This is a genomic window from Klebsiella sp. 141161 (genome assembly GCF_050600815.1).
Classification (GTDB): domain Bacteria; phylum Pseudomonadota; class Gammaproteobacteria; order Enterobacterales; family Enterobacteriaceae; genus Klebsiella; species Klebsiella aerogenes.
In genome coordinates this window covers 57672-172197 of sequence record NZ_JAQIRN010000009.1, presented here as the reverse complement: position 1 = coordinate 172197, position 114526 = coordinate 57672, and the positions used below count along the sequence as shown (strand labels likewise).

At 55.7% G+C, this 114526-nt stretch carries 113 protein-coding genes and 1 tRNA gene (2 of these 114 only partly in view); 59 read left to right on the top strand and 55 right to left on the bottom strand.

Annotated elements, in window-relative coordinates:
* The 3 genes in view from yeaW to PGR79_RS21100 are tightly spaced (at most 56 nt apart) and all read left to right on the top strand, a layout consistent with a single transcriptional unit that may run on beyond the window.
* Positions 1-276: the 3' portion of a carnitine monooxygenase, oxygenase subunit YeaW gene (yeaW, locus tag PGR79_RS21110; RefSeq protein ID WP_113374229.1), read on the top strand. 849 nt of this gene lie to the left of the window's left edge; only the last 276 of its 1125 coding nucleotides appear in the window; its start codon lies off the left edge, out of view; the stop codon is at positions 274-276.
* Between the two features lie 18 nt (positions 277-294).
* Positions 295-1743, top strand: coding sequence for an NAD-dependent succinate-semialdehyde dehydrogenase (locus tag PGR79_RS21105; RefSeq protein ID WP_113374230.1), 1449 nt, complete (start codon positions 295-297; stop codon positions 1741-1743).
* Positions 1744-1799: 56 nt separating this feature from the next.
* On the top strand, positions 1800-2765 hold the full coding sequence (locus tag PGR79_RS21100; RefSeq protein ID WP_113374231.1) for a PDR/VanB family oxidoreductase: 966 nt from the start codon (positions 1800-1802) through the stop codon (positions 2763-2765).
* Between the two features lie 37 nt (positions 2766-2802).
* On the opposite strand, the gene ptsP is transcribed toward PGR79_RS21100, so the two are convergent.
* Entirely contained in the window at positions 2803-5304 is a 2502-nt protein-coding gene (gene ptsP / locus PGR79_RS21095; protein ID WP_430922455.1) for a phosphoenolpyruvate--protein phosphotransferase, read from the bottom strand.
* A gap of 309 nt (positions 5305-5613) precedes the next feature.
* On the opposite strand from ptsP, the gene PGR79_RS21090 reads away from it, so the two are divergent.
* Genes PGR79_RS21090 through PGR79_RS21070 form a run of 5 tightly spaced genes read left to right on the top strand, consistent with a single transcriptional unit; the run spans position 5614 to position 10577 of the window.
* Complete coding sequence (locus tag PGR79_RS21090; protein ID WP_087858057.1) at positions 5614-6690, top strand: PTS fructose transporter subunit EIIC; 1077 nt, start codon at positions 5614-5616, stop codon at positions 6688-6690.
* A gap of 20 nt (positions 6691-6710) precedes the next feature.
* Complete coding sequence (locus PGR79_RS21085) at positions 6711-7031, top strand: PTS fructose-like transporter subunit IIB (protein WP_087858058.1); 321 nt, start codon at positions 6711-6713, stop codon at positions 7029-7031.
* A gap of 50 nt (positions 7032-7081) precedes the next feature.
* Positions 7082-9379: a formate C-acetyltransferase gene (locus tag PGR79_RS21080; protein ID WP_113374233.1), complete on the top strand. Its 2298-nt coding sequence runs from the start codon at positions 7082-7084 to the stop codon at positions 9377-9379.
* The gene (locus PGR79_RS21075) at positions 9345-10220 is read left to right on the top strand and encodes a [formate-C-acetyltransferase]-activating enzyme (RefSeq protein ID WP_113374234.1); all 876 of its coding nucleotides are present in this window, start codon (positions 9345-9347) and stop codon (positions 10218-10220) included. The genes PGR79_RS21080 and PGR79_RS21075 overlap by 35 nt, the downstream gene beginning before the upstream one ends.
* Positions 10221-10235: 15 nt before the next feature.
* The gene (locus PGR79_RS21070) at positions 10236-10577 is read left to right on the top strand and encodes a PTS fructose-like transporter subunit IIB (protein ID WP_113374235.1); all 342 of its coding nucleotides are present in this window, start codon (positions 10236-10238) and stop codon (positions 10575-10577) included.
* 13 nt (positions 10578-10590) lie between these two features.
* Here PGR79_RS21070 and PGR79_RS21065 read toward each other — a convergent pair whose 3' ends face one another.
* Positions 10591-11358 carry a phytanoyl-CoA dioxygenase family protein gene (locus PGR79_RS21065; protein ID WP_087858061.1) on the bottom strand — a complete coding sequence of 256 codons (768 nt, stop codon included), beginning with the start codon at positions 11356-11358 and terminating at the stop codon, positions 10591-10593.
* Positions 11359-11617: 259 nt separating this feature from the next.
* Between PGR79_RS21065 and PGR79_RS21060 the strand changes: the two genes are divergently transcribed.
* On the top strand, positions 11618-12451 hold the full coding sequence (locus tag PGR79_RS21060) for a helix-turn-helix transcriptional regulator (RefSeq protein WP_087858062.1): 834 nt from the start codon (positions 11618-11620) through the stop codon (positions 12449-12451).
* Between the two features lie 202 nt (positions 12452-12653).
* On the opposite strand, the gene PGR79_RS21055 is transcribed toward PGR79_RS21060, so the two are convergent.
* From PGR79_RS21055 to PGR79_RS21045, 3 genes are read right to left on the bottom strand one after another with little or no spacing between them, the layout of a single operon-like run.
* The gene (locus PGR79_RS21055; protein ID WP_113374236.1) at positions 12654-13682 is read right to left on the bottom strand and encodes an ABC transporter ATP-binding protein; all 1029 of its coding nucleotides are present in this window, start codon (positions 13680-13682) and stop codon (positions 12654-12656) included.
* 1 nt (position 13683) lies between these two features.
* Positions 13684-15258: an ABC transporter permease gene (locus tag PGR79_RS21050; protein ID WP_271032320.1), complete on the bottom strand. Its 1575-nt coding sequence runs from the start codon at positions 15256-15258 to the stop codon at positions 13684-13686.
* A gap of 23 nt (positions 15259-15281) precedes the next feature.
* Positions 15282-16298 carry an iron ABC transporter substrate-binding protein gene (locus PGR79_RS21045; protein WP_113374238.1) on the bottom strand — a complete coding sequence of 339 codons (1017 nt, stop codon included), beginning with the start codon at positions 16296-16298 and terminating at the stop codon, positions 15282-15284.
* A gap of 420 nt (positions 16299-16718) precedes the next feature.
* Between PGR79_RS21045 and PGR79_RS21040 the strand changes: the two genes are divergently transcribed.
* The 4 genes from PGR79_RS21040 to PGR79_RS21025 all read left to right on the top strand — a co-directional run bounded on the left by PGR79_RS21040 (position 16719) and on the right by PGR79_RS21025 (position 21960).
* Positions 16719-17582: a ChaN family lipoprotein gene (locus PGR79_RS21040; protein ID WP_113374239.1), complete on the top strand. Its 864-nt coding sequence runs from the start codon at positions 16719-16721 to the stop codon at positions 17580-17582.
* The gene (locus tag PGR79_RS21035) at positions 17579-18370 is read left to right on the top strand and encodes an energy transducer TonB (protein ID WP_411325413.1); all 792 of its coding nucleotides are present in this window, start codon (positions 17579-17581) and stop codon (positions 18368-18370) included. The genes PGR79_RS21040 and PGR79_RS21035 overlap by 4 nt, the downstream gene beginning before the upstream one ends.
* 169 nt (positions 18371-18539) lie before the next feature.
* Positions 18540-20762, top strand: a complete 2223-nt coding sequence (locus PGR79_RS21030; protein WP_113374241.1) for a TonB-dependent receptor domain-containing protein — start codon at positions 18540-18542, stop codon at positions 20760-20762.
* A gap of 28 nt (positions 20763-20790) precedes the next feature.
* Entirely contained in the window at positions 20791-21960 is a 1170-nt protein-coding gene (locus PGR79_RS21025) for a TieB (RefSeq protein WP_113374242.1), read from the top strand.
* Between the two features lie 30 nt (positions 21961-21990).
* Here the strand turns inward: PGR79_RS21025 and PGR79_RS21020 are convergent, their stop codons facing one another.
* From PGR79_RS21020 to PGR79_RS21010, 3 genes are all read right to left on the bottom strand, one after another.
* Positions 21991-22713: an RNA polymerase sigma factor FliA gene (locus tag PGR79_RS21020; RefSeq protein ID WP_113374243.1), complete on the bottom strand. Its 723-nt coding sequence runs from the start codon at positions 22711-22713 to the stop codon at positions 21991-21993.
* A 198-nt stretch (positions 22714-22911) separates the two neighbouring features.
* A complete protein-coding gene (locus PGR79_RS21015) occupies positions 22912-24207 on the bottom strand; it encodes a flagellin FliC (RefSeq protein ID WP_045360105.1) in 1296 nt (431 codons plus the stop codon).
* Positions 24208-24250: 43 nt separating this feature from the next.
* On the bottom strand, positions 24251-24496 hold the full coding sequence (locus PGR79_RS21010; RefSeq protein ID WP_015367282.1) for a hypothetical protein: 246 nt from the start codon (positions 24494-24496) through the stop codon (positions 24251-24253).
* Between PGR79_RS21010 and fliD the strand changes: the two genes are divergently transcribed.
* Genes fliD through fliT form a run of 3 tightly spaced genes read left to right on the top strand, consistent with a single transcriptional unit; the run spans position 24490 to position 26735 of the window.
* Complete coding sequence (fliD, locus tag PGR79_RS21005) at positions 24490-25893, top strand: flagellar filament capping protein FliD (RefSeq protein WP_113374244.1); 1404 nt, start codon at positions 24490-24492, stop codon at positions 25891-25893. The genes PGR79_RS21010 and fliD overlap by 7 nt on opposite strands.
* 24 nt (positions 25894-25917) lie before the next feature.
* Positions 25918-26328, top strand: a complete 411-nt coding sequence (gene fliS / locus PGR79_RS21000; RefSeq protein WP_015704959.1) for a flagellar export chaperone FliS — start codon at positions 25918-25920, stop codon at positions 26326-26328.
* The gene (fliT, locus tag PGR79_RS20995; RefSeq protein ID WP_113374245.1) at positions 26328-26735 is read left to right on the top strand and encodes a flagella biosynthesis regulatory protein FliT; all 408 of its coding nucleotides are present in this window, start codon (positions 26328-26330) and stop codon (positions 26733-26735) included. The genes fliS and fliT overlap by 1 nt, the downstream gene beginning before the upstream one ends.
* A gap of 1294 nt (positions 26736-28029) precedes the next feature.
* On the opposite strand, the gene PGR79_RS20990 is transcribed toward fliT, so the two are convergent.
* Entirely contained in the window at positions 28030-28143 is a 114-nt protein-coding gene (locus PGR79_RS20990; RefSeq protein ID WP_072048039.1) for a YmiA family putative membrane protein, read from the bottom strand.
* Positions 28144-28407: 264 nt separating this feature from the next.
* The gene (fliE, locus tag PGR79_RS20985) at positions 28408-28722 is read right to left on the bottom strand and encodes a flagellar hook-basal body complex protein FliE (RefSeq protein ID WP_113374246.1); all 315 of its coding nucleotides are present in this window, start codon (positions 28720-28722) and stop codon (positions 28408-28410) included.
* Positions 28723-29021: 299 nt separating this feature from the next.
* On the opposite strand from fliE, the gene fliF reads away from it, so the two are divergent.
* From fliF to sra, 14 genes are all read left to right on the top strand, one after another.
* Positions 29022-30698 carry a flagellar basal-body MS-ring/collar protein FliF gene (gene fliF / locus PGR79_RS20980; RefSeq protein WP_113374247.1) on the top strand — a complete coding sequence of 559 codons (1677 nt, stop codon included), beginning with the start codon at positions 29022-29024 and terminating at the stop codon, positions 30696-30698.
* Entirely contained in the window at positions 30695-31687 is a 993-nt protein-coding gene (gene fliG / locus PGR79_RS20975) for a flagellar motor switch protein FliG (protein ID WP_087858080.1), read from the top strand. The genes fliF and fliG overlap by 4 nt, the downstream gene beginning before the upstream one ends.
* Positions 31680-32381, top strand: coding sequence for a flagellar assembly protein FliH (gene fliH / locus PGR79_RS20970; protein WP_047065439.1), 702 nt, complete (start codon positions 31680-31682; stop codon positions 32379-32381). Before fliG ends, fliH begins: the two co-directional genes overlap by 8 nt.
* Positions 32381-33742: a flagellar protein export ATPase FliI gene (fliI, locus tag PGR79_RS20965; protein WP_213317037.1), complete on the top strand. Its 1362-nt coding sequence runs from the start codon at positions 32381-32383 to the stop codon at positions 33740-33742. The genes fliH and fliI overlap by 1 nt, the downstream gene beginning before the upstream one ends.
* A gap of 21 nt (positions 33743-33763) precedes the next feature.
* Positions 33764-34210, top strand: a complete 447-nt coding sequence (gene fliJ / locus PGR79_RS20960; protein ID WP_015367295.1) for a flagellar export protein FliJ — start codon at positions 33764-33766, stop codon at positions 34208-34210.
* Positions 34207-35385: a flagellar hook-length control protein FliK gene (locus tag PGR79_RS20955; RefSeq protein ID WP_430922448.1), complete on the top strand. Its 1179-nt coding sequence runs from the start codon at positions 34207-34209 to the stop codon at positions 35383-35385. Before fliJ ends, PGR79_RS20955 begins: the two co-directional genes overlap by 4 nt.
* Positions 35386-35546: 161 nt before the next feature.
* A complete protein-coding gene (gene fliL / locus PGR79_RS20950) occupies positions 35547-36035 on the top strand; it encodes a flagellar basal body-associated protein FliL (protein ID WP_087858085.1) in 489 nt (162 codons plus the stop codon).
* Between the two features lie 5 nt (positions 36036-36040).
* Positions 36041-37048 (top strand): flagellar motor switch protein FliM, encoded by a 1008-nt coding sequence (gene fliM / locus PGR79_RS20945; RefSeq protein WP_015367298.1) that lies wholly within the window; start codon positions 36041-36043, stop codon positions 37046-37048.
* Positions 37041-37457, top strand: coding sequence for a flagellar motor switch protein FliN (gene fliN / locus PGR79_RS20940; protein ID WP_015367299.1), 417 nt, complete (start codon positions 37041-37043; stop codon positions 37455-37457). The genes fliM and fliN overlap by 8 nt, the downstream gene beginning before the upstream one ends.
* A complete protein-coding gene (gene fliO / locus PGR79_RS20935) occupies positions 37457-37849 on the top strand; it encodes a flagellar biosynthetic protein FliO (RefSeq protein WP_113374252.1) in 393 nt (130 codons plus the stop codon). The genes fliN and fliO overlap by 1 nt, the downstream gene beginning before the upstream one ends.
* A gap of 2 nt (positions 37850-37851) precedes the next feature.
* Positions 37852-38613, top strand: coding sequence for a flagellar type III secretion system pore protein FliP (gene fliP, locus PGR79_RS20930; protein WP_113374253.1), 762 nt, complete (start codon positions 37852-37854; stop codon positions 38611-38613).
* Between the two features lie 17 nt (positions 38614-38630).
* A complete protein-coding gene (gene fliQ / locus PGR79_RS20925) occupies positions 38631-38900 on the top strand; it encodes a flagellar biosynthesis protein FliQ (protein WP_015367302.1) in 270 nt (89 codons plus the stop codon).
* A 2-nt stretch (positions 38901-38902) separates the two neighbouring features.
* Complete coding sequence (gene fliR / locus PGR79_RS20920) at positions 38903-39685, top strand: flagellar biosynthetic protein FliR (protein ID WP_430922445.1); 783 nt, start codon at positions 38903-38905, stop codon at positions 39683-39685.
* A 261-nt stretch (positions 39686-39946) separates the two neighbouring features.
* Positions 39947-40081 carry a stationary-phase-induced ribosome-associated protein gene (gene sra, locus PGR79_RS20915; protein WP_015367304.1) on the top strand — a complete coding sequence of 45 codons (135 nt, stop codon included), beginning with the start codon at positions 39947-39949 and terminating at the stop codon, positions 40079-40081.
* A 304-nt stretch (positions 40082-40385) separates the two neighbouring features.
* On the opposite strand, the gene PGR79_RS20910 is transcribed toward sra, so the two are convergent.
* A complete protein-coding gene (locus tag PGR79_RS20910; RefSeq protein ID WP_113374254.1) occupies positions 40386-41276 on the bottom strand; it encodes a helix-turn-helix domain-containing protein in 891 nt (296 codons plus the stop codon).
* Positions 41277-41376: 100 nt separating this feature from the next.
* Between PGR79_RS20910 and PGR79_RS20905 the strand changes: the two genes are divergently transcribed.
* A complete protein-coding gene (locus PGR79_RS20905; RefSeq protein ID WP_113374255.1) occupies positions 41377-41784 on the top strand; it encodes an MAPEG family protein in 408 nt (135 codons plus the stop codon).
* A 2-nt stretch (positions 41785-41786) separates the two neighbouring features.
* Here the strand turns inward: PGR79_RS20905 and PGR79_RS20900 are convergent, their stop codons facing one another.
* Positions 41787-42722, bottom strand: coding sequence for a LysR family transcriptional regulator (locus tag PGR79_RS20900; RefSeq protein ID WP_087858092.1), 936 nt, complete (start codon positions 42720-42722; stop codon positions 41787-41789).
* Positions 42723-42814: 92 nt separating this feature from the next.
* Here PGR79_RS20900 and PGR79_RS20895 point away from each other — a divergent pair, with 92 nt between their 5' ends.
* From PGR79_RS20895 to PGR79_RS20875, 5 genes are all read left to right on the top strand, one after another.
* Complete coding sequence (locus PGR79_RS20895; RefSeq protein WP_087858093.1) at positions 42815-43291, top strand: GNAT family N-acetyltransferase; 477 nt, start codon at positions 42815-42817, stop codon at positions 43289-43291.
* Between the two features lie 470 nt (positions 43292-43761).
* Positions 43762-45108: an amidohydrolase gene (locus tag PGR79_RS20890; protein ID WP_113374257.1), complete on the top strand. Its 1347-nt coding sequence runs from the start codon at positions 43762-43764 to the stop codon at positions 45106-45108.
* A 121-nt stretch (positions 45109-45229) separates the two neighbouring features.
* Positions 45230-45850 carry a LysE family translocator gene (locus PGR79_RS20885; RefSeq protein ID WP_087858095.1) on the top strand — a complete coding sequence of 207 codons (621 nt, stop codon included), beginning with the start codon at positions 45230-45232 and terminating at the stop codon, positions 45848-45850.
* 1031 nt (positions 45851-46881) lie between these two features.
* Positions 46882-47322, top strand: a complete 441-nt coding sequence (locus PGR79_RS20880) for a hypothetical protein (protein ID WP_087858096.1) — start codon at positions 46882-46884, stop codon at positions 47320-47322.
* A gap of 368 nt (positions 47323-47690) precedes the next feature.
* Entirely contained in the window at positions 47691-48536 is an 846-nt protein-coding gene (locus PGR79_RS20875; protein WP_113374258.1) for a hypothetical protein, read from the top strand.
* A 180-nt stretch (positions 48537-48716) separates the two neighbouring features.
* Here PGR79_RS20875 and PGR79_RS20870 read toward each other — a convergent pair whose 3' ends face one another.
* On the bottom strand, positions 48717-49214 hold the full coding sequence (locus PGR79_RS20870) for a DUF2938 domain-containing protein (RefSeq protein ID WP_113374259.1): 498 nt from the start codon (positions 49212-49214) through the stop codon (positions 48717-48719).
* Between the two features lie 74 nt (positions 49215-49288).
* On the opposite strand from PGR79_RS20870, the gene PGR79_RS20865 reads away from it, so the two are divergent.
* Entirely contained in the window at positions 49289-49687 is a 399-nt protein-coding gene (locus tag PGR79_RS20865) for a helix-turn-helix domain-containing protein (protein WP_113374260.1), read from the top strand.
* Between the two features lie 55 nt (positions 49688-49742).
* Here the strand turns inward: PGR79_RS20865 and PGR79_RS20860 are convergent, their stop codons facing one another.
* The 12 genes from PGR79_RS20860 to flgB form a co-directional block, all read right to left on the bottom strand.
* The gene (locus PGR79_RS20860) at positions 49743-50129 is read right to left on the bottom strand and encodes a VOC family protein (RefSeq protein ID WP_087858100.1); all 387 of its coding nucleotides are present in this window, start codon (positions 50127-50129) and stop codon (positions 49743-49745) included.
* Positions 50130-50318: 189 nt separating this feature from the next.
* Positions 50319-51278 carry a flagellar hook-associated protein FlgL gene (gene flgL / locus PGR79_RS20855; protein WP_087858101.1) on the bottom strand — a complete coding sequence of 320 codons (960 nt, stop codon included), beginning with the start codon at positions 51276-51278 and terminating at the stop codon, positions 50319-50321.
* Positions 51279-51299: 21 nt separating this feature from the next.
* A complete protein-coding gene (gene flgK / locus PGR79_RS20850) occupies positions 51300-52949 on the bottom strand; it encodes a flagellar hook-associated protein FlgK (RefSeq protein WP_430922441.1) in 1650 nt (549 codons plus the stop codon).
* Between the two features lie 182 nt (positions 52950-53131).
* Positions 53132-54076 (bottom strand): flagellar assembly peptidoglycan hydrolase FlgJ, encoded by a 945-nt coding sequence (flgJ, locus tag PGR79_RS20845; protein WP_113374261.1) that lies wholly within the window; start codon positions 54074-54076, stop codon positions 53132-53134.
* A complete protein-coding gene (locus PGR79_RS20840; protein ID WP_015367323.1) occupies positions 54076-55176 on the bottom strand; it encodes a flagellar basal body P-ring protein FlgI in 1101 nt (366 codons plus the stop codon). The genes flgJ and PGR79_RS20840 overlap by 1 nt, the downstream gene beginning before the upstream one ends.
* Positions 55177-55215: 39 nt before the next feature.
* A complete protein-coding gene (flgH, locus tag PGR79_RS20835) occupies positions 55216-55917 on the bottom strand; it encodes a flagellar basal body L-ring protein FlgH (protein WP_015367324.1) in 702 nt (233 codons plus the stop codon).
* An 82-nt stretch (positions 55918-55999) separates the two neighbouring features.
* Entirely contained in the window at positions 56000-56782 is a 783-nt protein-coding gene (gene flgG, locus PGR79_RS20830) for a flagellar basal-body rod protein FlgG (RefSeq protein WP_015367325.1), read from the bottom strand.
* Between the two features lie 34 nt (positions 56783-56816).
* Positions 56817-57572: a flagellar basal body rod protein FlgF gene (locus tag PGR79_RS20825; protein WP_015704934.1), complete on the bottom strand. Its 756-nt coding sequence runs from the start codon at positions 57570-57572 to the stop codon at positions 56817-56819.
* A 12-nt stretch (positions 57573-57584) separates the two neighbouring features.
* Positions 57585-58799: a flagellar hook protein FlgE gene (gene flgE, locus PGR79_RS20820; protein WP_015367327.1), complete on the bottom strand. Its 1215-nt coding sequence runs from the start codon at positions 58797-58799 to the stop codon at positions 57585-57587.
* 44 nt (positions 58800-58843) lie between these two features.
* Positions 58844-59521, bottom strand: coding sequence for a flagellar hook assembly protein FlgD (gene flgD / locus PGR79_RS20815; RefSeq protein ID WP_113374262.1), 678 nt, complete (start codon positions 59519-59521; stop codon positions 58844-58846).
* Between the two features lie 12 nt (positions 59522-59533).
* The gene (gene flgC / locus PGR79_RS20810) at positions 59534-59938 is read right to left on the bottom strand and encodes a flagellar basal body rod protein FlgC (protein WP_015367329.1); all 405 of its coding nucleotides are present in this window, start codon (positions 59936-59938) and stop codon (positions 59534-59536) included.
* A gap of 5 nt (positions 59939-59943) precedes the next feature.
* Positions 59944-60357, bottom strand: coding sequence for a flagellar basal body rod protein FlgB (gene flgB, locus PGR79_RS20805; RefSeq protein WP_015367330.1), 414 nt, complete (start codon positions 60355-60357; stop codon positions 59944-59946).
* A 159-nt stretch (positions 60358-60516) separates the two neighbouring features.
* Here flgB and flgA point away from each other — a divergent pair, with 159 nt between their 5' ends.
* From flgA to PGR79_RS20790, 3 genes are all read left to right on the top strand, one after another.
* Positions 60517-61167 (top strand): flagellar basal body P-ring formation chaperone FlgA, encoded by a 651-nt coding sequence (flgA, locus tag PGR79_RS20800; RefSeq protein ID WP_113374263.1) that lies wholly within the window; start codon positions 60517-60519, stop codon positions 61165-61167.
* A 63-nt stretch (positions 61168-61230) separates the two neighbouring features.
* Positions 61231-61554 (top strand): flagellar biosynthesis anti-sigma factor FlgM, encoded by a 324-nt coding sequence (flgM, locus tag PGR79_RS20795; protein ID WP_430922438.1) that lies wholly within the window; start codon positions 61231-61233, stop codon positions 61552-61554.
* Positions 61555-61556: 2 nt separating this feature from the next.
* Positions 61557-61991 carry a flagella synthesis protein FlgN gene (locus PGR79_RS20790; RefSeq protein ID WP_162750210.1) on the top strand — a complete coding sequence of 145 codons (435 nt, stop codon included), beginning with the start codon at positions 61557-61559 and terminating at the stop codon, positions 61989-61991.
* Between the two features lie 223 nt (positions 61992-62214).
* On the opposite strand, the gene PGR79_RS20785 is transcribed toward PGR79_RS20790, so the two are convergent.
* The 15 genes from PGR79_RS20785 to flhD form a co-directional block, all read right to left on the bottom strand.
* Entirely contained in the window at positions 62215-62619 is a 405-nt protein-coding gene (locus PGR79_RS20785; protein ID WP_045397788.1) for a flagellar protein FlhE, read from the bottom strand.
* Positions 62619-64697: a flagellar biosynthesis protein FlhA gene (gene flhA, locus PGR79_RS20780; protein WP_113374264.1), complete on the bottom strand. Its 2079-nt coding sequence runs from the start codon at positions 64695-64697 to the stop codon at positions 62619-62621. Before flhA ends, PGR79_RS20785 begins: the two co-directional genes overlap by 1 nt.
* Entirely contained in the window at positions 64690-65841 is a 1152-nt protein-coding gene (gene flhB / locus PGR79_RS20775; protein ID WP_063410449.1) for a flagellar biosynthesis protein FlhB, read from the bottom strand. The genes flhA and flhB overlap by 8 nt, the downstream gene beginning before the upstream one ends.
* A 150-nt stretch (positions 65842-65991) precedes the next feature.
* A complete protein-coding gene (gene cheZ / locus PGR79_RS20770) occupies positions 65992-66636 on the bottom strand; it encodes a protein phosphatase CheZ (RefSeq protein ID WP_113374265.1) in 645 nt (214 codons plus the stop codon).
* Between the two features lie 10 nt (positions 66637-66646).
* Positions 66647-67036 (bottom strand): chemotaxis response regulator CheY, encoded by a 390-nt coding sequence (gene cheY, locus PGR79_RS20765; protein WP_015367338.1) that lies wholly within the window; start codon positions 67034-67036, stop codon positions 66647-66649.
* Between the two features lie 71 nt (positions 67037-67107).
* Positions 67108-68157 (bottom strand): protein-glutamate methylesterase/protein-glutamine glutaminase, encoded by a 1050-nt coding sequence (locus tag PGR79_RS20760; protein WP_045397782.1) that lies wholly within the window; start codon positions 68155-68157, stop codon positions 67108-67110.
* Positions 68157-69029, bottom strand: coding sequence for a protein-glutamate O-methyltransferase CheR (gene cheR, locus PGR79_RS20755; RefSeq protein WP_113374266.1), 873 nt, complete (start codon positions 69027-69029; stop codon positions 68157-68159). Before cheR ends, PGR79_RS20760 begins: the two co-directional genes overlap by 1 nt.
* A 28-nt stretch (positions 69030-69057) precedes the next feature.
* A complete protein-coding gene (locus tag PGR79_RS20750; protein WP_047065479.1) occupies positions 69058-70668 on the bottom strand; it encodes a methyl-accepting chemotaxis protein in 1611 nt (536 codons plus the stop codon).
* Positions 70669-70751: 83 nt separating this feature from the next.
* Positions 70752-72422 (bottom strand): methyl-accepting chemotaxis protein, encoded by a 1671-nt coding sequence (locus PGR79_RS20745; RefSeq protein ID WP_047065481.1) that lies wholly within the window; start codon positions 72420-72422, stop codon positions 70752-70754.
* A gap of 132 nt (positions 72423-72554) precedes the next feature.
* Positions 72555-73055, bottom strand: a complete 501-nt coding sequence (gene cheW / locus PGR79_RS20740) for a chemotaxis protein CheW (RefSeq protein ID WP_087858109.1) — start codon at positions 73053-73055, stop codon at positions 72555-72557.
* A gap of 33 nt (positions 73056-73088) precedes the next feature.
* Positions 73089-75047, bottom strand: coding sequence for a chemotaxis protein CheA (cheA, locus tag PGR79_RS20735; protein WP_087858110.1), 1959 nt, complete (start codon positions 75045-75047; stop codon positions 73089-73091).
* A complete protein-coding gene (motB, locus tag PGR79_RS20730; RefSeq protein WP_042892855.1) occupies positions 75044-75967 on the bottom strand; it encodes a flagellar motor protein MotB in 924 nt (307 codons plus the stop codon). Before motB ends, cheA begins: the two co-directional genes overlap by 4 nt.
* Entirely contained in the window at positions 75964-76854 is an 891-nt protein-coding gene (gene motA, locus PGR79_RS20725; RefSeq protein WP_015704927.1) for a flagellar motor stator protein MotA, read from the bottom strand. Before motA ends, motB begins: the two co-directional genes overlap by 4 nt.
* Before the next feature lie 141 nt (positions 76855-76995).
* On the bottom strand, positions 76996-77577 hold the full coding sequence (gene flhC / locus PGR79_RS20720) for a flagellar transcriptional regulator FlhC (protein ID WP_045397765.1): 582 nt from the start codon (positions 77575-77577) through the stop codon (positions 76996-76998).
* A 2-nt stretch (positions 77578-77579) separates the two neighbouring features.
* Positions 77580-77930: a flagellar transcriptional regulator FlhD gene (gene flhD, locus PGR79_RS20715; protein ID WP_015367348.1), complete on the bottom strand. Its 351-nt coding sequence runs from the start codon at positions 77928-77930 to the stop codon at positions 77580-77582.
* A gap of 1236 nt (positions 77931-79166) precedes the next feature.
* Here flhD and PGR79_RS20710 point away from each other — a divergent pair.
* From PGR79_RS20710 to PGR79_RS20695, 4 genes are all read left to right on the top strand, one after another.
* Positions 79167-80090 (top strand): aminoimidazole riboside kinase, encoded by a 924-nt coding sequence (locus PGR79_RS20710; RefSeq protein WP_087858111.1) that lies wholly within the window; start codon positions 79167-79169, stop codon positions 80088-80090.
* Positions 80091-80204: 114 nt separating this feature from the next.
* Positions 80205-81575 (top strand): sucrose-specific PTS transporter subunit IIBC, encoded by a 1371-nt coding sequence (locus PGR79_RS20705; protein ID WP_430922434.1) that lies wholly within the window; start codon positions 80205-80207, stop codon positions 81573-81575.
* Positions 81575-82975: a sucrose-6-phosphate hydrolase gene (locus PGR79_RS20700; protein ID WP_430922432.1), complete on the top strand. Its 1401-nt coding sequence runs from the start codon at positions 81575-81577 to the stop codon at positions 82973-82975. Before PGR79_RS20705 ends, PGR79_RS20700 begins: the two co-directional genes overlap by 1 nt.
* Positions 82976-83004: 29 nt before the next feature.
* Positions 83005-84018: a LacI family DNA-binding transcriptional regulator gene (locus PGR79_RS20695; RefSeq protein WP_430919345.1), complete on the top strand. Its 1014-nt coding sequence runs from the start codon at positions 83005-83007 to the stop codon at positions 84016-84018.
* Positions 84019-84069: 51 nt separating this feature from the next.
* On the opposite strand, the gene cynS is transcribed toward PGR79_RS20695, so the two are convergent.
* Positions 84070-84540: a cyanase gene (cynS, locus tag PGR79_RS20690; RefSeq protein WP_271032286.1), complete on the bottom strand. Its 471-nt coding sequence runs from the start codon at positions 84538-84540 to the stop codon at positions 84070-84072.
* Positions 84541-84573: 33 nt separating this feature from the next.
* Positions 84574-85224: a carbonic anhydrase gene (locus PGR79_RS20685; RefSeq protein WP_113374301.1), complete on the bottom strand. Its 651-nt coding sequence runs from the start codon at positions 85222-85224 to the stop codon at positions 84574-84576.
* Positions 85225-85333: 109 nt separating this feature from the next.
* On the opposite strand from PGR79_RS20685, the gene cynR reads away from it, so the two are divergent.
* The 4 genes from cynR to PGR79_RS20665 all read left to right on the top strand — a co-directional run bounded on the left by cynR (position 85334) and on the right by PGR79_RS20665 (position 89304).
* On the top strand, positions 85334-86221 hold the full coding sequence (gene cynR, locus PGR79_RS20680) for a transcriptional regulator CynR (protein ID WP_430922430.1): 888 nt from the start codon (positions 85334-85336) through the stop codon (positions 86219-86221).
* A gap of 220 nt (positions 86222-86441) precedes the next feature.
* A complete protein-coding gene (locus PGR79_RS20675; protein ID WP_087858116.1) occupies positions 86442-86879 on the top strand; it encodes a DUF2231 domain-containing protein in 438 nt (145 codons plus the stop codon).
* Entirely contained in the window at positions 86872-88176 is a 1305-nt protein-coding gene (locus PGR79_RS20670) for a PQQ-dependent sugar dehydrogenase (RefSeq protein WP_087858117.1), read from the top strand. Before PGR79_RS20675 ends, PGR79_RS20670 begins: the two co-directional genes overlap by 8 nt.
* A 195-nt stretch (positions 88177-88371) precedes the next feature.
* Positions 88372-89304, top strand: coding sequence for a LysR family transcriptional regulator (locus PGR79_RS20665; protein WP_113374272.1), 933 nt, complete (start codon positions 88372-88374; stop codon positions 89302-89304).
* A gap of 82 nt (positions 89305-89386) precedes the next feature.
* On the opposite strand, the gene PGR79_RS20660 is transcribed toward PGR79_RS20665, so the two are convergent.
* Together PGR79_RS20660 and PGR79_RS20655 are read right to left on the bottom strand one after the other, a co-directional pair.
* A tRNA-Ser gene (locus tag PGR79_RS20660) sits at positions 89387-89474 on the bottom strand.
* A 143-nt stretch (positions 89475-89617) separates the two neighbouring features.
* Positions 89618-91246, bottom strand: coding sequence for an ABC transporter substrate-binding protein (locus PGR79_RS20655; protein ID WP_430922427.1), 1629 nt, complete (start codon positions 91244-91246; stop codon positions 89618-89620).
* A gap of 265 nt (positions 91247-91511) precedes the next feature.
* On the opposite strand from PGR79_RS20655, the gene yccA reads away from it, so the two are divergent.
* Entirely contained in the window at positions 91512-92171 is a 660-nt protein-coding gene (yccA, locus tag PGR79_RS20650) for an FtsH protease modulator YccA (protein WP_015704916.1), read from the top strand.
* A gap of 87 nt (positions 92172-92258) precedes the next feature.
* Positions 92259-92588: a sulfurtransferase TusE gene (tusE, locus tag PGR79_RS20645; protein WP_045360166.1), complete on the top strand. Its 330-nt coding sequence runs from the start codon at positions 92259-92261 to the stop codon at positions 92586-92588.
* Here tusE and yccX read toward each other — a convergent pair.
* Positions 92585-92866, bottom strand: a complete 282-nt coding sequence (gene yccX, locus PGR79_RS20640; RefSeq protein ID WP_430922425.1) for an acylphosphatase — start codon at positions 92864-92866, stop codon at positions 92585-92587. The genes tusE and yccX overlap by 4 nt on opposite strands.
* Positions 92867-93048: 182 nt before the next feature.
* Between yccX and rlmI the strand changes: the two genes are divergently transcribed.
* Both rlmI and hspQ read left to right on the top strand, forming a co-directional pair.
* Positions 93049-94251: a 23S rRNA (cytosine(1962)-C(5))-methyltransferase RlmI gene (rlmI, locus tag PGR79_RS20635; RefSeq protein WP_015367414.1), complete on the top strand. Its 1203-nt coding sequence runs from the start codon at positions 93049-93051 to the stop codon at positions 94249-94251.
* 98 nt (positions 94252-94349) lie between these two features.
* Positions 94350-94667 carry a heat shock protein HspQ gene (gene hspQ, locus PGR79_RS20630; protein WP_015367415.1) on the top strand — a complete coding sequence of 106 codons (318 nt, stop codon included), beginning with the start codon at positions 94350-94352 and terminating at the stop codon, positions 94665-94667.
* Between the two features lie 56 nt (positions 94668-94723).
* Here hspQ and PGR79_RS20625 read toward each other — a convergent pair whose 3' ends face one another.
* Positions 94724-95137, bottom strand: a complete 414-nt coding sequence (locus tag PGR79_RS20625; protein ID WP_087858124.1) for a CoA-binding protein — start codon at positions 95135-95137, stop codon at positions 94724-94726.
* A 157-nt stretch (positions 95138-95294) separates the two neighbouring features.
* Here PGR79_RS20625 and mgsA point away from each other — a divergent pair, with 157 nt between their 5' ends.
* The gene (gene mgsA / locus PGR79_RS20620) at positions 95295-95753 is read left to right on the top strand and encodes a methylglyoxal synthase (RefSeq protein WP_015367424.1); all 459 of its coding nucleotides are present in this window, start codon (positions 95295-95297) and stop codon (positions 95751-95753) included.
* A gap of 30 nt (positions 95754-95783) precedes the next feature.
* Here mgsA and helD read toward each other — a convergent pair whose 3' ends face one another.
* Complete coding sequence (helD, locus tag PGR79_RS20615; protein WP_430922423.1) at positions 95784-97838, bottom strand: DNA helicase IV; 2055 nt, start codon at positions 97836-97838, stop codon at positions 95784-95786.
* Positions 97839-97961: 123 nt separating this feature from the next.
* Between helD and PGR79_RS20610 the strand changes: the two genes are divergently transcribed.
* Positions 97962-98408 carry a YccF domain-containing protein gene (locus tag PGR79_RS20610; protein ID WP_020079238.1) on the top strand — a complete coding sequence of 149 codons (447 nt, stop codon included), beginning with the start codon at positions 97962-97964 and terminating at the stop codon, positions 98406-98408.
* Between the two features lie 17 nt (positions 98409-98425).
* Positions 98426-100561: a YccS family putative transporter gene (gene yccS / locus PGR79_RS20605; protein ID WP_087858126.1), complete on the top strand. Its 2136-nt coding sequence runs from the start codon at positions 98426-98428 to the stop codon at positions 100559-100561.
* On the opposite strand, the gene PGR79_RS20600 is transcribed toward yccS, so the two are convergent.
* Complete coding sequence (locus tag PGR79_RS20600) at positions 100549-101172, bottom strand: TfoX/Sxy family DNA transformation protein (RefSeq protein WP_183269027.1); 624 nt, start codon at positions 101170-101172, stop codon at positions 100549-100551. The genes yccS and PGR79_RS20600 overlap by 13 nt on opposite strands.
* 449 nt (positions 101173-101621) lie before the next feature.
* Between PGR79_RS20600 and sulA the strand changes: the two genes are divergently transcribed.
* The gene (gene sulA / locus PGR79_RS20595; RefSeq protein ID WP_087858128.1) at positions 101622-102131 is read left to right on the top strand and encodes an SOS-induced cell division inhibitor SulA; all 510 of its coding nucleotides are present in this window, start codon (positions 101622-101624) and stop codon (positions 102129-102131) included.
* 352 nt (positions 102132-102483) lie between these two features.
* Positions 102484-103536, top strand: a complete 1053-nt coding sequence (gene ompA, locus PGR79_RS20590) for a porin OmpA (RefSeq protein WP_087858164.1) — start codon at positions 102484-102486, stop codon at positions 103534-103536.
* 93 nt (positions 103537-103629) lie between these two features.
* Here ompA and matP read toward each other — a convergent pair whose 3' ends face one another.
* Positions 103630-104082: a macrodomain Ter protein MatP gene (gene matP, locus PGR79_RS20585; RefSeq protein WP_087858129.1), complete on the bottom strand. Its 453-nt coding sequence runs from the start codon at positions 104080-104082 to the stop codon at positions 103630-103632.
* A gap of 185 nt (positions 104083-104267) precedes the next feature.
* Here matP and PGR79_RS20580 point away from each other — a divergent pair, with 185 nt between their 5' ends.
* Positions 104268-106025 carry an AAA family ATPase gene (locus PGR79_RS20580; RefSeq protein ID WP_113374275.1) on the top strand — a complete coding sequence of 586 codons (1758 nt, stop codon included), beginning with the start codon at positions 104268-104270 and terminating at the stop codon, positions 106023-106025.
* A gap of 69 nt (positions 106026-106094) precedes the next feature.
* Positions 106095-106613, top strand: a complete 519-nt coding sequence (gene fabA, locus PGR79_RS20575; RefSeq protein WP_015704907.1) for a bifunctional 3-hydroxydecanoyl-ACP dehydratase/trans-2-decenoyl-ACP isomerase — start codon at positions 106095-106097, stop codon at positions 106611-106613.
* Between the two features lie 93 nt (positions 106614-106706).
* On the opposite strand, the gene rmf is transcribed toward fabA, so the two are convergent.
* The 6 genes from rmf to rlmKL form a co-directional block, all read right to left on the bottom strand.
* Complete coding sequence (gene rmf, locus PGR79_RS20570) at positions 106707-106874, bottom strand: ribosome modulation factor (protein ID WP_015704906.1); 168 nt, start codon at positions 106872-106874, stop codon at positions 106707-106709.
* A 255-nt stretch (positions 106875-107129) separates the two neighbouring features.
* The gene (gene pqiC / locus PGR79_RS20565; RefSeq protein WP_049051536.1) at positions 107130-107693 is read right to left on the bottom strand and encodes a membrane integrity-associated transporter subunit PqiC; all 564 of its coding nucleotides are present in this window, start codon (positions 107691-107693) and stop codon (positions 107130-107132) included.
* Complete coding sequence (gene pqiB, locus PGR79_RS20560; protein ID WP_113374276.1) at positions 107690-109330, bottom strand: intermembrane transport protein PqiB; 1641 nt, start codon at positions 109328-109330, stop codon at positions 107690-107692. Before pqiB ends, pqiC begins: the two co-directional genes overlap by 4 nt.
* The gene (gene pqiA / locus PGR79_RS20555; RefSeq protein ID WP_032711301.1) at positions 109320-110588 is read right to left on the bottom strand and encodes a membrane integrity-associated transporter subunit PqiA; all 1269 of its coding nucleotides are present in this window, start codon (positions 110586-110588) and stop codon (positions 109320-109322) included. Before pqiA ends, pqiB begins: the two co-directional genes overlap by 11 nt.
* Before the next feature lie 14 nt (positions 110589-110602).
* A complete protein-coding gene (locus tag PGR79_RS20550) occupies positions 110603-112510 on the bottom strand; it encodes an ABC transporter ATP-binding protein (protein ID WP_020079244.1) in 1908 nt (635 codons plus the stop codon).
* 12 nt (positions 112511-112522) lie between these two features.
* On the bottom strand, positions 112523-114526 hold the 3' portion of the coding sequence (rlmKL, locus tag PGR79_RS20545; protein WP_047056208.1) for a bifunctional 23S rRNA (guanine(2069)-N(7))-methyltransferase RlmK/23S rRNA (guanine(2445)-N(2))-methyltransferase RlmL. 102 nt of this gene lie beyond the right edge of the window; the window shows 2004 of its 2106 coding nt (coding positions 103-2106); its start codon lies off the right edge, out of view; the stop codon is at positions 112523-112525.

The window sequence follows — 114526 nt, the reverse complement described above, 5'->3', positions numbered from 1 at the left end:
TATGAATTCCCGGTGGATGAAGAGACCACCCTGCAGAATTACGACATTTATTTCACCAACGAAGAGCTGACCGACGATCAGAAAGCGCTGATTGAGTGGTATCGCGACGTGTTCCGCCCGGAAGATTTACGTCTGGTCGAAAGCGTGCAAAAGGGGCTGAAGTCCCGCGGCTATCGCGGCCAGGGGCGCATTATGGCGGATAACAGCGGCAGCGGTATCTCCGAGCACGGGATCGCCCATTTCCATAATCTGGTCGCCCAGGTGTTCCAGCCGTAATCGTTGAAGGAGTTGGCTATGTCCGTATTTCACTCAAATCTGTTTCGCCAGCAGGCGCTGATTGCCGGAAGCTGGCACGACGCCGCCGACGGAACGACCCTTGCCGTCAGCAATCCCTCCACCGGCGAGGCGCTCGGCCAGATCCCGAATATGGGCCGGGCGGAAGCGCAGCAGGCGGTGGATGCCGCCGCTGCCGCGCTGCCGGCATGGCGCGCGCTTACCGCCGCCCAGCGCGCAGCGTTATTGAAGAACTGGCACCGCCTGATCCTCGAAAACAAGACCGCGCTGGCGCAGATAATGACCGCCGAGCAGGGCAAGCCGCTGGCGGAAGCGGAAGGCGAAATCGCCTATGCAGCCTCGTTTATCGAGTGGTTTGCCGAACAAGGGAAACGCGCCAACGGCGAGATAATCCCCTCCCCCGGCGCCGATAAACGCCTGATGGTGATCCGCCAGGGCGTGGGGGTCTGCGCGGCGATCACCCCGTGGAACTTCCCGGCGGCGATGATCACCCGTAAGGCCGGCCCGGCGCTGGCCGCGGGTTGTACGATGGTAATTAAGCCTGCCAACGAAACGCCGTTTACCGCGCTGGCGATGGCGGAACTGGCGAATCAGGCCGGGATCCCGCAGGGCGTGATTAACGTCGTAACCGGGCAGTCGCGTGAAATTGGCGCGGTGTTCACCGGCGATGAGCGGGTGCGAAAGCTCTCCTTTACCGGCTCGACCGAAGTTGGCCGCGTGCTGATGCGCCAGTGCGCGGAATCCATCAAAAAGCTCTCTTTAGAGCTCGGCGGTAACGCGCCGTTTATCGTCTTTGACGACGCCGATATCGATAAAGCCGTCGAGGGAGCGCTGATCGCCAAGTTCCGCAACGCCGGGCAAACCTGCGTTTGCGTCAACCGCTTCTATATTCATCGCGCCGTCTACGACCAATTCTGCGATAAGTTCGTCGCCCGCGTCGCCGCCCTGAAAGTCGGCGATGGCAGCGAGTCCGATGTACAGATTGGCCCGCTTATCAACGCCGACGCCGGACGCAAAGTCCAGTCCCTGCTCGACGATGCGCTCACCCGCGGCGCCACGCTGTTAACCGGCGGAAAAGCGCATCCGCTGGGCGGTAATTTCTTCACCCCGACGGTTATCGGCAACGTACAGCCGGGGTCACTGCTGCTGCAGGAAGAGATTTTCGGCCCGGTGGCCGCGCTGGTGAAATTTGAGGATGAGCAAGAGGTCATTGAGCAGGCCAATAACACCATCTACGGCCTCGCCTCCTATTTCTACAGCAACGATGCCGCCCGTATCTGGCGCGTCTCCGAGCAGCTGGAATACGGCATGGTCGGCATCAATACCGGGCTAATTTCTAATGAAGTCGCGCCATTTGGCGGAGTGAAACAGTCGGGTCTTGGCCGCGAAGGCTCGGAACACGGAATCGAAGATTACCTGGAGATGAAGTATCTCTGCCAGGGGTTGTAACTGTCCTCTCCCGGCGGCGGCTCTGGCCACGCCGGGATTTTTGATGGAGTTCAGCGATGTCTGATTATCAAATGTTTGAGACGATCGTTCGCGATGTTGAACAGATCACCGCCCAGGTTAAGCGTTTTACGCTGGTGTCGCCGACCGGCGCCCCGCTGCCGGCATTCAGCGGCGGCAGCCATATAATCGTCCAGATGCAGGATGGCGAGCAGCGCTACAGCAATGCCTATTCGCTCATGAGCTCGCCGCTGGATACCTCCAGCTGGCAGATTGCGGTGCGTCTTGAGTCGCCTTCCAAAGGCGGCTCGCGTTTTATGCATCAGCAGGTGCGACCGGGCGATACCCTGACGGTGTCCACCCCCAACAACCTGTTCGCCATCGAACCACAGGCGCGAAAACATCTGCTGATCGCCGGCGGCATCGGCATTACGCCGTTTTTAGCGCATATTCCTGAACTGGAACAGCAGCAGGCTGACTGGCAGCTGCACTACTGTTTCCACGACGCCGACAATAATGCTTTCGTCGATGCGCTCAGCGCAGCGCCGTGGCGCGACCGGGTCGATATTCACATATCAGCGCTCGGCAGCCGTCTCGACCTGTCGCGCCTGTTCGCCGATATCGAGCCCGGAACCCACGTCTATACCTGCGGCCCGGCTGCACTTAACGAGGCGGTGAAAGCCGCCGCCGAACGGTATCAGGTTCCCGCCAGCCAGCTGCACTTTGAGCAATTTATCCTTGAGGATAAAGGCGGAGAGGCATTTACGCTGGTGCTGGCGCGTTCCGGACGCGAATTTACCGTGCCGCAGGATATGACCATTTTGCAGGTGATTGAGAATAACAAAGCGGCGAAGGTGGAATGCCTGTGCCGCGAAGGGGTGTGCGGCACCTGCGAAACGATGATTCTGGAGGGCGAAGCCGACCACCGCGATCAGTACTACAGCGATGAAGAGAAAGCCAGCCAGCAGAGTATGCTGATCTGCTGCTCACGCGCTAAAGGCGGCCGGTTAGTGCTGGATTTATAGCTCGCTCTCCGGCCAGCGGCGCTGGCCGGAGAGACAATCACAATTCCAGCTCGCGGCGCAGCAGTTCGGCGATATCCTCGGGGCTTGCCGCATTTACCAGAGCGGTACGAAAACCCTCATGCATAATGCGCCGCGCCAACCGTGAGAAGATCCGCATATGCTGGTCACCCGCCGAGTGTTTGTTCAGCGTCAGCATAATGACAAATTGCGCTTCTTCATCGCCCCACATCACCGGTTGCGCCAGCCGCGCGACGCTGATGGTCGACTGCTCAATATGCTCGGATTTACTGTGCGGAATGGCGAAGCTAAAGCCCAGACCGGTGGAGAACACCGCCTCGCGGGCCCACAGGTCTGCCTCCAGCTTACGCGGATAGCGGCAACGCCCGGCCAGCAGCAGATTATCAGTCATCCCTTTCAGCACTTCTTCCTTGCTGCGCCAGTCGCTATTGAGCGTAATGCACTGGGTGCTCACCAGCGGAACATCCTGCTGACGCATGCGGAACTGGGCCAGCAGATGCTCGACTTCCAGTGAGGTACGGCACTGCATCGCCTGATTCAGTAGCTGGCGGCAGGCGCGGCTATCCAGTTGCGCCAGGCGCGCCTTGGTCGCCGGGATTGCCGGCGCGCTCATACTCAATTCATCTAAACCGAGGCCAACCAGCAGCGGCAGCACCGATCCTTTCGCCCCCAGCTCGCCGCACAGGCCAATCCATTTTCCCTGACGATGCACCGCCTGCACGGCATAGTCCAGCGCGCGCAGGAAGGCCGGGTTCAGGCTGTTGTAATGACGCGTCACTTTAGCGTTATCGCGATCGACCGCCAGCAGATACTGCGTTAAATCGTTGCTGCCGATGCTAAAGAAATCGACCTCTTCACAGCACTGATCGATGATAAACATCACCGACGGCACCTCCAGCATGATGCCGAGTGGGATCTTTTCATCAAACGGGATCTGTTCGGCGCGCAGCGACTGCTTGGCCTCCGCCAGCCGCTCTTTCACCCACAGAATCTCCTCCATTGATGAAATCATCGGGATCATAATTTTCAGCGAGCCGTGCGCCGAGGCGCGTAAAATGGCCCGCAGCTGAGTATGAAACAACGCTTGATACTCTTCATAGATGCGTACCGCACGGTAGCCGAGGAACGGATTGTTTTCCGCCGGAATATTGAGATACGCCACCGGCTTATCGCCGCCGATATCCATGGTGCGCACGATAATACTGCGCCCGTTAGCGGGCTCCAGCGCCTGACAAAAGATGTTGTAGAGCTCATTTTCCGACGGCGCGCCGGGACGGTCCATATACAACATTTCGGTACGGAACAGCCCAACCGACTGCGCGCCGTTATTAAATGCCGCCACCGCTTCCACCGAATGCGCGATATTGGCGGCGATCTCTACGCGGATGCCGTCTTGCGTCTGCCCGGCTTTATCGAGCCATACCTGCTGCTGTTGCTGAATTTGCCCCTGTAGCCAGGACTCCTGCTGATAATAGCGCGCCACCGCTGGGCTGGGGTCCACCACCAGCAGCCCGGCATTACCGTCGATCTGTACCTGAGTATCGACCCACGGCAGCAGCGCCGGCAGGTCAACGCCCACCAACGTAGGAATATTGAACGAACGGGCCAGAATGACAGTATGTGAAGTTGTGCCGCCGCTGCGCAGCAGTAGCCCTTTCAACTGCGACTTATCCAGTTCCAGAAACTGGCTTGGGGTCAGTTCATCGGCAAGACAAATAGCCGCTTCCCGCAGTTGTCCCGGTGCCGGAAAGCGGTCTTCGCCATAGATATGCTGCAATAGCTGGAAGCAGACGTCGCGGACATCCAGCACTCGCTCCTGCAGATAGCTGTTGCTGGAATCGCGGAACTGGGCGCAGAAGTGGTCGCCGGTGGCGACAATAGCCTGTGCGCAGCTAAGGCCGGTGAGAATACCGCCAAGCAGGTGCTGGCGCAGCGAAGCATCGGTCGCCAGCGAACGGTGAGCTTGCAGAATCGCGCTGGCGGTGCCGTCATTGTCCAGTAACCGCAGATCGATATCCTGCACCAACAGACGCAAACCGTTATCCAGTGCCGCCTGTTCCTGTTCAAGGCTGGCGACCATCGGCAGTTCGCCAAGGTCGTGAAGATCGCGTGATTTGAGATGAACCAGCTTACCGCCAGCACTGCCGGCGCACACCGGGCGCGCAGGGAACAGCGTTGGGTTCAGCCGCGACAGCGATTCCGGCACCGGCTGGACATCCAGCGTTTGCGCAGAGGGCAGCGGCGCATCGCAGTGCGGAAATTCATTTTCAATAAACGCGGTTAACGCGGCATACGCTTCGTCTTCATCCTCCCCGCTGATAATCAGCTGACAGGCGTCTCCTTTTAGGGTGTTGCTGCCGATAATCGCCAGCGCGCTTTTCGCATTCCCGCGACCGTCGCTCCGCAGATTCCGCCACTCAACCGCCGACGAAAAACGGTTACACAGCGTTTCGACCAGGCTTGCCGGGCGCGCATGCACGCCATTTGGCAAATCACATATGAATTCAATTACCAGTGCCATCGCCTTCCTCCTGAGCAATGCGTTATTTCAGCCAAAGGTAATGAAAGTAGTGGCAATGAACTACGTGATAAAACTGGCAATTACTGGACTATTGTACACATACATCTTTTTTATGCTCGCCATCACAATTCATCAGCTCAGGCGTACGTAGCCCTAATAACAGCTAAGATTTGAGGTGGATCGCAATTCCTTTCTCACATTACAAATATCCAGTAAATGCACTTTTTCTCTACTATTTTATACCCCGCCCTTTTTCTAATGTTGAGGCATCAATACTGTCACGGGCCACACAGCGCTCAGGAGCAAGCAATGAACGAACTGGTGCACATACTAAAAAATACCCGCCAGCATCTGATGACCGGCGTCTCACACATGATCCCCTTCGTCGTTTCCGGCGGGATCCTGCTGGCGGTGTCCGTCATGTTATATGGCAAAGGCGCGGTGCCCGATGCCGCCACCGACCCTAATCTGAAGAAGCTCTTTGATATCGGCGTCGCCGGGCTGACGCTGATGGTACCTTTCCTTGCCGCTTACATCGGCTACTCCATTTCTGACCGCGCCGCGCTGGCCCCCTGCGCCATTGGCGCCTGGGTCGGCAACGGCTTCGGCGCCGGCTTCTTCGGCGCGCTGATAGCCGGAATGATTGGCGGTCTGGTGGTCTATTACCTGAAAAAAATTCCCGTTCATAAAGTTCTACGCTCGGTGATGCCTATCTTCATTATTCCCATCATCGGCACCTTTATCACCGCCGGGATCATGATGTGGGGCCTCGGCGAACCGGTGGGCGCGCTGACCGCAAACCTGACCAGCTGGCTGCAGGGGATGCGCGAAGGCAGCATCGTGGTGCTGGCCATCATTATGGGCCTGATGCTGGCCTTTGATATGGGCGGCCCGGTTAACAAAGTGGCCTACGCCTTTATGTTGATTTGCGTCTCTCAGGGCGTCTACAGCGTCGTGGCAATCGCCGCGGTCGGCATCGCCGTACCGCCGCTGGGCATGGGGCTGGCGACGTTAATTGGTCGCCAATATTTTACCGCCGAAGAGCGTGAAACCGGCAAGGCCGCGCTGGTGATGGGCTGCGTCGGGGTGACCGAAGGCGCCATTCCTTTTGCCGCCGCCGACCCGCTGCGCGTTATTCCCGCCAACATGATTGGCGCCGCCTGCGGCTGCGTCACCGCCGCGCTGATGGGCGCGCAGTGCTATGCCGGCTGGGGCGGGCTTATCGTGCTGCCGGTGGTCCAGGGCAAACTCGCCTTTGTCACCGCACTCTTTGTCGGCGCCTGCGTCAGCGCGGCCTGCGTCATCGCCCTGAAAGCATTCACCAAAAAGCAACCGTCCGACGCCCAAGCCGACGATGAATTAGATCTTGATTTCGAAATTAACTAACAGACTGGAAGGAACACCTTATGACCCACATTATCGCCGTCACCGCCTGCCCATCGGGCGTCGCCCATACCTATATGGCCGCCGAGTCGCTGGAAAGCGCCGCTAAAGCCAAAGGCTGGCAGGTTAAGGTTGAGACCCAGGGTTCCATCGGCATTGAGAACGAACTCACGGCGGAGGATATCGCCGCTGCCGATATGGTCATTCTGACCAAAGATATCGGCATTAAGTTTGAAGAACGTTTTGCCGGGAAAACCATTGTGCGCGTCAATATCAGCGATGCGGTAAAACGCGCCGACGCCATCATGAACAAGATAGATAGCCACCTTTCCCAGAACGCCTGAAGCCCAAAAGAGGCGCTTACGCGCCTCTTCGCCACAACACGGAGTTTGTCATGACGAATCGTACGCAACGCCTGAAAACCAGCCTGTTCGCCCAGCCGCGCGAAATCTCCCTTGAACGCGCATTGCTTTATACCGCCAGCCATCGGCTGACGGAGGGCGAGCCGGTGATTATCCGCCGGGCGAAAGCCACGGCGTGGATCCTCGACAAGGTGGCCATTTCGATTCGTGATGATGAACTGATTGCCGGCAACCGCACCGTTAAACCACGTGCGGGAATTATATCGCCGGAGATGGATCCCTACTGGCTGCTCAACGAACTCGACGCCTTCCCGACCCGCCCGCAGGACCGCTTCGCGATAAGCGAAGAAGATAAACGAATTTACCGCGAAACGCTGTTCCCTTACTGGGAAAAGCGCTCAATGAAAGATTTCATCAATGGTCAAATGACCGAGGAAGTAAAGGCTGCTATCAGCACGCAGATTTTCAGCGTTAACCAGACGGATAAAGGCCAGGGCCATATTATTATCGACTATCCGCGGCTGCTGAATCATGGCCTTGATGCGCTGATCGCCGAGCTGAAATCACACTGCGCCCGGCAGCCTGATAACCACTTTTATCAGGCTGTCCTGATCTTACTTGAAGCCTCTCAGCGCCATATTTTGCGCTACGCCGCGCTGGCGGAAGAGATGGCCGCGAACTGCGCGAATGCCCAGCGTCAGCGGGAGCTGGCAACCATCGCCGCGACCTCACGCCATAACGCGCAGCATCGGCCGCAGGATTTTGCCCAGGCCTGCCAGCTGTTCTGGTATATGAACATTATTTTGCAGTATGAATCCAACGCCAGCTCGATTTCGCTCGGACGCTTTGACCAGTACATGCTGCCTTTTTATCAGGCGTCGCTGACTCAGGGTCAGGATCCCGCTTATCTCAAGGAGCTGCTGGAGTCGCTGTGGGTAAAATGCAACGATATCGTTCTGCTGCGATCTTCCAGCAGCGCGCGCTATTTCGCAGGTTTCCCTACCGGTTACACCGCCCTGCTTGGCGGACTGACGGAAACCGGGCGTAGTGCGGTAAACGTACTGTCCTTTCTTTCTCTCGATGCTTACCAGAATGTGCAGCTACCGCAGCCGAATCTGGGAGTACGGGTCAATGAACTAATAGATCGCCCGTTCCTGCGCAAAACCGCTGAGACCATTCGCCTGGGCACCGGGATCCCGCAGATTTTCAACGATGAGGTGGTCGTCCCGGCCTTCCTCAACCGCGGCGTGTCGCTGGAAGATGCCCGCGATTACGCGGTGGTCGGCTGCGTGGAGCTCTCTATTCCGGGGCGTACCTACGGCCTGCACGATATCGCGATGTTTAATCTGCTGAAGGTGATGGAAATTGTGCTGCAGGAAAATGAACAGCAGCCCGATGTCAGCTGGGACGGCCTCATTAGCCAAATCCGCGACAAAATCCGCTATTACATCAAGCTGATGGTCGAGGGCAGCAACATTTGCGATATCGGACACCGCGACTGGGCTCCGGTGCCCCTGCTGTCATCCTTTATCGAAGATTGCGTGCAGCACGGCAAAGATATCACCGCAGGCGGCGCGCGCTATAACTTCTCCGGCGTTCAGGGCATCGGAATCGCTAACCTGAGCGATTCGCTGCACGCGCTGAAGGGCATGGTCTTCGAGCAACAGCGCCTCAGTTTTGCCGAGCTGATGGCGGTGCTAAAAGCCAACTTCCGCACGCCGGAAGGAGAAAAAATCCGCGCCCGCTTGATCAACCGTTACGAGAAATACGGCAACGATATCGACGAAGTCGATAATATTAGCGCCGATCTGCTGCGTTTTTACTGTAAAGAGGTAGAACGGTATCTGAACCCTCGCGGCGGCCATTTTACCCCTGGCTCCTATACCGTCTCCGCGCATGTGCCGCTGGGCTCGGTCGTCGGCGCGACGCCGGACGGTCGACTGGCTGGCGAACAGCTGGCGGACGGCGGCCTGTCGCCAATGGTTGGACAGGATGCTCAGGGGCCGACGGCGGTGCTGAAATCGGTCAGCAAACTGGATAACTATCTGCTGTCGAACGGTACGTTGCTGAATGTCAAATTCACCCCGGCAACGCTTGCCGGAGATGGCGGCCTGAACAAACTGGCAGACTTTTTACAGGCCTTCTGCAAGCTCAAGCTGCAGCACATCCAGTTTAACGTGGTCAACGCCGACACCCTGCGTGAAGCGCAGCAGCGGCCGCAGGACTTCGCAGGCCTGGTGGTGCGCGTCGCGGGCTACAGCGCCTTCTTTGTTGAGCTGTCGAAGGAGATACAGGATGACATTATCCGCCGCACCGCGCATCAGCTGTGAGGTCATCGAAACGCGCGCCGATACGGCGCGCATTTTTAACCTTCAACGCTACTCGCTTAATGACGGACAAGGCATCCGCACGGTGGTATTTTTCAAAGGTTGCCCTCATACCTGCCCGTGGTGCGCCAATCCTGAATCGATCTCGCCAAAGATTGAAACCCTGCGCCGGGAGAGTAAATGCCTGCGCTGCACGCGCTGCCTGCAGGATGTCGCTGAGTGTCCCTCCGGCGCATGGGAGCAGATAGGCCGGGATGTCACGCTCGATGCTCTGCTGCGCGAGGTGCTTAAGGACGAGGTCTTCTTCCGGGCATCCGGCGGCGGCGTCACCCTATCAGGTGGCGAAGTACTGATGCAGGCCGGATTTGCTGCCAGTTTCCTCCAGCATCTGCGCCAGTGGGGGATCCACACCGCTATCGAAACCGCAGGCGACTGCGCCTTTAACCGTTTCCTCCCGGTCGCCGAAGCCTGTGACGAAATACTGTTTGATTTGAAAATCATGAATAGCGAGCGGGCCCATTCACTACTGCAGATGAATCAGCCGCGGGTACTGGACAACTTTCGTCAGTTGGCCAGCCGCAAAATGAATCTTATCCCGCGCGTGCCGCTGATCCCTGGCTACACGATGAACACGGAGAATTTTAAGCAGATCTTAAATTTCCTCGTGCCGTTCGGTCTGACGGAGATTCACCTGTTGCCGTTTCATCAATATGGTGAGGCGAAATACCGTCTGCTGGGTAAAAGCTGGCCGCTGGCCGGCGTCAACGCTCCCCGAGAGGCGGATATTCATCCTTATCAAGCGCTGGCTGAAGCTGCAGGATATCACGTCACTATCGGCGGTTAACGCCTGGAGGATGTTATGGACTTCAACATTGTCGCCGTGACCGCCTGCGTGAGCGGGGTTGCACATACCTATATGGCAGCCGAGCTGCTGGAAAAAGTCGGTCACCATGAAAAATGGTCTCTGAAAGTGGAAACCCAGGGCGCGCTCGGCGTGGAAAACCGAATTAGCGAAGAGGATATTGCCCGCGCCACGGTGGTGTTACTGGTAACCGATATCGAAATCGATGGCGCTCAGCGCTTTAACGGACTCCGTACCATTAAAACCAGTATCACCACATTCCTGTTGCAGCCACAGCAGATTGTCAAAGCCGTTAATAGCATTATGAAAAAGCCGGTCGTTTACCTGGAAATTCCCTGACCGGCCACGGCGCTTATTGCACGTCGAGCAACCACTTTTGCGCGGGCGTCAGGCGGCTCGCCGTTTCCGGCGTCAGCCAGCGCTGCTGGTCCTGCTGCGCGGTATCAGCACGGTCAATATATAAGCCATGAAGCACGCGCCTTCTGCTGCCTTCACGATTGCGGGTGCCGCCGTGCCAGGCATGCGCGTTATAAATCATTACGCTGCCGGCCGGCGCGGCAAAAACAATTTCATCAGGATGCGTCTTTTCGGGATCCGCCAAAACCTCTTCCGGCAGCTCCGGGCGCAGATGGGTCGCCGGAATAATCCTCGGCGCCCCGTTGGCGGCGCTCAAATCATCAATAGCCCATATCGTATTGACCAGATGCACTTTCGGGAAGTCTACTCGCGGCTTTTTCCAGTCGGCGTGCAGCGGTTGATGACCACCGTTATACAGCGCCTCGCGGGCATTAAGGCTGGAAACCTTAAACGCGCCATTAAAAATATAACGACAGGCGGAAAGAATGAGCGGATGTGACCACACCTTTTCCCAGATAACACCCTTGTTGATGAGGTTGGCAATACGCGTCGCCGTCGCCTCCTGATGGTGTTCCATCGCCAGATTCTCGCCTTCACGTTCCACCAGCGCGTCAATGCGCTCGCGCATCTCGTTCAGCCACTGAGGATCAACGACGTTGTGCACCACGGTATAGCCAAGCGTATCAAGTTCATGTTTCATTTGGTCGCTTAGCGTCTGGGTCGCGCCAAGCGCAGCCAGATGAACCGTTGATTGTGAGTCCATATTGCCTTCCTTTTAACTTTTAGATAACACAATCAAACTCTACGATGCGGACAACGACCAGGCAGGAAGGAAAAACTACGAAAAACTGGATATCCGTACGCCAGCCACAAAAATGTGAGCATTATCAATAATTGACGGCGGGTGAATTCGTCGAAAATATTCACCCATTTAATAATGCATCCGTAACGCGCCGTAAGGCGGAACATCAGGATAAAAAAGATTATAATCAACGAGATAATTTTAACTCGGGGTCGACAGGATGATTGATGATCTGGCGGGCATACTAAATCGTTTAGTTAATCAAAAAGATAGGCTGCAGGTCCGCTTTCCGGAGCCGGATATTCCCGTTCCGGCGCTGGCGCTGAAGGTGCCCTTCCCGCGCCTGGAGATTGTCCTTGAAGGCGAGCTTCATGAACAGGGGCTGCCGCTATCCGCGGCGGTCTTAGCCACATCCCAGGTACTCTACGTACAGGCGGGAAAGTGGACGCTACCCGAGTGGACCGGCCCGGCGGCCACGCTCAGCATTTTATTCGGCCGCCAAAAGCTCGGCTTTTGCCTCCAGCGCTGGGACGGTAAAACACTACATACTGAAAAGCAAAACGTCGCCAGGCTGGGCCCCCGCGTTGGCTCCTATCTGCTGCTGGCGTTGAATGAGGTCTGCCTGCAGCCTGACCCAATAACCGCCCGGCTGGTAGTTTCCGCGCTGTTAAGCCACTGCCTTGAACAACTAGTCGGGCTGGAAATGCGCGTTAGCCGCAGCCGCGATCTGTTTTTAGCCGTTCAGGATTATCTACAAGAAAATCTAAGCCAGCCGCTGACCCGAGAATCGGTGGCCAGACGCTTTCATATTACCCCGAACTATCTTTCGCATATATTTCAGAAGTCAGGCTCGGTGGGCTTTAATGAATATCTAACCGCCGTGCGGCTGGAAAAAGCCAAGCAACTATTACGCGGTTATGATTTAAAAGTAAAAGAAATTGCGCATAATTGCGGCTTTATCGATAGCAACTATTTTTGCCGGGTGTTTAAACGTAATACTGAACGTTCACCCTCGGAATATCGTCGGCACTGCCGTAGCGCGCAGCAACGATAATCATCCCCAGGGGAAATAAGAATGGACTGACCTCGCGGAATTATTCCAACGACCTACCACTCCATGGCGACGAGATCAGTGGCGCGGATACTAAAGCGTTCGCTGGAAGTGTAATTAGCACAATGTGCTACATCAGCAGCTAATTAACGTATCTCCGCGCCAAATCAATTTTTATCCCGGCTGAACGTTCACCTTTTCACCGCTATGCGCAAAATATCCGCGCCTGGCCAATAATCTCCAGGCGAACCGGAGCGCCTGTTTGCCAGGCGGCCTGGCTGACGGTTTTCAGCACCAGCGGCATTGATTGCCCCGCTACCGTCACCGTCAGCGTCGAGATATGGCCGGCGAAATCGACATCTACGATGCGAAAGGCGCTCTCCTGCGGCGCGCACGGCGACACCCGCAGTTGCTCCGGGCGCAGCATTACGCGTCCGCGGCCGCTGGCGTGAGGATTGTCAGTCGGTAACTCGCCGATGGCGCAACGCGCGCGCCCCTCCGTGAGCTCGGCGTCGAGCACCAGCGCATCGCCAAGAAACAGCGCGGTGGCCTCGTCAACCGGGCGCGAATAGACCTCGAACGGGGTTCCTACCTGAGTAAAACGCCCCTGCCGCATCACCGCGACCTGGCTTGCAAACGACAGCGCCTCCGTCTGATCGTGAGTGACCAGAATCGACGCTACGCCAGCCTCGGCCAGCAGGTCGGCGGTGGCTTTACGCGTTGCCGCCCGCAGCCCGGTATCCAGCGCCGAGAAAGGTTCATCCAGTAACATCAGCGATGGCCGCTGGGCCAACGCGCGCGCCAGCGCAACCCGCTGCTGCTGGCCGCCGGAAATTTCATGCGGCCAGTGGTTCGCTAATGTCGAATCTAACGCCACCATCTCCATCAGCGCAGCGACCCGACGGCGTTTCTCTTCCCGGTTACAATCCAGCCCCCAGGCAATATTGTCCGCGACGTTAAGATGGGGGAACAGCGCCCCTTCCTGCGGCACGAAACCGATCCCGCGCTGATGCGCCGGCACAAACACGCCTTCGGCAAACAGGGTGTTGCCCTGCAGAACGATTCGCCCGTTATCCGGGGTTTCAAAACCAGCAAGAATCCGCAGCAGCGTGGTTTTACCGGAACCCGACGGGCCGACAATGGCGGTACGGCTTCCCGGCGCCACGGTCAGATTAAGGTTATCAAGCACCAGCGCGTCGGCGAAGGATTTCGAGATAGAGGACAATTCCAGCATGTTACAACCCTGCAATTTTTTTCGACTGCACATAAAGAACCGCTGTCAGCGGCAGCGAAATCACGATCATCAGCATCGCATAGGGCGCCGCGGCGACGTAGTCGATCTCGCTGGTCAACGCCCAAAAACCGGTCGACAGCGTGCGGGTGCCTAACGGCGATAGCAGCAACGTCGCGGTGAGCTCGTTGCTCACGCCAAGAAACACCAACGCGGCGCCAGCGGCCGCTCCCGGCGCGGCCAACCGCATGGTAACGCTCCATAAGGCGCGAGCCGGGCTGCGCCCAAGGCTACGGGCGACGTTTTCCAGCTCAACCGGCGCCTGGGCGATACCGGCGCGCAGGTTAATCAGCGCTCGCGGCATAAACATCAGCAGGTAAGCGAGGAACAGCGTCACTTCGGTCTGATACACCGGACGGGCATAGTGGATGGTGACCGTCACCAGCGCCAGCGCGGTGACGATGCCCGGCAGTGAGCTGGTGATGTAATTACAGCCTTCCAGCAGGCGGAACAGCCGGCGCGGATAACGCACGCCGAGCCAGGCGATAGGAATCGCGCAAGCAGTGGTCAGCAGCGCGCCGCCCGCTCCCAGTAGCAGGGTCTGGCGCAGCGAATGCCAAAGATCGGCATGCAGCCAGTTCTCCACACCGCCAAGCCATAGCCAGCGGCACAGCACCAGCAGCGGGACGCCCATCGCCAGCATCACCAGCGTCAACAGCAGCAGTTGCGCGCCCCATGCGGCCACGTTGCCCAGAGGACGACGCTTCTGTTCTCGCGCCGCGCCGGCGCCGATGCGCGCATAACGCGCTTTGCCGCGCGAGAGGCTCTCCAGTAGCAGGATAGCCAGGCAGCACAGCGCCAGTACCCCTGCCAACATATTCGCCGCCGGTCCGCTAAAGGTGGACTGGAACTGGTCATAAATGGCGGTGGTGAAGGTATCGAAGCGAATCATCACATACAGGCCATATTCCGCCAGCAGATGCAGCGCCACCAGCAGCGCGCCGCCGCAGATAGCCAACCGCAGTTGCGGCAGCACCACGCGGAAGAAAACCTTCCACGGCGGCGTGCCCAACGAGGCGGCAACATCTTCCAGAGTCGGGTCGAGACGACGAAGCACCGCCGCCACCGGCATGTAGATAAAGGGATAGTAGGCCAGCACCGAAAGGAACACCCCGGCGGACAGGCCGTGCAGCGAGGGAACCGCGCTAACCCAGGCATAGCTCTGGACAAATGCCGGGATAGCCAGCGGCGCGACCGCCAGCGCCGACCACAGCTGACGCCCGGCAAGCGCGGTGCGTTCAGTAAGCCAGGCCACCGCCACGCCAAGCGTGATGCAGATGGGCACCGCCAGCAGCGTCAGCCACAGCGTATTGCTGAGCAGTTCGGCCACCCGCGGGCGAAACACCAGGGCTTTAATAGTCGGCCAGCCGGTCTCAATCCCCACCGCGGCCACAAAACCTAAGGGCAGTAACGCCATTACAGAAAACAGTACAGCTAAGGCAACCATCGGAAATGCAGGACGCCTGCGCTCGGGCAGGCGTCCTGTTTTCTTTCCGAGTACCAGACTCAGGACAGACATAGATAAATCACTTCAGCATCAAATTACAGCAGGCCAGCCTGGGTCATCAGGTCGATCACTTTTTTGCTATTCAGCGTTGATGGCTCAACCTTCGGCGCGTCCAGCTCTTTCAGCGGCGTCAGTTTCGGGTTAGAGGCGGCATTCACGCCCACCGCATATTCGAAGGCATTATTGGTACGCAGCTCATCCTGACCCTGCTTGCCGGTAATCCATTTGATAAACGCCTGCGCCTGCTCTTTATGTTTGCTGGACGCCAGTACGCCGCCGCCGGAGATACTCACGAAAGCGCCCGGATCCTGGTTTTTAAAGTAATACAGCCTGGTGTTTTTGCTGTTCTCGCCGGTTTTCGCCTGGTCGACAAAGCGGTAATAGTGGTAGATCACCCCGCCGTCGATTTGTCCGGCGTTGACAGCTTTCATTACCGTGCTGTTGCCTTTGTAGGCCACGAAGTTCGTTTTCATCGCCTTCAGCCAGTCGAGCGTCGCTTTTTCGCCCTTCAACGCCAGCATGGCGCTAACGATGGCCTGGAAGTCTGCGCCCGATGGAGAGGCGGCCCAGCGCCCTTTCCACTCAGGTTTCGCCAGGTCCATCAGCGAATGCGGCAGCTGAGATTCGCTGATTTTCGCCGGGTTATAGACGAAAACGGTGCTGCGGGCAGCAATGCCAATCCAGCGGCCGTGCTCAGGACGATACTGCGGCGCGACCTGATTCAGCGTTGCGGCATCCAGCGGCGCAAACAGTTTGGCGTTATCAACCAGCACCATTGAAGGCGAGTTTTCAGTCAGGAAGACATCCGCCGGCGAGGCTGACCCCTCCTGCACCAGTTGATTACCCAATTCGCTATCGTCGCCGTTGCGCAGCGTGACTTTAATACCGGTTTCTTTGGTAAAGCCGTCAACCCAGGATTTCACCAGGTTTTCATGCTGGGCGTTATACACCACAATGCCGTCGCCATTGTCAGCCGCCATAACCTGCGGAGCGGTAATCAGAGCCGAAGCAGCGAGCATCGCCGCGCAATATGCCGATAAGCGGAAATTCATAAGCTAATCCTTAGTATGGGTAGTCGAAAAGCCGTGGAGAAACCGGGTTGGCACGGATTAAATCACAGAGGAATGTGAATGATAATGAAAACAATTACCATCATTTTAAAAAAGTGAAAAACACCGCCAATTAGAATTTCCTGATGACAAAATGCTTATTTCGACGCGCGACTGAAACAAACATTAAGACAACATTAAGCCAGCAGCTTTAAATATTATCGCTGTTTAAAATCTTGATCGTCTTCACAGATTCTACCCACGACACGGCAACGGACAGCTGTTTGCCGGGTGAAACCATCACTCTTACCAATAATTTTAAATGAGAATGATCTTGATAATCATTCTCAATATCACATATCATCCTATTCCAGCAGCAAGATACGAAGAAAAGACGACTAAAAAGCCGAAAATGGATATTTTATGTTTAAGGAAACCCTTTTAAACACTCTGGTTATAGGCTGCGCGTTGCTCATGAGCGCCTGTCACAGCCCGGTTTATCCCCTCTCCCCTGCCGGCGAGCGCGCGCTGGTAGAGCAGGCGGATATTCGCGATACCGCCAGCGGACGCTCCCTGACGCCGCAACAATTGCTGAACCAACTCGCTCAGGCGCCGCTGGTTATTGTCGGCGAAGAACATACCAACACCCAGCATCACCAGATTGAGCGCTGGCTGCTGCAGAACCTTAACACCCTTCGCCCGCAGGGCAGCGTACTGATGGAGATGATCGACCTAAGCCAGCAGGAGGCGGTTAATCGGGTCAAGCAGGCCAGCCTCAGCGGGACGACCGTTTCCGCCACTCGCGCAGCGGAAACGCTGCGCTGGAATCCGGGCTGGCCGTGGGCGCTTTATCGCGATGTCGTAATGACCGCGCTGCAAGCGCCTTATCCGCTGCTGGCAGCTAACCTCAGCCGCCAGCAGGTGAGCGATATTTATCAACATCCCACGTTTCCCCGCGGAGCACTTTCCAACAGCCCGCAGGTACATGAATCGCTATCGGCCATTATCTTTCTGATGCATAACGGGCAAATCGATGGCGAGCAGGTTACCTCTATGCTCGCTATCCAACAGCAGCGCGATCGCCTGATGGCGATGCAAATGAAAGCCGCGCCGCGCCCTGCGCTGTTAATTGCCGGCGGTTATCATGCGGCGAAAGATATTGGCGTACCGCTGCATCTGGCCGATCTCAAGGCAGAAAAACCGCTGGTCTTACTGCTGACCACCGACGGCGCCACGCCGACGGCGAAGCAGGCTGATTATGTCTGGTCGGTAGCGGCAGAAAAATGAATATCCCTCTCTCCACGCCATTGATAGCATCGCGTCCCCGCTGGTTGGCAGGGACAACGGCAAGCGTGCTTGGCCACCTGGCGCTGGCCGTGCCTTTTATCATTCACTTCGCCTCGCCGCCGGATGCCGCGCCCCCTGCCTCGGTGATGGTGGAGTACGCGCCGGAACTGGAAGTGTCATTTATTCATCCCGAGCTGCCGCCGGGCGTCACCCAGCAGCGCAAAGTCGAGGCGATGACCGAGCAGGAAACAGCCGCGGTGAAAGAGGCGCCGAAGCTACATATTCACGACAATGCGCAAATAAAGCTGTCCGCCAGCAAACCCGAACCGCAGCGGAAAAAGAAAATCGAGGTTAAAAAACAGTCCCGCCGCCAGCAGCAAGAGGAAAAGGGCAATTCAACCATCACCAGCTTCGCCGCGCCCCCGGCGCCTGCCGTCCTTACTCAGCGCACCACCGCGCCGCTCGATAGCGATGCCGCGCGCCTGAGCCACAACAAGATCAGTTGGGAATCGCTGGTGAAAGGCAAAATCAACAAAATGCGCCACTATCCGGAAGATGCGCGCCGCCGTAAACGTACCGGTACCGTCATTATTACCTTCAGCGTCAACGAACGCGGCGAGGTATTGCAATCGCAGTTGGCAAACTCATCAGGGACCCATTCGCTGGATCGCGCCGCGCTGATGGCGCTGGAAAATGCGCGTCCGCTTCCGCCGCCGCCAAAAGAGCTGCTGCGTAACGGTATAAATAAGGTCACCCTGCCGGTGGAATTCGGCTTATTAAAAATATAAACCCCAGGTTCCCTGTTATTTATTCAGGCAACCCGGACGTTATTTATAACGGTCACTGACCGCTAATAATTTTTTATTTTGGGCAATGTGTCATCGCACTTAGCAATAAGCGCGATGCACGCTGCTGCCCTTTTTGTGCGTTAACTATTTATTACCTCAGGATTGGATTATGGAAAAATCACAAATAATCACGGTGCTCGTCACCGGGCTACTTATCGTCAACGGCCAGGCTTTCGCCGCCGAAAGCGAAGGAGAATCGGTTTTCTCTCCTATCACCATTACCGATAACCCGCTGGCGGAAAATACCGGCCAGGTCGGCTCCTCAGAGGAGAGCTATACCCGTCCCGGCGCCTACAGTTCGCGAACGCTCAATAAGAATCTGCAAAACCTCGATGCCTCGCTGCGCAGCATGGCGGGCACCTATACGCAAATCGACCCGCTGCAGGGCACCATCAGCGTCAATATTCGCGGTATGAACGGGCTGGGCCGGGTAAATACCATGGTGGATGGCGTCACCCAGACCTTCTTCGGCATGGCGCCGGCTAACTATCACGGCGGGGCGAATACCGCCGCCGGGGTGCCGCTTGACCCCAACTTCCTGGCCGAAGTGGATATCACCCGCGGCAACAGCGCCGGTTCGCAAGGCGTCAACGCGCTGGCGGGCAGCGCCAACCTGCGCACGATCGGTATCGATGATGTGTTAAAACCGGGGCATCAGGTCGGCCTGCTGTCGCGTTTTTCCGTGGGCGATAACGGACTCGGCCGCACCGGTATGGTAACGGTAGCTGGCAAAACCGACGCCTTCGATAACGGCGGCGGCCTTGGCGCGCTACTCGGCATCAGCGGCACCCGCACCTATGCGACCTATAAAAACGGCGGCGGACGCAGCAGCGAAGAGTTTATCGGCGAAGATAATAAATATCTGCGCCAGGAGCCGCGCTCGCAGCTGTATAAAATCAATTTCAACGTCGATCAATTTAACCGCTTCGAGTTTTCCGGGCGTAATTACCGCAACAGCTTTACCCGTCGCGATATTAGCAGCGACGACTACTATCTGCGCTATAACTATGCGCCGCTCAATGAACTGGTCGAGTTCAATGTATTAGCTAGCACCAGCCGCGGCAATCAGTCATATAAACCGGAGTCGCTGTATAACTTTAACGACTCCTCGACCACCAATAAGTCCAACGCGCTGGATATGAACAACACCAGCCGTTTTCGTATTACCGACGATCTGTATGCCGCTTTCCAGCTCGGCGGTAAATTAATGGATACCCGCTATTCCCGCCGCTTCGTGCAGGATACCGAGACCGACCATAACGCCTTTGCCCCGGCGGGCAAACAGAAGATCGCCTCGCTCTATAGCGGGCTGACATTAAACAAGGATATTTATCAGCTCGATCTTAATCTTAACTATACCCGTAGCCGGGTACAGGGCTATAAACCGGCCTGTGCAGATAACGAAAAATGCTTCCCGCAAGGGGCAACCCAACTCAACGTCAAAGATAACGGTTTTAATCCCTCGGCGACCTTCTCCGCGCAGGTGACGCCATGGCTGCAGCCGTTCGTCAGCTGGAGCCGTTCATCGCGCGCGCCGAACGTTCAGGAAGTGTTCTTCGCCAACGAGGGCGGCGCATCGATGAACCCGTTCCTGAAGCCGGAAAAAGCCGAGACCTGGGAGGCCGGTTTTAACGTTATCAAACAAGGGTTATTGAGCGAGCAGGATAGCCTGCATCTGAAAGCTCTGACCTACCGCTCGCGGATTAAAGATTACATCACCAGCGAATCCTTCCTGCTGTGCAGTAACGGCGGGCTGTGTAAAGATGTCGCCAATGCTTCACCGGATTTCAACGCCAATATCTCGGTTAACGTCACCTCGCCGGTGACCACCGAGGGCTATGAGATTGAAGCCGGATACGACATCGGTTTTGCCTACGCCAATGTGTCATGGAGCAAGCAGCGTACCGATCAGCCCACCTCTATTGCCAGTACGGTCTATAGCTTCGCCTATAGCGACCTTAGCGATCTTCCCAGCAGCTACGCCACGGTGGATGTGGGCGGGCGCCTGTTCGATCGCAAACTCACCGTCGGCAGCCTGGTGAAATTCACCGGTAAATCAAAACGCCTGAGTACCGAAGGCATTAGCCTCGACACCAACACGGTGCCTAAAGAGAGCATGCCGAATATCCCGACCATTATCGACCTCTATAGCAGCTGGCAGATGACCGATAACGTACTGCTGCGCTTTAGCGTGCAGAACGTGACGAATCGTGACTACTCCGAAGCGCTAAACCGTATGAACCAGAGTCTCGATAACGCCAAAGAGGGCGCCTCTGTTAACACCACCGCCCGCGGCCGCACCTATATTTTCGGCGGCGAAATCCAGTTCTGATCCCTATTTATCAACAAGGATAACCATCATGCCTAATCACAACTTGATAAAACCGCTGGCTTCGCTGCTGCTCGCCGCCCTGCTCCCCCACCCGGCTTTCGCCATCGATCCACCGCCGCGGGAAGCGTCGCGCTTTGCGATGAAAACCAATTATCTGCAGGAAGCCAACGAAGGGGTTTATGAGCTGGCGTTCGATAATGGCGACAACCTGCTATTCGCCGCGGCGACCGACCGGGTTAACCGCGCGGCCAATAAAGGTTATCTCTACGCCTTTAATCCGGCCACCCTGCAGGTTATCCAGCGCTATGATATGCCCAGGCGAGCCTTCTCGCTGGCGATGAATCAGCCGGCGCGCGTGCTTTACGTCGGCCATACCCAGGCGGCTTCGCTGCGTATTAGTCTGTTCGACGCCGCCAGCGGTAAAATCATCCGCACCAGCCCGCGCCTGAGCTTCACTACCGACGGCGCCGCCGATGCGCGCTTCGAACATCTGCGGCATATGGTATACAGCCACGCCGCTAACCTGTTATTTGTCAGCTACAGCCATATGCTGAAAACCCAGGACGGGATGCGTCCGCTGCATAAATTGTTGATGCTCGACGGCACGACGTTGCAGCTGAAAGGGGAAGTCAAAGGCGCCTATCGCGGCACCGCCTACGGCCTGACGCTGGATGAAAAGACGCAGAAGATCTACGTTGGCGGCCGCGACTATATCAACGAGATCGATGCCAGAACCCAGCAAGTTGTCCGTACCATCCCGCTTAACGCGCCGCAGTTGGCCAGCGCGCAAAACCTGATCGTCGATTCCGACTCAGGGCGTATTTTCGTCGTCGCCTTCGATCACGACGATCGCAGCGGCCCGCACGACGGCCTGTATATTTTCGATCTGAAAGACGGCAAATCGCTGGGTTACGTGCGTACCGGCGTCGGCGCCAACGCGGTGCGTTTCAATCCGAAATATAACGAGCTGTACGTGAGTAATTTCACCAGCGGCACCATTAGCGTCGTGGACGGCAAAACCTGGCGCGTGACACATGAATTCCGCACCCCGGTTTATCCTAATCAAATGGTGTTGTCGCCGGACATGGATACCCTGTACGTCGGCATTAAAGAAGGGTTCAATCGCGAGTGGGATCCTGAGGTATTTGTCGAAGGGGCGAAGGAGCGCATTCTGCGCATTGATTTGCGTAAATCGTAATCCGCTAACCACCTGCCCGGCAGGTGGTTATTAGCCTTCGTTGGCCAGCTTCGCGCGCAGGCGCTTAATCGCCTGGCTGTGTAGCTGGCTGACGCGGGATTCTCCCACCTCCAGCACCGCGCCAATCTCTTTAAGGTTTAGCTCTTCCTGGTAGTAGAGGGTGAGGACCATTTTTTCGCGTTCCGGCAAGGCTTCAATCGCCTCGATGACCCGCTGGCGCAGGCTGCCTTCCAGCAGATGATGCAACGGATTGGCCTCTTCATGCCCTTCCAGTAGTCGTTCGGCATTCTCGCCCTGCTCTTCCCGCCATTCGTCATAGGAGAACAGCTGGCTGTTATTGGTATCCAGCAGGATTTGTCGGTACTCGGCAAGGGTGATACCCAACGTCTGCGCGAGTTCGCTTTCCGTGGCCGGGCGGCCCAGCTGCTGTTCCAGCTTCTGCATCGCCTGGGCGACTTCGCGGGCGTTACGCCGCACGCTGCGCGGCACCCAATCGCGGCTACGCAGTTCATCGAGCATTGCGCCGCGGATACGTTGCACCGCATAGGTGGTAAAGGCCGTTCCCTGTAGCGAGTCGTAACGCTCGATGGCGTTCAACAACCCGATTCCCCCGGCCTGCAGCAGATCGTCAAGCTCGACGCTCGCGGGCAGCCTGACCTGCAGGCGTAACGCCTCGTGCCGCACTAACGGAACGTAGCGCAGCCAGAGGGAATTTTTGTCCATCACGCCTTCGGCGGTATACAAATCGCTCACTATTTCTGAAACCTGCGGATAAGAGAGTCAGCGCTATTATGCGCAGGGGCAAAAATGCCAATCGCCGGAAAAACCGCATAAAAGCGTCTCTATTTACGACATGCTCCGCCGTTGCGCCGTTTTGCGCCGGGTGGCTATGGCATAAAGCAAAAACCCCGCCGAAGCGGGGTTGCGATGCGACAGTAATCAGGCGTGCGATTAACGCAGCAGAGACAGGACGTTCTGAGTCGACTGGTTAGCCTGCGCCAGCACGGAGGTACCCGCCTGCTGCAGGATGTTCGCGCGGCTCATGTTGGACACTTCGGTCGCGTAGTCAGCATCCTGAATACGGGACTGGGAAGCGGACAGGTTGTTAACGGTGCTGTTCAGGTTGTTGATAACAGAATCGAAACGGTTCTGTACCGCACCCAGGGAGGAGCGCAGTTGGTCAACCTGGGACAGGGCGTTGTCTAAAACTGAGAGAGGATCAGCTGTTTTAGCTTGGGTAGATAGCTGGGCACCTTTGCTCACTTTACCATCAGCATCAATCGTAGCTTTTGCATAAGACACCTTCCCATCAGCATCAGTGCTTTTAACAACATAACCGTCATTACCTTTTTCATCTTTAAAAGTACGTAATTCTTCACCGGCTTTGAGGCCTGAAGTTACTGCTACTTCTCCAGTTTTTACAGTTGACAGTGTATTGATTTTCTTATCACCAAGATCGATATCAGTTTGAATAGTTGCTTTCTCGTCGGTTTTAGAAGAGAAAGTAACTTTGCCATCGGCACCTAAAGTTGCGCTGTAGCGTTCTGAGCCATCTTTAGACTGAACAAAGTACTTAGTAGTTGTACCATTGTTGTATGAATACAATTTGCCATCAATTTCATTAGGAGCAGTCGTTTCACTATCAGACATAGTTGGCGCACCAGTTACATCGACCTTAGTTAACGCTGTAGCACCAACATTGTTAGTATTCATCTGATTAGCCACGCTGAACTTATCCAGGCCCAGAGTCTTCGCATTGATATCTTTCAGATCGATATCGATAGTTTCGCCGTCGTTGGCGCCGACCTGGATGGTCAGCTTCTGGTCGCCGCTCAGGACTTTAACGCCGTTGAAATCGGTCTGTTCGGAGATACGGTTGATTTCTGACAGACGCTGGGAGATTTCATCCTGGATGGACTGCAGGTCGCTTGCGGAGTTAGAACCGTTCTGCGACTGTACGGTCAGACGACGGATGTTCTGCAGGTTATCGTTAACTTCGTTCAGCGCGCCTTCGGTGGTCTGCGCCAGGGAGATACCGTCGTTAGCGTTACGGGAAGCCTGAGTCAGGCCTTTGATGTTAGCGGTAAAACGGTTGGAGATCGCCTGACCCGCGGCATCGTCCTTGGCGCTGTTGATGCGCAGACCGGAAGACAGACGCTCAATCGCCGTGCCCAGGGAAGACTGGGATTTGTTCAGGTTGTTTTGCGCCATCAGCGACAGGCTGTTGGTATTAATTACTTGTGCCATTATATGCATTCCTTACGAGTCAGTTGCGTTCAGTGCAACGTGGTTAAAAGGTTCGGGCTTGCTTGCCCACGGCGTCAACCACCGTCCCTTCTGGTATCGACGTATCCTCTGCAACCTTTAGCCATTTTTTGAAAAATTTTTGCCCCTCCGCCAATGGCGAAAATAACGCGCTTTTTCCCTCTTCTATTACGCCATCGCCTTTTTCACTTTTTCGGTAAACTTTTTCTCCACTGGGCCGATAACGCAATAAGCGAATAACGTCATTAGTAAGGAGAAACACCAATGGCATCGATCAGTTCCTTAGGCATCGGCTCAGGACTCGACCTCAACGGTTTACTGGACAAACTCAGCAAGGCGGAACAACAGCGCCTGACGCCGTATACCACTCAGCAAACCAGCTATAACGCGCAGCTAACGGCTTACGGCACGTTAAAAAGCTCGCTGGAAAAATTCGATAACCTGAGCAAGGAGCTGGCCAAGCCGGAGTTTTTCAACAGCACCACCGCCACCAAGCACGACCAGTTCACCATCACCACCACCAATAAGGCGGTGCCGGGCAACTATAGCGTTGAAGTGCAGAAGCTGGCGCAGCCGCAAACCCTGACCACCCAGGCGACGATTACCGATCAGCAGGAAAAACTGGGTACCGCCGGCAATAGCAATCGCTCCATTACGATCACCGCCGGTAATCCGCCGAAAGAGACCACGATTCCGCTGAGCGACGACCAGACCTCGCTGCTGGAGATGCGCGATGCCATCAACGGCGCTAAAGCCGGCGTCACCGCCAGCATCATGCGCGTCGGCGACAATGACTATCAGCTGGCGCTGAGCTCCTCCACCACCGGCGAGAAAAACACCGTGTCGGTGCAGGTGAATAACGACGATAAACTCGGCGCCATCCTCAACTATGACAGCAGCAGCAAAAGCGGCGCGATGAAGCAAACCGTCGCCGGGCAGGATGCGGAGATTATCGTCAACGGCACCAAAATTAAGCGCAGCACCAACTCGATTGCCGATGCGCTGCAGGGCGTCACCATCGACCTGAAAACCACCACCAAAGCCGGCGAACCGCAAAACCTGGTGATAGGTATTGATAAGAGCGGCACCGCCGACAAAATCAAAGAGTGGGTCGATAACTACAATTCGCTGCTCGACACCTTCGGCTCGCTGACCAAATACACCCCGGTGAAAAGCGGTGAAGCGCAAAGCGCCAAGAACGGCGCGCTGCTGGGCGATAACACCCTGCGCGGCATTCAGTCTTCGATTAAAAGCGCGCTCAGCGCCGCTCAGGACAACCCGGAGCTGAAAGGCCTTGGTAACCTCGGGATCTCAACCAATCCCAAAACCGGCAAGCTTGAAGTCGACAGCACGAAACTCAATAAAGCGCTCGACGAGAAACCGGATCAGGTCGCCAACTTCTTCGCCGGCAACGGTAAAGACACCGGGATGGCCACCGAAATCCATAATGAAATCCAGAACTATATTAAAGCGGGCGGCATCATCGAGAACTCGACCAAAAGCATCAACACCAATCTCGATCGCCTGAATATCCAGATCGACACCGTTTCCGATAGCATCCAGAACACTATCGATCGCTATAAACAACAGTTTGTTCAGTTGGATACCATGATGTCCAAGCTGAGCAGCACGGGTAACTACTTACAACAGCAGTTCTCGTCCCAGTAACCCTTAATCAGGTAATGAAACAGCATGTATAACCGTAGCGGCACGCAAGCCTACGCACAGGTCAGTCTGGAAAGCAGCGCGATGAGCGCCAGTCCGCACCAGTTAATCGTAATGTTGTTCGACGGGGCGCTTAACGCCCTGCTTCGCGCACGCATCCTGATGAATCAGGGTGATATCGCCGGTAAAGGCCTGGCGCTGTCGAAGGCTATCAACATCATCGACAACGGGTTGAAAAGCGGCCTCGACCACCAGCAAGGTGGCGAAATCGCCGATAATCTGGCGGCGCTGTACGATTATATGAAGCGACGCCTGATGCAGGCCAACCTGCATAATGACGAAGCGGCGATCGTCGAAGTGGTCAAGCTGCTGGAGAATATCGCCGATGCCTGGCGGCAAATTGGGCCAAACTATCAACCTGCTCAGGGTACATTGTGATGGAACGCCAACAGCAGCTTTTAGCCGCCTATCAGCAGATCCATACCCTGAGCAGTCAGATGATTGCCCTGGCGCGCGCCGGGCAATGGGAAGCGCTGGTGGAAATGCAGTTTGCCTACGTGACGGCGGTTGAGAAAACTGCCGAATTTACCGGCAAAGCGGGGCCATCGCTGGCTCTGCAAGAGATGCTCAACGCTAAGTTGCAGCAGATTATCGACAACGAAGGGGCACTGAAAGGGCTGTTGCAGCAGCGGATGGAGCAATTAAAAACGCTGATCGATCAATCCACTCGCCAGAACGCGGTCAACACCGCTTACGGCCAGTTCGACGATCGCTCGCTCCTGCTTGGCGAACTGCAGTCCGATAATGTGGTCGCCATCAAGAGCAAAAGCGAAGAATTACAATAACAACAACAGCCTCACAGCCTGATATTCCGGCCAGGAAGCGCATGATGGGTCTCACCAGGGCAATGCAGAGTGTTGCCTGGTAAGCCATCGGCGGATTTTACAGGAGTGAATAAGCAATAATATATAATCAATTATTTCATTTACGCTTCATACATTCATCAATTAAATACCCTAAACATCCTGCCAGCTAAAACAAACAACTCACAAGTTTAGGGAAATATGCCTGCAAAATATTCTGTGTTATCTTTACCGGGTTAATATGATATTACTCACGGGATAAAACATGGATGTATTCTTCGGGAAATGAGTGCCCCTGCGTTGGCTCTTAAAGGTGTTTCATCAACGGTAAAAGGAATACAAATAGGCAATACCATATATGAAATCACAATAAGCAATCGCTTAATTTTCAAGTAGATAAGACATGCCTTAAAAGCCATCTGGAAAGGTGTTAATTTCCAAACAGCAATCAGGATAAAAATAATGATTAGCGGGTAAGTAAAATCATTACTTTCGAAGTTAAAAATCCACGAAACGACTATGGCAAAGGCAATACAAACAACCATGTCAGGATTTCACGCAGGCGGGCAATCTCTTTATCAGTGAAGCCATATTCACGAAGATCATCTTCTGTTAGCTGCTTTCCCACGCCCGGCTCCTCCATGCTGGTTATATATTTTTCCAATATTTCCGACTGAAGATACCCATTGCGTTGCTCAGCCAAATGCTCAGATGTAATGCCACTGCCGGGGTTACCACAGCCCGTGGAATATTGCCCCTGAAGTTGCCAGGGGTCAAGCGCGCGCGTTCATACCCTACAACGGTTTCACGCCTGATCCGCCAGAATGCTGTCAGTTCAAAGGAGATGCGTTACGCCACCGCCCCGCCTTCATCCTCCCAACGGCAGACCATATGGTACAGCTCCCGCTCGTCGTATTCATCGTGGAATCTATTCACAACAACCTCCAGACGATTGTTAGACACGATCTAAGTTTAGTTGTTGGTAAGGAGAGGGCATATCAAGAAGAGAAAAAGCGGCGATTACTCGCTATCCTGTCGCCAGGTTTCATGAAACATCGCTATCGCAACAAAAGCTAAAACGACAAAAAATACAACGGTCTGAAGCCACAGCATAACGCCTCCGCGGAGCAAAATTTGCGCAGATTATTTGCTACAGAGCCGAAAAACGATAGTGAATTGCCATCCAAATTTAAATTTTCGCCTTACCCCGATAACACAACAATGCCTGTCTTCTGGCTGACAAGCCGATACTAAATAACAGTCTAAGCTGTTCGGACTACGCCAACGCGTAGGCCACCATCGTTGCTATCGCTCCCCAAAAGACCAACAAACCGAGAAAAATCCCTATCCATACCTTACGCCGCAATTGATGGTCTACTTTTTCGGACATCTGCTATTCCAAATTAGAATTATTTTGGCAAGACCATACAGTTTGTAGTGGTAGTAGTCAGATCGTTTGTATCGATCGATGAGCGGCTATTGATCTGTATCCCCTATCGATTGTAGTGATATTTCAGACTCATTCATTCACCGGTTGATGGGTTAAAATCAATGCAGAGGCGCGCAATTTTTTGCCGTTGTCGCCGTAAATAGACAAAACCGCCAGCGTTAAGCATAGCGGTTTGCAGGAAGAAATTGCGCCGTGATTTTATGACTAAACCGGCATATTCATAATGTCCTGATAGGCCGCCACCAGCTTATTGCGCACCTGCACACCCATCTGCAATGAAACTGAAGATTTTTGTAAATCGACCATCACATCATTGAGGCTAATGCCCGGCACGCCCAGCTCGAAGTTCTGCGCCTGTTGACGCGCGGCCTGCTGAGTATCGCTGATTTTACCCAGCGCGGCGGTGAGTTCACTGGCAAAACTGACTCCCTGCGTTACGCTATTCTGCCCGTTATTTCCCGCCTGAATCGCCATCGCCTGCATCTGTTGCAGTACGCCTTCAATACCCTGAATCGCCATTTTTTCCTCAATACTATCGTGATCGCCAGGCGCTATTTCACCCTGTACTTCTCCAATGCTGCACACCCTAACACAGCGATTTTTACTTAAAGCGGTTAATTAGCTGCAAAAAACCCGGCTTATCGGGCAATCAGAATCATCTGATAAGACGAATAATGGCCTGCCCAGAAATGGGAGCGCCGCTATTGAGAAAAGATGTGTATCAGGGAGTCTGTTTTGTCACATAACGCTATCCATACCGTTCGTCAGCACGCCAGCGCGCGTCGCCGCCTGAACGCCAGCGAAGGATACCGCCAACCATGAGTGCCTCGTTATCCGCCGGCGAAAGCCGCGACAACGGCCTGCAGGCCATCTGGAGCCGTCTGCGCGCCAATCCAAAAATACCGCTGCTGGTCGCCGCCTCCGCCGCTATCGCCATTATCGTCGCGCTGCTGCTGTGGGCGAAAAGCCCGGATTATCGCGTGCTGTACAGCAATCTGAACGATCGCGACGGCGGCGCTATCGTCACCCAGCTGACGCAGATGAACATCCCCTACCGCTTCGCCGAAAACGGCGCGGCGCTGATGATCCCGGCGGAGAAAGTGCATGAAACCCGCCTGCGTCTGGCGCAACAAGGGCTGCCGAAGGGCGGCGCCGTTGGCTTCGAACTGCTGGATCAGGAAAAATTCGGCATCAGCCAGTTCAGCGAACAGATTAACTATCAGCGCGCTCTCGAAGGCGAACTCTCACGCACTATCGAGTCGCTGGGGCCGGTGCAGAATGCGCGTGTGCACCTGGCGCTGCCGAAACCCTCGCTATTCGTCCGCGAGCAAAAATCCCCTTCCGCCTCTGTCACCCTGGCGCTGCAGCCGGGTCGTGCGCTGGATGATGGCCAAATCAACGCTATCGTCTATATGGTATCGAGTAGCGTCGCCGGCCTGCCGGCTGGCAACGTCACCGTGGTCGATCAGGCCGGACGCCTGCTGACGCAGTCTGACGGCACCGGGCGCGACCTCAACGCCTCGCAGCTGAAATATGCCAGCGAAGTGGAAAGCGGCTATCAGCGACGCATTGAAACGATCCTGGCGCCGGTAGTCGGCAGCGCCAACGTTCGTGCTCAGGTGACCGCACAGATCGATTTCGCCTCCCGCGAGCAGACCGACGAACAGTACCAGCCGAACCAGCAGCCCGATAAAGCGGCGATCCGTTCGCAGCAAACCAGCAGCAACGAACAAATCGGCGGACCGCAGGTGGGCGGCGTGCCTGGGGCGTTATCCAACCAGCCGAGCGCGCCGGCCACCGCGCCGATCGAAACGGCTAAACCGGCGGCCAATAACGCCAACAACGCGACCAACACCCGTAGCGCCGCGGCCAACAGCGGCCCGTTAAGCACCCGACGCGACGCCACCACCAACTACGAACTCGATCGCACCATCCGCCATACCCAACAAAAAGCCGGGACGGTGGAGCGTCTGTCGGTCGCCGTGGTGGTGAACTACAGCCTCAACGCCGACGGCAAAGCGCAGCCGATGAGTAAAGAACAACTGGCGCAGATTGAAGCGCTGGTGCGCGAAGCGATGGGCTACTCCAGCAGCCGCGGCGATAGCCTGCAGGTGGTCAATACGCCATTTACCGACAATCAGATGACCGGCGGCGAGTTGCCGTTCTGGCAGAGCCAGGCGTTTATCGATTTGCTGCTCGAACTGGGACGTTATCTGCTGGTGCTACTGGTCGGCTGGGTATTGTGGCGCAAGCTGATTAAGCCACAACTGCAGCAGCGTCAGGCCGCACAGCAAGCCGCGGTCGCCGCCGCCAGCGCGCCGGTCGCTAAAGCAAACGACAGCCATAAACCAAGCAATGAGGAGCTGGCGCTGCGCCGTAAATCGCAGCAGCGCGTCAGCGCAGAAGTCCAGAGCCAGCGCATCCGCGAACTGGCGGATAAAGATCCGCGGGTCGTCGCTCTGGTAATCCGCCAATGGATGAGTAACGAACTATGAGCCTGACCGGAACCGATAAAAGCGCCATTTTACTGATGACGCTGGGCGAAGACCGCGCGGCGGAGGTGCTCAAGCACCTCTCCTCCCGCGAAGTCCAGCTTTTGAGCGGCACCATGGCCGGCATGAGCCAGGTCTCGCATAAACAGCTCGGCGAGATCCTGTCTGAATTTGAAGACGATGCCGAACAGTTCGCCGCCCTGAGCGTCAACGCCAGCGACTACCTGCGATCGGTGCTGGTGAAAGCGCTGGGCGAAGAGCGCGCCGCCAGCCTGCTGGAGGATATCCTCGAATCCCGTGAAACCACCTCCGGGATGGAAACACTCAACTTTATGGAGCCGCAGAGCGCCGCCGATCTGATCCGCGATGAACACCCGCAGATCATCGCCACCATCCTGGTACACCTCAAGCGCGGCCAGGCGGCGGATATTCTGGCGCAGTTCGATGAGCGCCTGCGCAACGACGTGATGCTGCGTATCGCCACCTTCGGTGGCGTACAACCAGCGGCGCTGGCGGAGTTGACCGAAGTGCTCAACAACCTGCTCGACGGCCAGAACCTCAAGCGCAGCAAAATGGGCGGAGTGCGTACCGCCGCCGAGATTATCAACCTGATGAAAACCCAGCAGGAAGAAGCCGTTATCGACGCGATGCGCGAATACGATGGCGAGCTGGCGCAGAAGATCATCGACGAGATGTTCCTGTTCGAAAACCTGGTGGAGGTCGACGATCGCAGTATCCAGCGCCTGCTGCAGGACGTGGACAGCGAATCGCTGCTGATTGCCCTGAAGGGCGCCGAGCAGCCGCTGCGCGAGAAGTTCCTCAAAAACATGTCCCAGCGCGCGGCCGATATTCTGCGCGACGATCTCGCCAACCGCGGGCCGGTGCGCATGTCGCAGGTGGAAAACGAACAGAAAGCGATTCTGCTGGTGGTAAGACGGCTGGCGGAGAGCGGCGAAATGATCATTGGCGGCGGCGAGGACACCTATGTCTGATCGCATTAATTCCATGCCCTGGCAGCCCTGGTCGCTCAACGACCTTGGCGACGCGGCGCCGGCTTTCGAACCGCCGCTACCGACGCTGGATAACGAAGCCTTGCAGCCTGACGCTCAGGCGGAACTGCAGCAGCAGCTTGCCGCCCTGCGCCTACAGGCCGAGCAGCAAGGTCAGCAATCCGGTTATGCCGATGGTCAGCAAAAAGGCTATGAAGCCGGATTTCAGCAGGGGCTTGAGGAGGGTCGCCAGCAGGGGCTGCTGGAAGCACAGCAGCAGCAACAGCCGCTGACCGACCACTGGCAGCAGCTGGTGAGCGAGTTTCAGCACACCCTTGACGCGCTCGATTCGGTCATCGCCTCACGCCTGATGCAGCTGGCGCTGACCGCCGCGAAACAGGTGCTTGGCCAGCCTCCGGTCTGCGACGGCACCGCCCTGCTGACGCAAATTCAACAGTTGATCCAGCAAGAGCCTATGTTCAACGGCAAGCCGCAGCTGCGCGTACACCCGCAAGATTATGAGCGCGTTGAGCAGCAGTTAGGCACCACCCTCAGCCTGCACGGCTGGCGGCTGCTGGCGGACGGCGATCTACACCCCGGCGGCTGTAAGGTCAGCGCCGAAGAGGGCGATCTCGACGCCAGTCTCGCCACCCGCTGGCATGAATTGTGTCGCCTCGCCGCGCCGGGAGCGCTGTGATGACCGCCCGTCTCGGCCGCTGGCTGAATTCGCTTGAAGCGCTGGAACAGCGTATCGCCCGAACGCCGACCGTACGACGCTACGGTCGGCTGACCCGCGCCACCGGCCTGGTGCTGGAAGCCACCGGCCTGCAGCTGCCGCTCGGCGCGACCTGCCTTATCGAACGCGACGGCGGCGACGGTGTGCAGGAAGTGGAGAGCGAAGTGGTCGGCTTTAACGATCAGCGGCTGTATCTGATGCCGCTGGAAGAGGTCGAAGGGATTGTGCCGGGAGCGCGGGTTTACGCCCGCAGCGCAGCGGACGGCCAGCACGCCGGTAAACAACTGCCATTGGGCCCGGCGCTGCTGGGACGCGTGCTCGACGGCGGCGCCAGGCCACTTGACGGCCTGCCCGCGCCGGAAACCGGCTATCGCGCGCCGCTGATTACCGCGCCGTTTAACCCGCTGCAGCGTACCCCTATCGAGCAGGTGCTGGACGTCGGCGTGCGCACCATCAACGGCCTGCTGACCGTTGGACGCGGCCAACGTATGGGACTGTTCGCCGGCTCCGGCGTCGGTAAAAGCGTACTGCTGGGCATGATGGCGCGCTACACCCAGGCCGACGTTATCGTCGTCGGCCTGATCGGCGAACGCGGCCGGGAAGTCAAAGACTTTATCGAGAATATTCTCGGCGCCGAAGGCCGCGCGCGTTCGGTGGTAATCGCCGCCCCAGCAGATGTATCGCCGCTGCTGCGCATGCAGGGCGCCGCTTACGCCACCCGCATCGCTGAAGATTTTCGCGATCGCGGCCAGCACGTGCTGCTGATCATGGATTCGCTCACCCGCTATGCGATGGCGCAGCGCGAAATCGCGCTGGCGATCGGCGAACCGCCGGCTACCAAAGGCTATCCGCCCTCGGTATTCGCCAAACTGCCGGCGCTGGTTGAACGCGCGGGCAACGGTATCAGCGGCGGCGGTTCGATCACCGCCTTCTATACCGTACTCACCGAAGGGGACGATCAGCAGGATCCGATCGCCGATTCGGCACGCGCGATCCTCGATGGCCACGTGGTGCTGTCCCGACGGCTGGCGGAGGCCGGTCACTACCCGGCCATCGATATTGAAGCCTCGATCAGCCGTGCGATGACGTCGCTTATCGATGACGAACATTATCGCCGGGTACGCACCTTTAAACAGATGCTGGCCAGCTTCCAGCGCAACCGCGATTTGATAAGCGTCGGCGCCTATGCCGCCGGTAGCGACCCGCTGCTGGATAAAGCCATTACCCTGTATCCGCAAATGGAGACCTACCTGCAGCAGGGAATTTTCGAGCGCTGCGGTTATGACGAAGCCTGCCAGCAGCTACAGCAGTTGATTGTATAACGCCATCGGAGACGCAACGCGATGAAAGCACAGTCCCCTTTGATTACCCTGCGCAATCTGGCCCAGGAGGCCGTTGAACAGGCGGCGCAGCGCCTGGGTCAGGCGCGTCAGGCGCAACAGGCCGCCGAGCAACAGCTGACGATGCTGCTTAACTATCAGGACGAGTACCGGCAGAAGCTCAACAGCACCCTTTCCGGCGGCATGGAAAGCTCCCGCTGGCAGAACTACCAGCAGTTTATCGCCACCCTCGAACAGGCCATCGAACAACAGCGCCAGCAGCTGCTGCAGTGGGGGCAAAAGGTGGATCACGCCGTAAAGCAGTGGCAGGACCATCAGCAGCGGCTGAACGCCTACGACACCCTGCACACACGCGCGCAAAACGCCGAGCTGCAGTTGGAAAACAAACGCAATCAAAAATTGATGGATGAGTTCGCGCAACGCAGTACACAAAGGAATACCGCTTCATGAATCTCAATGCTTTGCCCGCCCTTAGCCTGCACGGCGACGCCAGCGCCCTGCCGGATCTGGCGCTCGATGACGTTCAGCTGTCGTCGGCCTTCGCGCAACTGCTTGGCGCGCGCTTCACGCCCGCGCCAAGCGGCACGCTGCCGCCCGCGGCGCTGAGCGCCGACGATGAAAGCGCCCCGCCGCTAAGCCGTAACCAGCTTAACCAGCTGCTGGCCGCGCTCGGCGAACGCGGCGCGCTGCTGGTCAATGCGCTACCGGCATCGGCGGAAAACGCCGTCGACGCGACAGTGAAAAAAGAGGATGCCGACACGGATACGCCGCCGCTCAGCGAGGCGAAAACCGTAGATCCGGCGACGCTGCAGGCGCTGTACGCCATGCTGCCGGCGGCAATCGTCGCCCCGCCGCCGCAGACCGCGCTACCGCAGGCTCAACCAGCTGCGACCAGCGGCGATAAAACCGCGCTCCACATCGGCAACGCGGCGACTCAGCATGTCGCGAACCTGCCGGAAGGCGAACCGGCGGCGAAGCCGCAGCCGGGCACGGATCCCCTTAGCGGGCAAAATCTGCCTTCTCCTGTCGCGCAGACCGCGACCACGCCGCAGCACGATATGGCCGAATCTTCGGCTGAGAATACCCCATCGCAACCTGCCGCCGTCGCTTTCGCCGCCGCCAGCCCCAGCCAAAGCGCCACGCCCACCAACGCGCTGGTAACCGCGCCGCCGACGCCGCAGCTTAATGCCCAGCTCGGCAGCCCGGAATGGCAGCAGGCGCTGAGCCAGCAGGTGCTGATGTTCCACCGCAATGGCCAGCAGAGCGCCGAACTGCGCCTGCATCCGCAGGAGCTGGGCGCGCTGCAGATCACCCTACAGCTCGACGATAAACAGGCGCAGCTGCATATCGCTTCCGCACACGGTCAGGTACGCGCGGCGGTCGAGGCGGCGATGCCGCAGCTACGTCACGCGCTGGCGGAAAGCGGAATCAACCTCGGTCAGAGCAGTGTTGGCGGCGAGGCAACGCCGCAATGGCAGCAGCAAAACGGTAATGGTGAAGGCCGCGCCAGCTACGCTGAACGCCATGGCGGCGGCAGCGATGCCGCACCGATTGAGCCAATCAGCGCCCCGGCAGCCCTGCAGCGAATGGCCAACCAGCTCAACGGCGTCGATATTTTCGCCTGAGGACGCTAAACGGCCAATCTGGCCCCCATTTGCCCGTTTATTCCGGCTATTGCCTCGCGCATTAGCCGCGATAATACCTTTATATGTCATACGTGCGGCGCCGCCGCGCGTGATGCCCGTCAGCAACGCGGCGGGCGGAACAACAGGAATTTGATTTGGCTATGTCTCAAAACTCCCTTCCGGCAACCGCGCCCAAACGCCCCTTACTGATCATCCTGCTGACGATCGTCGCCGTGGCCGCCTGCGCAGCCGCAGGCTACAGCTGGTGGCTGCTGCAACAGCGCGACAGCGGCGCGCAAACCGCCATCGAAAAGGAAAAACCGCCTGTGCCGCCGGTATTTATGCCGCTCGATACCTTCACCGTCAATCTGGTGACCCCGGACAACGATCCGGACCGCGTACTGTATATCGGCCTGACGCTGCGCCTGCCGGATGAGGCAACCCGCCGTCAGCTTAATGATTTTCTGCCGGAGGTGCGCAGCCGCCTGCTGATGCTGCTCTCGCGTCAGGAGGCCGGTCATCTGGCCAATGAACAAGGCAAGCAGCAGCTGGTCGCGCAGATCAAAGAGACGCTGAGCGCGCCGCTGGTTAAGGGACAACCGAAGCAGGTGGTCAGCGATGTGCTGTTCACCGCCTTCATACTGCGGTAATCACCATGGGCGATAGCATTCTTTCACAGGCAGAGATCGACGCCTTGCTCAACGGCGACAACACGGGCGATGAGCCCGAGACGGTTGTCGGCGGTAAAGAGAGCGAGGTTAAGCCTTACGATCCGAATACCCAGCGCCGCGTGGTGCGTGAACGCCTGCAGGCGCTGGAAATTATCAACGAACGTTTTGCCCGGCAGTTCCGCATGGGATTGTTCAACCTGCTGCGCCGCAGTCCGGACATCACCGTCGGGCCGATTAAAATTCAGCCGTACCACGAGTTTGCCCGCAACCTGCCGGTGCCGACCAATCTTAATCTGGTACACCTGAACCCGCTGCGCGGCACGGCGCTGTTCGTCTTCGCGCCGAGCCTGGTATTTATCGCCGTCGATAACCTGTTCGGCGGCGACGGGCGTTTTCCGACCAAGGTCGAAGGCCGCGAATTCACGCCCACCGAACAGCGGGTCATCAAACGCATGCTGCGCCTGGCGCTGGACGCCTACGGCGACGCGTGGAGCGCAATCTATAAGATTGACGTCGAATACGTGCGTGCGGAAATGCAGGTCAAATTCACCAACATCACCACCTCGCCGAACGATATCGTGGTGACCACGCCGTTCCAGGTGGAGATTGGCGCGCTAAGCGGCGAATTCAATATCTGTATTCCTTTCGCCATGATTGAACCGCTGCGTGAACTGCTGACCAATCCGCCGCTGGAGAATTCCCGCCAGGAAGATAGCCAATGGCGCGAAACGTTGGTCAAGCAGGTGCAGCACTCTGAGCTGGAGCTGATTGCCAACTTCGTCGATATCCCGATGCGCTTATCGAAAATACTTAAGCTGCAGCCTGGCGACGTTTTACCGATAGATAAACCGGATCGCATTATCGCCCATGTCGACGGCGTGCCGGTGCTGACCAGCCAATATGGCACCTTAAACGGGCAGTACGCCCTTCGTGTTGAACACTTGATTAACCCTATTTTGAATGCTCTGAGTGAGGAACAGCCCAATGAGTGATCCTAAGCAACCGTCTGGCGCAGGAAAGGAATCCGTAGACGATCTGTGGGCTGATGCGCTTAATGAACAGCAGTCGTCTGAAAAATCCAGCGCCACCACCGATGGGGTGTTCAAATCGCTGGAGGCCCAGGATGCGCTCGGCAGCCTGCAGGATATCGATCTGATCCTCGATATTCCGGTGAAGCTGACCGTTGAACTGGGGCGCACCAAAATGACTATCAAAGAGCTGCTGCGCCTGTCGCAGGGATCGGTTGTCGCGCTGGATGGCCTGGCGGGCGAACCGCTGGATATCCTGATCAACGGCTATCTGATAGCCCAGGGCGAAGTGGTAGTGGTGGCCGATAAATTCGGCGTGCGCATTACCGATATCATTACCCCGTCCGAACGTATGCGTCGGTTGAGCCGCTAATGACCGCCCCCGTTACCGTGCAGGCCAGCCAACCGGTTACCGAACCGGCAATATCCGGCGGCTCGGCGCTCATGCAGGTGAGTAGCGCGCTCGGCGCGATTCTGCTCCTGATCCTGCTGGCCGGTTGGCTGTTCCGCCGCCTCGGCTTTGCGCCGCAGGCGCGCGACAGCCGGCTGCTTAACCTGCGCGCCAGCTGCCAGGTTGGCCAGCGCGAACGCGTGGTGGTAGTGGAAGTCGATAATACCCTGCTGGTGCTGGGCGTTACCGCCCAGCAGATCACCCCGCTTCATCAATTTCCGGCTCCGCCGCGCGATGAAGATACCGCAGGGGCAAGGCCTGCGAACGACTTCCGCCAGCTGATGCGCAACGTCCTCAACCGCCCGGAAAAATAGCCATGTTCCCTACTTTGTTCGCTTGCCTTCGCCGTCGGGCGCCGTGGCTCGCCGCCGCGTTACTGCTGCTGAGTCCTGCCGCCTTCGCACAGCTGCCGGGGCTTATCAGTCAGCCGCTGGCCAACGGCGGCCAGAGCTGGTCGCTGCCGGTGCAGACGCTGGTGCTGCTGACCTCGCTGACCTTCCTACCGGCGATGCTGCTGATGATGACCAGTTTTACCCGCATCATCATCGTACTGGGCCTGCTGCGCAATGCGCTGGGTACCCCCTCCGCGCCGCCGAACCAGGTAATGCTCGGGCTGGCGCTGTTCCTGACCTTCTTTATCATGTCGCCGGTGTTCGACAAGGTCTATGAGAACGCCTACCTGCCCTTTAGTCAGGATAAAATTGGTCTCGACGCAGCGCTGGATAAAGGCGCGCAGCCGCTACGCGAATTTATGCTGCGCCAGACCCGCGAAAGCGATCTGGCGCTGTACGCTCGTCTGGCCAACCAGCCGCCGCTGGCCGGGCCGGAGGCGGTACCGATGCGTATTCTGCTGCCCGCCTACGTCACCAGCGAACTGAAAACCGCTTTCCAGATTGGTTTTACGGTGTTTATTCCGTTCCTGATTATCGATTTAGTGGTCGCCAGCGTGCTGATGGCGCTGGGGATGATGATGGTGCCGCCGGCGACGATCTCGCTGCCGTTTAAGCTAATGCTTTTTGTGCTGGTGGATGGCTGGCAGCTGCTGCTGGGCTCGCTGGCGCAGAGCTTCTATTCCTGAACCGCCGGAGAACAATCATGACGCCGGAATCCGTGATGGCCATTGGCACCGAAGCGATGAAGGTCGCCCTGGCGCTGGCCGCCCCGCTGCTGCTGGCGGCGCTAATCAGCGGGCTGGTGGTCAGCCTGCTGCAGGCCGCCACCCAGATTAACGAAATGACCCTGTCGTTCATCCCCAAAATTCTCGCGGTAGTGGCGACGATTATTATCGCCGGGCCGTGGATGCTGAACCTGCTGCTGGACTATATGCGCACGTTATTCAGCAACCTGCCTAATATTATTGGCTAGCCGTGATCCCCTTTGACAGCGCCCAGCTTAGCGAATGGCTCAGCCAGTATTTCTGGCCGCTGCTGCGTATTCTGGCCATCATCAGCACCGCGCCGGTGCTGAGTGAAAAGCAGATAAGCAAAAAGGTGAAAATCGGCCTCGGCGGCCTGATTGCGATACTGATCGCCCCAACGCTGCCCGCCAACGCGATCCCCATTATCTCTGCTGCCGGTTTATGGCTGGCGATTCAGCAGATCCTGATCGGCGCGGCGCTGGGGCTGACGATGCAGCTGGCTTTCGCCGCGGTACGCCTCGCCGGCGAAGTCATCGGCATGCAGATGGGGCTATCGTTCGCCACCTTCTTCGACCCCAGCGGCGGCCCCAATATGCCGGTACTGGCGCGGCTGCTGAACCTGCTGGCAATGCTGCTGTTTTTAAGCTTTGACGGCCACCTGTGGCTGATCTCGCTGCTGGCCGACAGTTTTCATACCCTGCCGATCCAGAGCCAGCCGCTAAACGGTAACGGTTTCCTGGCGCTCGCCCAACTGGGTTCGTTAATCTTTATCAACGGCATGATGCTGGCGTTACCGCTGATTTGTCTGTTGCTCACGCTCAATATCGCCCTGGGTCTGCTCAACCGCATGACGCCGCAGCTATCGGTATTCGTGATCGGGTTTCCGGTGACCATGACCTTTGGCATTATGACCCTCGGCATGATGATGCCTATGCTGGCTCCCTTCTGCGAACATCTGTTTGGCGAAATGTTCGATCGCCTGGCGGCCGTTATCGGCGGTATGACGTTTTAACCCTGCCGTTATTTCCCTCTTTTTCGCCGGACAAAATGGCAATAAAACCCGTTTACTGGGATAAAAGCCTGGAAAAACGTTTTTATTGCTACTAAGGCCCGAATATTCATAGCGGCTTGAATTAAAAAATAGCCACCCTACAATAAAGCCTGAATTTAATTGTTAGTGAATTTTATTTTTTAGAAAATTAAAACCTCGGGAAACGCGGAATATTTTCCTGCGTGGATTTAGTGCATCTTTAATAAAATAAGGAGCGACATCATGATTAAGGCGAAAGGTAACCGTATAGCGCGGCGCATATTAGGCCTGCCCCACTGGGAAAGTAACCGATTTAAAATCGTGCTGGCCGACACCGCCGCTGGCGGAAAATGGAAAGTGGTGAAGAAAAAGAAATAACTCTGACTGGCAATTGAGCCATCCGCAACATAATTGCACATTGCTGTAGCCCCGGTAAGCGCTAGCGCCACCGGGGATTTTGAGGCCACCCACACCGGCAGTTTCAGTTCGCAGTGGTACGTTCCGTAGGTCGGGTAAGGCGTTAGCCGCCACCCGACAAAAATATTCCTGCCGGTTTCCATTCTAAATTTGACCATAGAAGATATAGATATTGCCTGGTTCGGAAAAATAAAAGAGTTAATAATATCGTCAAGGAAAAACAACTCCTCTTTACTCTATAATTATTTTCTTTAAACGAATACACTCACACAGCCTGACGCAACGCCCGAATTCCTTTTCCAGTCTGACGGCGCAGCAACGCAAGCAGCGTTGACACCTCCGAATAACCCACGTCAGCGGTAATCGACTCTATATCTTTCCCCTCGGCAAGCAGCTGCTTTATTCGTTCGACCCGCAATTGCTGAAAAAAAGCCAACGGTGATTTACCCAGCGCGGCTTCCATTCTGCGCTGTAAGGTGCGCGGATGCACGTTAAGCGCGCCGGCAGCCGCCTGCAGGGAAAATCCCTGCGCCAGATGCGCCCGCGACCAGTGCTCAAAGCGGTTTATCAGGTCATCGACATGCGGAGAATAACCTGCCGGCGAGCGGGAAACCTGAGGTTGGCGGGTACCACCCGCCATCGCTGTTATAAGCAAATCCGCAAGCGGCGGGCTGCTCTGGCGAATCAGCCACAGCGCCAGCTCCACATGACCCATCATAGCGCCGGGAAGGATTGGCGGCGCCGCATTGAGCCATGACGTTGTGGCGGCCTGCTCATTGAGCAAACGGCTATCAGCCAGGATGAAGGTATTTAAACAGGCCGCGGCAATTTTAACGCCGTTCTTCGCCATGTTTTGCAAAAACCGCTTAGCGTCAGCAATATCGTGCCAGCCATCCGGTGGCGATTGTCGTGCGTGAACGTTGAGCGCCGGTACCACAATCCAGTCAGGAGAATCCAAACCCGATACCTGATGGGCAGGAATACTCAGCCCATGGGCTGATTTAACCTGCCCGGCCACGGCAATCATCTGTACCTCAAAGCGAGAAATATTCATGCTCTGGCGTCGCGCCATATCATTAGCCGCAGCGAACGTATCCAGCAACGTCGCTAAGCCGGTATCGAACACGCCATCCAGAGTCAGAATATTTATCTTCATGTCGTTAATGGTATTAAAATTGTCATTTTTGCATATGGTTCTATTTTAACCTTAGCCATAGACTTTCCTCTATCGTTATTAATCACCAGAGCCTATTGCCATGAAAAATAACCCCGAACTGATTATCCTTACGTTAATTTGCCTGCTAACGGTTATGATGTGGATCCCCTATATTATTGCCAGAGCCACGCGTGCTAACGCCGCGTCCGCAGCGGGGAGTGCTCATTCGATATCAACCGGTCCAGCGCCCTGGGTGCAGCGTGCGCAAAAGGCGCATGCCAACGCGGTAGAAAACCTGGTTATTTTTGCCCCACTGGTGGTGGTCGCCGCGTTGCTTAACGTCAATAACGCCATAACGTTAATTGCGGCTACAATTTATTTGCTCGCGCGCATCGTCCATTATATTGCGTATACCGCCGGGATCCCCGTTATCCGAACGCTCGCCTTTCAAACCGGTTTTGTCGCGACGGTTACTATTGCGATAGTTATTTTAAGTTCGGTTTTTTGAGGTTAAAAACTCCCGGCATCCGCTGCCAATGCCAGGCTTTGTAGCGCCGTCTTCAGCCATTTGGTTGCTCCTCGCTGCCCGCCGCGTTTATGGGAATAGATCTTCACGGTGAACGGACTTATGGTGAACGGCAAAGGAAAAATCGCGATCGGGGCGGCATGAAGGAACTTCTCTGCGGCATAACGAGGAATCGCCATTAACAGATCGCTTTGCGCCACAATAAACGGCGCGCTGAGCATTGAGGGAGTTTTGAGCGCTATTTGCCGCGTATAGCCTAATTCCTGCAAACGTAAATCCAACACTCCCTGCTTTTCGTTCCACGGCGTGACCACCAGATGCCGCGCGGCGAGATAATCCGCCAGCGTCAGCGCCGTGCGACGGGTATTGCTAATAACCACATACTCATCCTCAAACCAGTCAATTTCGTCCAGTTCATGATGCCGGATATCTTCAGCGGTGCTGAAGCCCAGCGCCAGATCCACCTCCCCCGCCAGCAGCTCCGTCAGTGCCGGGCTATGTGGCAAATAACGGAGCTCAAAACGCAGGCCCGGCGCTTCATGCTGCAGCTTTTGCATCAGCGCAGGGAAAATGCATAACGCGGTGAAATCGGTAATGGCTATCTGGATCCGCTCGGTGCTGTCGGCGGCACTAAACTCTGGCTGTCGCGTGAGTTCCTGATTAAGTAATTTCAATACTGAAGCAATGGAGGGCGCGAGCTGAGTGGCATAGACGCTCGGGCACATCCGATGCCCTTCGCGAAAAAACAACGGATCGTTCAGCGCCACGCGCAGCCGCGACAGCGCGTGACTCAACGCGGAGGTACTCATCGCCAGCTCATCGGCGGCGAGACGAACGGAACTGTGGCGATAGATGGCATCAAAAACGAGCAACAGATTGAGATCGAGGCGTCTGAGCGCCGGATGCATAATATTCATCATTGGGTGATTTCATTGCACTTAATTCTTCTGACAATACCCCCTATGCTTAGCGTCATCAATATCATTAACGTGTGAAAACGACAGGAAAAATGATGAGTATTACGATTAGACAGGCCCGTGCGGATGACGCTTCTGCCATCTACAACATGATTTATGAGCTGGCGGTGTATGAAAAAGCCCCACAGGAAGTGGTTACCACCCCCGAAGAGATCCGCGAAACCCTGTTTGGCGACGATAGTAAGACCGAAGCGCTGATCTGCGAAATTGACGGTAAAACGGCGGGCTATGCCGTGTTCTTCACCAGCTATTCAACCTGGCTCGGACGCAACGGTATTTATATGGAAGATTTGTATATCTCACCGGATTATCGCGGCCAGGGCGCGGGTCGAGCGCTGCTAAAAACCATTGCCCGGTATGCGGTTGCGCGACGCTGCGGACGCCTTGAGTGGAGCGTGCTGGACTGGAACCAGCCGGCCATTGATTTTTACCTCAGTATTGGCGCCGCGGCGCAAAGCGAATGGGTCCGCTATCGCCTCGATGGCGAAGCGCTGTTGAAATTTGCAGAGTAAAGCCGTATTTCCCCGTCAGGAGCTTACGTTTGCAAGATGATGTGGCTGGAGTGGTCGAACCAGATGGCGGCATGGTTGGGCCACGTAGATCGCAGTGGGGACTTTACTCTGCCTGGAGATATCAAACCAAAGCCATGACGGTCAACTACCGACATAATTAGTATCCCGGAAGAATTCTATCAGCGCATGGTTCGTTTTGCCGGGATACTTACAATACCATGTACAACAGGCGTTACCGTACCTTCGCATAAATCGCTATTCTCCCCCTACCTTGCGGCTAAAAAGAACATTTCCTCCACGGGAAGTTAGTAACCCATTGTTACTATGCTGTTTTAGCCCTCTCGCCTCACAAAAACAAATCACGCATTTGACGAATGGGTGCTACTAACGCATACACAAATACCTGTGCTATTCAGTGAGCGGGTTATTTTCCGCGTTCAGGGCAATAATAAAATAAGGAGTCAATTAAGATGATGATATCCCGGAGATCGCTTATCGGCAGCGCCATTGCCAGCAGCGCGCTAATGGCCGTAGCGAGTGGACGTGCGTTTGCGCAAAATGCGCCAGCGCAGGCGGCCGACAATAAGCCGAAGCTGCCTGCGTCAGCGTCGCCGATTTTGCTAAAGAACATCGTTATTGGAACGGCAAGCGCGCCAACGGATGTCCTGATTGCCGAAGGCAAAATAGCCCGTACGGGCCACGCCTTATCCGCCGCGAATGCGCAATCGATAGATTGCACGGGTTGTCTGCTGTTACCCTCTTTCATTGATACCCACGTCCACCTCGACAAAACGCGCTTCGGCGCGCCGGAGCGTCTACACCATATCGCCACCGCCAGCGTAGCGGAACGAGCGGCCAACGAACGCAAACTGCGCGTAGAGCTTAAACATGACCCCTACCTTTATGGCTCCAACCTTGTACGGCAGATGGCGGCAATGGGAACGACGCATCTGCGAAGCCATATCGACATCGACCCGCTTACTAAGCTGTCCGACGTTGAAGCCCTGATGCGCATTCGTGAGGATTTTAAGGGCTACATGAGCATGGAGTTCGTCGCTTTTCCGCAATCAGGGATTATTAAATCGCCAGGCGTTGCGGATTACATGGCTCAGGCGCTGGATATGGGCGTGGAATACATCGGCGGCCTCGACCCGCAGGGTTTTGATAACGACCGCAAAGGCCACCTTGATGTCCTCTTTACCCTGGCGGAAAAGACCGGTAAGCCGATCGATATTCATTTGCACGAGCCGGGTCAGATGGGGCTGGCTTCCATCAAAGAGATTATTGTTCGCGGCAAGGCGCTGGGGATGAAGGATAAAATCACTCTCTCGCACGCGTTTTCACTCGGACAAATATCCGAAAGCGAACTGAACGCCGTTCTGGCCGACATGGCTGACTTAGGCGTCCGCGTTATCGGCACGGCTCCGGGCAATGTCGCATTCCCGCCTATCGAACCACTATTGGATGCCGGAATTCTCTACGCTGCGGCGAACGACAATATTCAGGATATGTGGTCCCCCTGGGGAGATGGCGATCAGCTACAACGTGCGAAAACGTTCGCCTACAGCGCCAATTACCGTGCAGATGCGCCGCTGATGCGCCCCTTCGAGATGATAACGCGTATTCCGGCCCAGCATATTAATCTGCCGAACCACGGGCTGGAACATCTGAAGGAAGGTAACGCCGCCAACCTGGTGGTGCTGGAAGCCAGCGACGTACCGGCAGCGGTGTTATACACGCCGCCGCGCAAGCTGGTATTGAAAGACGGAATTATTATTGGTCGTGACGGTAAGAGCGCGATACCGCAGAAAATCTGAGTTCAGGGGACAATCTACTGCGGGCCGATCGCATTTTCTGGCGGCCCGCAGCGGATCACCCCGGCATGAGATTGAACGGTTAGCAATAATCGGGTAGCATCCGCTCTTTCGGATAAAGAAAATGTCTGTTACCGATTCACTTCTCGCTTTTTCCCTTGCTGCGCTTTTGCTTACCCTGACTCCCGGCCTGGACACGGCACTCATTTTGCGCACCGCCTGTGCTGAAGGTGGTAAAAAAGCATTTCAAGCGGCGCTGGGCATTGATACTGGTTGTTTCATCTGGGGAGCGATTGTTGCACTGGGCCTCGGCGCCCTGCTGGCGGTTTCAACGTTGGCTTACACGATTCTGAAAATCGGCGGAGCCGCCTATCTGAGCTGGCTTGGCATACAGCTTCTGATGCGGCCTCGTTCGTCTTTCAACCACGATAATGGCAGCGTAGCTTCACACAACAACTGGTTTATCAGAGGGATGCTTGGGAATGTGCTTAACCCCAAAATGGGCATATTCTATATCTCGTTTTTGCCTCAGTTTATTCCTGCCGGGCACTCCCCTTTACTATGGACATTTATCCTGGTCAGCATTCACGTCACGATTGGCACTCTCTGGTCAGTGACGCTTATCTTATCCACGCATTTTGCTTCAACCATCCTGAAAAAAAGCAGCGTTGTTAGCATCATGGACAGAGCAACCGGCGGTTTATTTTTGTGTTTTGCGGCTAAACTGGCTATCAGTTCGAGATAATCCTAGCCGATAAATGATGCCCATCTCTGGCATCGCTCGGGAGAGATGCTTTACGCGAGAAACGGAAGCTGGAACTGCCGAAGCCATGCCTATTCACCCGTCCTCTTAGCGCAGACTCCTGCGCTTAACATCAGGCTGGAAAATTTCCCATGATATGTGCTTGATGGTTCAGGGTTTTTTTTATGTTATCGACTCTGACCTTCCTGATATCTGAACTGCGCGAAGATCCATAACGTAAAATCACCTGCTTTAAGTGACTGAATCACGCCAAATACCGATAAGGTCAAGAAGTGAGTAGCGCAGGGTCGTCCATTCACGCTCTGAAACCATTTATGAACATCATATTGCAGAGGATTTAATGGTTGTACATGCATATTTAAGAGCAGGGGTAACAGCAAGGGACCACTTAACTCATACCAGATTTACCTAACAAAGAAGAGCAATTGAATCACATGCAGCACATTATCCTTATAAAAATAGACAAATAGTTTATTAGATCGAATATTAGATTATTCCGAGATTAACATCTTATTTGTGCAATATGAAATCCTGCAACCATCAGAGCCGACAAATGCACTCTGCATCAACTAGTTATGTATATACACCACACAATTCAATGCTTTTTAGCCCCCTTGAAATTCAACGGCTTAAATAAGCAATGCTTTGTAACTCTAAATACTAAACGAGTTGTATAAAAAAGTAATGAACCTAAACTTTTGCATTAGGCGATTCAATGGATAGATGATTACCAATCAAGGTAAAGACACTTGCTGTTAAATGCGAGTCATCTGCTGCATTAAAAAAAAACCGCTATTGATATTAATCAATGGTGCAGGTATGCGTCTTAATAAATATGGTACATCTCTTAGATCAGCATTCCTATAACAGTCATAACGAGAGAGGTTTTTCATTTAAGTATTTTTAATCAAAAAAAACATGTAATGTCTACCGTGGATGTTTCAACTCTGCTTTATGATAAAAACAACCACAACACATCTATAAACTAATAAATTTAAAATGAAGAGGTTTAAATGAGAACATCTAATATTCTGTATGTTATAGCTGGCATTATCTTCATTATGTCAACAACGACTTACGCAAGCGAAAAAGTACCGAAAGGTGCGTTAGTTGTTCGTTACGGCGCCGCAAATATGGATGAGAATTATGAAAATCAGGATGGATACCCTGATAATTTGCAAAATGTTTCGGCTCTTTGCTCCCGAAAAGACTCTGGCGCGAACCAGGATTTAGTAAATGAGTTAATAGGCTCGGATAAGACCCGAAAGAGCATCTGGAAAAAAGCTGGAGCGACTAAAGCCTCAACTTTAATAAATAAAAATGCCAAAATTGAATCAGACCCGCTACCAAAGAATCCGAATCATTGTTTAATCAGTAACATTAGCTTAGCGAATATCAAAGGGACATGGGTTATTTATGTTAACCCCCCAGAGTTAAGTGTTCATGGACAATAACTCGCGGTCTTAAAAGAACTGCATTTGTTGGTATAGAACAAATGATGGGTAGATATATGCCACGGGTTATCATGATTGGACTCTAATGTGTATCTACTATCAATTCAAAAAAAACACTTCACTAATTACGGAGGGGATATGCATTACTGAAAGATGTAATATGCTTATAAACATATATAATTAATGTGATTATTTTTAATTCGAGTGTTTCATTTTCAGCATAAGCGAAGGCTCAAACTATATGGCTAGTAATTTAACAAATAACTTGTCATGTAAGGTTATATCATCATCTACATCTAACCTAAATCAAATGTTTTCATGTTGATTTCATTTGATGTTTAGGAAAAACAATATTATAGGAGTTTGCTATGTTCAATGAAAATGCAGTACAGTCGGCACATGAATATTTCAGAAAAATTTATGATTTAAAAGATGCTGAGATTCTTTCAGAGGATCTTCCGCTTGTTCAAGGGCTTTCTAAGGAGGGCGCTGTTCAATATCAAACATATCAATTTAATGATGCTCCAGAAGCGTTGAAGGAACAGGTCAAAGTAGGCCGTTTATTAATGGAACGCTTCGTAGGTGTAGCCAGTGCAGCTGTTAATAAAAAGGCACCCAGTAGCACCGACAAGTATAATTTCGAGCAATGGCAAGAAGTCACTAAGCATCTTACTAATGCGTTTTTCACAGATCCTGTTTCAGGTGACAGAAGTTTAAATACGTCAGTACAAGGTATTGAGATTGCCAAAAGTGTAATTAACTTTGCATGTAACGTTATAGCAGGCGATGTTACAGCCTTCGCAAATTTCCTGAAGGGATTTGGTGACGGCCTCAGTGCACAAATGAGTAAAACGCAAGCTGCCTATAATTATTTATATGCATATTCTACTCATGATTTATTCAAAGATCAAAGCGGTAACGTATTTTACAAACCTAGCTTTCTTGTATATGGAACTTACTTTAGCCAGGAGCAAAAGAAAATATCTACATCCTGTGCTTCATATAATGAAGTCAACCTTAATTTTGGTGTAAACACAATCGGCGGGACATTTAAAATTGAAGAATACATGAGCAATGATAAGTTTAAGGCGGCAGTTGATGATTTTCTGGATAAATATGAAGGAAAATCAATTAAAGATACAGATTCATACTTTGACGGGATATTTAATAACTCATCCCCTTCTGCATCTTATCAATACAAAAAGTCAGAATAAGCCTATTTACCCAATCAAGGGAGATGATTGACTTATTTAAAAGACTATAAGAGAGTAGGCATTATTTGCCTACTCTTGTTTTTACATAAAGCACGTCTCCGGCGTGTAAAAAGAGTCTGCTGCGATATGCCTGCTATACCAGCATTCGCTGACGGTAAAACGTGTACCAGCAAATACCTATCAAAGTAATGAGCACCATGAAAGTACACTCGCCGCCAGATACAGCCCAATGCCATAGGCCAGGTGCGCGAGCAGGCTCAGCGAACGCGCCAGCCACGGTCGGGGAGTCCGTGAGGCCGCGACGCCAAAACCAAATGCGGGCTGCAGGATCAAGAACGGCGCGAATAAGGTTACGACCCCTGACAGCAGCGCTGTCGCCAGAGTGGGGGCATAAAACCAATCGGCGCCGCTCAACATAAACGGTACAGCCGCAAAAGCGATACCGATTAAATAATGGCATAACCAGCCGGTAAAACGCTCTCCGTGTTGCGGAGGGGTTGCGGTGATGGTGTTATGTCGCACTTTCCCCCGCGAAAGCCATAACGCCCAGCGACCGACCAGCGCATAGTTCAACGGCGCAATTTTGAGTATATGCTTCTGAAAGAGCGACCATAAATCCATGACTAACGTCGCGCCGATCCCCGTTACTAAAATTTGCACAACAACCATGATATTCAATTTCTTCTTCCTTTTTATGCGTCAATGCTACTCTGTCGACGAGTGTGCAACTTAAAGCGAGGTTCAAGTCAATCATGAAAGAACTGGATATCAGCGAGGTCGCGGCGCTTTCCGGCATTGCGCCTTCAGCGCTGCGGTTTTATGAAAAGAAAGGCTTAATCAAGCCGATCGGTCGCCATGGTCTGCGAAGGCAGTACCATGAAAATGTCTTGAGTAAGCTGGAACTGATCGTGCTGGGACAGGCCGCCGGTTTTTCGCTTGCGGAGATAGCCGAGATAGTTAACGCTGACGGCAAGATAGCGATTGATCACCAACGCCTTGAGCAGCGCGCGAAGGAGATTGATAACACCATTCGCCGATTACAGCTGTTAAGTCAGGGGCTAAAACACGCTGCCCGCTGTACTGCGTCGGAACATATGCAATGCCCTGAATTTAAAAAAATTGTGGCAAAGGGCATAAGATTGTTTAAATAAACACTCCAGCACTATGGCTTGATTGATGAGAATTAGCGCATTGAGGCGCAAACCATTATCGCCACGCCTTGTTCTGGAGTACCACCCTGTAGCCATCTGGATCAACGAACGTTTGGCCATTGATATCCCAATAAGGGTTAAAAGAATTCGTCAAGTTAAAGCCTGCTTCGCGCATTCTGGCGCAAGCATCTAACCACCCTTTCTTATCCGGGTAATACAGCACGAGTAGATCCTCCTCCGTCTGCAAGGGTTGTACTGGATGATATTGGCACCAGGTGAATTCTATATGCCAGCCCAATCCCTCTCGCCCTAACATTATTCCATTAAAACCATCGTGATCGTTGAATTCAGCAATTTTGTGTAAGCCCAATCCTTGACAGTACATCAAACAGGACCTTGCAAGATCGGTGACGGGTTTGGCGATACGCATATGAGTAAACATCCGGAATTCTCCTTGAGAGGATATGGTGTGAAGGTTGGGATCCGGTTTGAGTTTACACGCTATGAGGTGGTGAATTTGTCGCTGAGAGCCCCCCACTTCCACCTGATAAAAAAAGGGCACCTCACCCCGCGTACACAGAGAGAACGGGATGTGGTGCCAAGGTGCTAAATGAAAAGTGGTTATTCGTGATTAGCGATTCATCTGAAACAGAGACATGCCCTGCATATCGCTGAAAGTTTTATAAGATGCCTGCAGCGCCGCCTGCTGCATAAAATAAGAAGAGATAGATTCCGCCAGGTCAGCATCGGTCAGGGCGCTCATCTGCAGCTGGTTGGTCATATCACGCTCTTTACCGATGCTATCGAGCTGATCCATTTCCTGCAGCTGGTTGCCCAGCTCGGCGCGCACGCTCAATACCTTGTTGTAGGAGTTATCGAGGCCGCGATTGGCCTTCGCCAGCGCATCGTTCACCTGCTGTTTGGTGGCGTCATCGGCCCCCTGCAGCGGCGTTTTCAACGCTTCCAGCGCAATATCGATACTGGCGAACACATCGGCGACCGGCGCGCTGCCGTCCGGCTCTGGCTTCGGATTGCTGGTCAGCGCCATAAATACCGAATTACCGGTATGGCCGATGGTCATCGTACGGTTGGCGTCAACCTTCTGTTCAACGGTTTTATCGCCGCCCTGATAGCTAATCTTGCCGTTGGTATCGACAAACGGCGGCTTATCATTCTCATAGCCGCCAAACAGGTAGCGTCCGTTGCCGTCGGTACTGTTGGCCTGGTTCAGCAGTTGATCCTTCAGCCCCTGTAGCTGGGTCGCCAGCGAATCGCGGTCGTTATCGCTCTCGGTGCCGCCGGCGTTAACGATCAGCGCCTTGATATCAGAAATCGTCGAGGTGGCTCCGGAAAGCACGGTCTCTTCCATCGATACGCTCTGGCGGGCGAAAGTACGCGCCAGGGTGTACTGATTGTTCTCGGCCTGTGATTGCGACAGCATCACCGCGCGCGATGCCGCCAGCGGATCGTCGGAGGGATTAATCACCTTCTTGCCGGTTGAAAGCTGCTCGGCGGCCTTCATAAACAGCGACTGATTGCCGGTGATGCCGGTCATGTTCTGTTGGTACATCATGCTGGTGCTCATGCGCATGCTGTCAGTTCCTCAATACAATCAACGAATATTCAGCAGCGCGTCGAACAGCGAGCTGGCGGTCTGGATCACCTGGGCGTTCGCCATGTAGTACTGCTGGAAACGCAGGAGCTCGCCATACTCTTCGTCGAGGTTTACCCCGGAGAGCGACTGCTGTTGACGGGCCAGTTGGGTGACGATACTGGACTGCGATTCGCTGCTCACCTTCGCGGCGGCGGTCTGGTTGCCCACGCCGCTGACGATCCCGGCGTAGGCGCCGCTAAGCGTCGCTTTGCCATCCACCAGGTTTTTGGTCTGCAGATCGAGCAGTTTTTTAGCGTTATCGTTATCGCCGCGGCCGCTGTCATCTTTACCGGCGGCGGCGATTTTCGCTGAATCGGTAATCGCCACTTTCAGGTTGCCCGCCACGTCGCTGACCGGCTTCACCGTAAAGCTATCTTTCTGCTGCGGGTTGCCATCAATGCTGACTTCGAGACCATCAAAGCTCAGCGTCGGGTTACCGTCTGCATCTTTACCGGCGGTGGCGTTGACTTTGACGTTGTCCGGCAGACGGCTGACCTGCCAGTTGGCGCCGTCATACTCCACGCGGTAGTCGTTGGCTTTTACCTTGCTGGTATCGGTATACGAGACCGACAGCGAGGCATCTCCGGTATTGCGCGTATTATCAACCACCCGCGCGCCGCTGAAGCTGAAGAAATCGCCCCCCTGCTCACCGTTGAGATCGAAGCCCTCGCGGTGCTGTTGGTTAAAGCTATCGGCCATCGCCAGCGCCAGTTGCCCAAGCTGATTGCGCACGCCGTCCAGCGTCTCGCTGCGAAAACGCAGCACGCCGCTCAGGCTGCCGCTGGTGATTTGCCCTTCCGGTACTTCGCTGGCGCCACTGCCGCGGTTATAGCCGAGAGTCAGGCGCGAAGGATCGCTGCTGGAAGGGATCGCTTCCACCTGATAGCTGTTGTTGCCCTGCACCAGGGTCAGGCCGTTGGCGAAGGAGACGGTATAGGCGTCGCCGTCCTGCTGGGTTACCTGAACGCCCACCAGTTGGTTGAGTTCGCTGACCAGCTGATCGCGCTGATCGAGCAGCGCGTTCGGTTCGCCGCTGGCGCTGCCGCGCAGGCGGGTAATCTCATCGTTAAGACGGGCAATCTGCTGGCTATAGCTGTTAATCTGCTGGGCGGTGTCGTTAATCTGCTGATTAACGCCGCTGTCCATGTCGCGCAGATATTTATCGGTATTATTAAACTGGTTGACCAGGCCGTTAGCCTTACCCAGTACCGTCTGTCGCGCCGCGTCGTCACCGGCGTTGTTCACCAGGTTCTGCAAATTGGTGAAAAAATCCTGCAGGCTCCCCGAGAGGGTATTAGTTTTGCTGGCCAGCAGGTTATCGATCTGCGAAATCTTTTCGTAGTAGGCGTTCTGCGAACCGGCCGCGCTCTGCGCGCCGCGCAACTGGTTGGTGATGAACTGGTTATATTCGCGGTTCACGCTGGTCACGGTCACGCCGTTACCGATAAAACCGTTCATGGTGGCCAGGCCACCGTTTTGGGCCAGAATCGCCGTCTGCCGGTTATAACCCGCCACGTTGTAGTTAGAGATATTGTTGCTGACGGTACTGAGCGCCACCTGCGCCGCATTCAGTCCGCTCATCGCCGTATTGATTAAGCTATTGGACATCAGGGTTCCTTATGCTGCCAAGTCAATTCGCTCAGCTTGCCCTTGTTATCGGTCAGAGAAGTAAAAACTTGAGTAAATCTGCCTGCAAAATTCCGCAACCGCTTTTATGCCGGATGGCGCTACGCTTATCCGGCCTACGCGCTGTGCGATTTGGTAGCCCGGAGAAGGCGCGACCTTCGAACCTAGAACAGATCGTTAATATCCGCGGCATAGGCTTTCACCGCCTGCGCCCCGGCGTGCTTCATCTGCTGAATCACGCTGACCAGCTTGCTGGCGTATTGCGGGTCGGTGGCGTAGCCCGCGCGCTGCAGCTCGTGCGCCGCCTGCTCCGGAGTGGACGCTTCGGCAACCGAGGCATAGCGCGGGTTGTTGGTCAGCAGCTTGACGTAATCAGCAATCGCCGAGAAGTACGAATCGTAGACGCGGAATTTGGCCTTCACCTTCTTCGCCACCCCCTGTTCAAACTCAGTGGTGGTGATCTCGGTAACCGGCCCCTTCCAGTTGCCCCCGGCTTTAATACCAAACAGGTTGTAGCTCGGCGAGCCGTCGGCGGTCGGGATTTCGCGCTGCCCCCAGCCGGATTCCAGCGCCGCCTGGGCGACAATCAGCTGATGCGGGATCCCGCTGCGCTCACTGGCGGCGCGCGCCGGCATTGACAGACGGGCAACGAAATTGCCGTTGTTGAGCGATAGCGGCGCGGCGACCGGCGGCGCTTTCGGCACCGCCCGGCGGATCATCTGCTCCAGCGCCTGATTCGGCAGCGTCTGCAGCACCTCATTATCCAGCGCCATCGGCGCGGTGCCCGCCGTTTCGCTGGGGACCGCGTTGGCGTTGCTCATCTGCTTGACCATCATGTCGGCCAGCCCTAATCCCTTTTGCGACATCTGCTGAGCAATCTGCTGATCGTACATCGAGGTGTAGAGCCGGGTCTGGTCGCTGCTGAGTACGCCATCCTGTGGTAGCGCGGCGCGCATGCTCTTTAGCATCATCTGTACAAACATGCCTTCGACCTGCTGCGCCACCTGCTTGAGGTTGCCCTGCGGATCGGCGGCGGCATCGCGCTTCAGGCTGTTCAGCGCCTGGGCGTCATAGGCGGCGCCCGACATCGCCATAACATCGCTGGCCATTAGATAATTTCCAGTTTGGCGCGCAGGCAGCCGGCGCTTTGCATGGCTTGCAGAATCGACATCAGGTCGATTGGCGTCGCTCCCAGCGCGTTCAGCGCGCGCACCACGTTGTTGAGGTTGGCGCTGGCGTTGATTTTCTGCAGTGAACCGCCCTGCTGCTGCATTGAAATCTGGGTATTTGGCGTTACCACCGTCTGGCCGCCGCCAAACGGCGTCGTCGGCTGGCTGACGCTGGTTTGTCTATCGACCACCACCGACAGGTTGCCCTGAGCCACCGCGCAGGAATCAAGGATCACCTCGCGATTCATCACCACCGAACCGGTACGCGAGTTGATGATCACTTTGGCGTCCATGGCGCCAACGTTAACGTTGATATTCTGGATCTCGGCGAGGAAACGCACCTGCGAGCTATTGCCCTGCGGCACCAGTACCTGAATGGTACGCGCATCGAGCGGCGATGCGGTGCCGCCGCCGCGCTGGCGGTTAATCGCATCGCTAATCTGCTGCGCGAGGGTGAAATCTTCATCATTGAGCTGCAGGTTGAGCACCCCACCGCTGCCGAACGTGGTCGGCAGTTCGCGCTCGATGGTGGCGCCGTTGCTGATGCGTCCGCCAGCCAACTGATTGACCTGTACGCTGCTGCCGCCCGCCGCCGCGCCGGCGCCGCCCACCAGCACGTTGCCCTGCGCCAGCGCATAAACCTGGTTATCCACCCCTTTGAGCGGCGTCATCAGCAAGGTCCCGCCGCGCAGGCTTTTGGCGTTGCCCATTGATGAGACCACCACATCGATATTCTGCCCCGCGCGCGCGAAAGGCGGCAGCTTCGCCGTGACCATCACCGCGGCGACGTTCTTAAGCTGCATGTTGGTGCCCGGCGGCACGGTAATACCGAGCTGCGATAGCATGTTGCTCAGGCTTTGGGTGGTAAACGGCGTTTGCATGGTCTGGTCGCCGGAGCCGTCGAGCCCCACCACCAGGCCGTAGCCGATTAAGGCGTTATCTCGCACGCCCTGTACCGTCACCAGATCGCGAATACGCTCCGCCGTCGCCGGTAAGCTGGCCGCGCCGATTAATAGCGCAATGATGAGTTTTTTAACCATGTGAATCTCTTTTCAGTAACAGCGCAAATGGCCCGCTCATTAGTATGGGGAGACGTTGAGGAAGAACCGCTGCAGCCAGCCCATCGTCTGCGCTTCATTGATGTAGCCGTTGCCGACATACTCGATGCGCGCGTCCGCCACCTGCGTTGAGGTAACCGAGTTGCTACCGCTGATGGTGCGCGGGTTAACCACCCCGGAGAAGCGGATGAACTCGGTGCCCTGGTTAATGGCGATCTGTTTTTCCCCCACCACGTGCAGGTTGCCGTTGCTCAACACCTGATTAACGGTGACGGTAATGGTGCCGTTGAAGGTGTTATTGGCGTTCGCCCCGCCTTTACCGCCGAAACTGTTATCGCCGGAAATATCCATATCGGCACGGGCGTTGCCCAGCAGGCCGTCTAAGTAGCGCGGCGCGGTGGCGACGCCAAACTTGCTGGAACCGTTACGGCTGGCATTGGCGGAAGAACTCTTGCTGGCGCTGACGTTTTCCTGCAGCACAATAGTCAACGTGTCGCCAACATTGCGCGGGCGGCGGTCTTCGAACAGCGGCTGATAGCCGTAGTTCATCGGCTGCGCAGCCTGAAAAATTGAGCCGTTCGGTACCGGCGCGGTCGGCGGCGCGGGCTGCGCCGAGGTCGAACCATCGACCAACGGTTTATGCGGAATGTACGCGCAGCCGCTCAGCGTCAGCATCACCATGCCCGCCAGCAAGCGTTGTCCCTGGCGCGGCAGGGTGGCCATCGAATGTGTGGTTACCACGGGGTATCGCCTTTGTTACACCAAAAAAGCGACGGGCGCGGCAGGCGACGCCCGTCATCAAACATTACAGCTGGGTCAGTTTCTGCAGCATCTGATCCGACGTCGAAACCGCTTTGCTGTTGATCTCATAGGCGCGCTGGGTCTGGATCATATTAACGAGCTCTTCCGCCACGTTGACGTTAGAGGTCTCCACATAACCCTGGTAGAGCATACCGGCGCCGTTCAGGCCCGGTGTGCTCTCATTCGGCGCGCCGGAGCTCTCAGTTTCCTGGTAGAGGTTCTCGCCCACGCTTTCAAGGCCGCTGTCGTTAATAAAGGTGGTTAACGTCAGTTGCCCGACCTGCTGGGCGGCAGTCTGACCCTGCTGGGTGACGCTCACGATGCCATCGCGGGCGATGGTAATGGTCAACGCGTTGGCCGGAATAGTGATCGCCGGCTGCACCTGGAAGCCGCTGGCGGTCACCAGTTGGCCGTTCTGATCGATCTGGAACGAGCCGTCGCGGGTGTAAGCCTGGCTGCCGTCCGGCAGCAGCACCTGGAAGAAGCCCTGGCCTTTAATCGCCACGTCTTTGCTGTTGTTGGTCTGCGACAGGTTGCCCTGGCTATGCAGACGCTCGGTGGCGACCGGGCGCACGCCGGTACCGATCTGCAGGCCGGAAGGCAGCGTGGTCTGCTCGGAGGACTGCGCCCCCGGCTGGCGCATGGTCTGATACAGCAGATCTTCAAACACCGCGCGCTGGCGTTTAAAACCGTTGGTGCTGACGTTCGCCAGGTTGTTGGCGATCACGTCCATATTGGTCTGCTGCGCATCAAGACCGGTTTTCGCAATCCATAAAGAGGGAATCATTGGTTATTTCCTTTGGCCGCGGGCCGACTGGCTATCAGCTTACTGACAGCAGAGAATTCGCCCGCTGTTCGTTCTCATCCACGCTGTGGATGACCTTCATTTGCATTTCAAAGCGACGGGCGTTGGCGATCATATCGACCATGGTCTCCATCGGCTTGACGTTACTGCCCTCCAGCACGCCGGGCATGACCCGCACCTGCGGGTCGTTAGCCAACAAGTTGCCGCGGCGCTGCTGGGTTTCCGGGGTCAGGCGGAACAGGCCGTCATCGCCGCGCATTACTTCGCGCGCGTCGGCTTTCACCAGCTTCAGGCGGCCAATTTGCGCGATGGTGTTCGGCGGGTCGCCGGGATTCAGCGCCGAAATGGTGCCGTCGGCGGCGATAGTGATTTCCGCCGATGGCGGTACCTCAATCGGCCCGCCGTCGCCCTGCAGCGGCATTCCCTGCACCGTCAACTGACCGTTAGCTGAAACCTGAATGCTGCCGTTGCGGGTATAGGCTTCGCCGCCGCCCGGCAGGCTGAGTGCCAGAAAACCGTCCTGCTGCAGCGCCACATCCAGCGGGCGCCCGGTGTAGTTCAGCGCCCCCTGGCTCATATCGGCGCCCGGCGTCGAGGCCGCCACCAGCGTGCGGGTGGCGAGGCTCGGCCCGTCAACCGGCACCGCGCGTAGCGCGGCGAGCTGGGCGCGAAAGCCCGGCGTCGAGGCGTTGGCGAGATTGTTGGCGGTAATCGACTGTTGCTCCAGCGTCTGGCGCGCGGCGCCCATCGCGGTATAAATCGCGTGATCCATAACTCAGTTCCGTTAGCGCAGGCTGACCAGCGTCTGCAGGATCGAATCCTGCGTCTTGATGGTCTGGGCGTTGGACTGATAGTTACGCTGGGCGACAATCATGTTCACCAGCTCCTGGCTCAGGTCGACGTTGGACGATTCCAGCGCGCCGCTGGTCAGTTTGCCAAAACCGCCGCCGCCGGAGAGTCCCACGCGTGGCTGGCCGGACGCGCCGGTCTCCTGCCAGACGTTATCGCCCTGCGACGCCAGACCTTCCGGGTTGGAGAAGTTGGCCATCACAATCTGCCCCAGGACCTGGGTCTGCTGGTTGGAGTAGATACCGACGACGGTACCGTCATCGTTAATCTGGAAGTTGGTGTATTCGCCGGCGGCATAACCATCCTGCGCCACTTTACTCACCGAATCGCTACCGACGTTCTGCTGCATACTCCCGGCGAAGCTAAGCGTGAAGTTCTGCGCCGGTGCGCCGTCTTTCGCGCTCATCGGAATGGTCATGCTGAACTCGCCCGCCTGGCCGTTAACGCTCACCAGGTTGCCGCTGGTATTGAACTCCATGGTGCCCGCGCTGACCGCAGCCGCGCTGCCGTCCTGGGTATAGACCTGCCATTTGTTATCGTCGGTTTTCACGAAATAGGCGTTGATGTTGTGGGCGTTACCCAGCGAATCGTAGGCGGTGATGGTGTTGACGTAGTTGTAGCTATCCTGCTTCGCCGGGTCGAAGGTCTTGTTCTCCGGCACTTTATGCGTCGACTTCAGGTTGGCGACCATTTCACCGGAAGTCGACGCTTTGGCGTTCATCATCCCTTCCGGTATGCTCAGCGGTACCGGGTTGGCGCCCTGCTGAATGGTCGGCGGCGTGCCGGCGGCCGGATAGCCGGTAAGCTGCAGCCCCTGCATATTGGTCAGATTGCGGTTTTCGTCCAGCTTAAACTGACCGTTGCGGGTATAGAAAATACCGCCGTCTTTATCCTGCATGCGGAAGAAGCCGTTGCCGTTAATCGCCACATCCAGCGCGCGGCTGGTGCCGGTAGTGGTGCCGCCTTTAAAGTTCTGGGTGATCCCGGAAACTTTAACCCCCAGCCCGACCTGCGAACCGGCGAACATATCGGCGAACGACACGCTGCCGGATTTAAAACCCGCGGTCGCGGAGTTAGCGATATTGTTGCCAATCACGTCGAGATTGGTGGCCGCCGCATTTAAGCCGCTGACTGCCTGAGAAAAGGCCATGTTACTCTCCAAATATTGAGGATATCGATAAAATCAGGTGCGAATTACAGGATCTGCCGCACTTCCTCGAGGCTGGCGTTACCGGCCAGGCCGAGATCCAGCTTCGCGCCGTTGCTGTCGTTAATCACGCCGTTAACCATGCCGAAATGCAGGCTGCGCGCCACCAACTGCTCGCCGTTGCCCTTGGCGTTAATCGCCACTTTATAGGCACCGTCCGGCGCGGCGGTACCATCATCCAGCGAGCCGTCCCAGGTGAAGGCGTGCACACCGGCGGTGAGGCCGCCAATCTCAATGGTCCGCACCACCTGGCCGTTGGCGTTGGTGATGGTTGCCGTCACCCGATCGGCGGCCCGTTCCAGCTCGACGCCAAACGGCGTGGTGCTGACCTGGCCTTCTTTGCTGCCGACCAGAATGTTATTACCCGGTACCATCACGCCGTGGCCGATCAGCGCGCTGGCCTGCAGCGACTGGTTGCTGTTGATCTGCCCGGAGATCGCGCCAAGGGTGGTGTTGAGTTTTTCGATGCCTTGTACGGTATTAATCTGCGCCAGCTGCGAGGTCAGCTCGTTGTTCTGCATCGGGTTGGTCGGGTCCTGATTTTTCAACTGCGCCACCAGCAACGTCAGGAAGCTGTTATGCAGATCCTGACTGGTGCTGCTTTTGCTGGCGGAATCAAGAACCGCGTTATTGGTCGATTCATTGGTGGTTGCGGCGATAGCCATCGGGATCTCCGGTTACTGACCCAATGTCAGGGTTTTCATCATCATCGACTTAGTGGTGTTGAGCACTTCGACGTTGGCCTGATAGCTGCGGGAGGCGGAGATGGTGTTAACCATTTCACTCACCACATCGACGTTCGGCATCCGCACATAACCCTTAGCATCAGCCAACGGGTTGCCCGGTTGATAAACCATCCGCGCGGGCGCCGGGTCATCGACCACCTGCGAGACGCGCACGCCGCCGGTCTGCTGCCCTGGCGCCGCGGCCACTTCGAACACCACCTGCTTCGCGCGATAGGGTTCGCCATCCGGGCCGGTGACGCTATCGGCGTTGGCCATATTGCTGGCGCTGACGTTCATCCGCTGCGACTGGGCCGAGAGCGCCGAGCCGGAGATATCAAAAATATTGAGTAAAGACATTCGCCTTATCCTTGTTGCAGCACCGACATCATCCCTTTGATCTGACCGTTGAGCAGCGTCAGGTCGGTCTGATATTTCAGGCTGTTGTCAGCGAAGTTGGTGCGTTCGCGATCCATGTCCACCGTGTTGCCGTCCATCGACGGCTGGTCCGGCACCCGGAACAGCAGATCCAGCTCCGGCGGCTGCATGGTTTGCGCCGGAATATGGCGCGCCGCCGTCAGGTTAAGCGCCATGCCGTTGCCGTTTACCCGCCCCTGTTGCAGGACTTTATTCAGTTGGCTGGCGAAATCGATATCCCGCGCCTGATAGCCCGGCGTGTCTGCGTTGGCGATATTGGCGGCCAGTATTTCCTGGCGCTGGGCGCGCAGGTTCAGCGCCTCCTGGCCAAAACGCAGAGCAGCGTCCAGTTTGTCGAGCATGCTCCCTCCGCAAGGTTAGAATTTGGAGCCGACAGCATAAACGCCCCCTGCGCCAACCTATCGCGGGAATAGGGGCAAAATGGGGCGCTATTTATCTGTTTAGTCCCTCGGGGCAGCCGTTACACTTAACCCCTTTCCGGGTGGCGTGAGGGGAACGCGATGAAAAGTAAAATCCTGCTGGTCGGCCTGCTGTGCAGCCTGAGCGCCCGCGCCGACACGCTGGCGACGCAAATCGAAAGCTTCATTAAAAGCAAATTCAACGATAATGCCGTGCAGGTGAAAGTGCTGGTGCGCACGCCGCCCGCCCAGTGGCCGCCGTGTGAATTACCGCAGCTGTCGCTGCCGCCCAATGCGCGAATCGGCGGCAATATCAGCGTCTCTGCCCGCTGCGGGCAGGAGCGGCGGTTTATTCAGACCCAGGTGCAGGTATTTGGCCGTTATCTGACGGCGGCGCGCGGTATTAGCGGCGGAACGCCGCTGACCTCGGCGGATGTAGTGCTAAAATCAGGCAGGCTCGATACCCTGCCGCCGCGTACGCTGACCGACAGCAAGAAAGCGCTGGGCGCCGTGACGCTGCGAAATATCAGCCCAGGCCAACCGCTGACGCTGTCGATGCTGCGTCGCGCTTGGGTGATCAAAGCCGGTCAGCCGGTACAGGTCATGGCCGAGGGCGATGGCTTTAGCATCAGCGGTTCCGGTAAAGCAATGAATAACGCGGCAGCCGAAGATAGCGTGCGCGTGCGCATGGTTTCCGGCAAAATCGTCAGCGGTATCGCCGGGGAGGATGGCGCCATCCGTATTACGTTATAAAAAAGTAAAGGTTTGCCAGCCCCTGCCGATAACCCCATTAGAAACCCATTTTGGAGATGGACCATGAGTATCGATCGCACCCAGCGGTTACAGCCGGTTTCCACGGTGCAGCCGCGTGAAACCCCGGCCGACAACCCGCTTCAGCCGCGCAAGGCCACCGCGGCGGAAACCGCCGTTAGCGCCACCAAAGTGAAACTGAGCGATGCGCAGGCGCGGCTGATGCAGCCAGGCACCCAGGATATTGATATGAACCGGGTCGAGGCCATCAAACAGGCGATTCGTAGCGGCGAACTGAAAATGGACGCGGGCAAAATCGCCGACGCCCTGCTGCAGTATGCGCACAACGATATCCAGCGCCTTGCCGGTAGCAAAACAGATAAGGCCTGATGATGGACAGATTACGCACTCTGCTGGATAAACTGGCGGAAACCCTGCGGGCGCTGGATGACGTGCTGGCGCAAGAGCAACAGTTGCTGTGTGCGGATGAACTGCCCGGCGTAGCGCTGCAGCGCGTCACCGATAGCAAGAGTCAACTGCTGGCGACGGTAGCCTGGCTTGAACAACAGCGTCCGGCGCTGGAAGCTAACCTTGCGCTACGCGCGCCTTACCCCGGCCATGAAAGCTTCGGCGAAAGCTGGCGGCAGATCCAACAGTTAAGCCAGAGCCTGCGTGAAAAGAATCAGCATAACGGCCTGTTGCTCAATCAACAGATCGCCCATAACCAGCAGGCGCTGGCAATTCTTAGCAAGAATAATAAATCGCTGTACGGGCCGGATGGCCAGTCGCGCACCGCGAGTCTGCTGGGCCGTAAAATCGGCGTCTGAATTCCTTTCTCTGTATTTCCCCAATGGCGACGGTTACCCGTAGCGCCGTTTTTTGTCAGGTGGCGCTACGCTTACCTGACCTACGCCGGCATGTGATCTGTAGGCCCGCGCAAGCGTAGCGCCGCCGGGCAATAACCGCGGGTAACGAGCCATTTTCGCGCCGGATGGCGGCTGCGCCTTATCCGGCCTACGGTCTGTATTAATACAAAACTTTCCCCCGCGACTACTGATAATTAACGATAACCTGATTGGCAATCGCCCGCAGCGGCGGGTTTAACGGACCGCGGGTCTGTACGGAATAGACAAACCGCAGCGGCCCTTCTGCCGCCTCGCCTGCCAACGCGTGGCTGGTACCGCTGGCGCTGGTCAGCGGAATACAGCGATTCAGGCTACACAAATGCACCTGCAGCCCCGCCGGCTCCGCTGACAGCAGACGATAGCGCCAGCTAACGGTCTCGATTCGCGCATTGCCGCCGGGTAGCGTATTGGGCGGCAGCAGCGCGGCGGAAGAATCACTCATCCCGCCCTGTTCAAGAGTGACGCCGGGCCCTTCGGCAATCCATGAGCCCGACGCCGCGCCGGCGGCAACCGGCAATAAAAGGCACAATAAAGGAAGAAAGCGCGTCATCAGGCCTCTCCAATGGTTGAGGTCATGCGAATCTGGCGATCGTCGTTGATCTCCAGGTTGGAAAGCACCGCCATCTGCGGCAGGCTACGACGCAGGAAGCGCGCCAGTAGCGGGCGCAGCGCGTGGTTAACCAGCAGCACCGGCGGCGCGCTGAGCATCTCCTGGCGCTGCAGCGCCTGCCGCGCCTGCTCAAGCAGGCGGTCGGCAAGCCCCGGTTCGAGACCGCCGCCTCCCTGCAGCGCCTGTAGCAGCAGTCGTTCCAGTTGGGTATCCAGGCCGATAACCTGAATTTCGCCGTTGCCGGGGAACCACTGCTGGGCAATGGCCCGCCCCAGCGCCACGCGCACGACGGTGGTCAGCTCGTAAGGATCGCTTTGCGTCGGCGCATGCTCCGCCAGCGTCTCGATAATGGTACGCATATCGCGGATCGATACCCGCTCGGCCAGCAGGTTCTGCAACACCTTATGCAGCGTGGTCAGCGACACCACGCCCGGTACGAAATCTTCGGTCAGCTTCGGCATCTCCTGCGACACGCGGTCGAGCAGTTGCTGCGTCTCCTGGCGGCCAAACAGTTCGCTGGCGAACTGGCCGATGAGGTGGTTGAGATGGGTTGCCACCACCGTACTGGCCTCCACCACCGTATAGCCCTGGATTTGCGCCTGCTCGCGCAACGCGCTATCGATCCACACCGCCTCCAGACCGAAGGCCGGATCGATGGTTTTATCCCCCGCCAGCTCGCCGATGGCATTGCCGGGGTTAATCGCCAGCCAGCGCCCAGGCTGCGCTTCGCCGCTGCCGATTTCCACGCCTTTCATCAGAATGCGGTAGCGGGCGGGCGCCAGTTCGAGGTTATCGCGAATATGCACCACCGGCGGCAGATATCCCATCTCCTGGGCGAATTTCTTGCGGATCCCGCGGATTCGCCCCAGCAGCTCGCCATTTTGCTGAAAATCGACCATCGGGATTAGCCGGTAGCCCACTTCCATACCCAGCGGATCTTCCAACTGGACATCGGCCCAGCTGGCTTCCGCTGCCTGGGTATTCTCCTGCACGATGGGTTCGTCGGCGGCTTTCGGCGCCTGTTTTTCGCGCCCGCGCAGCCACCAGGCCAGCCCGAGCAGCGCGGCGGTAAACAGCAGGAAAACCAGGTTCGGCATCCCGGGCACCAGCCCCAGCAGCCCAAGTACCGCGGCACACAGCAGCATGACCTTTGGGTTATTGAATAGCTGGCCGACCATCTGTTCGCCGACATCCTGATCGGTCGCCACCCGGGTAACGATGACCCCGGCGGCGGTAGAGATCACCAGCGCCGGGATTTGCGCCACCAGCCCGTCGCCGATGGTCAGCAAGGTGTAGCTTTCCGCCGCCGCGCCCAGCTCCATACCGTGCTGCACCACGCCGACCAGCAGTCCGCCGACCACGTTAATCACCATAATCATTAACCCGGCGATGGCGTCGCCGCGGACAAACTTGCTGGCGCCGTCCATCGAACCGTAGAAATCGGCTTCCTGCGTGACTTCGGCGCGGCGTTTTTTCGCCTCTTCTTCGCCGATAAGCCCGGCGTTCATGTCGGCATCGATCGCCATTTGCTTACCCGGCATGCCGTCGAGCACGAAACGCGCCCCCACTTCGGCGATACGCCCGGCGCCTTTGGTGATAACCATGAAGTTGATCAGTACGAGAATGATAAACACCACGATACCGATGGCGAAATTACCGCCGACCAGGAAGTGACCGAAGGCCTCCACGACCCGCCCCGCGGCGGCGGCCCCGGTGTGCCCTTCCATCAAAATGATGCGCGTCGAGGCGACGTTGAGCGACAGGCGCAGTAGCGTCGAGAACAGCAGAATGGTCGGAAACGCGGCGAAGTCCAGCGTGCGCTGGGTAAACATCGCCACCAGCAGCACCATAATCGACAACGCGATATTGAAGGTGAAAAGCAGGTCGAGAATAAACGCCGGCAGCGGCAGCACCATCATCGACAAAATCAGCAGGATCAAGATTGGGCCTGCCAGAACCTGCCATTGTGTATCTTTAACATTCCCTGGCAAACGCAGCAGGGAGGCCAAATTAGCCATCAGAGTCACTCTCTTTTGCAAAATCCAGTGCTTCCGGCACCGGTAAACGTTGAGGTTTTTTCGGGATCAGACCGCCCTCGCGCCGCCAGCGGCGCAGCTGATAAACCCAGGCCAGCACTTCGGCGACCGCGGCATAGAGGGTGGCGGGAATATGCTGGCCGATCTCGCTATGGCGATAGAGCGCGCGGGCCAGCGGCGGCGCTTCGAGCATCGGGATACGGTGTTGCGCTCCCAGTTCGCGAATGCGCAGCGCAATCTCCCCCGCCCCTTTAGCCAGCACCTTCGGCGCGCTCATTTTTTTATCGTTGTACTGTAGGGCCACGGCATAGTGGGTCGGGTTAGTGACTATCACGTCCGCTTTCGGCACATCGGCCATCATCCGTCGCTGGGCAATCGCCCGCTGCTGTTGGCGGATCCGCCCTTTAACATGCGGGTCGCCTTCCTGATCTTTGAATTCGTCGCGAATATCCTGTTTGGTCATCTTCAGCTTTTTGAAGTGGCTCCACAGCTGATAAAAAACGTCAAATGCCACCATCGGCGTCAATCCGAGCACCACCAGAAATCCGCAATAGAGGATCATCTGCAGCGCATTGGCCAGCGCGTCGAGCGGCTGTTGGGTCATCAGATGCAGCATCGCCGCCCAGTTGTGCCACAGGTACAGCCCGGTTACCCAGCCGACCAGCGTGGCTTTGAGGATCCCTTTTAACAGCTCCGCCAGCACCTGGGTGGAGAACATGCGTTTCAGACCAGAAAGCGGATTCAGCCGTTTAAGATCGAATTTGAGCGACTTGGCGCTGAATAAAATGCCGCCAAGCAGCATCGGCGCGGCCAGCGCCACCAGCACCAACCCGGCCATTACCGGCAGCAATGCCAGCACCGCCTGACGCAGCAGCATTCCCAGCTGGCGCAGCATTTGTTTGTCATTGCTGACCATTCCGTGGTCGAAATGCAGACCCTGCGTCAGCATCTCCGCCAGTTGGCGAGTGATATTGCTGCCGGACATCAGGATAATGGCGAGCCCGGCCACCAGCATCAGCACCGAGGTCAGCTCGCGCGAGCGCGGGATCTGGCCCTCTTCACGCGCCTTCTCCAACCGGTGCGCGGTGGGGGCCTCGCTTTTTTCCAGATCGCTGTCTTCGGCCAAGCCTGCAGTTCCTGTGTCGGGAGGGTAAAGAATGGCGGTCAGCATGCCAAAAAATTGGCGAAGTCATTGGCGGAACAACGGCGAAAAAGAGGGGTTATTTCACGGATGAGGGAAAGGAGGCTGGGGCGCAGCATCCTGCGCCCCGCCTGGTCAGAAACCGAGACTATCGAGCAGATCGTCAACCTGCGCCTGGTTGGCGATAACGCCGACGCCGTTCTGATCAAGCTGCGGGCCGTTAAGCAGGCTATCGTTGGCCCGTTTCTCTTTCACCGGCGGTTCCGGCATGTTTTCCATCAGCACCATCAGTAGCTGCTTTTCAATTTCCTGCACCACGTCCATCATGCGCTTGATAACCTGACCGGTCAGGTCCTGGAAATCCTGCGCCATCATGATTTCCATCAGTTGGGCGTTGGTAAAGGATGTATGGCCCGGCACCTGTTCCAGATACTCACGGGTGTCGGTCACCAGCGCGCGCGCGTCGTCCAGTTCGATCGGATTGGCGAACCACTCATCCCAGCGCGATTTTAGCGCGCTGGCGCCGGACTCCAGTTCGGCCTGGCGCGGCTGCGCCGCCTCCACGCAGCTCAACGCCCGTTCCGCCGCCTGCGCCGTCATGGTGACAACGTAATCAAGGCGGTCGCGGGCATCCGGGATCGCCTCGGCCGCCTGGGCAATCGCCTGATCGAGCCCCAGCTCGCGCATGCTGTCGCGCAGCATGCGGGTGAGCTGGCCGATACGGGAGATTATCTCTCCCGCGGTCGCTGCATCGCTGGCAGGCATTGGAATCTCTCTCATCGCCCTCTCCTTACATGCCCAATTTTTCGAAAATCTTGTTGAGCTTTTCTTCCAGCGTCGCCGCCGTAAAAGGTTTCACCACATAACCGCTGGCGCCTGCCTGCGCGGCGGCAATAATATTTTCTTTTTTCGCTTCCGCCGTCACCATCAGTACCGGCATCGCCGCCAGCGCGGCATCGGCACGAATGGTTTGCAACAGTTCCAGACCGTCGACGTTGGGCATATTCCAGTCGGAGACCACGAAATCAAAGCTGCTGGCCCGCAGCTTATTGAGCGCGTCTGCGCCATCTTCCGCCTCTTCGACGTTGTTGAAACCGAGCTCTTTAAGCAAATTTCTGATGATACGACGCATGGTGGAAAAGTCGTCGACGACCAGAAAACGGAGATTCTTATCTGCCATTACTACCCCTGAACAGTGTCATTTTTAACTCACGTCACACCACGCCGCCGGGACATCCCGGCGGCGTGAAATTAAATTCGCAGCGCCTGGCCGCCGGCTATCTGCGCCAGCATGCGTTGGCTCATGCGCTCCAGCTCAACCACTTCGCTGACCCCGCCGCTGGCGATGGCCTCGCGCGGCATGCCGAACACCACGCAGCTCGCTTCGCTCTGCGCCAGGGTATAGGCCCCGGCGCGATGCATCTCCAGCATTCCCTGCGCGCCGTCGTTGCCCATGCCGGTGAGGATCACCCCCACCGCATTGCGCCCGGCGTGGCGGGCCACCGAGCGAAACAGCACATCCACCGATGGGCGATGGCGATTCACCGCCGGGCCGTCGTGCAGCTTGACCTGATAGTTAGCGCCGCTACGCGCCAGCTCCAGATGGCGATCCCCAGGCGCGATATAGGCGTGTCCCGGCAGCACGCGTTCGCCCTCTTCCGCCTCTTTCACCGTGATCTGGCACAGCTTGTTCAGCCGTTCGGCGAACGAGCGGGTAAATCCCGGCGGCATATGCTGGGTGATCAGCAGCGCCGGGCTGGTGGCCGGCAACGGTTGTAGCACTTGACGAATGGCTTCGGTGCCGCCGGTGGAAGCGCCAATGGCGATCAACTTCTCGCTGCTCAGTAGCGGTCCGTGGCTTAAAATAGCCGGCGGCTGGCCATTGGCGCGCTGCGGCAGCCGCGCCCGCGCGGCGGTGCGGATCTTTTCACCGATCAGTTCACTGTAGGCCAGCATGCCTTCGCGGATCCCGAGCTGCGGTTTGGTGACGAAATCCACCGCCCCCAGCTCCAGCGCGCGCAGGGTAATTTCCGAACCTTTACCGGTCAGCGACGAAACCATCACCACCGGCATCGGCCGCAGGCGCATCAGTTTTTCGAGGAAATCGAGGCCGTCCATGCGCGGCATTTCGACGTCCAGCGTCAGCACCTGCGGGTTAAATTTTTTGATCAGATCGCGTGCGACCAGCGGGTCCGGGGCCACCGCCACCATCTCCATATCGGCGTGGCCGTTGACGATCTCGGTCATCAGCTGGCGCATAAGGGCCGAATCATCAACACATAACACTCTGATTTTACTCATCACTTCTCCTTGGTCAGCCCATACACGGTCTGTCCACGCAGGTAGAAATCCCGGCTGATCTGGCTGAAATTCTCTGAGTGACCGGCAAACAGCAGCCCCCCCGGTTTAAGCAAGGGGACAAAGCGGCGCAGGATGCGCTCCTGCGTCGGCTTATCGAAATAGATCATCACGTTGCGGCAAAAAATCGCATCGAACGGTCCCGGTAGCGCCCACTCCGGCGCCAGCAGATTCAGCGGCTGGAAGTTGACCCGCGCCGCCAGTTCCTGACGCACGCGCACCAGCCCCTGATGCGGCCCGGTGCCGCGCAGAAAATAGCGCTGCATCTGGATTGGCGTCAGAGTGCGCAGATCGTCATGGCGATAAATCCCCGCTTCGGCTTTTTCCAGTACCTGGGTGTCAATATCGCTGGCCCAGACCTGGCAACTGCCCGCACGTTCCCCGAGCGCATCGCCGAGCGTAATGGCGATGGAATAAGGTTCTTCGCCGGTCGAGGCGGCGGTGCTCCACACGCTATAGTTCCCGGGACGCGAGCGCGCATGCTCCGCCAGAATCGGAAAGTGGTGCGCCTCGCGAAAAAAGGCCGTCAGGTTGGTGGTCAACGCATTGATAAACGCCTGCCACTCGGCGCTGTGCGGGTCGCTTTCCAGCAACGCCAGGTAGTCGCCGAAATCATGAATGCCCAGCAGACGCAAACGGCGCACCAGCCGGTTGTACACCATCTCGCGCTTATGCGCCGCCAGCACGATCCCGGCGCGCTGATAGATAAGCTGGCTGATGCGGCGAAAATGCGCGTCGGAGAGCGGCAGACGCTGGGCCATCTGCGCCAGCGCCGAGCCGCTTTCGCGCGGCGCGGTTGATGTTGTCTGCTTCATGCCGACGCACCGGCAAAATACGAGCGGTTTATGCGGTTTGACAATCCAGGGTCTCCTTTACCGTGGATGAGGTTTCCGGCGCGACGAAGTTGTCGTCCGCCAGACGGAATACCGCCACTGCATCGGCGAGGGTAATCGCCTGCTCTTCCAGCGCAGCGGCGGCGGAAGCCGATTCCACCACCAGGGCGGCGTTCTGTTGCGTCACCTGATCCATCTGGGTTACCGCCTGCGTCACCTGCTCAATGCCGCGGCTCTGCTCATCGGAGGCGGAGGCGATTTCGCCCATGATGTCGGTGACCCGGGTTACCGAGCGCACGATGTCCTGCATAGTGGCGCCGGAATTTTCCACCAGCACCGAGCCGTGTTTGACGCGGCTAACGGATTCGTCGATCAGCAGCTTAATTTCTTTTGCCGCCTGGGCGCTGCGGCTGGCCAGGTTGCGCACCTCACCGGCCACCACCGCAAAGCCGCGCCCCTGCTCACCGGCGCGCGCCGCCTCCACCGCCGCGTTGAGCGCCAGAATATTGGTCTGGAAGGCGATGCCGTCGATGACGCTGGTAATCGCGCCGATTTTTTGCGAACTGTTGGCGATGTCGTGCATCGTGGTGACCACATCATCCGCCAGCTCGCCGCCTTTGGCGGCGGTTGAAGAAGCATCACGCGCCAGCTGCGATGCCTGGCGGGCGTTATCGGCATTCTGTTTTACCGTCGCCGTTAGCTGCTCCATACTGGCGGCGGTTTCTTCCAGCGAAGCCGCCTGCTGTTCGGTGCGCGAGGAGAGATCGTTGTTGCCTTCTGAAATCTCCTGCAGGCCGATAAGAATCGACTCCGCACCGTCGCGCACCGCGCCGACGGTACCAATCAGCGACTGTTGCATGCGCTGCAGGCTGGCAAATAGCTGGCTGATTTCGTTGCGGCCATAGACCGCAATCGGTGCGGAAAGATCGCCGCTGGCTATACGTTCAAAGTGGCCGCGAATAATATTCAGCGGCTGCACCAGCATGGTTCGCAGCCACCACATCGCGCTGAGGGTGACCACCAAGAGCATCAGCACAGCCCCGGCAACCAACCAGATTGACCAGCCGTAGGCCCGCTGGCTGGAGGCGCTGGCTTCATCGGTCGTCGCCTTCGCCAGCTGCAGATATTGCACAAAGTCGGCCTCGAAGCGGTCCTGTATTTTCTGCGTCGGCTGGTCCATAAAGGCCTGCAGGTTGCGATTTTCGAGGAACACGATCAGCTCGCGCAGCGCGCCGCGCAGATTCTCGTAGCTGTCGCGCGTGGCATCGGCCAACTGCTGCTCCTGCTCATCCACGCGAGGCGTGTCGAGGAACTGGTTAAAGTAGAGATCGGCTTTTTGCAGCGAGCTGCGGGCGCCGCCCATCAGCGCATCCACCTGCTCCTGCGGCACCTTCAGCGCCGCGCGGGTACCGGCACGGTTAAGGGTATTTCGCGCCTGTAGCAGCGATACCCAGCTGAGGCTAAGCGCATCGCGCTGCTGGCTACTGACGGTAATACGTTCAAGATTGTGGTTGTCGGCGCGCAGCGCGACGTAAGAGAGCCCGGTGCTGATCAGTTGCATGATGCAAAAGGAGATCAGCAGCAGGAAAAGACTGGTAGAGATACGGATTCGGTTAAACATAGCAATCTCCTTGGTAGCCGGTCTTGGCCGGCTTACAACGCAAGAGAGGCCGCCGCGTGTAGGGATGCGGCGGCCGGTACCCGTTAGAACGTCTCCCAGTTATCCTGGTAGTCGCTGGCGCTGGTTTTTTTATGCGTAGCGATGGCGGCAGGCGCGGTTTTATTGCTGACCGGCGCTTTATACTCTTCCTGCCCTTCCGACTTCAGACGGAAGACGGCAACCGACTGCGTCAGCAAGCTGGCTTGCTCTTCCAGCGCGGCGGCGGCGGAGGCCGACTCTTCCACCAGCGAGGCGTTCTGCTGGGTGACGCGATCCATTTCCGCTACCGCCTGGCCGACCTGGTCGATACCGCGGCTCTGCTCATCGGAAGCAGAGGCGATTTCGCCCATGATGTCGGTCACGCGGGTGACCGCATTGACGATGTCGCCCATGGTGTCGCCGGCGCTTTCCACCAGTACCGAGCCCATATCCACGCGGTTGACCGAGTCCTCGATCAGCGCTTTGATCTCTTTGGCCGCCTGGGCGCTGCGCTGCGCCAGGTTGCGGACTTCGCCCGCCACGACCGCGAAGCCGCGACCCTGTTCACCAGCGCGCGCCGCTTCTACCGCGGCGTTAAGCGCCAGGATGTTGGTCTGGAAGGCGATACCGTCGATAACGCCGGTGATATCGGCAATTTTCTGCGAGCTGCTGGCGATGTCGTGCATGGTTTCCACCACGTTAGCCACCACTTTGCCGCCCTTCTGCGCTGTTTCGGAGGCGCTCAGCGCCAGCTGGCTAGCCTGACGCGCGTTTTCGGCGTTCTGTTTCACCGTCGCCGTCAGCTGTTCCATACTAGCGGCAGTCTCTTCCAGCGATGCCGCCTGCTGTTCGGTGCGCGAAGAGAGATCGTTATTCCCGGCGGCGATTTCCGATGCGCCGCTATAGATGGCATCCGCCCCCTGACGCACGCCGCTTACCGTTTCGATAAGCTCGTTCTGCATGTGCTTGAGGCTGGCGGCCAGCACGCCGATTTCATTACGGCTGGTCACCGGGATAGGCTGGGTCAGGTCGCCGGAGGCAATACGTTTAATGTGTTCAATCATGCGGTTCAGCGGGCGCACCAGGATATGGTGGATGCCCATCCACACGCCGACGATCGCCGCCAGCACCACGATGATGACCACAATTAAGGTCCAGATCGCCGAGCTATAAGAGCTGTTGCTACCGTCAACGGCGATTTGGTACAGCTTGCCGTTTTGCTGCAGATAGGCGTTATAAGTCTGCTCGAAATCGTCCTGGTATTTTTGCGTCGGCTGGTCGAAGAAGGCGTTGATTTTACCCTCGCCCAGCAGCTGGATCAGCTCCGACAGCGCGCCGTACAGGATGCCATACTGCTGCTTAAGCTTTTCCGTCGCCTGCGGATCCTGACGCGGGTCCTGCGGGATTTTTTCATAGGCGGCGTAGTTACGTTCGGCGCGCGCCAGCTCTTCTTTCGCTTTCGCCAGCAGCTCGTCGATAGTCGCGCCGCTGCCGATTTTGTTGGTATCCATCATGTAGCGGATCCCTGCGCGGTTCAGGGAGTTACGCGCCTGCAGCAGATCGACCCGGCTTTCACTTAGCAGCAACTGCTGCTGACGGATGGTTTGCAGAACGGTGAAGTTCTCTTTATCGCTTTTCAGCGACGAAAAAAACAGACCGCCCGAAATCAGCTGCAATGCGCCAAATAGCACCAGCACTAATAAGAGACTGGTGACGACCTTAATACGATTAAACATGTTTCCCCTTCCTGGAAGCCTGAACGGCCAGGCTTTACGTATGTGACTGAAAGGGTTATCGGCGCGCGGGAGGGGAACTTTATGCCAGGCGAGGACTATTTTTACCGGGCGCGGCAGAGCGCGCCCGGTAGATTAGTGGCTTTTGGCGACGTTATCGACCAGCGCCATCTCTTCGCTGCTGAGCAGCTTTTCGATATCGACGAGAATCAACATGCGTTCGCCGAGCGCGCCAAGACCGGTGAGATACTCGGTCGCCAGCGTCACCGCGAATTCCGGCGCCGGGCGGATCTGTTCAGCGGTGAGAGACAGCACGTCGGAGACGCCGTCGACCACAATCCCCACCACCCGCAGGCCGAAGTTAAGCACGATAACCACCGTGTTTTCATCATAAGAGACGCCCTGCTGGGCGAATTTTACCCGCAGGTCGATAATCGGCACGATCACCCCGCGCAGATTGGTGACACCTTTGATGAAATCCGGGGTGTTGGCGATACGCGTCACCTGGTCATAGCCGCGGATTTCCTGCACTTTCAGAATATCGATGCCGTATTCTTCATTACCGAGGGTAAAAATTAAAAACTCCTGACCTACCGTTTCGCCAGCCAATTTGCTGACGGTTGCTAATCCTGCCATGGTCTGCACCTGTTAATTTTATGAGATGAGTCGTTATGCGGCCGCTGCGCTCAGCAGCTTTTCCCGGTTGAGCATTTGCAGCGCCGACACGTCGACGATCAGCGCCACGCTGCCGTCGCCGAGGATCGTCGCCGCGGAAATTCCCGGCACTTTGCGATAATTGCTTTCCAGGTTTTTCACCACTACCTGATGCTGGCCAATCAGTTGATCCACCAGCAGCGCGTAGCGGCGGCCGGCGCTTTGCAGAATCACCACGATGCCCTGAGTAGCCTCGGTTTTAGCCCCGGCGACGTCAAACACCCGGTAGAGCTCCACCAGCGGTAGATACTCACCGCGAACCTGCAGCATCCGCTCGCCGCCGGCCATCGGATGCAGGTCTTCGGCCTGCGGCTGCAGCGATTCCATCACCGCGTTGAGCGGCAGAATAAAGACCTCTTCATTGACCTTGACCGACATGCCGTCGAGGATGGCGAGCGTTAGCGGCAGCAAAATACGAATCGAGGTTCCTTTGCCCGCGCGGGAATGGATTTCAACGTGACCGCCCATCTCCTGGATGTTCCGTTTCACGACGTCCATGCCGACGCCGCGGCCAGAGACGTCGGTCACCTGTTCCGCGGTCGAAAAGCCCGGCGCGAAAATGAGCATTCCGACCTCTTCATCACTCATGCTGTCGCTGACCGCCAGCCCCTGCGCCGCCGCTTTGGCGAGAATTTTTTCGCGATTGAGTCCGGCGCCGTCATCGATCACTTCGATGCAGATATTGCCGCCCTGATGTTCAGCGGAAAGAATCAGATTGCCCACCTCAGACTTACCTGCCGCCAGACGGGTTTGCGGATCTTCAATACCGTGGTCGAGGCTATTACGCACCAGGTGGGTTAACGGGTCGATAATGCGCTCGATCAGGCTCTTATCAAGTTCGGTAGAGCTGCCCTGTAGCGTCAGTTCCACCTGCTTATTGAGCTTGCCGGCCAGGTCGCGCACCAGCCGCGGGTAGCGGCTGAATACATATTCCATCGGCATCATGCGAATCGACATCACCGATTCCTGCAGGTCGCGAGCGTTACGTTCCAGCTGGCTCATGCTATTGAGCAGATCGCCATGGGTTACCGGATCCAGGTTACCTGAGCGCTGCGCCAGCATGGACTGGGTGATCACCAGTTCGCCGACGAGGTTAATCAACTGGTCAACTTTCTCCACCGCCACGCGAATGCTGGTCGATTCGCTGGCCTTCGCTCTCGGCGCTTTAGGCGGCTCGACGGCAGCAGGCTGCGGTTGGACGACCGGCGACGGCACAGCTTCAGCCGACGGCGATGGTTTAGCGGCAGTGGTTGGCGGCGTGGTAAAGCTGATCTGTTCCGGCTCAAGAACGAAACAGAGCACCGCGCAGATATCCTCTTCGCTGGCGGTGGTCAGCAGGGTCACCTCAAGGCTATTGTCAGTTTGCAGGGGATCCTGAACCTCGCCGAGGTTGCCAAGCTCTTCCAGCATCAGCGGAATTTCATTGGCTTTAAGCCCGGTTAAGCTCACGCGCATACCGCCGGCGATGGCCGTCGGCGCAGGCTGGGCCACGACGGGCGGCGCGGCAGGCGCGTCCTGCTGCTGCGCTTCCAGCGCCAGCTGCCGCAGCGCCTGGCAGATATAGTCAAAGCTCTCAGCGTCAGGCTGCTGCGAGGTTTTATAGGCGTCCAGTTGCTCCTGCATAATATCTTTGGTTTCCAGAAACAGATTGATAATTTCGGTGCTCAAGCGCATCTCCTCGCGCCGGGCGCCGTCGAGCAGGTTCTCCAGCAGATGGGTGGTTTCCTGCAATACGGAAAAGCCAAACGTCGCCGCGCCGCCTTTGATCGAGTGCGCCGCGCGAAAAATAGCGTTTAGCGGTTCGATATCGGGGGCCTGCGGATCCAGCTCCAGCAGGTGTTGCTCCATGTCTGCCAGCAGCTCATCTGCTTCATCAAAAAAAGTCTGATAAAAAGCGCTAATATCCATGCTCATGGGGTCACCTCAGGGTGTGAATCGCGGTTAACCGGCGCGGGCGCGACCAGCTTTGGCAGCGCATCCGGCTGGCTAATCTCCAGCGCATTGCTTTCGCCATTTTCATGTTCGATGCTCTGCTGGGTCTCTTTGTTAAGCACCAGTACGGTAATGCGGCGGTTGATGGCATCATCAGCGCCGTGCTGCTTCAGGCTCATGGTTGCCGCCATACCGACCACCCGAAGCACCTTCCCTTCCGCCAGGCCGCCGGCAATCAGCTCGCGGCGCGAGGCGTTGGCGCGATCCGCCGACAGCTCCCAGTTGCTGTAACCGCGTTCGCCGCTGGCGTAGGGGATGTCATCGGTATGCCCGGAGAGGCTTATCTTGTTCGGCAAATCATTGAGGATTGGCGCAATCGCTCGCAGGATATCGCGCATATAGCTTTCAACCTGAGCGCTACCGGTTTTAAACATCGGGCGATTCTGGCTATCGATAATCTGAATGCGCAGGCCTTCGTCCATCATGTTGATCAGCAGATGCGGACGAAGTGCCTTCAGGCGCGGGTCTGACTCAATCAACTGATCGAGCTTGTCACGCAGTTTGTTAAGCCGTAGCTCTTCGGCGCGTTTATCCGCGGTATTGATCTGCTTGCTGACCAACCCGACTTCACGGGTCGGGTCTTCGCCGCCGCCGGGGATCGGGCTGCTTTCCGAGCTGCTTTTATCGCCGCTGGTCAGCGCCACTTTCAGCGGCGTACGGAAATATTCGGCTATTTGCGTCAGTTCCTGCGGGCTGGCGATCGCCAGCAGCCACATCACCAGAAAGAAGGCCATCATCGCCGTCATAAAATCGGCATAGGCAATCTTCCACGAGCCGCCGTGATGCGCAGGCTGGTGCGATTTTCGTTTTCTGACCAGTACCACCGGGTGATTATGTTTCATGCTTCTTCGCTTTCCGTCGCCTGCGCGGCGGGCGCTTTGACCTGGCGCACGTGCTCTTCGAGCTCAACAAACGACGGGCGCTCGGTGGTGTATAACGTTTTGCGGCCAAATTCGACGGCGATTTGCGGCGCGTAGCCGTTGAGGCTGGAGAGCAGCGTCACCTTGATGCACTGCATCATCTTGACGGTCTCGGCGCTTTTTTGCCGCAGCAGCGTGGATAGTGGCGAGATAAATCCATAGGCCAGCAGAATGCCGAGGAAAGTCCCCACCATCGCGTTGGCGATAAGCGCCCCGAGCTCCGCCGCCGGGCGGTCCGCCGAGGCCAGCGCATGCACCACCCCCATTACCGCCGCGACAATACCAAATGCCGGCAGAGAGTCGCCGACCATCGCCAGGCTGCCGGCGGGCACTTCGCTCTCCTGTTCGAAGGTTTCGATCTCTTCGTCCATCAGCGCTTCAATTTCAAAAGCATTCATGTTGCCGCTCACCATCAGGCGTAAATAATCGGTTATGAACTCCACCAGATGGTTATCGGCAAGGATGCGCGGATAATTAGCGAAAATTTCACTTTCCTGAGGATTGTCGATATCGAACTCAAGCGACAACATCCCCTGTTGACGGGATTTAGCGAGCAGCAGGAACAGCAGCGCCATGAGATCCATATACAGCGCCTTGCTGTATTTGGAGCGACGTACCATTTTGGGCAACGCCCGCAGCGTAGATTTGATGGCTTTGCCGTTGTTGCCGACGATAAACGCGCCGATGCCGGCGCCGCCGATAATCAGGAATTCCGCCGGCTGGTACAGCGCGCCAAGGTGGCCGCCCACCAGCAAATAACCGCCAAATACCGCTCCCAGGACCACGAGATAACCCAATATCACTAGCACACGCATACCTCAAATTAACAATGTGGATGGCGGGCGAGGCAAACGCGCCCTGGCGTACACCAGGCGGGGAATGGGGGGCGGCATGCCGCCCCTGCGTATTACACGTCGAAATGGATTGCCGTAAGTCGTCGGAACGGCGACTTACATGACGCGTTTAGCCTGCTCGTCCAGCAGTTGAGAGGTTATATCGGCCAGTTGCGGAGAAAGTTTACGTCTTTTTACGGCGCGTGAAGGCGGTTGGCATAATGTGCAGACGAAATCGTGCTGCGGATGATGCGCGTGGGTGATAAATGAGCCGCCGCAGCTATTGCAGGCGGAGAGCTGCAGCATACCGCTATCAACAAAGCGCACCAGCGTCCAGGCGCGGGTCAACGCCAGTAGCGGCGCTTCGCCCGCTTCTTGCGGACACTGTTCGAGATACAGGCGATAGGCTTTGATCACCGCTTCCACTCCGCTGCATTTACCGCTCTTCAGCAGGAACAAATAGGCGTTGTAGAACATCGACGAATGAATATTCTGCTCCCAGGTCATGAACCAATCGGTCGAGAACGGCAGCATCCCTTTCGGCGGCGGGCTTCCGCGCAGCTCCTTGTAAAGTTTGATTAAGCGCCCACGGCTGAGCTGAGTTTCACTCTCCAGCATCTGCAGACGCGCGCCGAGAGATATCAGCTCCATGGCGAGCTGAATATCCTTCGCTTCCTGAACAATACTTTTCTCAGCCATTATCAAACACTTTTCTTCGCTGCAGCGCCTTCTTTGGCGCGGAGCTCTTGCAGCAGGTGACTGGAAAGCAGGATACCGGTATGGATCTGCTGGAGGTCATCAACGCGCGACTCTTTGGTCAATTGCTCGATAGTCTGATGGTCGCTGAAGCGCAGATTGCACACCAGCTGATTAGTTTCAGCCAGTTTCACCATCTGCGGTAACGTCAGTTGCGCCAGGGTATCAACCATGGTTTCGTCAATTCCCAAACGAAACATCGCGGACACTTTCTCATCGTTGATCAGCCGCTGTGCTAAAAATAAATACGACAGGTTGAAGTCATAAATATGCTTAAGTAATTCGGAGGTACCCATAATCCCTATCCCGATAAGCCATGTTAGAAAACATACACGTGGCGTGTTACTTAATCGCCCGTGACCTCAGTTATTTCCCCAAGAGGCAATTAAAACACTCACTCGCGATAGCTAAAAATTCAGCTAATCGTCAAATTCGCCCCACTGTTAATAGTTTGTTACAGGTGCAAACCGGAGTGGAGGATGTAAAGAATTTGCTTCGAGAGAGTTGAATTGCCATGAAACTATTTTTAGAAATTCTATAAGAATATTCTTAAGGCGGCGCAACTCTACTCCCGAATCATTAGCACACACAATTAAGTATGGGGAAATTTTGAATGTAATGAGATATAGATCACAAAAACAAAAAATAATACCGGTAACAACACCTCATTTCGATCACTTTATAACCAACATTCGATCATTTAACGATCACAAGTAAATGAATTACCTTAAAAAAAGTGTTATCAACCATTACTATTAGTTTTTTTTGGTACATTTAGAACAAAAAAATAACATTATAAAAATTGAAGAATAAAAATCTGAACAAGCGGTAAATTCAACGCAAATCATTAGTTTTCACCGTAAAAAATAACCATGGTGTAATACAGGGATATTAGATCTAATACTCGAATAGCACCTATGGAAAAAGTATAAAAAACGTACAATAAAGCGATGGTATCGGCTAGTCTTTCAGCGCGGATGATTGTACAAAATACAATCTAACAACCTCATATCGCGGCGCCTGACGCTATTTTCCCGCATCTTCTCGTGGCTGAACTCCTGCAGATATGGATAAAATTTCGATAACAATTACGGCCCGGCGCATTACCCAAAATGGGTATTTCCGCCGGGTTACTTTTCTAACATTCCTTTAACGAAACGAGCTTATTAACACATTGTAATAATAAAAATCGAGAATTAATTAACGACGTTGAGCCCAAGTTTAAAGCCATCAAGAATATATTTTTAAACCGTATAAATACGGCGAAGTAATAATAATAAATAGATATATGAGGATTTTTCCTTCGGCAATAAGCGACCTATCGCTCTGCCCCCTCCCCTTATTATTGGTAGGTGAAAATGACAAAGACATTTGCAGCGCTGTAGTAAAGCGATAAGCGCGCAATATCGCGGCTGGATCACATTTTATCGTTGCCGATCGCATTTTCATCACTTCCGCGTTCCGTTGGATTTTCGGTTATGTTTAAATTAGCTAAACCGGTTTAACAAAGTTTAGCTACAAGGATTATAAGTATGATCAGTAAAGTATGGGTACTCGGCGATGCGGTCGTCGATCTGCTGCCTGAGGGCGATGGCCGCTTATTACAGTGTCCGGGCGGCGCACCGGCTAACGTTGCGGTCGGCGTCGCGCGTCTTGGCGGCAATAGCGGGTTCATCGGCCGGGTCGGCGATGACCCTTTTGGCCATTTTATGCGCCAGACGCTACGACAAGAGAACGTGGATATCAGCCACCTTTCTTTAGACCCCGCACAGCGCACCTCAACCGTCGTGGTGGCGCTGGATGAACACGGCGAACGAACCTTTACCTTTATGGTTCGTCCGAGCGCCGATCTTTTTTTACAACCAGGCGATCTCCCTCAATTCGCGGCCGGGCAGTGGCTGCACGTCTGCTCTATCGCCCTCAGCGCCGAACCCAGCCGTAGCAGCGCCTTTACGGCGATGGAACAGATTAAACGCGCCGGCGGCAGCGTCAGCTTCGACCCTAATATCCGCAGCGATCTGTGGCAGGATCCCCAGCTGTTACGCCGTTGTCTCGAACGGGCGCTGGCATTGGCTGACGTGGTGAAACTGTCGGAAGAGGAACTGGCCTTTATCAGCGGTAGCGATGATATTGCCAGCGGTATTGCGCGAGTCCGCGAGCACTTTCAGCCAAAACTGCTGCTGGTCACGCAAGGAAAAGCCGGAGTACAAGCAGTGTTCCATCAGCAGCATATTCACTTCCCGGCCCGTCCGGTGGTCAGCGTTGATACCACTGGAGCCGGCGATGCCTTTGTTGCCGGGCTACTCGCCAGCCTCTGCGCACACGGCTTTCCTGACAATGTCACCGCGCTGGAGCCGATCGTCGCGCTGGCGCAAACTTGTGGCGCGTTGGCGACTACCGCCAAAGGCGCGATGACCGCCTTACCGTATCAGAGCGATGTGAACCGCCAGTTTTAACGATGTAAGCAGGCAAAATAATTAAAACGTTTTAGCAAAATTAGCAAAGCGGCGATTCGGGGCATTCCAGGCCCCCAATAGCCCATGATGATGACAGACTTTGTAGAGGGTACTATGGATTTTCAACAGATTTCTCGCGCGCTGCTGCCGCTGCTCGGCGGCAAAGAAAATATCGCCAGCGCCGCGCACTGCGCCACCCGCTTGCGTCTGGTACTGGTCGATGACGCGCTCGCCGACCAGCAGGCCATCGGAAAAATTGAGGGGGTAAAAGGTTGCTTTCGCAACGCCGGGCAGATGCAAATCATCTTCGGTACCGGCGTGGTTAATAAAGTGTATGCCGCCTTTATTCAGGCGGCCGGTATCAGCGAGTCGAGCAAATCCGAGGCCGCAGACCTGGCGGCGAAAAAACTGAATCCGTTCCAGCGGATCGCTCGCCTGCTGTCGAACATCTTTGTGCCCATTATCCCGGCTATCGTCGCCTCCGGCCTGCTGATGGGACTGCTGGGAATGGTGAAAACCTACGGCTGGGTCGATCCGGGTAACGCCATCTACCTGATCCTCGATATGTGTAGTTCGGCCGCTTTTATTATTCTGCCAATCCTGATCGGGTTTACCGCCGCGCGTGAATTCGGCGGCAACCCTTATCTTGGCGCAACCCTCGGCGGTATTCTTACCCACCCGGCGCTGACCAACGCCTGGGGAGTGGCTTCGGGCTTCCACACCATGAATTTCTTCGGCCTCGAGGTGGCGATGATCGGTTATCAGGGGACGGTATTCCCGGTGCTGTTGGCGGTATGGTTTATGAGCCAGCTTGAGAAGCAACTGCGACGCCTGATTCCCGACGCGCTGGATCTGATCCTCACGCCGTTCCTGACGGTTATTATCTCCGGTTTTATCGCCCTGTTGATTATCGGCCCGGCCGGTCGCGCGCTCGGCGACGGCATCTCCTTTATTCTCAGCACGCTCATTGCCCACGCCGGTTGGCTGGCGGGGCTGCTGTTCGGTGGGCTGTATTCGGTGATTGTTATTACCGGTATTCACCACAGCTTCCATGCCATCGAAGCCGGGCTGCTCGGCAACCCGTCGATCGGCGTCAATTTCCTGCTGCCTATCTGGGCGATGGCTAATATTGCCCAGGGCGGCGCCTGTCTGGCGGTGTGGTTTAAAACCAAAGATGTAAAAGTGAAAGCCATTGCCCTCCCCTCCGCCTTTTCGGCAATGCTAGGCATCACCGAAGCGGCGATATTCGGCATCAACCTGCGCTTCGTTAAGCCATTTATCGCCGCATTGATTGGCGGCGCGGCGGGTGGCGCCTGGGTGGTCTCCATGCACGTCTATATGACCGCCGTCGGCCTGACCGCCATCCCCGGAATGGCTATCGTACAGGCCAGTTCCCTGCTTAACTACATCATCGGACTGGCTATCGCGTTTGTGGTCGCCTTTATCGTTTCGCTGACGCTCAAATACAAAACGGATGCTGAATAATGCCGCAGCCTTCTTTGTTACCGATGGTCCTGCAGGCCGTCATGAACCACCAGCCGCGCGCGCTGCGGGATAACCACTATCCGCAGTGGCATCTGGCGCCGGTATGCGGGCTACTGAACGATCCAAACGGTTTTATCCACTTCGACGGTCGCTATCATCTTTTTTATCAGTGGAATCCTCTTGCCTGCGATCACAGCTATAAAGGCTGGGGGCACTGGAGTTCGCCGGATCTGCTGCACTGGCGGCATGAACCGATTGCCCTGCTGCCAGACGAAGAATACGACCGCAACGGCTGCTACTCCGGCAGCGCGGTAGATAACAACGGCGTCCTGACGCTCTGCTACACCGGTAATGTGAAATTTAGCGATGGTAGCCGTACCGCCTGGCAGTGTCTGGCGACGCAAAATCCCGACGGTACTTTTCGTAAACAAGGCCCGGTGCTGGCGCTGCCAGCAGGTTATAGCGGCCACGTGCGAGACCCCAAAGTCTGGCGCGATGGCGAACGCTGGATGATGGTGCTGGGCGCGCGCGATCTGGCCGACCGCGGCAAGGTTCTGCTATTCAGCTCCGCTGATTTGATGCAGTGGAATAGCCATGGCGAAATAGCCGGTAACGGACTTAACGGCCTGAAAGACGCCGGCTATATGTGGGAATGCCCGGATCTGTTCCCGCTCGGCGATCGGTATATTTTACTGAGCTGCCCGCAGGGATTTCCGCGTGAGGCACAGCGCTTCCTGAACACCTATCCGGCAGTCTGGATGCAGGGCCATTTCGACCAAACCGCCGCCACCTGGCGACATGGCGCGATCGAAGAGCTGGATAGCGGCTTCGAATTCTATGCGCCGCAAACCACCCTGGCGGAGGATGGCCGCCGTCTGCTGGTTGGCTGGATGGGCGTTCCCGACGGAGAAGAGATGCAGCAACCTACGCGGGCCCACGGCTGGATCCATCAGATGACCTGCCTGCGGGAACTCAGCTGGCGCCACGGCACGCTGTATCAAAATCCCGTGCGCGAACTGGCGGCGCTTCGCGGCGAGGCGCAGGACTGGCAGCCCGAACCGCTGGCGCTGCAGCCGATGGAACTCGCCTTCGAGGTTGCGCCAGGCGATGCGCTGACGCTGGATTTCGCGGGTGCGCTGCAGCTTTCGCTGGACAGCCGCGGCGTACGCCTGGCCCGTCGAAGCCTGATAGCTGATACTGTCGATTACCGTTACTGGCGCGGCGCGGCGCATAAACTGCAGATCCTCATCGATCGATCCAGCGTCGAGATCTTTATTAATGATGGCGCGGGGGCGATGAGCAGCCGCTTCTTTGCCGATTATCCAGGTAAACTGGTATTCGGCGGCGCGACGCCGGTGGCATTCTGCTGCTGGCCGCTGCGGCCATGCATGGTAGAATAAGCGTTTTGCTTTCAGGCGCCTGGCTCGTGATGAAACCCAAACGCATTACCATAAAAGATATCGCCGAACTGGCTGGCGTCTCTAAAGCCACCGCCAGCCTGGTCTTGAACGGTCGCGGCAAAGAGCTGCGCGTGGCGCAAGAGACGCGCGAACGGGTGCTGGCTATCGCCCGCGAGCAGCACTACCAGCCGAGTATTCACGCCCGTTCACTGCGCGATAGCCGCAGCCATACCATTGGTCTGGTGGTACCCGAGATCACCAACTATGGTTTTGCCGTTTTTTCTCACGAGCTGGAAACCCTGTGCCGAGAAGCCGGCGTACAGCTGCTTATCTCTTGCACCGATGAGAATCCCGGTCAGGAGAGCATGGTGGTCAATAATATGATTGCCCGTCAGGTCGATGGTTTAATTGTCGCCTCTTGCATGCATAGCGACGCCGACTATCTGAAGCTCAGCGAACAGCTGCCGGTGGTGCTGTTCGATCGCAATCCAAACGATAGCGCCCTGCCGTTAGTGATGACCGATTCACTGGCGCCAACGGCGGAACTTATCGCCCGTATCGCCGGACAACATCCGGATGAGTTCTGGTTTCTCGGCGGGCAGCCGCGGCTCTCACCCTCACGCGATAGGCTGGCCGGATTTAGTCAGGGACTAGCCCAGGCAGGCGTTGAGTTGCGCCCGGAGTGGATTATCAACGGCAACTATCACCCAAGCTCTGGCTATGAGATGTTTGCCGCGCTGTGCGCCCGTCTCGGGCGGCCTCCTAGGGCGCTGTTTACCGCCGCCTGCGGCTTGTTGGAAGGGGTACTACGCTATATGAGCCAGCATAACCTGCTGGACTCCGGGATCCATCTGGCCAGCTTCGATGACCACTATTTGTATGATTCGCTGTCGCTGCGCATCGATACCATACAGCAGGACAACCGCCAGTTGGCCTGGCACTGCTACGATCTCATCAGTCAGTTGATCGACGGTAAAACGCCACAGCAGCTGCAGCGTTATCTGCCAGCCACGCTGCAAATGCGTTATCAACCCGCCAGATAACAACGGGCCTGGATCGTGGTTCAGGCCCGTACTGTTAACGATTAATTGTCATCAGAAAGGTTTCGTTGGCAGATACTTTCCATCGAAAGTAATCACCGCGCGATGTCCGCCTTCCGGATCGCTGACTTTTTTCACATCCAGCTTAAAATTAATTGCGCTGATAATCCCGTCGCCGAATTTTTCATGAATCAGCGCTTTCAGGGTGGTGTCGTAGACCTGCAGCATTTCATAGAAGCGATACATGGTCGGATCCGTCGGCACGCGGTCCTCAATAGAGCCTCTGACCGGAATCGTTTGCAGCAGCAAAATATCATCATCGTTGAGCTCCAGTTTTGCGCCTACCATTTTCGCGACTTCGACAGGCAGCGGGTGCTGCCCCAACAGCGCGGCCGTGACAAAGGCTTCTGATAAACCAGTGCCTTCAACAAGCTGTGCAAAGGAGAGATCCTTTTTGGCTTTAATCAGCAAAATTTTATTCGCTAACTCCAGACGAACTTCGCGGCTGACTTGTGACTGAATCATAGTGTTACCTCGTTATATCGTAGTGAAATGAAATTACTGACCGTAAACCGGCACCGCTCGGGTATCCGGATGACCGGCCAGCGAAATAAAAGCTCTGGTATTGCCGTCATAAGCGGCAATCTCCCCCGTTTCAATGTCATACACCCAGCCATGTAATGTCAGACGTCCTTCATCAAGCGCCAGGCGTACCGCAGGGTGAGTTTGAATATTCGCCAACTGGGCAATCACGTTTTCATGCACCATCGCCGCGGTTTTGGCCTGCGGGTCGCGATGCTCGCGGGCATCGTTGACCACTTTTGCCGAATCCGCATATTGCAGCCAGTGCTTAACGGCGGGCACATGATCCAGACAGCTACACTGCGCAATTGCCGTCATCGCCCCGCAATCGGAGTGGCCGCAAATCACAATATCCGCGACCTTCAGGACAGCTACGGCATACTCCACCGATGCCGACACGCCGCCGGGCTCCGGACCGTAAGAAGGGACAATATTGCCGGCATTACGGATGACAAACAGATCGCCGGGTTCACGCTGGGTGACCAATTCAGGAACCATCCGGCTATCGGAACAGGAAATAAACAGCGTACTGGGGCTCTGCCGGGAGGCTAAACTTTTAAACAGTTCAGCGCGTTCAGGAAATGCATCACGTTGAAATTTAAGAAAACCATCAATGATTTCTTTCATGATAATGTCTACCTCGCTGTGGAATGACAGGGAGGTTACGCGGCGCATGGCATAAAATAAAAGTCTTGTTTATAATCAAATTCATCCAAAAAACTTATGGATTGAAAGCGTGAATATTCGCTATGTTAGATACTTCCTGGCCGTCGCCGAACATCAGGGTTTTACCCGCGCGGCGGAAGCCCTGCATATTTCACAACCGGCGCTCTCACAGCAAATCAGGATGCTAGAAGAGAGCCTGGATGCGCAGCTTTTTGATCGTAGCGGCCGGTATATTCACCTGACGGATGCGGGCGAGGTGTTTTTGCAGTATGCCCATCAGGCATTTCAGCTGCTGGATGAGGGCCAACGCGCCATTCATGATGTCGAAGACCTCAGTCGCGGTTCTCTGCGCATTGCCGTGACGCCCACCTTTACTTCTTATTTCGTCGTGCCGTTAGTGGCTGAATTTCATGCGCGTTATCCGCATATCACGCTGGATATACAGGAGATGTCGCAGGAGAAAATGGAGGGCATGCTGCTGGAAAATGAGCTGGATATTGGCGTTGCCTTTGCCGAGGGAGTTACACCAGACATTGTTTCCACCCCGCTGCTACAGGAAGTGCTGGCGCTGGTTGTGGCGAACCATCACCCGCTGGCCCGCGAAGAGTCCCTTTCGTTGCGCCAGCTGGCCGCGGAGGAATTTATTCTGCTCAACCATCATTTCGCCACCCGGTTGCAAATTGACCACTGCTTACAGCACGCCGGTTTCCACCCGCGGGTAACCATAGAAATGCATTCGATCAATGCCATCCTCGATATCATCCAGCGAACCCAATTAGTGACCATTCTGCCGCTGAATGTCGCCGCCCAGCGCACTGGCCTGGTGACCAAGTTGTTGGAGGAAGCAACGCTTGAGAGAACCGCGGTGTTAATGCAGCGCAAAGGCGCCCGACCAAAAGCCGCGGCGAGGATTTTCGCCGACATGGCCCAGCAGCTGGCTGCCCGAATAGAAAGTTAAGCGTACCATGGCGCGGTCAGCATCTGGCCCGCCTCCTCCCTACTGCAACAATCTTACCGTAGCCAGTATGACCATTTGCGCAAAACAGATTTCCCGCGATTGGCATACTGAAATTGTTAACGATATGTATAATTTTATCTGCTAAGCGGTATTCAATATTCCGGCTTCAACGTCAGCATTATTTTCACCCTACCTTATTCCCCCTGACAAGGAATTGACAATGAGTGAACGCTCTCATGACCGAGGTAATAGCCTTGCGATGGTCATATATAATCTACTCAATCCGGTGCCTTACGGCTTTTTTATCGCCGGTCTTATCTTCGATATTATTTACCTCTACAGTACTAACGTGATGTGGGGAAAAAGCGCCAGTTGGCTTATTGCCCTTGGCCTTATTTTTGCCATCATTCCGCGGTTGATTAATCTGGTGCAGGTCTGGTTTTTTACTCCTCGACGCCCGGCAGCAAAAATTGATTTCTGGCTAAATCTCATCGCTATTATTGCCGCGTTGGTAAACTGTTTTGTTCATAGCCGCGACGCATGGGCAATTGCGCCGCAGAACGTTATCTATTCATCGATTACCGTTATCTGTCTGCTTGTCGCCAATATTATCAGCTCCACTTGCCTGGCTAATAATAAGGGGATTCGCCATGAATAAATTACTACTGCCCCTGCCCGTTATGCTCGCCACCGCGCTTGCCCTGTCCGGATGCGATGAGAAAGCGAAACTTAGCCCGGATCAGCAGGTAGGGCCCGATCCCGTAATGCCGAAGGCCCAGGATTTCCTGATGCCGCCGATGCAGGTTCCCCGCGGCGTAGGCTGGAAGACAGATGGACAACCGGCGGTTGCCCAGGGGCTGAAAATAGAAAAAATAGCCGACGGATTCCTGCATCCCAGAATGGTCTATGTCCTGCCAAATAACGATGTGCTGGTCGTTGAAAGCAACGGCCCTGGCGAGGAGCCGCTGACTACGCCGAAGCAGCTGATTGCCGGGATAGTGAAAAATCAGTCAGGTAAAGGCGGAAAAGGCGGGAATCGCATTACGCTATTGCGTAAAAACGCCAGCGGCTGGGAAAAACATATTTTCCTTGAACATCTGCACTCGCCTTTCGGTGTCCAACTAATCGGCAATAATCTTTACGTCGCCAATACCGGCAACATCATGCGTTATCACTACCAGCCGGGGGCGACACGTATCAGCGATGCGGGGAGCGAGCTGGCGGACCTGCCCAGCACCGTCAATCACCACTGGACCAAAGCGTTACTGGCAAGCCCGGATGGTAAGAAGCTGTATGTGGGCGTCGGCTCGAACAGTAATATCACCGAAAATGGCCTGGATATTGAATATCGTCGCGCCACCATTCTGGAGGTTGATACGGCCACCGGCGCAAGCCGTATCTTCGCCAGCGGGATCAGGAATCCTACCGGACTCGGCTGGGAACCGCAGACGGGCAAGCTTTGGGCTATTGCCAACGAGCGCGATGAAATCGGCGCCGACCTGGTACCTGATTATTTGACTTCGGTACAGGATGGCGGGTTTTATGGCTGGCCGTGGAGCTATTTCGGACAGCACGTTGACCGCCGCGTACAGCCGCCGCGCCCGGACATGGTCGCCAAAGCGATCAAGCCGGATTATGCCCTGAGTTCCCACGTTGCGCCGTTGGGAATGCTGTTTTATACCGGAAACATGTTGCCACAAACCTATCAGGGCGGCGTGTTTATCAGCGAGCATGGCAGCTGGGACCGTTCGCCGCTGAATGGCTATAAAGTCAGCTTCGTCGCCTTTAAAGACGGCAAACCCGTCGGTAAACCAGAGAGTGTAGTCACCGGCTTTGTCTCGCGCGATGAGAAAGAACTGTACGGCGCGCCGGTCGGACTCGCGCAGGATAATGAAGGGGCGTTAATCATTGCCGACGATGTCGGTAATACCGTCTGGCGCGTCAGCGCAAAATAAAATATCACTATCAATTATCCGGCTTCCCGCAGTCAGGGAAGCCTTTTTTATACCCTCATAATAATTATCCTTAGATATTGCCGGGAATAATTAGAGAAACAAAGTGATAAGCTGTGACATCAGGACCGCTATTGTAGTTGGCTACACCAGAATAGGTTGCTGAGAAACATTCATCATCAATGAGACGTAGACCAGATGAACCATTTATCCGCAATCAGAACTTTCGTTAGCGCCGCTGACTATAAAAGTTTCAGCGCTGCCGCCAAAGCCTTAAATATCGAAGTATCCACCGTCTCTCGCCATATTTCCGAGCTGGAAGCGTATTTACAGGTGACGTTGTTTAACCGCTCTACCCGTGGATTAGCATTAACCGAAACCGGGGCATTTTTTTACTCGCACGCCCAACAACTGTTATTACAATGGGAGGAAGCCCGCCAGTTAACTTCCGCACTGGATAAACAGCCTTCCGGCCTGCTGCGGTTAAGCGTCCCCAGTACCTTTGGCCGTCTGCACGTGATGCCTTTCGTGGATGAATTTCTTCGTCTGCACCCCAACATTTCGCTGGATATCAGTTTTAACGATGAAGTGCAGGACCTGATTGAAACGCGCATCGACCTGAGTATTCGCATCGGTGTTTTGCCTGACTCATCGATTCATGCCCGTAAACTGGCTTCGCAAACGCGCTCAGCCTGGGCCAGCCCGCAGTGGATTGCGGAAAACCGCCCTTCTGCCACGCCGGGCGCCGATCAACAGCAGATCGATATCGTGATGTTTTCTCGTCTGCATGGCGCCGGTTGGTATACGCGTAAGATGGGTTCAGAAGATGAATGGCAGCGCATCCCGATTAACTACCGACTGAGCGTTAGCGATAGCGCCGCCATGCTTTATGCCTGCGTCAATCACACCGGGATTGCGATTTTACCGAACTGGCTATCGCAGCAGGCTGAAGAACAAGGGCTCATTCAACGGGTATTCCCGGAGTGGGAATTTAGTATGTTCCCCAGCGAAACCGCCATCTGGATGCTCTACCCGCAAAACAGGAGAGTGCCGCATAAAGTCCGGGCATTTATCGACTTTATGGTTGAAAAGATTGGGATGCCGCCCTACTGGGAGGTGGAGACTCATTAATGACGAGAATAGGTGAAGCAGGGATGTGCCGGAGGAACCCAAAGCAAAAAGGGGTTACCTTTCGGTAACCCCTTTTCATATTTGGCGGAAGCGTAGAGATTCGAACTCTAGAACCCTTTCGGGTCGCCGGTTTTCAAGACCGGTGCCTTCAACCGCTCGGCCACGCTTCCGGTATGGGGCGCACTATAAACACCTCTGCCGATGCTGTAAAGCATCATTTTGTTCAACTGCCTTAAAAACAAACAAATCTGCGTTATTCGTCTGAATTTCAGGCAGTTTGCGCAGAAATTCGGCGTTAAGAACGCCCTTTGACTCAGTGTTTTATGATGTACATATCTTTGGTGTAGTAATAGCCCAGCTTATCCGGCTCGAACCCACCGACCCACGGCTTCACTAAATGGGTACGCACGTAGTGATAAACCGGAATCGCGGGCACATCCTCAGCCAACAGATCCTCCGCTTGCTGATAGAATTTGCCTCGCGCGGCGGCATCCGCCGCCTTCGCCGCGTCATGCAGCGCTTTATCATAGGCCGGGTTACTGTACTGACTGGTGTTTTCGCTGTCGCCGGTGCGGAAGTTATTGAGGAATGACGCCGCATCGTCATAATCCGCGATCCAGGCATAACGCACAGCATCAAAATTATGCGTATGCATGGTATCCAGCATGGTCTTCCACTCCTGATTCTGCAGCTTCGCCTCTACGCCAAGATTTTTCTTCCACATCGAACTGGCGGCGATGGCAATGCGCTGGTGCGTCTCCGAGGTGTTATAAAGCAGGTTAAAGACCAGCGGATGACTTTCGTTAAAGCCCGCCTCGTTAAGCAGTTTTTTTGCCTCGGCAATGCGTTTGTTGCGCGGCCAGCTGGCGTAATCCGGTTGTTTAAGCGTAACGCCGCCGATATCGGGCTGGCTAATCAGCCATGCCGGACGCTGCCCCTGCCCCATCACCTTATCGGCGATGATATCTTTATCCAGCCCCATGTTGAGCGCCCGTCGCACTCTGGGGTCATTAAAGGGCGGTTTAGTGGTATTGAGTTCGTAATAGTAGGTCGCCAGCTGTGGAGAAACATTCAGCTGCGAGCCCATCGTTTTCTTGAGTAACGCAAACTGGTTCACCGGCAGCGTATAAACAATATCTATCTCACCGGCTTTATAACGATTCACATCCGCCGCTTCGGAAGTAATCGGCAGATAGGTCACTTTATTGATTACCGTATGTTCATTATCCCAGTACTTAGGATTGCGTTGCGCCACGATGCGCTCGTTGACGACCCACTTCGAAAGCGTATAAGGGCCGCTGGTGACAATATGTTCCGGTTTAGTCCATTTATCCCCAAAGCGCTCCACCAGCACCTTATCAATAGGCACCAGCGACGGGTGAGCAAGCATTGCGAGGAAGGCGGCGTTAGGCTGATCCAACGTGACCTGCAGCGTGGTATCGTCCAGCGCTTTTACGCCGAGAGTTTCCGGCGACTGTTTTCCCTCCGAAATATCGCGGGCGTTAACGATATGCATATTACCCGGATAGCTGGCGTACGGCGAAGCGGTGGTCGGCGTGACCAGCCGCTGCCAGCTCCAGACGATATCCTGCGCGGTAATTGCTGTCCCATCGGACCAGGTGATGCCAGGGCGCAGATGGAAAGTCCAGACGAGGTTATCTTTATTCTCCCACTTCAGCGCCAGCCGCGGCTGAATCTCGCCCTGCGGAGAAACGCTCACCAACCCTTCGAACAGATCGCTGATGATATTATACTCAACGTCGCTTTCGACCTTATGCGGATCGAGCGAGGCGGGTTCATTACCGTTGTTCCTGACGAGCTCCTGTTTTGCTGCAAGTTCGGTACCCTGCGGGACCTGGGCGGCCATTGCCGCGGCCGCGCTGCCGAGTAACCCCAAGACCAGTAATGCGTGCGTGATGTGGTTATATTGTTGTAGTTTCATTTCCCTTGCCTTTATGCTTCGTTGATACCCCTTCCACACTTAGTCGCTGACTGACATTAAGGCAATATTTTTCAGTGACCTATAAGATTCAGATCTGCTTTCCGCCGCTGAACGTATAAACATACTGTCGTAATCCATTTTTCCAGAATAAAAAGCTACCCCACCGGCGCCGGGATCTGAGTAAAGATGGGTAAAAGCATTATGGCTTTCGGCTCGCTTTTCTTATGCTTCATAACTAATTACATCTGTCATAAGAGAGTGACTCATGGATCGTATAATTACCTCATCGCGTGACCGTTCATCGCTGCTCAGCACGCACAAAGTTCTGCGTAACACCTATTTTCTGCTCAGCCTGACGCTGGCGTTTTCGGCTATCACCGCCACCGCCAGCACCGTGCTGATGCTGCCGTCTCCGGGGCTTATCCTCACCCTGGTGGGCATGTATGGTCTGATGTTCCTGACCTACAAACTGGCTAATAAACCAAGCGGTATTCTGGCGGCCTTCGCCTTTACCGGCTTCCTCGGCTACATTCTGGGGCCAATGCTGAACGCTTACCTCTCCGCAGGCATGGGCGATTTGATCGGCCTGGCGCTGGGCGGCACCGCGCTGGTCTTCTTCTGCTGCTCGGCTTACGTATTGACGACGCGCAAAGACATGTCCTTCCTCGGCGGCATGCTGATGGCGGGCGTGGTGGTCGTTCTGATTGGTATGGTGGCGAACATCTTCCTGCAGTTGCCGGCTCTACATCTGGCCATCAGCGCGGTGTTCATCCTTATCTCTTCCGGCGCGATTTTGTTTGAAACCAGCAACATCATCCGCGGCGGCGAGACCAACTACATTCGCGCTACCGTTAGCCTGTATGTTTCGCTGTACAACATTTTCGTCAGCCTGCTGAGCATCCTCGGCTTCGCCAGCAGAGACTAACCTTCTCTCCTGCAACACCAGGCCTCGCTTATGCGGGGCCTTATTTTTTGCTACACTGCGCGCAGTTTCCGCATTATGTGAAAAATCATGTTTATCTTTGAAGGCAGTGAAATAGAGACCGATAGCGAAGGCTATCTGAAAGAGACGACTCAGTGGAGTGAAGCGATGGCGGAAGTTATCGCCGCACAGGAAGGGATCACCCTGTCCGTCGAACACTGGGAAGTAGTGCGCTTCGTGCGCGATTTTTATCTGGAGTTCAATACTTCGCCAGCCATCCGTATGCTGGTCAAAGCAATGGCGAATAAATTCGGTGAAGAGAAAGGCAACAGCCGCTATCTGTACCGGTTATTCCCCAAAGGGCCGGCCAAGCAGGCGACGAAAATCGCCGGCCTGCCGAAGCCTGTAAAGTGCATTTAATAGAGAATAGCGAATTTTTGCCACTCTCTGGTGGGTTGATGGGGCTCGGTTAACACCCTGTCGACCCTTGAGCTACGCGGACCGCCGGCCTTAAGCCAGGCAATCAGTTTTTCCACCTGTTCCGCTTGTCCGCAGGCCAGCACTTCCACGCTGCCATCATCCAGATTTCGCGCATAACCGGTCAGTCCCAGCTGCAGCGCTTCACGCTGCGTTGAATAGCGGAATCCCACGCCCTGAACGACTCCGTGAACCCACGCCATCGTGCATACCTTCGCCATTATTACCCCCTCAACTGCGCTATCCTGATGCAGAGCATAGCAAATTATCGCCAGCATACTCGCTTTTGCCTGACGCTAAAACATCCGCCCGACGGCGGCAGGAATGGTGCTTGCCCCAGCCAGTTATGCTAATCTACGCGCCATTTTTCGGTGCCGACGCTCCGTCGCTTAAAGGTAGCCCCATGACAGATTCCATTATCCCACGCTTAGTATTAGCCAAAGGACGCGAGAAATCCCTGCTGCGTCGCCATCCATGGATTTTCTCCGGCGCCGTCGCCCGGATGGAAGGTAAAGCTCGTTCCGGCGAGACGATCGATATCGTTGATTCGCAGGGGAAATGGCTCGCTCGCGGCGCCTATTCGCCCTCCTCGCAGATCCGCGCCCGTGTCTGGAGTTTCGATCGTCATGAAGCTATCGACAATGCTTTTTTCGAGCGTCGCCTGCAGCAGGCGCAAACCTGGCGCCAATGGCTGGCAGAGCGCGATGGTCTTGACAGCTATCGTTTAATCGCCGGGGAATCCGACGGCCTGCCTGGCGTGACAATCGATCGCTTTGGTGATTTCTTCGTCCTGCAGCTGTTGAGCGCCGGCGCGGAGTATCAGCGTGCGGCTATCGTTAGCGCCCTGCAGACCCTGTTCCCGCAATGCTCGATTTACGATCGCAGCGATGTGGCGGTACGTAAAAAAGAAGGGTTGGATCTGGCGCAGGGCCCGGTGGTAGGTGAACTGCCGCCGGCGCTGTTGCCTATTACCGAACACGGTATGCAGCTGCTGGTGGATATCCAGGGCGGCCATAAAACCGGTTACTATCTCGATCAGCGCGATAGCCGTCTGGCGACCCGCCGCTACGTCGCCGATAAGCGCGTCCTCAACTGCTTCTCTTATACCGGCGGATTCGCGGTTTCTGCGCTGATGGGCGGCTGCCGTCAGGTCACCAGCGTTGATACCTCACAGGAGGCGCTGGATGTCGCCAGACAGAACGTTGAGCTGAATAAGCTGGATCTGTCGAAAGCCGAATTCGTACGCGATGACGTGTTCAAACTGCTGCGTAAATATCGCGATCAGGGGGAAAAATTCGATGTCATCGTCATGGATCCGCCGAAATTCGTCGAAAACAAAAGCCAACTGATGGGCGCCTGCCGCGGCTATAAAGACATTAATATGCTGGCGATCCAGCTATTGAACCCAGGTGGCGTACTGCTGACTTTCTCCTGTTCCGGCCTGATGACCACCGATTTATTTCAGAAAATCATCGCTGACGCCGCAATAGATGCCGGGCGTGATGTACAATTTATAGAGCAGTTCCGTCAGGCTGCCGATCACCCGGTGATCGCAACCTACCCGGAAGGTCTGTATCTGAAAGGGTTTGCCTGTCGCGTCATGTAACTTGAAAAGCGGAACATCGCCCACACGTTATTCTCATGACTCAAGAACATTTGAAGATGATGGATACAGTGGGCGCCAGCGTTTCCCGGGAGGTGACTATGATTGCCAGCAAATTCGGTATCGGCCAACAGGTTCGCCATACGCTACTCGGCTACCTTGGCGTAATCGTTGATATCGATCCAGAGTATTCGCTTGACGAGCCCGCCGCGGATGAAATCGGCGCCAACGATGAACTGCGCGCGGCCCCCTGGTATCATGTTGTGATGGAAGATGAGGACGGCCAGCCTGTTCACACCTACCTCGCGGAAGCGCAGCTCAGTAGTGAAGCCAGCGATGAACATCCCGAACAGCCGTCGATGGACGAACTGGCGCAGACTATCCGTAAGCAGTTGCAGGCGCCGCGGCTGCGTAACTGACTGGCCTATGTTCCCGATGCTTCGTTAAAAACCCCGTTAACACGGGGTTTTTTATTTTACTTCGCCAGCCCAAGCCGCGGAATTTCAATCGCAGGACAGCGGTCCATCACCACATTTAATCCCGCTTCACGCGCCATTACCGCCGCCTGTTCATTAATAACGCCAAGCTGCATCCATAGCGTTTTCGCCCCGATGGCGACAGCCTCTTGCGCCACGCCCCACGCCGCTTCGGAATTGCGGAACACATCGACCATATCGACCTTTTCAGGTACCTCCGCCAGGGTGGCATAGCCTTGTTGACCGAGCAGCGTTTTGCCCGCCACCTTGGGCGAAACCGGGATGACGTGATATCCCTGTTCCAGCAGATATCGCATGACCCGATAGCTCGGGCGGTCTGGCTTGTCGCTGGCGCCTACCAGCGCAATTGTCCGGGTGGTAGTCAGAATGCCGGCAATATCGTTCTCTTTCATCATAATCCTCCTGCACTTTAGCCCTAGTGTAAGCTAATCCGGGTAAACCAGCCATCCAGCCTAACTCACAGATACGGCAAAATTTTTCTCCCCGACGCTTGCAGCATCAGTCACTTCCAGTAATCTGTCTGCAAGTTAATATAAGTGGAACCCCATTATGGAACTGACAACACGTACCTTACCCGCACGCAAACATATCGCGCTGGTAGCACACGATCACTGTAAAGATCTGCTGATGAAATGGGTCGAACGTCACCAGGCGCTACTGGCACAGCACCAGCTTTATGCTACCGGGACCACCGGCAATCTGGTTTCACGCGCCACCGGACTGGAAGTAAAAGCAATGTTGAGCGGCCCGATGGGCGGCGACCAGCAGGTGGGCGCGCTGATTTCGGAAGGGAAAATTGATGTACTGATCTTCTTCTGGGATCCGCTGAATGCAGTGCCGCACGATCCTGACGTCAAAGCGCTCCTGCGTCTGGCGACGGTTTGGAATATTCCGGTAGCCACGAATGCCGCCACCGCTGACTTTATCATCCAGTCGCCGGACTTTAATCAACCGATTGAAATTCTCATCCCTGATTACCAGCGCTACCTTGCCGAGCGCCTGAAGTAATACCCGCGGCGGCCTCAAGGTCGCCGATGCTCAGGGCTTTCGCGCCACCGGCGCGCCCAGCTCCTGCAGCATCTCAACGAACGGCGATGGTCGTTCTTTATTGAACAGCAGCCAGACCCGCAGGCGGGCGCGGGTTATCGCCACATACAGTAGCCGACGCTCTTCAGCATCAGGGAAATCTTCCGGCTGTGGCAGCAATGCCTGTTCCATTACCGACTCTCTGGCCGGCGCCGGGAAGGCGTCATCACCCTCCTGCAAGCCCAACACAATAACAAAATCGGCCTGCTGGCCTTTGCTGGCATGAATTGTCATAAAATCTAGCTGCAGATGCGGCCAACGCGTTGCGGCCTTTTCCAGCGCGGCGGGTTTCAGATGGTGATAGCGCGCCAGCAACAAAATCCGCTGTTCGGGTTTAACGTAGCCGCTTAGCTTGTCGAGCAGATCGTCGAGTTTATCATCGGGCAGCAGGGTCACCGCTTTCTTATCGCCAGCGGTCAGGCTATTCAGCGGCTTAGCCAACTGATGCGGGTTTTGCTGAATAAAACCGTTGGCGATCTCGCCGATACGACCGTTAAATCGATAGGTGGTATCCAGCGCGCAACAGTCCCCTTCGCCAAAGTAGTGGTTAAATGCCGTGGTTAAAGAGAGCTGCGCGCCGCTAAAGCGATAGATAGCCTGCCAGTCGTCACCGACGGCAAATAACGTCGTCTGCTTATTTTGCCGGCGCAGCGCCGCCAGCAGCTCAGCGCGCTGTGGAGAGATATCCTGAAATTCATCCACCAGAATATGTTTCCAGGGGCTCACAAAACGGCCTTTATCCAGTATGTTGACCGCCTGGTGTATAAGCCCTGAGAAATCAACGGCATTCTCCTCTTTTAACGCCGTTTTCCAGGCTTTCAGCAGCGGGGCCATCAGTTTCACACGCTTATTAAAGAGGTCGCGTACCTCTTCAGGCGCGCTGGCGATCATCTCCGCCTGCGAGCCGCCATGCATACGCATCAAACTAACCCAGCGGTCAAGACGACCGGCCAGACGACGCAGCAGCGCGCGATCCTGCCAGAAATCGCCTTCGTCAATCTGCCACTCCATCTCATCCATCAACCACTGACGCCAGCCTTTCGCCTGCGCTTTTTTCTCCTGACACTGCTGCTGCCAGGCCTTCAACAAAAGCTTTTGCCGGGCGGCGGTATCGTTTTCCAGCTTACTGATCGCCGGCACCTTCTTGCTGCCCTGCTGAATAATATGTAACGCCAGTGAATGGAAAGTCCGCGCAGCAATCTCGTCGGTTCCCAATCGCTCCTGAATACGTTCATCCATTTCCTGAGCCGCCTGACGGCCAAAGGCCAGTAGGAGGATCTGATCGGCTGCCGCCTCGCCGCGATTTAACAGCCACCCTGCACGAGCAACCAGTACCGAGGTTTTGCCGCTACCGGCGCCGGCAAGTACCAGCAACGAACGCTCGCCGTTAACCACCGCCCGCGCCTGCGCCGGGTTAAGTGGCGAAGACTCAATCTTATCGAAGAAACCGCGATACTGTTCCAGCATGGCTTCGGTATAGGCTTGATTATGCGCCAGGCGAGCCTCGTCGATATCGCTAAGCCAGCATTGACACTGGCGCCACAGTTCGCGGCAGTTATCGAATTCATCCAGACGGCTCTCAGGAAAAGGCAGTCCGGTTAAGGCCCGGCGTATCTTCGCCTGAACATCGGCGACCTGCTGGCGGGTCAGCCACTTACCTTCGGCGCTGGCGCGTTCAATTTCACTTAACTGTTGGCGCAGTAATTGCGCGGCAATTTCGCTCATCTCCGCGCTCCACTGCTGCCAAAGATTATTGAGATGATGAAAGAAATGCTGCGTCTCAGTCCATTCGGTACCATGCAAACGCACAACTTTGCTTTCAGGCAGCGCGAACTCCAGCTCGCCCCACACCAGACCGCGCTTACATTGAACTGACAATAACTGATTGAAAGGTATAAGATACTCATGACGATCGCCGGAGACTTTAACCCCGGCATTCAGCAACTGCACCCTATCATAAGGATGCTGCGCCATGCGTTTGCCCAATGTTGTCGCTTTAAGTTCCATATATCGCCAAATTTCAATCAGTTTGAATGTTTTTAAGTTTAACCGCCCGCGAGCAGGTGCTCCAGCGCAAAAAAACGTTACAATTGTCGGGTCTTATTATCCATAGGGTTAAACAGAGGGTTTATGCGTACCATTCTGAATATTTTGAACTTTGTTCTTGGCGGTTTCGCCACCACGCTCGGTTGGCTACTGGCGACGCTGGTCAGTATTATTTTGATCTTCACGTTACCGCTGACGCGTTCATGTTGGGAAATCACCAGGCTATCGCTTTTCCCCTACGGTAATGAAGCCATTCATGTTGATGAACTGGAACCTGAAGCAAAAAACAGCTTACTGAACGCGGGCGGCACTATTTTGAACATTTTGTGGTTCATGTTCTTTGGCTGGTGGCTATGCCTGATGCATATCTTCAGCGGTATCGCCCAGTGCCTGACCATCATTGGTATCCCTGTCGGGATCGCCAACTTTAAAATTGCCGCCATTGCGCTTTGGCCAGTAGGACGCCGCGTGGTCTCCGTTGAAACGGCGCGCGCCGCGCGCGAAGCCAACGCCCGCCGTCGCTTTCAGTAATTGTACGGAACACTGTTATGTTAAGCCCCCTGCTCCGCCGTTATACATGGAATAGCGCCTGGTTATATAACGCCAGGATATTTATTGCGCTTTGTGGCACCACGATTGCGCCATGGTGGATTGGCGAAGTCAAACTCACCATCCCGTTAACGCTTGGCGTGGTTGCCGCGGCGTTGACCGACCTTGACGATCGCCTTACCGGACGGCTACGTAATCTCGCCATTACGCTGGTCTGTTTCTTTATTGCTTCAGCGTCGGTGGAATTATTGTTTCCATGGCCGTGGCTGTTTGCAATTGGCTTAACTCTGTCTACAACTGGGTTCATCCTGCTCGGCGGGCTGGGTCAACGCTATGCCACCATTGCTTTCGGCGCCTTACTGATCGCTATCTACACCATGTTAGGGGTCACTCTGTATAATAGCTGGTACCTGCAGCCGCTCTTTTTGCTGGCTGGGGCCATCTGGTACAACGTATTAACGCTCGCCGGGCATCTTATTTTTCCCATTCGCCCGCTGCAGGATAACCTTGCGCGCAGCTATGAACAGCTGGCGCAGTATCTCGAACTTAAATCCCGACTGTTCGATCCGGATATCGAAGATGAAAGTCAGGCGCCGTTGTACGATCTGGCGCTTGCTAACGGCAAGCTGGTTGCGATGCTTAACCAGACGAAAGCGTCTTTACTGACGCGCCTGCGCGGTGACCGCGGGCAACGCGGTACTCGTCGCACCCTGCAGTACTATTTCGTCGCCCAGGACATTCATGAACGTGCCAGCTCATCGCATATTCAGTATCAGACGCTTCGCGACCATTTCCGCTACAGCGATGTGATGTTCCGCTTCCAGCGGATGCTGTCGATGCAGGCGCAGGCGTGTCAGAAACTCTCCCGCGCCATCCTCTTACGCATTCCGTATCAGCACGATGCGCACTTCGAACGCGCCTTTATGCATCTCGACGCGGCGCTGGATCGCGTCCGCGCCAGCGGCGCGCCGCAAGATCAGGTCAAAGCGCTGGGTTTTCTGCTCAATAACCTGCGCGCCATTGATGCGCAATTGGCAACCATCGAATCGGTGCAAACCAGCGTGCTGGCCAGCAACCACCCCGAAAACCTGCTTGCAGACGATCGCCCCAGCGGGTTTAGCGACATTTGGTTACGGCTGCGCAGTAATATGACCCCGGAATCGGCGCTTTTCCGCCACGCGGTGCGGATGTCGCTGGTGCTGTGCGCGGGCTATGCCTTTATTCAGTTTACCGGCCTCAACCACGGTTACTGGATTTTGCTCACCAGCCTGTTTGTTTGCCAGCCTAACTATAACGCTACCCGGCATCGCCTGGCGTTAAGGATCATCGGTACATTGATTGGCGTCGCGATCGGCCTACCGGTGCTGCTGCTGGTTCCTTCGGTCGAAGGCCAACTGCTGCTCATAGTACTAACCGGTGTGCTATTTTTCGCTTTTCGCAACGTCCAGTATGCGCATGCCACTATGTTTATCACGCTGCTGGTACTGCTGTGCTTTAACCTGTTGGGCGAGGGATTCGAAGTCGCTTTGCCGCGTATCCTCGATACATTAATCGGCTGCGCTATCGCCTGGGCGGCAGTGACCTTTATCTGGCCAGACTGGAACTTCCGTAATTTACCTCGCGTACTGGATCAGGCTATCAACGCTAACTGCCGTTATCTGGACGCTATTCTTGAGCAGTATCATCAGGGGCGCGACAACCGTCTTGAGTATCGCGTCGCCAGGCGTAATGCACATAACCGGGATAGCGAGCTGGCATCAGTGGTATCCAATTTATCCACAGAGCCCAAAGCCGATAACACAATGCGTGAAACGGCATTCCGCCTGCTGTGCCTGAACCATACTTTTACCAGCTATATTTCCGCATTGGGGGCGCACAGGGAAAAGCTGACGACTCCGGAAATACTGGCGCTACTCGATGACGCCGTCTGCTACGTTGATGATGCGCTGCATCATTCTCCCGCGGACGAACAGCGCGTTCAGCTGGCGCTCAGCAATCTGCAATCGCGAATTCAGCATCTGGAACCGCGAGCCGACAGTAAAGAACCATTGGTCCTGCAGCAGATTGGGCTACTGCTCGCACTGCTGCCCGAAATATGTCGCCTGCAGCGCCGGATTGCCGGTCAACCGGAGTAATCCTCCACGCCGTATCCTTGCGTATTAGCCCACTCCCGTAGCTCCTGGCGCCGCTGCGCCGGGAGCGCGGCGGAATGGGTGCCGGCAATCGCGCCCGCCAGGGACTCGAGGACATTGATTGATATTCCTTTATTATGCTCCCTCAATTTTAACCAGCTTTTTTCCGCACCGATTGTACGCAACATTTTCACATCGGTTATTCCAGCATGAATCAACATCAATTCCATGTGGAAACTGATATTAGGCAAATCCTTTAGCCTGCCGGAATCACGCTGATGCTGCTTTTCGCTACGCGCCGTATGCAATGACAGTTTCGAGAGATGAAACAGCATTTTACTGTCCTGCCATAATGCTTCATCTATACGGTAATATTTTAGCGCCACCGGCCGACCATTTTTGCGCATGATTAGCATTGGGCTATGATGCTCGACCCGATATTCTGCGCTTTGCTCACACACTCTAAGATAGATTTCGCCCTCGGCCACCATGGCAAACACGGTATTCTCTATCGCCAGGCTGTATCCGCCAAATAAAGGCCGGCTACTGATTTTGCCTAAGGGGGAAAGGCACTCCTGAAACTGGAGGAACCGTAATTTTGAAATTTTCTTCATGATCATTCCTTTGGTAATCATGGACATAAAAGTAATTTTATTAACGGATCCGTTATTGAAGAAAATAAGTGAGTTCGTTTTGTGCAGCAAGATGAATTTTGGCTTCATTTCAACCAGCTCGCCGTTTTGCGAGGCGCTTTCAGGAAAAAGTTATTCTGCAAATCCTGTTGCAGAGACTCGCTGAATACTTAAGCAATGTTAATTGATGAACAGCATATCGGCCCCATTGACGACATGGTCGGCAGCCGTGAAGTAGAGATTAATGGAGGAGAATGTCTCCAGCGGGTTCAGCACAGAGACCGTGAATTCATATAAATAAGTCGCTGCGGCTCTGATTCATAGGCGAGGAGAGTGAATAAAATATATGCGAAAATGGGAAAATGAGGTTGACGTTAACCCCTGGCAGATATACTGTATATGCATACAGTAACTCACAGGCGGGATAGACTATGTTTACTTCAGCTCACGCAAATCGTTCACCACTGACTTCGGCTTCAGTACGTCGCCCTTCGCACAGCGTCGTCGAACATTCAGCCACTGGGCTGATTAGTGAAATCGTCTATCGCGAAGATCAACCCATGATGACGCAGCTTTTGTTGCTACCTTTATTACAACAGTTGGGCCAGCAGTCGCGCTGGCAGCTGTGGCTCACGCCGCAGCAGAAGCTGAGTAAAGAATGGGTACAATCATCCGGTCTGCCGTTATCAAAAGTGATGCAAATTAACCAGATGTCGCCCTGCAACACTCTGGAATCGATGATTCGCGCTTTACGTACCGGGAATTATAGCGTGGTTATCGGCTGGCTGGCGGATGAACTCACTGAACAAGAGCATGAACGTCTGGCGCAGGCTGCAGAAGAAGGTCATGCGATGGGCTTTATCATGCGCCCGGTGAGAAATACAAGCCAGCCTGGGAGACAATTAAGTGGGCTAAAAATTCACTCAAATTTATATCATTGAGTGAAATTAGGATTAATCCTGGAATTTTTTTTGCCTCATCAAAAACCATTCTCACAAAGTGGTTAATTTCACTGAGATCCCGGTGTGGTGCGGTTTTGCGACTTTTTACCGTGTTCACAAATTAACCATATTTGTTAAATATTGTGTATACAACCCTTTTTTTTCATATGCCTGACCGAGTTCACACTTGTAAGTTTCTAACTAAGTTGTAGACTTTACATCGCCAGGGGTGATCGGCTTACGCTGCATGTATCAGCATAGTTAACAACGAGTCACGCCCCCGGTGAAGGATTTAACCGTGAGGTCTTATGTACCTTCATGGCGAATTTTGGATGATAATGAGGCGCAAAAAATGAAAAAGACAGCTATCGCGATTGCAGTGGCACTGGCTGGCTTCGCTACCGTAGCGCAGGCCGCTCCGAAAGATAACACCTGGTATGCAGGTGGTAAACTGGGTTGGTCCCAGTTCCATGACACCGGCTGGTACAACAGCAACCTGAACAACAATGGCCCGACCCACGAAAGCCAGCTGGGCGCTGGTGCGTTCGGTGGTTATCAGGTTAACCCGTACCTCGGTTTCGAAATGGGTTACGACTGGCTGGGCCGTATGCCTTACAAAGGCGACAAAGTTAACGGCGCATTCAAAGCTCAGGGCGTTCAGCTGACCGCTAAACTGGGTTACCCGATCACTGACGATCTGGACATCTACACCCGTCTGGGCGGCATGGTATGGCGCGCTGACTCCAGCAACAGCATCGCTGGCGACAACCACGACACCGGCGTTTCCCCAGTATTCGCTGGCGGCGTTGAGTGGGCTATGACCCGTGACATCGCTACCCGTCTGGAATACCAGTGGGTTAACAACATCGGCGACGCAGGCACTGTAGGCGTTCGTCCGGACAACGGCATGCTGAGCGTTGGTGTTTCCTACCGTTTCGGTCAGGAAGACAATGCACCGGTTGTAGCTCCGGCTCCAGCTCCGGCTCCGGAAGTCACCACCAAGACCTTCACCCTGAAGTCTGACGTACTGTTCAACTTCAACAAAGCAACTCTGAAACCAGAAGGTCAGCAGGCTCTGGATCAGCTGTACACCCAGCTGAGCAACATGGATCCGAAAGACGGTTCTGCAGTTGTTCTGGGTTACACCGACCGCATCGGTTCCGAGCAGTACAACCAGAAACTGTCTGAGAAACGTGCTCAGTCCGTTGTTGACTACCTCGTAGCTAAAGGTATCCCTTCTAACAAGATCTCTGCTCGCGGTATGGGCAAATCTGATCCGGTTACCGGCAACACCTGTGACAACGTGAAAGCTCGCGCTGCACTGATCGACTGCCTGGCTCCGGATCGTCGCGTAGCGATCGAAGTTAAAGGTTACAAAGACGTAGTAACTCAGCCGCAGGCTTAAGTTTTCTACGATAAAAAACCCCGCTTATGCGGGGTTTTTTTTGGCCTGATTTTGAGTTCAAAGGAAAAATAAAGAGCGACATCGTAGCGGGACTTACTCTTTTCCTAAGAGCACCTGCAGATCGTGCTTCAGGCTCGACATCTTGCTGGCATATTTTTCTTTATGCTCGGCGTCTTCAATCAGCTGTACGATGGTTTCTGATAATGTCTTTCCTCGCCGTTGGGCAAGCCCGGCCAGGCGTTGCCATACAACGAACTCCAGATCGATGGACTTTTTCCGCGTATGCTGATGCTCGGCGTTAAAATGACGCTTGCGTCGTGCGCGAATAGTCTGCTTCATCCGGTTAACCAGCTCCGGATTCATATGCTGATCGATCCAGGTATTCACCAGAACAGGTTCATTTTCGAGCGTCAGCAAGACATCGACCGCGGCTTGCGCAGCGCTGGCTTCAATGTAGCGGGTAATCAGCTCACCTTCCCGGTGCTTCTTTACCAGATATTTCCATTTCCAGCCGCTTTCAAGGTTTTCCAGTTGTTGATATTTCATTGCGATCTCAATGTGACCGTGTAACTCATTTCAGGATATCAGTTTTTTCTGGATGTGCTGAGAATAAATCATCTTTCGTGATGTGGACGATTCCATTATCAACGTGATAAACGCAATCCTCCGTGTGCTCAGACGCGGCATCGGGTATAATCGCTCGTTTTACATCTGACTAAAAAACAGCGACTTTGACCATTACGAAACTTACCCGAAACGACCTCGCTCCTGATACGGAAAGTTATCAGGCGCTGTTTACCCAGGTCAATCTCGCCGAGACAGAGGCATCCCTCGCCGGCGATCTACAACCCCGTTTATTTTATGCGCTGGAACAGCTTCTGGTCACGCCAGCCATTTCATCATTTATGCTGGTAAAGGCGCCGGAAGAGCCGGAGTATCTGCATTGGGTAGCCGAAGCCGCCCGCAGCCTGCAGCAGCCCACGACAGCGCTATGCGGTGTACGCTATCAGGTCAACGGCGGCAACGTAACCATGTCGCCGGCACAAAGCGCGGAAGACAATTTTGCCAGCAACGGTCCGGTTGAATCCGCCGACTGGATTGAAGCGGAGCAGCTCTTTGGTTGCGTACGCCAGTTTAACGGCGAAATTTCGCTGCAGCCGGGTCTGGTGCACCGCGCGAACGGTGGCGTCCTGTTGCTCTCCCTGCGTGCGCTACTGGCCCAGCCGCTGCTATGGATGCGCCTGAAGAACATGGTGACCCGTCAGCGTTTTGATTGGTTGTCCATTGACGAATCCCGCCCTCTTCCCGTTAGCATTCCCTCCATGCCGCTGAACCTGAGGATCATTCTGATCGGCGAGCGCGATGCGCTGGCTGACTTTCAGGAGATGGAACCGGAACTCGCGTCGCAGGCCATTTACAGCGAGTATGAAGACAACCTGCAGATAGCCGATGCCGACACCCTGAAACTCTGGTGCCAGTGGGTCTGGCAGAATGCTCGTCAGCTTTCGCTGCCGGGGCCGGCGGCGGACGCATGGCCGCTGCTGATTGCAGAAGGCGCGCGAGACACCGGCGATCAGGAGACGCTTCCGCTTTCCCCTCTCTGGATTAGTCGCCAGCTGCGTGAAGCGGCAGCCTTCAGCGAAGGCGAATTGATTAGCGGCGCGGAGATGCAAACCATGCTTGAGCGCCGTGAATGGCGTGAAGGCTATCTTGCCGAGCGGATGCGCGATGAAATTCTTCTCGATCAGATAATGATTGATACCGAAGGCGAATGCATCGGTCAGATCAACGCCCTGTCGGTAATCGAGTTTCCAGGCCACCCGCGCGCCTTTGGCGAACCTTCGCGCATCAGCTGCGTAGTGCATATCGGCGATGGCGAATTTATTGATGTAGAACGCAAAGCTGAACTGGGCGGCAATATTCACGCCAAAGGCATGATGATCATGCAGGCCTTTATCATGTCCGAGCTTGAACTTGAACAGCAGCTGCCGTTTAGCGCATCACTGACCTTCGAGCAGTCCTACAGTGAAGTGGATGGCGATAGCGCCTCAATGGCTGAACTGTGCGCTCTCATCAGCGCGCTGGCCAATGTGCCAATCAACCAGAGTATTGCAATTACCGGTTCGGTCGATCAGTTCGGTCGCGTCCAGCCGGTCGGCGGACTAAACGAAAAGATTGAAGGTTTCTTCACCATCTGTCAGCAGCGCGGATTAACAGGCAAGCAAGGCGTCATTATCCCATCTGCCAACGTCCGCCATCTGAGCCTCGCCCAGGAACTTCGCCAGGCCGTGGCTGATGAGCAGTTCTTTATCTGGGCCATTGATGATGTTACCGAAGCCCTGCCGCTTCTCACCCAGCTGCAATGGGATGGTGAAGGACAAACGCTACGACAAACTATTCAGGAACGGATTGCGCAGGCGATGCAACAAGAGACTCGCCATCGTTTTCCATGGCCGTTACGCTGGTTAGGCGGATCAAATTCGAACTGATCGGACTTGTTCAGCTTACACGTGTTAGCTATCCTGCGTCCCGAACTCAAAATAAGGCTTACTGAAAACATGGTAGATAAACGCGAATCCTATACAAAAGAAGATCTTCTTGCCTCTGGTCGTGGTGAACTGTTTGGCGCGAAAGGCCCGCAACTGCCGGCGCCGAGCATGCTGATGATGGACCGCGTCGTCAAGATGACCGAAACCGGCGGCAACTACGACAAGGGTTACGTTGAAGCTGAGCTCGACATCAACCCGGACCTGTGGTTCTTCGGTTGTCACTTCATCGGCGACCCGGTAATGCCTGGCTGTCTGGGTCTGGACGCAATGTGGCAACTGGTTGGCTTCTATCTGGGCTGGCTGGGCGGTGAAGGGAAAGGCCGTGCGCTGGGCGTAGGCGAAGTGAAATTTACCGGTCAGATTCTGCCGACGGCGAAAAAAGTCACCTATCGTATCCACTTCAAACGCATTGTAAACCGTCGCCTGATCATGGGCCTGGCGGATGGCGAAGTGCTGGTTGATGGTCGTCTGATCTACTCTGCGACTGACCTGAAAGTAGGTCTGTTCCAGGATACTTCCGCGTTCTGATTTACCTTCCGTACTTATTCTGAAGTACAAAAGGTCCTGAAGCACAAAAGGCGAAGCCTTCGCAGAGCGAAGGCTTCTTTTTTAAAGAGACAGTCAGGCAGTTTGCACCCTGTCCTCCATGGCTTCTCGCCAACCTCCTAGCCAATGGGACCTCTGATTAAGGGTCTGGTAGGGACACATTTCTTTCGATCTGCCGGTAATGCCGGCCTGATATCCACGCTGATGTGCCCGTTCCAGGCGATCTCGTTTTTGTCTCTTCATGCCTCGTTTCCCTCATTATTTGATCTGGTGGAAAAGAAAACAGTGGTCACTAAATATGCAACCACGTATAACCTTTACCGCGAAACGCAGGCAGCGTCAATGCGCAAAATTCACGCCAGTGTCATATTTGTGAGCTATATGAAAGTTCATTTGTACAAAAATCGTGAGCCAGCACAACTATCAATCTGAAGCGACAAATAAAAAAAGCCGCGGCGATTTTTCAGGTCGCGGCGGCTTTAATTTTATTAATTTTACTTATGGCAGGCGGTTCAGCTCACTCGCAATCGCGGTGGCTTCCTGGCTCCAGGCCTGCGCCAGGGTCTTAACCATCGCGTCGTAGCCATCCTGCTGTTGCTTAAGTTCAATATTGAACGGACGCTTAATCAGCTGCCCCTGATGCTTAAGCAACCATTCACCGCTCACAATGACCCGGCCATCATAGCGGCCGTGGAAGCCGCTAACGGAGACATTAAGCGTATCCTGCTCGCTGCCTAATGGCTGTGATGCCACCACCCAACCCGGCAGTTGGTTACTCAGATTCGCCACCAGCGTGGTACGTAACTGCTGATCCAGCGGGCTGGCCCACAGGTTGTTATTAGCAATCACATACTGCACATCGGTCGTCTGATAAACCACGCCATTCCCGGCCAGATAATCAGGGATACTGACCTGCTCAACCCACAGCAAATTCTTGCTCTGATGGGCGGCGCTTTGCGCGCCGCTCTTTGCTACCGGTAATTGATAGTAAGTTTTACTCTCACCACCGCTGCTGCAGGCCGTCAGTACGCATACCGCTGCCGCCACTAACCACTTTTTCATTGTTTCGCTCCCTTCGGCTGCGGATCTTTTTTATCCTTGGCCTCAAATACCAGCGCATTGCTCTTGTCGTTGAGGGTTTTCAGTACCGGCTGCAGTTCACGAAGTACCTGATCCAGTCGCTGCATATCCGCAACCATCTTATTGTAGGCCGCCGAGCCCGGCTGGAAGCCCTGCATACTGCGGTTCAACTCGCGCAACGTGCTCTGCATATCGGCAGGAAGCTGCTGCATCGACTGGCTTGAGGTGATCTTATTCAAGTTGTCGAGCGTAGTCTGGACACGCTGCATGGTTTTCTGGCTCTGCGCCAGGGTACTGGTCGCCTGCTCCAGCAGTGGGTTAATCGGCAGATTGTTGATCTTATCGAGCGCATCCATCAGACGCTGCTGGATTTGCGCCAGACCGCCGCTGACGGTTGGAATGATCGGATAGCCGCCGAACTCCTGAATCTTGCCGCGCGGAGGCGCTTTCGGATAGAAGTCGAGATCGATATACAGCGCGCCGGTGACCAGGTTGCCGGTTTTCAGCGAACCGCGCAGGCCGCGATTGATCAGATCGTCAATATGCGCGCGAATATTAGGGTCGCCGCCCAGCTGGTTGATTAGACGTTCCGGCTCAATACGCACTTCTACCGGGATACGATAATCATCGTTCAGGCTCTGTTTCAAACCAGGGATAAAGAACGGTACTTTGCCGACGGTACCAAGGCGAATACCGCGGAATTCAACCGGCGCTCCCGGCTGGAGACCACGCACAGAATCTTTAAAGAACAGGACGTAATCGATATGCTGGGTGAACACCGAATCCTGGATACTCCTCTGATCGTCAAACAGGTGGTATTCCGTTTTATTCGCCACCGGCTCGCCGAGATCCAATCCTTCCGGAATGTCAAAGCTTACACCGCCGCCAAACAGCGTCGACAGCGATCCCATCTCAACGCGCATCCCCGCGGACGTGAGGTCAACCGCGATACCGCTATCTTTCCAGAAGCGAACGTTAGTCGTCACCAGGCGGTCGTTCGGCGCGTTGATAAACAGCTGGTAAGTGATGCGACGCTTCTGCGTATCAAAGGTGCTGGTTTCAACAGAACCGACGCGATAGCCGCGGAACAGCACCGGATCGCCAGGCGAGAGTTGCCCGGCTTTGCTACTTTCCAGCAGAACACGGATACCTTTGGCATCCGGTGAAGCCAGAGGCGGCGAGTCCAATAATGGATACTGCGGCGCCACAGAACCTGCTTTACCTGGCTGCAATTCGATATAGGCGCCGGAAAGCAAGGTGCCGAGGCCGCTGATCCCCTCGCGCCCCACCTGCGGTTTCACCACCCAGAACACCGAATCTTTATGCAGTAGCTTCTGCATCCCCGAGTTCAGACGCGCTTTAATTTCTACGTGTTTCAGGTCATCAGTCAGGATAGCGCTTTCCACTACCCCGACATCAACGCTGCGGCTCTTGATACGCGTTTTACCCCCTTCAATGCCTTCGGCGTTGGTGGTGATAAGCGTCACCTCCGGCCCCTGATGGCTATAGTGGTAAAACAGTATCCATGCGCCGATGAGCACAGTCACAATCGGAAAGATCCAGACCGGTGACCAGTTCTTCACCTTCTGCACTTTCGCTTCTCCGCTCTTATTTTCCATGCTGTTGCATTTCCTCATGGCTTGGATCTGGTTCACGGTCCCACAATAGACGTGGGTCAAACATCATGGCCGAGAACATGGTCATAACAACGACCAGCGCGAACATCACCGCGCCTATCGCCGGATAGATATTCATCAAGCCTCCCATGCGCACCAGCGCCGAGAGTACCGCGATGACAAAAACGTCGATCATTGACCAACGGCCAACAAATTCAACCACTTCATAGATTAGGTGCATACGCTCTGAATCACGCGCGCCGTTACCATTCGCGCTCCAGCACAGCCAACCGATAGCGATCATTTTTAACGTTGGCACCATGATACTGGCGATAAAGATAACCAGCGCAACCGGGTAAGAGCCCTCACTCCACAGCAGAACGACGCCCGCCATGATCGTCGACGGCATTTTATCGCCCAGCAGATCGGTAATCATAATCGGCAGAATATTGGCGGGTAGATAGAGCACAAACGATGTCATCAGCAGCGCCAGCGTCCACTGCAGGCTGTTTTTACGCCGCGGGGTACCTTTGGTGTGACAGCGCGGACACTCTTTCTCATCCGCTGGCAGCACCGCCGTACAGCACGAGCAGGAGCGTAACCCCTGTCGCAGCCCCGGCACGCCAGGGCGTAGCGGCTGCTTAATGACCGGCATTGGCGCAATGTCGTCCCATAACCAGCGGCGATCGACGCACTGAAACGCCCGCAACTGCAGCAGGCAGAACAGACACCAGGGAACAAAGCTCAGCCCTACGCCGATATCACCGTAGGCCATTAGCTTCACGAAGCTGACCAGCACCCCGGCGAGGAAAATCTCCGCCATCCCCCAGCTTTTGAGGTGAAACAAGATGCGCGCCAGAAACGCCTTCAAGCGTGAAGGCATATGAACGCGATTGACCAACAATAAGATGGTTACCAGACAAAACGCCGGGACCAGTTGGACAAACAATAAAAAGAACGTACCGAGGCTGGCGTAATCCTCGGTGAACAACACATTAGGTATTTCCAGCAGCTCAATTTCGCTGCTGATCCCGCCGACTTTCATATAAACAAAAGGAAACAGGTTCGCCAGCAGCAGCATGAACAGCGCCACCAGCGCATAGGCCGTGGGGCGCTGCCGCGGCGCGTCCCACGATGTGGTGAGCGTGGTGCCGCAGCGTGGGCATGCGGCTTTCTGGCGATGCTCCAGCGGCGGCAAAGCCACCAGCAGATCACATTGTGGGCACAATATGTGCCGCGCAGCATGATGATGATCGCACATGAACACTCCTCAGCTTAAGCGCCGTTTTTGAGTCCTTCGAGATATTCCCAGCGTTCAAAGGCCGCTTCCAGGGCCTGTTCCGCTTCCGCTAACTGCGCCAGCACCTGCTGGGTCTGGTCATGCGGCTGGCCGAAGAACGAAGGATCGGCAACTTTTTCCTGCAGCGTCTGCAGTTGAGTTTCCAGATCTTCCAGCTTCTGCGGCAGCTGTTCCAGTTCGCGCTGCAGGTTATAGCTTAGTTTGCTGGCGGCGCGTTTGACACTTTCTGCTTTCGGTTGAGCGACTTCCGCCGTTTTTTTTACAATCGGCTGTTTATTCGCCAGCGACTGCGCTTGCTGTCCACGCGCGTCGTGATAACCACCGATATATTGGCCGATACGCCCGCCGCCCTCGAAGATCCAGCACTCGGTCACGGTGTTATCGACAAATTGACGATCGTGGCTCACCAGCATCACGGTGCCCTGGTAGCCATCGATCAGCTCTTCCAGCAGTTCCAGCGTTTCGACATCAAGGTCGTTAGTCGGTTCATCGAGAATCAATAAGTTACTGGGTTTCAGGAACAAGCGCGCGAGCAGCAGACGATTACGCTCCCCGCCGGACAACGCGCGTACCGGGGTCATCGCCCGTTTTGGATGGAACAGGAAGTCCTGCAGATAGCCCAGCACGTGACGCGGCTTACCGTTTACCATCACCTCTTGCTTACCTTCCGCAAGGTTATCCATCACCGTGCGGTCCGGATCCAGCTCCGCGCGGTGCTGGTCGAAGTAGGCGACTTCCAGCTTGGTACCGACGTGGATACGCCCGCTATCGGCCTGTAGCTGACCGAGCATCAGCTTCAGCAGCGTGGTTTTACCGCAACCGTTCGGGCCAATCAGCGCAATCTTGTCGCCACGCTGGATTTGCGCGGAGAAATCTTTGACCAGCACTTTGCCGTCAACCTGATAGTTGACGTTTTCCATCTCAAAGACGATTTTGCCGGAGCGAGAAGCCTCCTCGACCTGCATCTTCGCGCTGCCCATAACTTCACGGCGCTCGCCGCGTTCGCGACGCATGGCTTTCAGCGCGCGGACGCGTCCTTCGTTGCGGGTACGACGCGCTTTAATCCCCTGGCGGATCCACACCTCTTCCTGCGCCAGCTTGCGGTCGAATTCAGCATTCTGCAGCTCTTCAACCCGCAGCGCTTCTTCTTTATCCAGCAGATATTGATCGTAATTGCCCGGATAGGTCACCAGCTTGCCGCGATCGAGATCGACGATGCGCGTTGCCATATTGCGGATAAAAGAACGGTCGTGCGAAATGAAGATGATGGTGCCTTTGAAAGATTTGAGGAACCCTTCCAGCCAGTCGATAGTTTCGATATCGAGGTGGTTAGTCGGTTCATCCAGCAGCAGTACGCGAGGCCCGCTAACCAGCGCGCGGCCCAGCGCCGCTTTACGCAGCCAGCCGCCGGACAGCGACGCAAGCTGCGCGTCGGCGTTAAGGCCAAGCTGCTCGATCACTTCGTTGATACGACTATCCAACTGCCACAGCCCCAGGTTATCCAGCTGTTCCTGCAGGCGGGCCAGTTCATTTAAATTTTTGTCGCTCGGATCGGTCATCACCTGATGCGAAACGTCATGATAGGCCTTCAGGTACGCCGCCTGTTCGGCGATCCCTTCCGCGACAAAATCGTACACCGTACCGGCGACGTTACGCGGAGGATCCTGCTGCAGACGCGCGACGATCAGATCCTGTTCATAAATAATACGCCCATCGTCCAGACCCTGCTCGCGGTTGAGGATTTTCATCAGGGTCGATTTACCCGCGCCGTTACGCCCAACCAGACAAACGCGTTCGTTATCTTCGATATGCAGTTCAGCATTATCCAGCAGCGGCGCATCGCTGAACGAAAGCCAGGCGCCGTGCATACTAATCAGTGACATTCTTTATTCCTTTCAGGCCGCGGTAATCAGCCAGCAGTTGTGGATCTGACGGTTGCGGGCAAAATCCTGCGACAGCGTTTTTTGCGAAATTTCTTGCGCCTTCAGGCCAAGCGCCGCCAGCCCGTCATGATCCATACGGAAACCGCGTTTGTTATTCGAGAACATAATCGTCCCGCCTTTACGCAGCAGACGTTTTAGATCGGTCATCAGACGGATATGATCGCGCTGCACGTCAAAGGCGTCTTCCATTCGTTTGGAGTTGGAGAAGGTCGGCGGATCGATAAAGATCAGATCGAACTGCTCGGTACTTTCCCGCAGCCAACCCAGCACGTCCGCCTGCATCAGGCGATGCGCGCGGCCGGTTAAGCCATTGAGACGCAGGTTGCGTTCCGCCCACTCCAGATAGGTGCGCGACATATCGACGGTGGTGGTTGAACGCGCGCCGCCGAGACCGGCGTGGACGCTGGCGCTGCCGGTATAGGAGAACAGGTTGAGGAAATCCTTACCCTTGCTCATCTGGCCCAGCATACGACGGGCGATACGGTGGTCGAGGAACAGACCGGTGTCGAGATAGTCGGTAAGGTTAACCCACAAACGCGCGTTATACTCCTGTACCTCGATAAAGTCGCCCTTCTCCGCCATCTTCTGGTACTGATTTTTACCCTTCTGCCGTTCACGGGTCTTCAGCACCAGTTTATTCGGCGCAATCCCCAATACCGCGATAGTCGCGGCGATAATATCGAACAGACGCTGGCGCGCTTTGTGCGCATCGACGGTTTTCGGCGGCGCGTACTCCTGCACCACCACCCATTCGCCGTAGCGGTCGATAGCCACGTTGTATTCCGGCAAATCGGCATCGTACAGGCGATAGCATTCAATACCTTCCTGACGAGCCCACTTTTCAAACTTCTTCAGATTTTTGCGCAAGCGGTTGGCGAAATCTTCCGCCAGCATCGCCGGCTTGCCGCCTTCGCTTTCCGCCAGATGATAGTTCTTCTGTACGCAGTCCAGCGGGCCGTTTTTGGCTTTAAACTGTTTATCGGCGCGCAGCTGCAGGCAGCTCAGCAATTCCGGCGAGGCGCTGAAGACCGACAGGTTCCAACCGCCAAACTGGTTTTTCATAATCCGTCCCAGCAGGCTGTGCAGGGCAATCAGCGCCGGTTCGCTTTCCAGACGCTCGCCGTATGGCGGGTTGCTGATAACGGTGCCGTACGGGCCTTTCGGCAGCGGATTATTGAGCTGCGCGACGTCTTTCACTTCGAAATTGATGAGCTCACCAATACCGGCGCGGCGGGCGTTGCGGCGCGCGCGTTCAATTACGCGCTCGTCGACATCAGAGCCGTAGAAGCGTGATTCATAAGCCGCCAGCCCCTGGCGAGCGCGCGTTTGCGCCTCAGCTTTTACCTCTTTCCAGATAGCGTCATCGTGCTGCGCCCAGCCGCCGAATCCCCAATGGCCGCGGTGTAAGCCCGGCGCGCGATCGGTCGCCAGCATCGCCGCTTCAATCAGCAATGTGCCGGAGCCGCACATCGGATCGAGCAGCGGCGTTCCCGCCACCCAGCCGGAGCGCATGACGATTGCCGCCGCGAGGTTTTCTTTGATAGGCGCCATGCCGGTACCATCACGGTATCCGCGCAGATGCAGACCTTCGCCGCTCAGATCCAGCGAGATATGCGCCGTCTCTTTGTTCAGCCAGACGTTGATACGCAGATCGGGATTTTCACGATCGACATTCGGACGCGGCAGGTTTTTACGCGTGAAGCTATCGACGATAGCGTCTTTGACTTTTAATGCGCCATACTGACTATTGCGGATCTCATCATTGAGGCCGCTAAAATGCACCGCGAAGGTGGCGTCAGTGGTAAAGATCTCCGTCCACGGAATCGATTGAACCCCCAGGTAGAGATCCAGATCGCTATACACGCTGCACTCACCCAGCGGCAGCATGATGCGCGAGGCCAGCCGGCTCCACATCAGGCTTTGATACAGCAGGCGCGTATCTCCCTGAAAATGAAC

Excerpts from the sequence above, each read along its gene's own strand:
- PGR79_RS21105 (WP_113374230.1), top strand. The coding sequence starts at position 295 with ATGTCCGTATTTCACTCAAATCTGTTTCGCCAGCAGGCGCTGATTGCC.
- PGR79_RS21100 (WP_113374231.1), top strand. The coding sequence starts at position 1,800 with ATGTCTGATTATCAAATGTTTGAGACGATCGTTCGCGATGTTGAACAG.
- ptsP (WP_430922455.1), bottom strand. The coding sequence starts at position 5,304 with ATGGCACTGGTAATTGAATTCATATGTGATTTGCCAAATGGCGTGCAT.
- PGR79_RS21090 (WP_087858057.1), top strand. The coding sequence starts at position 5,614 with ATGAACGAACTGGTGCACATACTAAAAAATACCCGCCAGCATCTGATG.
- PGR79_RS21085 (WP_087858058.1), top strand. The coding sequence starts at position 6,711 with ATGACCCACATTATCGCCGTCACCGCCTGCCCATCGGGCGTCGCCCAT.
- PGR79_RS21080 (WP_113374233.1), top strand. The coding sequence starts at position 7,082 with ATGACGAATCGTACGCAACGCCTGAAAACCAGCCTGTTCGCCCAGCCG.
- PGR79_RS21075 (WP_113374234.1), top strand. The coding sequence starts at position 9,345 with ATGACATTATCCGCCGCACCGCGCATCAGCTGTGAGGTCATCGAAACG.
- PGR79_RS21070 (WP_113374235.1), top strand. The coding sequence starts at position 10,236 with ATGGACTTCAACATTGTCGCCGTGACCGCCTGCGTGAGCGGGGTTGCA.
- PGR79_RS21065 (WP_087858061.1), bottom strand. The coding sequence starts at position 11,358 with ATGGACTCACAATCAACGGTTCATCTGGCTGCGCTTGGCGCGACCCAG.
- PGR79_RS21060 (WP_087858062.1), top strand. The coding sequence starts at position 11,618 with ATGATTGATGATCTGGCGGGCATACTAAATCGTTTAGTTAATCAAAAA.
- PGR79_RS21055 (WP_113374236.1), bottom strand. The coding sequence starts at position 13,682 with ATGCTGGAATTGTCCTCTATCTCGAAATCCTTCGCCGACGCGCTGGTG.
- PGR79_RS21050 (WP_271032320.1), bottom strand. The coding sequence starts at position 15,258 with ATGTCTGTCCTGAGTCTGGTACTCGGAAAGAAAACAGGACGCCTGCCC.
- PGR79_RS21045 (WP_113374238.1), bottom strand. The coding sequence starts at position 16,298 with ATGAATTTCCGCTTATCGGCATATTGCGCGGCGATGCTCGCTGCTTCG.
- PGR79_RS21040 (WP_113374239.1), top strand. The coding sequence starts at position 16,719 with ATGTTTAAGGAAACCCTTTTAAACACTCTGGTTATAGGCTGCGCGTTG.
- PGR79_RS21035 (WP_411325413.1), top strand. The coding sequence starts at position 17,579 with ATGAATATCCCTCTCTCCACGCCATTGATAGCATCGCGTCCCCGCTGG.
- PGR79_RS21030 (WP_113374241.1), top strand. The coding sequence starts at position 18,540 with ATGGAAAAATCACAAATAATCACGGTGCTCGTCACCGGGCTACTTATC.
- PGR79_RS21025 (WP_113374242.1), top strand. The coding sequence starts at position 20,791 with ATGCCTAATCACAACTTGATAAAACCGCTGGCTTCGCTGCTGCTCGCC.
- PGR79_RS21015 (WP_045360105.1), bottom strand. The coding sequence starts at position 24,207 with ATGGCACAAGTAATTAATACCAACAGCCTGTCGCTGATGGCGCAAAAC.
- fliD (WP_113374244.1), top strand. The coding sequence starts at position 24,490 with ATGGCATCGATCAGTTCCTTAGGCATCGGCTCAGGACTCGACCTCAAC.
- PGR79_RS21010 (WP_015367282.1), bottom strand. The coding sequence starts at position 24,496 with ATGCCATTGGTGTTTCTCCTTACTAATGACGTTATTCGCTTATTGCGT.
- fliS (WP_015704959.1), top strand. The coding sequence starts at position 25,918 with ATGTATAACCGTAGCGGCACGCAAGCCTACGCACAGGTCAGTCTGGAA.
- fliT (WP_113374245.1), top strand. The coding sequence starts at position 26,328 with ATGGAACGCCAACAGCAGCTTTTAGCCGCCTATCAGCAGATCCATACC.
- PGR79_RS20990 (WP_072048039.1), bottom strand. The coding sequence starts at position 28,143 with ATGTCCGAAAAAGTAGACCATCAATTGCGGCGTAAGGTATGGATAGGG.
- fliE (WP_113374246.1), bottom strand. The coding sequence starts at position 28,722 with ATGGCGATTCAGGGTATTGAAGGCGTACTGCAACAGATGCAGGCGATG.
- fliF (WP_113374247.1), top strand. The coding sequence starts at position 29,022 with ATGAGTGCCTCGTTATCCGCCGGCGAAAGCCGCGACAACGGCCTGCAG.
- fliG (WP_087858080.1), top strand. The coding sequence starts at position 30,695 with ATGAGCCTGACCGGAACCGATAAAAGCGCCATTTTACTGATGACGCTG.
- fliH (WP_047065439.1), top strand. The coding sequence starts at position 31,680 with ATGTCTGATCGCATTAATTCCATGCCCTGGCAGCCCTGGTCGCTCAAC.
- fliI (WP_213317037.1), top strand. The coding sequence starts at position 32,381 with ATGACCGCCCGTCTCGGCCGCTGGCTGAATTCGCTTGAAGCGCTGGAA.
- fliJ (WP_015367295.1), top strand. The coding sequence starts at position 33,764 with ATGAAAGCACAGTCCCCTTTGATTACCCTGCGCAATCTGGCCCAGGAG.
- PGR79_RS20955 (WP_430922448.1), top strand. The coding sequence starts at position 34,207 with ATGAATCTCAATGCTTTGCCCGCCCTTAGCCTGCACGGCGACGCCAGC.
- fliL (WP_087858085.1), top strand. The coding sequence starts at position 35,547 with ATGTCTCAAAACTCCCTTCCGGCAACCGCGCCCAAACGCCCCTTACTG.
- fliM (WP_015367298.1), top strand. The coding sequence starts at position 36,041 with ATGGGCGATAGCATTCTTTCACAGGCAGAGATCGACGCCTTGCTCAAC.
- fliN (WP_015367299.1), top strand. The coding sequence starts at position 37,041 with ATGAGTGATCCTAAGCAACCGTCTGGCGCAGGAAAGGAATCCGTAGAC.
- fliO (WP_113374252.1), top strand. The coding sequence starts at position 37,457 with ATGACCGCCCCCGTTACCGTGCAGGCCAGCCAACCGGTTACCGAACCG.
- fliP (WP_113374253.1), top strand. The coding sequence starts at position 37,852 with ATGTTCCCTACTTTGTTCGCTTGCCTTCGCCGTCGGGCGCCGTGGCTC.
- fliQ (WP_015367302.1), top strand. The coding sequence starts at position 38,631 with ATGACGCCGGAATCCGTGATGGCCATTGGCACCGAAGCGATGAAGGTC.
- sra (WP_015367304.1), top strand. The coding sequence starts at position 39,947 with ATGATTAAGGCGAAAGGTAACCGTATAGCGCGGCGCATATTAGGCCTG.
- PGR79_RS20910 (WP_113374254.1), bottom strand. The coding sequence starts at position 41,276 with ATGAAGATAAATATTCTGACTCTGGATGGCGTGTTCGATACCGGCTTA.
- PGR79_RS20905 (WP_113374255.1), top strand. The coding sequence starts at position 41,377 with ATGAAAAATAACCCCGAACTGATTATCCTTACGTTAATTTGCCTGCTA.
- PGR79_RS20900 (WP_087858092.1), bottom strand. The coding sequence starts at position 42,722 with ATGATGAATATTATGCATCCGGCGCTCAGACGCCTCGATCTCAATCTG.
- PGR79_RS20895 (WP_087858093.1), top strand. The coding sequence starts at position 42,815 with ATGAGTATTACGATTAGACAGGCCCGTGCGGATGACGCTTCTGCCATC.
- PGR79_RS20890 (WP_113374257.1), top strand. The coding sequence starts at position 43,762 with ATGATGATATCCCGGAGATCGCTTATCGGCAGCGCCATTGCCAGCAGC.
- PGR79_RS20885 (WP_087858095.1), top strand. The coding sequence starts at position 45,230 with ATGTCTGTTACCGATTCACTTCTCGCTTTTTCCCTTGCTGCGCTTTTG.
- PGR79_RS20880 (WP_087858096.1), top strand. The coding sequence starts at position 46,882 with ATGAGAACATCTAATATTCTGTATGTTATAGCTGGCATTATCTTCATT.
- PGR79_RS20875 (WP_113374258.1), top strand. The coding sequence starts at position 47,691 with ATGTTCAATGAAAATGCAGTACAGTCGGCACATGAATATTTCAGAAAA.
- PGR79_RS20865 (WP_113374260.1), top strand. The coding sequence starts at position 49,289 with ATGAAAGAACTGGATATCAGCGAGGTCGCGGCGCTTTCCGGCATTGCG.
- PGR79_RS20860 (WP_087858100.1), bottom strand. The coding sequence starts at position 50,129 with ATGTTTACTCATATGCGTATCGCCAAACCCGTCACCGATCTTGCAAGG.
- flgL (WP_087858101.1), bottom strand. The coding sequence starts at position 51,278 with ATGCGCATGAGCACCAGCATGATGTACCAACAGAACATGACCGGCATC.
- flgK (WP_430922441.1), bottom strand. The coding sequence starts at position 52,949 with ATGTCCAATAGCTTAATCAATACGGCGATGAGCGGACTGAATGCGGCG.
- flgJ (WP_113374261.1), bottom strand. The coding sequence starts at position 54,076 with ATGGCCAGCGATGTTATGGCGATGTCGGGCGCCGCCTATGACGCCCAG.
- PGR79_RS20840 (WP_015367323.1), bottom strand. The coding sequence starts at position 55,176 with ATGGTTAAAAAACTCATCATTGCGCTATTAATCGGCGCGGCCAGCTTA.
- flgH (WP_015367324.1), bottom strand. The coding sequence starts at position 55,917 with ATGGCCACCCTGCCGCGCCAGGGACAACGCTTGCTGGCGGGCATGGTG.
- flgG (WP_015367325.1), bottom strand. The coding sequence starts at position 56,782 with ATGATTCCCTCTTTATGGATTGCGAAAACCGGTCTTGATGCGCAGCAG.
- PGR79_RS20825 (WP_015704934.1), bottom strand. The coding sequence starts at position 57,572 with ATGGATCACGCGATTTATACCGCGATGGGCGCCGCGCGCCAGACGCTG.
- flgE (WP_015367327.1), bottom strand. The coding sequence starts at position 58,799 with ATGGCCTTTTCTCAGGCAGTCAGCGGCTTAAATGCGGCGGCCACCAAT.
- flgD (WP_113374262.1), bottom strand. The coding sequence starts at position 59,521 with ATGGCTATCGCCGCAACCACCAATGAATCGACCAATAACGCGGTTCTT.
- flgC (WP_015367329.1), bottom strand. The coding sequence starts at position 59,938 with ATGTCTTTACTCAATATTTTTGATATCTCCGGCTCGGCGCTCTCGGCC.
- flgB (WP_015367330.1), bottom strand. The coding sequence starts at position 60,357 with ATGCTCGACAAACTGGACGCTGCTCTGCGTTTTGGCCAGGAGGCGCTG.
- flgA (WP_113374263.1), top strand. The coding sequence starts at position 60,517 with ATGAAAAGTAAAATCCTGCTGGTCGGCCTGCTGTGCAGCCTGAGCGCC.
- flgM (WP_430922438.1), top strand. The coding sequence starts at position 61,231 with ATGAGTATCGATCGCACCCAGCGGTTACAGCCGGTTTCCACGGTGCAG.
- PGR79_RS20790 (WP_162750210.1), top strand. The coding sequence starts at position 61,557 with ATGGACAGATTACGCACTCTGCTGGATAAACTGGCGGAAACCCTGCGG.
- PGR79_RS20785 (WP_045397788.1), bottom strand. The coding sequence starts at position 62,619 with ATGACGCGCTTTCTTCCTTTATTGTGCCTTTTATTGCCGGTTGCCGCC.
- flhA (WP_113374264.1), bottom strand. The coding sequence starts at position 64,697 with ATGGCTAATTTGGCCTCCCTGCTGCGTTTGCCAGGGAATGTTAAAGAT.
- cheZ (WP_113374265.1), bottom strand. The coding sequence starts at position 66,636 with ATGAGAGAGATTCCAATGCCTGCCAGCGATGCAGCGACCGCGGGAGAG.
- cheY (WP_015367338.1), bottom strand. The coding sequence starts at position 67,036 with ATGGCAGATAAGAATCTCCGTTTTCTGGTCGTCGACGACTTTTCCACC.
- PGR79_RS20760 (WP_045397782.1), bottom strand. The coding sequence starts at position 68,157 with ATGAGTAAAATCAGAGTGTTATGTGTTGATGATTCGGCCCTTATGCGC.
- cheR (WP_113374266.1), bottom strand. The coding sequence starts at position 69,029 with ATGAAGCAGACAACATCAACCGCGCCGCGCGAAAGCGGCTCGGCGCTG.
- PGR79_RS20750 (WP_047065479.1), bottom strand. The coding sequence starts at position 70,668 with ATGTTTAACCGAATCCGTATCTCTACCAGTCTTTTCCTGCTGCTGATC.
- PGR79_RS20745 (WP_047065481.1), bottom strand. The coding sequence starts at position 72,422 with ATGTTTAATCGTATTAAGGTCGTCACCAGTCTCTTATTAGTGCTGGTG.
- cheW (WP_087858109.1), bottom strand. The coding sequence starts at position 73,055 with ATGGCAGGATTAGCAACCGTCAGCAAATTGGCTGGCGAAACGGTAGGT.
- cheA (WP_087858110.1), bottom strand. The coding sequence starts at position 75,047 with ATGAGCATGGATATTAGCGCTTTTTATCAGACTTTTTTTGATGAAGCA.
- motB (WP_042892855.1), bottom strand. The coding sequence starts at position 75,967 with ATGAAACATAATCACCCGGTGGTACTGGTCAGAAAACGAAAATCGCAC.
- flhC (WP_045397765.1), bottom strand. The coding sequence starts at position 77,577 with ATGGCTGAGAAAAGTATTGTTCAGGAAGCGAAGGATATTCAGCTCGCC.
- flhD (WP_015367348.1), bottom strand. The coding sequence starts at position 77,930 with ATGGGTACCTCCGAATTACTTAAGCATATTTATGACTTCAACCTGTCG.
- PGR79_RS20710 (WP_087858111.1), top strand. The coding sequence starts at position 79,167 with ATGATCAGTAAAGTATGGGTACTCGGCGATGCGGTCGTCGATCTGCTG.
- PGR79_RS20705 (WP_430922434.1), top strand. The coding sequence starts at position 80,205 with ATGGATTTTCAACAGATTTCTCGCGCGCTGCTGCCGCTGCTCGGCGGC.
- PGR79_RS20700 (WP_430922432.1), top strand. The coding sequence starts at position 81,575 with ATGCCGCAGCCTTCTTTGTTACCGATGGTCCTGCAGGCCGTCATGAAC.
- PGR79_RS20695 (WP_430919345.1), top strand. The coding sequence starts at position 83,005 with ATGAAACCCAAACGCATTACCATAAAAGATATCGCCGAACTGGCTGGC.
- cynS (WP_271032286.1), bottom strand. The coding sequence starts at position 84,540 with ATGATTCAGTCACAAGTCAGCCGCGAAGTTCGTCTGGAGTTAGCGAAT.
- PGR79_RS20685 (WP_113374301.1), bottom strand. The coding sequence starts at position 85,224 with ATGAAAGAAATCATTGATGGTTTTCTTAAATTTCAACGTGATGCATTT.
- PGR79_RS20675 (WP_087858116.1), top strand. The coding sequence starts at position 86,442 with ATGAGTGAACGCTCTCATGACCGAGGTAATAGCCTTGCGATGGTCATA.
- PGR79_RS20670 (WP_087858117.1), top strand. The coding sequence starts at position 86,872 with ATGAATAAATTACTACTGCCCCTGCCCGTTATGCTCGCCACCGCGCTT.
- PGR79_RS20665 (WP_113374272.1), top strand. The coding sequence starts at position 88,372 with ATGAACCATTTATCCGCAATCAGAACTTTCGTTAGCGCCGCTGACTAT.
- PGR79_RS20655 (WP_430922427.1), bottom strand. The coding sequence starts at position 91,246 with ATGAAACTACAACAATATAACCACATCACGCACGCATTACTGGTCTTG.
- yccA (WP_015704916.1), top strand. The coding sequence starts at position 91,512 with ATGGATCGTATAATTACCTCATCGCGTGACCGTTCATCGCTGCTCAGC.
- tusE (WP_045360166.1), top strand. The coding sequence starts at position 92,259 with ATGTTTATCTTTGAAGGCAGTGAAATAGAGACCGATAGCGAAGGCTAT.
- yccX (WP_430922425.1), bottom strand. The coding sequence starts at position 92,866 with ATGGCGAAGGTATGCACGATGGCGTGGGTTCACGGAGTCGTTCAGGGC.
- rlmI (WP_015367414.1), top strand. The coding sequence starts at position 93,049 with ATGACAGATTCCATTATCCCACGCTTAGTATTAGCCAAAGGACGCGAG.
- hspQ (WP_015367415.1), top strand. The coding sequence starts at position 94,350 with ATGATTGCCAGCAAATTCGGTATCGGCCAACAGGTTCGCCATACGCTA.
- PGR79_RS20625 (WP_087858124.1), bottom strand. The coding sequence starts at position 95,137 with ATGAAAGAGAACGATATTGCCGGCATTCTGACTACCACCCGGACAATT.
- mgsA (WP_015367424.1), top strand. The coding sequence starts at position 95,295 with ATGGAACTGACAACACGTACCTTACCCGCACGCAAACATATCGCGCTG.
- helD (WP_430922423.1), bottom strand. The coding sequence starts at position 97,838 with ATGGAACTTAAAGCGACAACATTGGGCAAACGCATGGCGCAGCATCCT.
- PGR79_RS20610 (WP_020079238.1), top strand. The coding sequence starts at position 97,962 with ATGCGTACCATTCTGAATATTTTGAACTTTGTTCTTGGCGGTTTCGCC.
- yccS (WP_087858126.1), top strand. The coding sequence starts at position 98,426 with ATGTTAAGCCCCCTGCTCCGCCGTTATACATGGAATAGCGCCTGGTTA.
- PGR79_RS20600 (WP_183269027.1), bottom strand. The coding sequence starts at position 101,172 with ATGAAGAAAATTTCAAAATTACGGTTCCTCCAGTTTCAGGAGTGCCTT.
- sulA (WP_087858128.1), top strand. The coding sequence starts at position 101,622 with ATGTTTACTTCAGCTCACGCAAATCGTTCACCACTGACTTCGGCTTCA.
- ompA (WP_087858164.1), top strand. The coding sequence starts at position 102,484 with ATGAAAAAGACAGCTATCGCGATTGCAGTGGCACTGGCTGGCTTCGCT.
- matP (WP_087858129.1), bottom strand. The coding sequence starts at position 104,082 with ATGAAATATCAACAACTGGAAAACCTTGAAAGCGGCTGGAAATGGAAA.
- fabA (WP_015704907.1), top strand. The coding sequence starts at position 106,095 with ATGGTAGATAAACGCGAATCCTATACAAAAGAAGATCTTCTTGCCTCT.
- rmf (WP_015704906.1), bottom strand. The coding sequence starts at position 106,874 with ATGAAGAGACAAAAACGAGATCGCCTGGAACGGGCACATCAGCGTGGA.
- pqiC (WP_049051536.1), bottom strand. The coding sequence starts at position 107,693 with ATGAAAAAGTGGTTAGTGGCGGCAGCGGTATGCGTACTGACGGCCTGC.
- pqiB (WP_113374276.1), bottom strand. The coding sequence starts at position 109,330 with ATGGAAAATAAGAGCGGAGAAGCGAAAGTGCAGAAGGTGAAGAACTGG.
- pqiA (WP_032711301.1), bottom strand. The coding sequence starts at position 110,588 with ATGTGCGATCATCATCATGCTGCGCGGCACATATTGTGCCCACAATGT.
- PGR79_RS20550 (WP_020079244.1), bottom strand. The coding sequence starts at position 112,510 with ATGTCACTGATTAGTATGCACGGCGCCTGGCTTTCGTTCAGCGATGCG.